This is a genomic window from Luteimonas salinisoli (genome assembly GCF_013425525.1).
GTDB classification, from domain to species: domain Bacteria; phylum Pseudomonadota; class Gammaproteobacteria; order Xanthomonadales; family Xanthomonadaceae; genus Luteimonas; species Luteimonas salinisoli.
In genome coordinates this window covers 55321-138183 of the sequence record NZ_JACCKA010000049.1, presented here as the reverse complement: position 1 = coordinate 138183, position 82863 = coordinate 55321, and the positions used below count along the sequence as shown (strand labels likewise).

The following is an 82863-nucleotide window of genomic DNA, read 5'->3' as shown; positions in this document are numbered from 1 at the left end:
GCGACGCTCGTTGCGCCGTTTTCGGCGCATTTGGGCGGGGTTCCCCGCCCGGGGGACACACCTATCCCGTCGCCGGCAGCAAGTGCCGGCGCGCCATCCACAGATTCGACAACGCGAACAACGTCAGCATCTGGCCGGTGTTCTTCATCAATCCGCGGTAGCGCACCTTGATGTGGCGGAACTGCTGCTTCACCACCCGGAACGGGTGCTCGACCTTCGCCCGCAGGCTCGCCTTGTACTGCTCCCAACGCTCCGCGTACCGGCGGTCGCGCTTGTTCTTCATCGCGCGGATCTTCGAAGGCTTCTCCGCCACCACGAAAGCCGCCCGGACCTCCTGCAGTTCTTCGCGCTTGTCCATGCCGGCGTAGCCGCTGTCGCCGCGTACCGTGCCTTCCTTGCCGTGCAGCAGCTTGTGGACCTGGCTGATGTCGGCCGCGTTCGCCGCCGTGCATTCCACGTGGTGCACCAGCCCGGACTCCTCGTCCACGCCGATGTGCGCCTTCATCCCGAAGTACCACTGGTTGCCCTTCTTCGTCTGGTGCATTTCCGGATCCCGCTCGCCATCCTGGTTCTTCGTCGAGCTCGGGGCCGCGATGATCGTCGCATCCACGATCGTGCCCGCGCGCAAGCTCTGGCCCTTACGCGACAGATGCGCATTGACCTGCTCGAAGATCTGCCTGCCCAGGTCGTGCGTCTCGAGCAATCGCCGGAAGTTGAGGATTGTCGTCTCGTCCGGGATGCCGTCCAGCCCACCGAGCCCGGCGAACCGGCGCATCACCGGAGTGTCGTACAAGGCCTCTTCCATCGCCGGGTCGCTCAACGCGTACCACTGCTGCAGGAAGTGGACGCGCAGCATTGTGGCAAGTGGGTACGGTTGGCGGCCGGGGCGGCCCGTCTTCGGGTAGTGCGGCTCGATCAGCGCCAGCAGCGCCTTCCACGGCACCACCTGGTCCATCTCCGCCAGGAAGATCTCCTTGCGGGTCCGCTTGCCCTTGCCCAAGCCCTCGGCGTCACCGAACGTCAGCTGCATCGATCGCTGTCCCAATCAAGTTGCGCTATTGTCGCGCGGAACGGACGAGTTGTTCAGACCTTCCTTAGCTCGGCAATGCGATACAAGGGCTAGCTGTTGATTCAAGTCGAACCCGCTTCGCGGGCGGATCAATTGAGGTGCCATGCCATGAAGAACCAGCTCACTCGCGGTCTGAAGCGCCGACTGATGTACGTGGAGAACAAGCAAGGCGATATGGACGGTGCGCGTGCCAGGATCGGATGGGTCACCTTTTCCAAGTCTGGCAAATCCGTTCGGTATCGCGGCCGGTCACTTGCCCGCTCGGGAGGTCAAGGCGGTCTCGGAAACTATTACGATGAGGCGTCCGGAGAGGAGTTCTGGGTGTCGGGTGTCAAACAGAACGGTTCCAACACCCACCCGAGCGGCAGCGTCACCGTGGCCATCGACGAAGATGCCGCGGAGGCGTATCAAGCGCACCGAACATCGCGCGCTTAACTGGACATTCAAACCAACACCTTCGGCGCGGCGCACCCCAGGCGTAAGGCGCCACTTGGAGACCGCATGAGCCTCAACCGCCTCGTCCCAATGCAGCCGGTCAAAAGCATGCCGGAGAGCGTGGTGTTCTACGAGAAGCTCGGCTTCGTCGTCGAAGATCGAAACGAAGAATGGGGTTGGGCGAGACTGCGCTGCGGCGACTGCCGACTCATGCTGGATGAATCGATCAACCTGCACGCCGGCATCCCGAGGATCTCGGTCCTCTACCTGTATCCCGAGGACGTAGTGGAGTTCCATCGCCAAGCTCGCACGAACGGACTGGACATCCCTGACCTGGACGCTACGTTCTACGGCATGACAGAGTTTCGCTGCGAAGACCCAGACGGGAATCGTCTTTGGGTCGGCCAAGAGCAAGGCGCGCTGGGTGGCGCCTAACCAGTCATTGAAGTCGCTGCCGCTTCGCGGCACGGCTCAACTCAGCGTTGGGTGGCATGGGAAAGGATCCAGCAGCAGCGCATGACCGTGCTGGAGGGCATTGCCCGCGGCGAGCAGGCGATCGCCGCGGGCCGGGTGGCCACCCATGCGCAAGCGAAGGAGCGCCTCGCGCGATGGCTGAAAGAGTCTCGTCGCAGCCGGCCCTGAGCGACCTGGAAGCGATAGCCGACTACATCGCGCTGGAGCACGCAGCTGCCGCGGCCGAGTTGGCGGCAAGGATCATTGGCCATGTGGAACAACTGGCGGAGCGTGCTGACAAGGTCCGAGTCCCAACGGCCGCACCAATCTAAGCTGTGAGTTAGATTCAACCAGCTGCCGTGCCCACGCCAGATGGTCTAAACCATAGCTTATATTTCCTTGTTCGCGCGATTTCGAAGTGGCATGATCTAAGCCCTACCTTAGATCACAGGTGCCCCTTGCAGGTCCGTATCCGCGAGGTCGGCGAGAAGGATCTATGCGCATCGATTTAGCGCTCTTTGATGGGGACGACTTGTTGGATCGCGGCGAACTCTTGGTGGGCAGCATCGCGCGGACCAGCTCATTCGCCGTTTTCCAAGCGGCCCACGAGCTTGGACCCGATGCAGCGGACATTGTTCTGTCCAATTTCCCACCTCACGTCGACCTCGAGAACGTCACCCTTGACATGCCAATCCATGAGTCCGCAGATTGGGAGTCAATTGATCTAGGCAGGTACACGCTGGCTTTTTGGTGTCGGCTTGATGCCTAGCCGTTCATTCAATCCGACGCTGCTTCGCGGGTCGGCTTAGTGCAAGCGGTAGGCCTCACTAAAGTGCCACGGCCGGCGTGACCTTCTTTCAAAGGTCGTGGTCTTGTCGATTTGACTAGCCCTCGCTCGTCATAGCCATATCCAGACCAACCCACATTCGGGGTACAAGCGATGCGATTCATCATTACGGCGCAGTCGAGTGCAGAGAAGACGGCAACCGACCAGCACCCCGAGTTCGACGTAGAACTCTTCAAGGCGTACATGCGCTTCAACGAAGAGATGCACCAGGCCGGAGTGCTTGTCGCTTCCGAGGGCCTCAACCCTGCGGCGAAAGGGGCCCGCGTCGCGGTAGATGGGGGCAAGCGCTACATTGTTGACGGCCCGTTCGCCGAGTCCAAGGAGCTGGTTGGAGGCTTCTATCTAATAGACGTAGCTTCGCTCGACGAAGCTGTTCAATGGGCCCTCCGCGCTCCGTCCGGCTCCCGAACGGACGACGTTCTGGAAATTCGTCAATTGACAGGCTCGGGAGACCTGCCGCCTGAAATCCTCCAACTCGTCACGGAGGCCGCGCCGACGTGGAGTGCAGCTTGGCAGTCGCTCAACGCGAACAAGTCGCAAGCAAAGGGTGCATGCTGACGGCCCAAAATGCATGCAAGCCGACGCCGTTCGCGGCGTGGCTTAGTTCAGGCGCTGCTAAAGGAAGAACATGGAGTCCGTGATCCGCGATCTGGAAGAGTCCCTCCGGCTGGCAATGCTCGCGAGCGATGTGCCGACGCTCGAGAGGCTGATCTCAGACAGCTTGCTGTTCGTTGGCCCCGATGGGACAACCTTTCGGAAGCAAGATGACCTTGATCTTCATCGGTCCAGAAGACAAAAGTTGGATCGAGCTGACTGGGAAGAGGTCAAGGTAGAGACCTACGGGTCCGCTGCCGTGTCAGTTGTCACCGCGTACTTGGCAGGATCGTTCGACGGCGCCGACTTTTCAGGCAGATTCAGGTACATCCGCATGTGGACAAGCCTGGGAAGCTCCTGGAAAGTCATCGGCGGCAGCGTCACTGCAGTTGCGTCCTGAAAATTCGTTCAAGCCGAACCTGCTTCGCTACACCAACAACATGGCAGGCAAAGTCGCCATGTTGCCGGCAAGGCTACGCAGGTCGGCTCAACTCGGCGTTGGGCGGCATGAGAAACGATCCGGCATATTTGGCTTCTCTTGGAGAGCTGGCCACTCTCAAGAACGCAATCGGCGCTTGGTTCCACCAGGACGCCTACCTGGATTTTGCATCGGACGAGGATGTTTGGGACGACATGTTCGCCGGCCATGACTCGGAAGCGCGTCAACTGCTGATGGCCCAGATCGCAGCTCTCCTGCAACGAAGCGATGACGCAATTGTCGGCCTATGGAACTCCCAAGCCCATTCCCATACATTTGCAAGTGGGGCCGAGGCTCGCCACTTCTTTGGCTCAATGCTCGAGTACTTCTACGGTCGCGGGCATGTCGCCTAACATCTATTCAAGCCGGGCCCGCTTCGCCGGTCGGCGTAGCTCAGGCGTTGGCGGTCGGACATAGGACACTGGCAGATGAAGTTCATCTATAACGCGCTCGCTCTCTTGGCTTTGGTGCCCTCCGGGATCGCTGCAGAAGCGGCTTCGGCCTATACGGGACAGGAGGGGCGCGCGATCAAGGCGCTCGCTCCAGATGAAATCGAGAGTCTTCTGGCCGGGAAGGGCTTGGGTTACGCGAAGTCTGCCGAGCTCAACGGCTATCCTGGCCCTGCGCACGTTCTTGATCTGGCCGCCGAGCTACAGCTAACAGAAGCGCAAGTCCAATCCACGCGGGCCATCCACGGGCGCATGGAAGAGCGAGCAAAGGTACTGGGCGAACGCCTGGTTTCGGCAGAGGCCGCGCTTGAGGAGCTCTTCCAAACCGGGGGCGCGAACGAAATCAACCTCGAAACCGCCCTCGCAAGGATCGCTGGAATTCAAGCGGAGCTACGCGGGGTGCACTTGCTGGCCCATATTGAGCAGCGCCGCTTGCTGTCTTCGGAGCAGGTCGCCCGCTACCCCCAACTTCGCGGATACCACGGCGGCCAGCACGGAGCCTCTGGGCGGCACCACTGACGGCTCACACTTCGTCCAAACCAATGGAGCTTCGCGGCACGACCAGTTCTGACGTTGGGCATCCCTTCTCACTGATCGGAAACGCGGCCGACGATCCACTCGACGATCGCATCGAATCTCTCCTGATCGAGTGCGTGTCCACGGTCGACCCGGAGTTCGGTGATGAAGTCGCCGGCCACCTTGGCCACCACCTGGTCTGCATCCCGTGAGTACTTGTCCTGGGTGCCCGACACCACCATGGTCGGCCGAGGCCCGATGGCGGAAAGCAGATCGTGCGTGTCGATCTGGCGGGCGAGCCCGGGCACAGCCTCGAAGAGGGTGACCCCGGTTCCTTCCCGGCGGCGCGTCTCGAAGCTGCACACGGCGCCGCTGATGCATGCGAACCTGCATCGTGCATCGACTGCCGCGTGGTAGAGCGACGTGTAGCCACCGTACGAATGGCCTGCCACCCCCACGCGCCGCTCGTCTATCCCGGCGGCCTGGAGCAGCACGCTCAGCGCCCGTTGGGCGTCATCCAGACACTTCCTCATCAGCACGTCGCCATCCAGCAATCGGTAGCTCATGGCGTTGTAGTGCTGAAGCCAATCGTAATAGTCCGGCTCCACACCCCGAACCGCGGCTCGTCGATCCTCGAAGGTGATGGCGTCCGGGGCCAGGACTGCGAGGCCTCTACGCGCGAGCGCCGGCCCGAAGGCTTGAAACGCGTCGCCCACCACGCCGGCGACCTCGCTCTTGCCGAAGTGGAACTCCCCATTGTGCTGGTGAAAGACGACCGCGCCGCCGAGCGTGTCGCGACCCCGCGGCGTGAACAGGAAAGCCGGAATGAGATCGTCTTCCAGCCCCCGGTACCCGATCCGTTCCCGGGCGAAGCCGTCGGCCTCTTCGATCTCGCCCCGTTCGAACTCCACCGGCACAGGGTCAGCGAGCCCGAGGCGCTTTCGAAGGGTCGTGGCGAGGTCGGTCATCGTCTGCAATGGTAGCCCGCGCTCGAGCAGGGTTGGCGCCATCGGTGGCCAGCCGGGCGCTGCGGCAAAGGCGCTCGGGGCCGGCAGCTCGACACCAGCCGGTCCGGCTGGCCGTGTCGAATTCCGGCCACCCCGCGCGTCGTACTCCAGAGGGACGTCCTCGGCACCCGGCGGAGCGATACATGCCAGCACTCGAGCGGCTTCAATGTTCAGTGGACATCGCCGCACCGGCATCCAGGATCTACCAGGTATTGGTCGGGCCCGGGACCTACGGGCAGTGGACCTCGGCCTTCGGCGAGGGCCTGTACTTCGAGGGCCCGTGGGAGGAGGGCCAGCGCATCCGGTTCCTCACGTCGAGCGGCCATGGGGTGCTCTCGGAGATCGCGGAGAACAGGGCGGGCGAGCGCCTGTCGATCCGGCACCTGGGCTACATCGACGACGACGGGGTCGAAGACACCAGCAGCGAGGCGATCCGCGCCTGGGCGCCCGCCTACGAGAACTACCTCTTCACCGCCACGCCGCAGGGGACCAGGCTCACCGTCGAGCAGGACATGACGGACGATTTCGCGAGCATGGCGGACACCTGGCCGAAAGCACTGGAACGGCTGAAGGCGCTGTGCGAGGCCCCGCTATGAGCAGTGGCCCGACGCAGCAGGCATCGCAGCCGGCGGCCCGGCGAAATGCCTATCTTTGCTACGGCCTGGCGGCGGTCGACCCGCCCGCCTCGCCGGCTGCCGCACCACGCTGATCGGCCGCAGAACACTTCTCATACAACCGGGCCCCGTCCGTAGCGCGGCACTCTGCTGGTTTTTTCACGGGTCCGTGAACCGTCCAGGAAGGCGAAGGAGGCGGGGGGCGAGCGACCGGAAACGGGCGCCTTGGTCGCCTCCGCCCCGTTTCCTGGCCGGCCCCTGATGGGGTAGGGTGCCTCGACGCCCGAAGCGCCCTGGGCCGGGAAAACAGCATGCAACGGCGACTCCCCCTGCTTGCGACAACCCTCTCCGTCTGCGCGCTGGCGTCGGTGCCGATGCCCGCCTTGTCCGCCGACCAACCGGCGGTCGCCGGCTGTGCCTACGAAAGGGAAGCGCTGCTTTCGCTCGACGAGCAAGCCTTCGACCAGGATCTTTCGGCCGGCGGCGGGGGGTGGCGGCGAATTGGCAACGTTCCCGGCTGCGAGCGCGCCGCCGCCGAACTGATTGGCGCCTATCGCGACAGACACGGCAACCACTCCGGAACGCTGCTGTGGCACGAGGGCCAGCTGTGGGCGCAGGCCGGAGAGCACGAGCGGGCGATCCCGCTGCTGGAGCGCTCGAAGCGGAAGCCGGAAGACGACCGGATCGGGTGGAATCATTATGTCGACGCCACGGTTGCGTTCCTGCGCAACGACCGGGCGGGGCTGGGACGGGCGCGTGAAGCCCTGTCGAAGGTGGAGTACGTGCCGGGCCCGGACCTCCCGCCGCTGAAGGGCGGCTACATCGAAGTGACGGGCCAGGCAGGCCAATCGAGCTTCAGATTTCGCTGGCCACCTAATATCGAAGTCGTGGATGGCCTGCTCAACTGTTTCGGCAAACCCTATCGCGAGGCCTACGGCGCGTCGTGCCGGGCGCAGGAAGAGGCCATGGAAGCCGCCGGGTAGGAGCGGACGCAACCAGCCGAGGCGGCCGCCCAGGTGCCACCATCCTCATTTCTTGTTGGGGTGCTCCATGAACGATCTCGCTTCGACCTTCACCGCATTGTCCAACTTGCTGCGCAAGCATGCCGCCGGCATGTCCATCAGAACCGACGAGCCCGGCCACCTGTACGTGGAGTTGCCTCCCGCCAGCCCGAAGGGCAAACCCAGGTTCTTCGGCGCCGTGCAGACCAAGAAGTCCTACGTCAGCTATCACCTCATGCCGGTCTACGAGGCCCCGGGTCTGCTGGCCGGCGCCAGCGACGCGCTGCGCAAGCGGATGCAGGGCAAGTCGTGTTTCAACTTCTCGAGCGAGGACCAGCAGCTGTTCGAGGAGCTGGACGCGCTGACCGGCCGTTGTGCAGCGGTGGTCAAGTGACCGCGCGCTTAGAATCTCCGCCGGCATGAAGTACTGGGGATTTTCATTCGTGCTGCTCGCGCTCGGCGGTGGCGTTCTCGCGGCGTGGCACTTCCTGGATTTCTCGTTCTGGTTTGCCGCCCCGGGCATCGTCTTGATTCTTCTCGGTCTCATGCCGCTTAGCGCCGCGAAGGAACATGCGAGGCAGCAGAGCCTGGTGCATCGGGGAGTCGATGGCGCCCGCCCCGGCGCGAGGTCGAACCGTGACGGTAGCGCAGACCATGGTGGCTAGCCGCCCGGCAACTCCGCCACCGCTTGGCGACGCATCGGGCTGCAGGTAGCACTATGACCCACAAGGTCCTTTTCGTTTGTGGCAAGAATCGGCTACGCAGCCCGACCGCGGAGCAGGTGTTCGCGGACTGGCCGGGCGTGGAGACGGCTTCTGCCGGTACGGCCCATGACGCGGACTGCCCGGTTTCGGCCGAGCTGATCGCCTGGGCGGATACGGTGCTGGTCATGGAGGCCGCCCACCGGTCGAAGATCGCGGCCAGGTTCCGGCCTCAGCTGCGAGACAAGCGCGTGGCCGTGCTGGGCATTCCGGATCGGTTTGCGTACATGGCTCCAGAACTCATCCGGTTGCTGCAGCAGAAAGTCCGGCGCTACTTGCCGCCCCACGCCGGGGCGGCTTAGTCTGCTGCCTGACGGCTCACCCATCCGGCTGCCAGGTGCGCGCTATGCATCCCACACGCTGCCCGCATTGCGGCGGGCACTGCATGGACTTCTGGACGAAGGTGGCGCTCGGTCCGGCCAGGAAGAAACAGTGCCGATCGTGCGGGAGATTGGTGAGTGTTCCATGGCTGCAAAGCTCCCTGCATCTTCTGGCGACGGGGTTCATTGCGCTCGCCATCTGCCTGGTGGCCATTGCCGTCGTCGATTCGTCGGGCTGGCTTTCCTTGGCGCTGCCGTTGGGCGGCCTGGTCGGCGGCATCGCGATCGAGCTGTGGCTGTACTACCGGTTCGTTCCATTGGTGGCGCGCGTCTGATCCGTTTCGCATGGGTGAACCCCGGGGCTCAACTCTCCTTGGCGACTGCGTGCGATGCTTGCTCTCGGAATCTTGTGCACGGTCATCGGCCTTTGCGGAAAAGGGGCCGGTGGCAATTGGTGCAGAGCTGCCGCCTCGATCGTCCTAGTCACCATTCTTAGTCCAGAATCTCGCGAATGGACCTTGCCCTGTTCGACTTCGACGGAACCATTACCGACCGGGAGACGATGCCGGACTTCATGCTTGCGGCGGTGCGCCCCGCGCGCCTGGCTGTAGGCAAGGTGCTGCTGGCGCCACTGGTCGTAGGCTACCGGCTCGGTCTGGTGCCGGGCACCGTGGTTCGGGCCGCGATCTGCCGGTTCGGCTTCTGGCGCATTCCCAGGGCCGAGCTCGAGCGCCACGGGGCCGACTTTGCGACGCGCTTCCTTCCGTCGACGCTTCGTCCGGAGGCCATGGAGCGGATCGCCTGGCACAAGGCGCGCGGCGACAGGGTGGTCGTGGTCTCCGGCGGCCTCGACCTGTATCTCGCACACTGGGCCGAGGGGCAGGAAGTGGCGCTGCTCTGCTCCTCGCTGCAGCACCGCGACGGCCGCTTCACTGGGCGGTATCGCGGCCGCCAATGCGTGGGGGTGGAAAAGATGCGCCGGGTCCAGGCCGCCTATCCCGCGTCCGAGTACGGGCGGATCTTCGCCTACGGCGACACCTCGGAGGATCGCGAGCTCCTCGCCATGGCGCATGAGGCGTACTACCGCTGGCAGCCGATGGCGCCTGCGCCTTGAGAGCGGCGCGGCGCTTTGTCGGCCGCCGGCCATGTCAAAGGGTCGAACAAGAAGTCGAACCTTGGTTGGGATTCTCCTCGCTCAAGGCATTCGCGTGCTGGGTGGGACGGCATCGTGACTGACGTTACTTGGCGCTGGGTGCCGGACGGTGCAGCCTGACGATCCTTCCTGCAATGCCAGGTGATCCATGAAGGCCCTCGTGCTTCTCGCTCTCGGCTTGATGCCATGCACCGGTGCAGCGGCCGGGCAGGGCCCGCTCGAGGATGGCGCGGCATCCCCGGAGATCCCCGCGTTCGTCGACCGCCTCGATTCCCTCCGCAAGTCCGCCAACATCCCGGGCCTGTCCGTCGCCGTGGTGCAGGATCAGGCGGTCGTGCTCGCCTTGGGGCTGGGCTACGCCGACGTCGAACGCCGCACCCCGGCCACGGCCGACACGCCTTACGACATCGCTTCGGTCACCAAACCGCTCTCGGCCGTCGTTGCCCTCCGGCTTGCCGAGGAAGGCGTACTCGACCTCGACCGACCGATGGCCGACTACAGCGCCTGGGCCGAGTTCTGTACCGATTTCAGCCGGCAACCATCGCTCTTTGCCCGCGGGCTCGAGTGCCAGCCGCCGATCCACACGCTCCGGCACCTGCTCTCGCATACGGCGACTGCCACGCCCGGCGAGCGGTTCTCCTACAACCCGGTGCTGTACTCCTGGGCATCGCGACCCATCATGGCCGCTGCCGGCGTGCCCTTTTCGGCGCTCGTCGAACGCCATGTGTTCGCGCCTGCCGGCATGACGCGATCGGCCCGCAAGCATCGGGACCTGCCGTTGCCGGAGGACCTCGCAATGCAGCTCGCCCCGCCGCATCGGCTCGGGGCATCGGGCGAGATCGAGCGAGCCCCGGTGCCGTCACCGCAGGGCGACGGCGCCGCTGGAGGCGTCGTGGCGTCGGTGCTCGACCTGGCCAGGTTCGACATTGCCCTGGACCAGGGCCTGCTGCTGTCGGCGGAGTCGCGGGAGGCAATGATGGCCCCGAGCCGGTCGAGCAACGGCGAAGCGCTCCCCTACGGCCTCGGCTGGTCTGTCCAGGAATACCGGGGCCACACCCTCGTCTGGCACTCAGGGTGGTGGGAGGACGCCTACTCGGCGCTCTATCTGAAGATCCCGGCCCTGGAGCTCAGCTTCATCGTCCTGGCGAACAGCGAGGGTGTCTGGTGGGACAACCCTCTCGACCAGGCGGAGGTGCAGCGCTCAGAATTCGCGCAGGCGTTCCTGGAGGCATTCGTCGAAGACGCGCCGCATTCGGGAGCCGAGCTGGAGCCGGCGCGTTGATCCACTCCGAAGCACTACCGCCCAGAGCTGCTGGCGCCGGATCTCGCGAGAACACTGCATGACCAAGCTCGACCTCAAGAAGGAACTCGGCGGCCTCTATCGCGCGTCCGCGAAGGACATCGCGGAGATCGACGTGCCCGCGTTCGACTTCCTCATGATCGACGGCCGCGGCGACCCGAACACGTCGGCGTCCTACAGGGAGGCCGTCGAGGCGCTGTTCTCGGTGTCGTACACGCTGAAATTCGCGATCAAGAAGGGCGGCGGCCAGGACTATGCGGTGATGCCGCTCGAGGGACTGTGGTGGGCGGAGGACATGAGCAGCTTCCACACCGGCGACAAGGCGCGGTGGCAATGGACGATGATGATCATGCAGCCGCCGTTCGTGACCGGCGACGACGTGGCGGCGGCGATCGAGGCGGTGCGGGGCAAGCACCATCTTCCCGGGCTGGCCAGGCTGCGTTTCGCGGCGTTCGAGGAGGGCCGCTGCGCGCAAACCCTGCACATCGGTCCGTTCTCGGAGGAAGGGCCAACGATCCAGAAGGTGCACGACTACATCCTGAGCCGCGGCGCCCTGCGCGGAAAACACCACGAGATCTACCTGAGCGACCCCAGGCGGGCCGCGCCGGAGAAGCTGCGGACGATCATCCGGCAGCCCATGCAGTAGCGCGTTTGATCGGATCAGGACCATCTCCGCACGCAAAGCAAGCCCGTAGAGCCGAGCTTGCTCGGCTGCGCGGGCTCCGCAGCCCAGAGCAGCGGAGCAAGCTCCGCTCTACGAAGGAGCCGACCGATGATGCCGGCACCAAGCCCCTGTAGAGCCGAGCTTGCTCGGTTACCCAGCAGCAGGTCGCCGACGGCGATGCCGGCGGCGATGGCATTTTCTTTACGATTTCAGAACGATATCGCTTCCCTGAGTGCCGTCGAATCCCAGAAAAGCGCGCTTCTGGCAGAGAAGATCGCTCTTGTTTCTTTACAATTTCAGGACGAGCAAACCAGGGGGCGGAAGGACCGATCTGGTGCCACTTTCTTTCCCTCCTGGCCGTTTCCAGTCGCAGGTCGATTCGGGTCACCCCAGTTCGTCGCTTCATCGGACCCCCTGGGGCTCCTCCCACCCCAACTTCAACGCATGAGGCAATCCGCAATGCAAAACAACCCGGTCGGCTGGTTCGAGATCTACGTCCAGGACATGGCGCGCGCGCAGAAATTCTACGAAGCGGTATTGGGTGTCGAGCTGACGCAGCTGGGCGACCCCACGGACGAGAGCCTCGAGATGATGGCTTTCCCGATGGACATGGAGCGCCCGGGGGCGTCGGGTGCCCTGGCGAAGATGAGCGGCGTCCCATCCGGGGGCAACAGCACCCTGGTCTACTTCATCTGTCAGGACTGTGCCGAGGAGGCCAGCCGTGTTGCAGCGGCCGGCGGCAAGCTCCATCGCGAGAAGATGTCCATCGGCGAGCACGGCTTCATCGTCCTGGCCATCGACACTGAAGGCAACATGTTTGGGCTGCACTCCATGAAGTAGCCCCTCGATCCAACCATCCATTCGCGCCGGGCCCGCGTCGAAGGCTCGGCTCGACCCGAGTTCCGGGTCGCCGATCGAGTTCGTCCAGGGCTCGAAGGAGATGTCCAGTGCCAACCTTCATCGCGATCGGATACGGCGACCGTGAGGGCTACGATCGCACTGCCCAATCCGCACGGGATGCAGCTCATGCGCACGACGCGGCGTTGCAGGCAGGCGGTGCTTTGATGGGAATCGCCGGCCCGCCCGTGCAGGTCCGCAATCACGGGGCCCGGCAGGTCGAGACCAGGCCCGGGCCCTATCTGGCGTCGGAACTCCCCGTCGCTGGATTCAGCGTCATCGAGGCGGCCACCTTGGAACAGGCGATCCAGATCGCGTCGCACACCCCATGTGCGGTGGCGTATGGCGTCGTTGAGGTGTGGCCGCTCAAGGGGACCTAGAAGGGAACCGGTGGTAATCGAGAGGGTGCGCCCTGCGCAACGACAGCCGCCCCCCCTTTTTGGCCCGATCGACGGGCCGCCACCGAATCGACGATCACCAGGCGAGGACGCGCCGTCCGACCAGCGCCCCGATCGCGGAACTGGCCACGATCGCCAGCGAGTACCAGACCGAGACGAACACGGCGCCGTCGTTCACGCACGACAGCGTATACGCGAGCGCGCCGATCGATCCGGCGAGCAGGCCGGCCATGCCGCCGGCGAACGTCGGGCGGGTGGGCGTGGCCCGGCGCAGGGCCAGCAGCAGCAGCGCGAGTCCGGGCAGTGCCGCCAGCACGATGGCCAGCAGACAGACCGGAACGGAGACCGGGCGCGCCCCGGCCAGCGGCACCTGGTCGTCGAGGAGCACGAGGCCCGCGAATAGGACCGCCACGGCAGGCGCCAGAGCCGCGGCGAGGCGCATCGAGGCGCCCGGCGTGCCGGCAGCGCGGACCAGGGCGAGCCCGGCCGCGACCACGCAGGCCATGGCCACGGCCTTGTAGAGATACATCGACGACGAGACGTGCGCGACAAGGTCGCCGCGGACGCCGAACGCCACCGCGACCACCAGCACCGCCAGGACCAGCGAGCCGCCAGCCGCGACCAGCAGGCGCGGCAGGAGCGCGCGATGCCTGCGCGGTATCGCGCCGGCATCGCCGGCCAGGCGCCGGATCAACGCATCAGTCTGCAGTCGAGGATCGTGTTCCATGGGCTAGCTTCCTCCGCCTAGTGCCAGCTTCAGCAGTCGCGCCAACCCGCGGTGGAACGCGACGCGCACGGTGCCTTCCTTCATCCCGGTGGCTTGGGCAGCTTCCCTCGGCGACATGCCTTCCATGCCGAGCTTTCGGACCACCGACTGTTCGACTCTCGGCAGTGCGGACACCATCTCCTCGATCCGCGCAGGGGAGCCGACCGCGGGCTCCCCCTGCGCAGCGAACAGATTGGCCCATTCGCGATCGGAGAGACCGATCCGCATGCGCCGTTCGGACGCGCGGCGCCGCATTGCGTCGATGGTCTTGTAGCGGGAGATCGCCCCCAGCCACGGCAGCAGGGGTCGGCTGTCGTCCCACTGGTCGCGCCGCTGGTGGATGGCCAGCAGCACCTCCTGCACGATGTCCTCGGCCTCCTGCGCGTCGAGCCCGGCGCTGGCCAGCCTGCCCCTGACGATGCGGCGCAGTACTGCGGAATACTCCTTCAGAAACCCGGCGTAGCGCGATGCATCGCCCGCCCGCTCGCGGCGCAAGGCATCGGCCCAGGCCTGTTCCTGCATCGTCATGCGCATTCCAGCCAAGAGAGGCCGGCATCCTGCAGGCCGCGATGGCCGGCAATGTAACACCTGCCCAGCGCGGGCGAATACCTACATGGAAGCGATCCCGCTTTCCTTCCGGAGTCCCTCCATGCGCAAGTTTTCGACGTCCATCGCATCGCTGCTGATCGCCCTGCTGGCCGCCGCCTCAAGCACCACACGCGCCAGCGAACCGCCACCGCCAGAAGCCCGCAACATCGTCCTCGTGCATGGCGCATGGTCGGACGGATCGAGCTGGAGCGAGGTGATCCCGCTGCTCCAGGACGCGGGGCTCAACGTGGTCTCGGTCCAGAACCCGCTGACCTCGCTGGCCGACGACGTCGCCGCAACCCGGCGCGCGCTGGCCCCCCTGGAAGGGGGCACGGTCCTGGTGGGCCATTCCTATGCGGGCACGGTGGTCAGCGAAGCCGGCGACGATCCGCGCGTCACCGGCCTGGTGTACCTCGCCGCGCGCGCGCCCGACGCGGGAGAGGACTTCGTCGAACTCGCCAAGCGCTTCCCGACCATGCCGGTGCGTGCGGGCGTGGTGACCCGGGACGGTTTTTCGACGCTGCGCGAGGACGCGTTCCTGGCCTACTTCGCCGATGGCCTGCCCGCTGCGAAGGCCAAGGCCCTGTTCGCTGTGCAGCAGCCGGTCGCGGCGGATCTTTTCGCCGGCCGCACCAGCGGCGCGGCGTGGCGCAACAAGCCGTCGTGGTATGCGGTCTCGACCGCGGACAACACGACTTCGCCGGAGCTGCAGCGCTTCCTGGCCAGGCGGATGGGTGCGCGTGTCGTCGAGCTCGACAGCGGGCACCTGTCGCTGCTCTCCCACCCGCAGGAAATCGCGCGGCTGATCCTCACCGCGGCCGGACGCTAGCACGCCAGAAAATGGGACGGAGGTAGTTAAGTGGCCGGGTGTATCTACTTACTTGCCTCCGTCCCCTTTTAGTCAGTCCCCTTCTAGGCCAGGACGGCGGCCGGGGGGCGACGCGGAGCGTAGGGAAGCGTCGGCCCGTAGCCGAAGCGCAACACGAGATCCGGCCGCACCCCGGGTGCGCCGACCAGGGCGGCCAGTTCGGGGCGCAGCCGTGCCACCTCGACCGGCTGATTGATGTAGGCGTGCTTGAGCCCGAGTGTGGTCGCCATCAGCGCGAACCGCTGGCAGGCGCGGCCCACGGCGGCCCAGTGCGCGCGGTCCTCGCGCTCGGCCAGGAAGACCGCGATGCCTGGCGAGGAATCGATCTGGCTGGCGTACTTGTCGTTCTCGGCCGAGGGGGAGACGAAGGCATCGAAGGCGCGGCGGCCCAGGCCATCGGGCAGCGAAGGATTGCCGGTGGCCCCGGAGAACAGGCCGTCGCCCATCGCCATCGCGCTGCGCGGGTTGAAGCGCAGCCAGGCTTTCAGCTCGGCCATGAAGGCGGGGTCGCGCATCTGCGCATCGTTGCCGGCCACCACCAGGTCGCGTACCCGATCGATCTGCGCGCGGTCGGTCAGGATGATCAAGCGCACGCCGGGCACGCGGGCCGCGTGTTCCAGCGCTGCGATATCCGCGGCGGGCACAACACGGCCGTCGTAGTGCGCGCGCGTGGTCTGGCGCCGGGGAATCGCCGCCAGCAGCGGGTCGTTCCGCCGTTCGGCCCGACCCCAGGCTTAGTGCACGCTGCCGTCGTCCTGCGTCTCCAGTTCGCCCGGGCGGCCGGTCGCGGCCGCGGCGATGGCCAGGTTCTCGGCCGCGCAGCCGAGACTGACGAACAGATGGTGGTCGTCGGGATCGACGGCGGGCGTGGCCCGCGACGGGTCGGGCAGGATGTCGATCGCCTGCGCGCCAACGCGGAAGCGCCAGGGCTGGGTGTTGTGGCTGTTGGCCGCGAGCGTTGCGTAGCGGACCAGATCCAGCGCGTCTGCATCCGCCGGCAGCGGTGCGCGCAAACCTTCCGCATAGGCCGCGTACCCGGCCGAGGTACCGACCCGCGCGCGCCAGCCGAGCGCGCCCGTACCCGCCAACAGCGCCAAGCTGCCCGCCCCGACCACCCACTGTCGACGTTTCATGGTGCGTCCTGCGTGGCACTCTACGCTGACGGGGCCTCCGGTCGTCGACCTGGCGCATCGATCCATGCGTGAAGGCCCCGCAGGACCGGGAGCTGCCCGGGCACCGCCGCCGGCGTGACGTCCGGCGGCCGGGCTCAGGTCCCCGACGCGGTCGGTACGCTCGTTTCGACAGCCTCCGTGCGCGACGAGGCGTATCGGCTCGGCGCCATCCCCACGTGGCGCCGGAACGCCACGCTGAACGCACTGCTCGAGCCATAGCCCACGCGCTCGGCGATCTCCGAAGCGCGCAGCTCGCCCTGGCGCAGCAGCTGCCTGGCGATCTGCATGCGCCAGGCCAACAGGTATTCCATCGGGGCGACGCCGACGGTGCGGGTGAAGCGTTCGAAGAAGCTCGAGCGCGACAGCGCGGCGGTGCTGGCCAGTTGCGCCACGGTCCAGGGCCAGTCGATGTGCGCGTGCATCCGGGTCAGGGCGGCGGCGAGTCGTTCGTCGCCCAGGCCCCGGAGCAGCCCCGGCGGCGCATCGCCCGCCGTGGTGGCGCGCATCGCTTCGATCAGCAGCAGTTCGACCAGCCGCGACAGCGCCGACTCGCTGCCGGGGCGGGGTTGGGTGGTCTCCTCGGCCACCATCGCCACCAGTTGCGACAGGCGCGCGGCGCCGCGCACGTGCACCACCGGCGGCAGCAGCGAGACCAGCAGGGCCGGGTCGGCGCTGTCGAACAGGAAGGCACCGCCCAACGAGCGCATGTCGGGGACACCGCCAGGGTCGCCGTAGCGCACTTCGCTGCCGTCGCGGGGCAGGGTGTCGGCATCCCACGGCACCGGCGCAGGCGGGTCGTCGCTGGACAGGGTGAAGGCCGGGGTGGTGGGCAGCAGGATGAAATCGCCGGCGCCGACGGCGAGCGGGGCGTGGCCGTCCACGGCCAGCCGGCAGCCGCCCGCCAGCACGATGCAGAAGCTGGGCCTGCCGTATTCGGCGTAGCGCACTGCCCAGCGGCCCTTGCCGCTGATGACGTTGGCGAAGGCGGCTCGCGGGCGCAGCAGGCCGACGAGCTGGGAGAGCGGATCGGCCATCTTCGGACTTCTGCTAAACGAATACGGACGTTTGACTATCGATCATCCGGCGATCCTGGCCCACGCTGACCTCCCCGTCAAACCACCAGGGAGTCACTCATGAAGACCGCACTGATCACCGGCTGCTCGTCCGGCTACGGCCTGGCCACCGCCCGGCACTTCCACGCGCAGGGCTGGCAGGTCGTCGCCACGATGCGCCGCCCCCGCGCCGACCTGTTCGACGGCGCGCCCGGCATCCGCGTGCTGGCGCTGGACGTCACCGACACCGCCAGCATCGCCGAGGCGCTGGAGGCCGCCGGCCCGATCGACGCGTTGGTGAACAACGCCGGCCTCGGCCTGTTCGGCGCCTTCGAGGCCACGCCGATGGCCACCGTGCGCGAGATCTTCGAGACCAACACCTTCGGCACGATGGCGATGTGCCAGGCGGCCATTGCACGCATGCGCGAACGCGGCGCGGGCACGATCGTCAACGTCACCTCCAGCGCCACGCTGGCGCCGTTCCCGCTGGTCGCGGCCTATACGGCCAGCAAGACCGCGATCGAGGGCTTCACCGGATCGCTGGCGCTGGAGCTGGCCGGATTCGGCGTGCGCGCGAAGCTGGTCGAGCCCGGCTACTGCCCCGACACGCGCTTTGCCGACAACGGCGCCGAACGCATGCAGGGGCTGGTGACCGATCCGTACGCGCCGTTCGCAGGCAAGGTGTTCGAGGGTTTCGCGCAGCTCGAAGCCGTCACCCGCCCGGGCGACGTCGCCGAAGCCGTGTGGCAGGCGGCGAACGACGCCACCGGGCGCCTGCGCTTCGCCGCCGGCGCCGACGCGCTGGCGCTGGCTTGAGGGGACGGAGGGAAGTAACTTGGGTGCGTCGTCCTAATTAGCTCCACCCCTTCTTCTGCACGTCGCAACCTGGATTCCAGTCCCATGAAGAAGCTCATCATGCTCGCAGTCGCTCTGGCGTTCTCCCAGCCCGCCCAGGCATGCCAGTGCGCATTTCCTCCGCTGGATACGCAATCGGTGCGCGAAGCAAAGAATGTGTTCGTCTTTCGGCTGCTCGACGCCAGGCTCCAGACGGAGGGTTCGGCGCTGCCCTTGACCGCCACGGTCCTGGGCAACATCGAGATCGTGGATACGATCCGCGGCACCGCCGATGCGAAGCGCATCCGCTACTCGGTGCATCAGTGCTGCGGTACGCGCCTGGATGTCGGGAAGTACTATCTCGCCTTGAGCTCCGACAGCGGGCCCGAGATCCATGGCCATAGCGGAAATCTGATCGAGGCAGGAGAGATGTACTATCCAGGCAGCGGCACGCGCGAAAGAATCGAGACCGTCCTCTCGGGGGAAGAAGGCCTCGAAAACGCCTTTTCCGCATACGCCTTGGACAGGACACAGCAGATTCCCCGCCCGCCCCCGCCCAACTGCCCCGGATCGGGGGCGCCGACAACGCCATGAGCGGCAAGCCGGCCGATCTCTGGCTCAACTGCCTCCACCCCTTTTCTGCTGTTCTGCTCTGGTCGCGAATCGATCGATGTGGTTGCGGCCCCAGCGCCGGATCGCTTCGACGACCGGAACCAGGCTGCGCCCGTATTCGGTCAACGAGTAGCGAACCGGTGCCGGCGGCTTGCCGGTGCGCTGCCTGTCCACGATTTCGTCGGCGACCAGCCCACGCAGTTGTTCGGACAGGACCTTCTGCGAGATCGACGGCATCAGGCTGCGCAGTTCGCCGAAGTTGCGCGGCGACTCGGCGAGCCAGTAGACGACGATGAGTTTCCATTTGCCGCCAGCGGCGGCGCTTGCCGCCGTGATCGGGCAGTCGCTGATCGGGTTCTTGCGCGGCGTTGCCATGGTTACCTGCAGGTGCCGTCTATACGGAGCGACGAAGGCGTTTTAGCATCGGTCCGGTCGCGGGTCCACACAGGCCGACATGATCGTCGAGATCAGAACCTACAGGCTCAAGCCCGGGATGCGCGACGGGTTCCTGGCGTTCTTCAGGACCGAGGCGATCCCGCTGCAGCGCTCGCTTGGCATCCGGGTGGCCGGGCCGTTCGTGGATATCGACGATCCGGATCGCGTGGTCTGGGCGCGCGCCTTCCCTTCGTTCGCCGAACGCGAGCGGATGAAGGCCGAGCTTTACGAGGGGGACACATGGATCCGCGAACTCGAGGGCATCGTGATGCCCATGCTGGAGCGCTACGACTCGATCCTGACCGAGACGCCGGAGTGGTTCATCGACGAGTTGCTGGCATGCGAGCGGTCCTGAGTCTCGCGCTGCTGCTCGCAGCGGCCGCTGCGTTCGCCGACGACGGCCGCAACCCGGATTTCGATTTCGAGTTCGGCGCGTGGACCGCGCACATTTCGCGCCTCGTCGCGCCCCTGAGCGGCTCGAACGAGTGGGTCGAGTACAGCGGAACGTCCGTTGTCACGCCGGTCTGGGATGGCCGCGCCAACCTCGGCGAGCTGCTGGTGGACGGGCCCGCGGGGCGCATCGAGGGCATGAGCCTGCGCGTGTTCGATCCTGCATCCGGCCAGTGGCGGATCCACTGGACGAATGCACGCCAGGGGCACGTGGGCGAGGCGATGGTGGGCGGCTTCACCGACGGTCGCGGCCTGTTCTACAACACCGAGATCTTCGAGGGGCGTCCGGTGCAGGTGCGGTTCGTCTTCTCCGACATCACCGCATCGACGTTTCGGCTGGAGCAGGCATTTTCGGCCGACGATGGCGCCAGCTGGGAGGCCAACTGGATCGCGACGTTCGCGCGCGATACCGTGGCGGGCGAGGGCGACGGGCACGACAACGCGGCGACGCTGTGGATGGCGATCGACGATGCCTGGAACGCGCGGGACGCGCCGCGGTTCGCGTCGCTGTTCACGGAGGACGCGATCATGGTGTTCTTCGACCGCGAGGAGACGCTGTCCGGTCGCGATGCGATCCGCGATGCGTTCACGGAGCGGTTCCCGCAGATCGCCGCGCAGTACGCGCATCGCAGCGCCGTGACGCGCGTCCGGGCCGTCGCTCATGGCGTGTTGGTGGTGGACGGTACCGTGGATGTCGTGCGTCACATGGCCGACCCGATGGCCGAGCCAGAGACCTTCCGGTCTTTCCGGGTGTCCTCCGTCATGGTCCATGCCGGAAACGCGTGGCGGTTCCGGGATATGCGTATCCATCCTTCGCCATAGGGTCCGGGAGGGGCGTCCCGCTCACTGCATCAACGCGTCCAGCGCCCAGGTGTCGAGGAAGGCGACGACGCGCACGATCCTGCCACCCTCGAGTTCCATGTGCCAGGCGTAGTGGTTGCGGTAGCTGCCGCCATCGCGCGTGCGGGCTGTGCCGCGCCAAAGCACCACTACTGCATCGCCCTGCGCGACGACATGTTCGACCTCGGGCGCGATCGGCGTGGCCAGGCGCGCGGTGATCGGCGCCACCGCGCGCTCCATGAAGTCGCGCTTCGAGCGGTAGACGCCCGACACCGGGCTGTTTCCGGCCACCGTCCATACGACATCGTCGGCAAGCAGGTCGAACACACTGCCGGTGCCGGCGCGCCAGTCGTCAAACGCCGTGCGCACCAGCGCGACGTTGTCGGGCAGGGACGGGGCGGTCGCCCCGCCGGCGTGGGCGGGACCCAGCGATGCGAGGCACAGCAGCGCCGCACCGGCTACACCTGGGGGCACGCGAAGGCGCTTCCTGCGCGCACCCGGCGAACCGCCGCGCCCCTGTGGGAGCGCCGGCAGTCGCGATGTCTTGCCCGCCCGGCCAGCCCACAAGGCGCCGGCATGCCAAGCGCCATCGCCGTCGCGCCCACTCACGCCGGGCTCCGCACATGGCGCACCACGATGTCGGTGGTGTCCACCTCGGCCGGCTGCGCGATCGCGTGCGCAATCGCGTTCGCGATCGCTTCCGGCTTCAGTGCGATTTGCCGGAACTCGTCGATCGCCTTCGCCGTTTCCGCGTGGCTGATGGTGTGCGCCAGCTCAGACTCCACCGCGCCGGGGTACACGCAGGTCACGCGCACGGTGTCGCTTTCCATGCGCAGGCCCTCGGAGATCGCGCGCACTGCGTACTTGGTGGCGCAGTACACCGCCGCGCTGTGCATCACGAACAGGCCCGCGATCGACGACACGTTGACCACGTGGCCGGCGCCCTGGCGCTCCATCGCCGGCAGCGCCGCGGCGATGCCGTGCAGCACGCCGCGGATGTTGACGTCGATCATCGTGTCCCATTCGTCGGTCTTCAGCGCCGACAGCGGCGCCAGCGGCATCACCCCGGCGTTGTTGACCAGCACGTCGACGCGGCCGTAGCGCGCCACCGCCTCGTCCACGAACGCCTGCATGTCCTCGCGACGGGTCACGTCCAGCGCGCGCGCGTGCGCGGTGCCGCCGCGGGCATTGATGTCAGCCGCCAACGCCTGCAGCCGCTCGACGCGGCGCGCGCCCAGCACCACGGTGGCGCCGCGTTCGGCCAGCAGCCGGGCGGTGGTCTCGCCGATGCCGCTGCTGGCGCCGGTGATCAATACGATCTTGTCGATGGTGTCCATGTCGGGCTCCTCGGTTGGGGAACGGCGGCCGGTCGCCGCCTGCCGAACACCGTATTGCCCTCCCACTGTCGAGAGAAGACGGCAATTGCTGACTGCAGTGGTTAGACTTGCTTGACAATGCAGTTCGACCTCAACCTCCTGCGCCTGTTCCTGGCCGTGGCCGACGCCGCCAGTTTCCGCGCCGCGGCCGATGCCCTGGGCGTCACCCGCTCGGCCGTCAGCCAAGGCATCCGCCGGCTGGAGGACACCTTGGGCGTAGCCCTGGTCCAGCGCACCACCCGCAGCGTGCGCCTCACCGAGGCCGGTCAGCGCCTGCACCGCCAGGTCTCCGCCCCGCTGCATACCGTGGCCGCCGCGCTGGAAGAAGCGGTGGACGACGGCCCGCCGCGTGGCCTGCTGCGGGTCAACGTGTCCTCGATCGCCGAGCGTTTCCTGGCCGGGCCGTTCGTGGCCAGCTTCGCCCGGGCGCACCCGGGCATCACCCTGGACGTCACCGTGAGCGACGACCCGATCGACCTGGTCGCCGGCGGCTTCGATGCCGGCGTGCGCCTGGGCGAGGTGATCGAGCAGGACATGGTGGCGGTGCCGCTGACCGGCCCGCAGCGCCAGCTGGCGGTGGCCGCGCCCAGCTATGTGCAGGCGCACGGCGTGCCGCAGCACCCGCGCGATCTGGTCCACCACCGCTGCATCGGCTGGCGCCCCGCACCGGAAACCGCGCCCTACCGCTGGGAGTTCAGCGAAGACGGGCGCGATTTCGAGGTCGACGTGAATGCCCAGGTCACCACCAACGACCTGCGCGTGATGCTGCGCACCGCCCTGGCCGGCGGCGGCATCACTTTCGGCCTGGAGGAGAACTATCGCCAGTGGGTGGAGTCCGGCCAGTTGGTGCCGCTGCTGCAGGACTGGCTGCCGCCGTTCGCCGGCTTCTTCCTCTACTTCCCCAGCCGCCACAACCAGCCGCGCAAGCTGCGCGCGCTGGTGGAGCACGTGCGCAAGTTCCGGGATCTCGAATAGGCGGTACGCGAAGCCAAGCGGGCTGCCGGCGCCGCGCACGCCATGTCGCGTCGGCGTGCGCGACGAGCGCGCCCGCCGAGCCTGAAGTGATAGGCGCTTGGACAGGCGCGATTCCGTGGCCAGCTTCCGGGTGCCAAACATTCAACACAGGCACGATCGATCGGCACCGGCGCGCCGGCTTTGCGGGTGGATCACACCCCCGCAGGCCGCACGTCGATCCCTAGCGCGGGCGCAATCACCCGCATCGCCTCGTCGTCGCTGGCCAGCGTCATCCATCCGGCCACGACACCGGGGCCGGCTTCCCAGGTCCATAGGGTGTAGCCGTCCAGGCGCAGCTGGTCGCGTGCGGTCTGGAGCAGATCGGTGGTCGTCGCGCGCGCAAGAAAGCCGTCATCGGTCGGGTCTTCCACGCCCCAATCGATGGCCAGGCTGAAGCGTGCGGCAAGCTCGGCGATGCAGTCGATCAGCGCGCCGGGCGCGGTCTCCTCGATGTGGAAGCCGGATTTCCAGTCGATCACGTCCTTCAACAGCCCCACGGCGTCGATGGTCTCGGCATCGGCGCCGTCCAGCACCTCCTGGAATGCGCCGAACTGCTGCAGCGCCGCGTCCTCGTCGCCCGGATTGACGATCAGCAGCAGCTGCCAGACCAATGCCTCGGCACTGGCATCCTCGTCGATCTCGGCGCGCTCCGGCTCGCTGGTGTAGTTGTCGTCCGGATCGAAATCTTCGTCGGGGAAGGTCATCGTGTGCGCGTCGCTGTGGTTAGTGGTCAAGAAGGGCTGCCGAATCGGGCAGGAGCCCGCGGTTGCTCCGCCGTGTCGGTGTGTCTTGGCGCTTCACCGTTGCAAGGCGCAGGTCCGCCATCCGCCGGTGCCGGAACAGGGCCTCTCTGTTCCAAGATCAGTCGCGTAGCGACCCCAGTCAAGCGAAGATGGACAAAAAAGGGGACGGAGGAGGTATCCCCACGTGTCATGCGGCCGCGATCATCCGATCGAGCGTGTCCGCCGGCCGTCTCCGTAGTCGCTCCATTCCCGGGTCGCGCGCGTGCGATGGCCGTACCAGGCCATCCAACGCACGGCCAGTCACCCCATCCGCCGCGCGATCAACCCGTCCCGCAGCACCCACTGGTGCCACGCGGCCGCGCACACGTGCAGTGCCACGAGCGCCGCCAGCGTCTAGCCGGTCCAGGTGTGCAGGTACCACACGGCGGCGTAGCCGGTACCCAGGTCGCCGTCGGACGCGAACAGGCGCGGTACTTCGAACAGGCCCAGCACGTCCATCGGTTCGTTGCGCCACACCCGGAGGACGTAGCCGCTGGCCGGCAGCACCAGCAGCGCGGCGTAGAGGGCCCAGTGCGTGGCCGCGGCCAGCCGCCGGCGCCAGGGCGGCTCGCTGGCAGCTGCCGAGGGTGCGCCATGGGCTACGCGCCACGCCAGGCGCATCGCCAGCAGCGCCGCCAGCAACACACCCAGCTGGTAGTGCAGGTGGAGCAGGCGCGCGCCGGCCTCGCGCGTGTCGGCGCGCTCGGCGGCCCAGCCCAGCCACAGCTGCAGCGGGATCGTCGGTGCCATCAGCCAGTGCAGCAGGCGCGCGGGCAGGCGATAGCGTTCGCCGGCACCGGCCGTGATCATGCGCGGCTGCGCGGACGGTAACCGTCCACGTTCCGGCCGAGCACGATGTCGCGACGTACCTGCCAGGCGCCGTCGCGACGTTCGGGCATCACGATCGCATCGCCGCCGCGCCCGCTGGCGTACCTGCGGACCTGCTGCGGGGTGAGCTTCGGGTCGTCGCGGAACATGACGTCGTCGAGGTAGTAGGTGCCGTGGCCGGGCTCGATCACGTGCATGTGGATGTGCTCGGGCACATCCCCGCCTGGATAGGCACCGGGGCGGATGCTGTCGAAGCGGTAGGCCCCATCGGCATCGGTGCGCGCCCAGCCGCGCAGGCGGCCATGGCGCCGCGCGGCACCAGAGGCGGCGCCCTCGGGCGGCGGATAGATGCCGTCCTGGTCGGTGTGGTATGCGTAGACCACCACGCCCGGCTGCGGCCGGCCCTGCAGGTCGGTCACGATGCCGGTGAGCGTCAGCGGTTCGCCGGGTTCGCCTGTCGCGGCGATGCGCGCGTGAGGGTCCAGCGTTGTCGGCAGGCCGTCGAACACCGCCTCGCAGCCGTCGCAGGCGCCGATGACGGGTTCGCGGTTGGGTGCGGCCGCCGGCACCAGGGGCAGCAGCGGCAGGGACAGCAGGGCGAATACGAACGGGCGGCGCTGCATGGCGGTGTCCTCGAGAGCGGGCTACAGGAAGACGGCAGCTGGGCGGAGGGTGTTATCGATAGGTGCCGCCGCGCAGAGGCGTATGGCGCGCCGGCGCGCGGGCGGATAACACTTCGCCTGTCGCCCCCCTCTATACCGGAGTCCTCCTGACCGCCGGCCCGCCCATCGACGATCCACTGCCCGCTCCGGATCCGGAGGTGGCGCGCTGCGTGCGCGAGGCGCGCGCCGGTTCGCAGCCGGCGTTCGCGCGGCTGCACCGGCGGTTCCTGCCGCTGGTGCATGCCATCCTGCTCGGCCGCCACCCGCCGGCGCTGGCCGACGAACTGGCGCAGGAGTGCTTCGCCACCGCGTTCGCACGCCTGGCGCAGCTGCAGGAGGACGGGCGTTTCGGCGCGTGGATCGCGACGATCGCGCGCCGTGCGCGCCCCCACGCGATGCGCGCGCACGACGGCGAGGGCGCGCTGGCGCAGATCGCCGGTGCTGCGGCGCCGCCGGAGGATGCCGTTGAGGCGGCGCGCGTGCTGCGCGCCATCGCGGCGCTGCCCGAGGCCTATCGGGAAACCCTGCTGCTGCGCCTGGCCGAGGGCCTGAGTGGCCCCGAGATCGCCGCACTCACCGGCATGACCCACGCCTCGGTGCGCGTGAACCTGCATCGAGGCATGGCGAGATTGCGCGCCGCGCTCGGCGTGGTAGAGCACCTGCCGGAGGACGGTCATGACTGAACGCGACGACCCGCTGTGGAACCCGCAACTGCCGGCCGATCCGGAGCTGGCGCGCCTGCAGCGCCTGCTCGCGGCCTATGGCTCGGCCGCACGGGCGCAGGCGATGCCGCCGCAGGTACCGCCGCGATCCGCGCGCCGTCGCGGCCGCCGCATTGCAGGATGGGCCATGGCCGCGGGCTTCGCGCTGCTGCTGGTCGGTGCGCATCACTACCGGCTCGCCTGGTCGTCCGGACAGCACTGGTCCGTCACCCAGCTGGCGGAAGGCGAACGTTCCAGGGCCACGCTGGCGCCGGGGCAGGGCGTGACCACCGGCGATGGCGAGACCGCGCGCATCGCCGTGGCGCGGATCGGCAACATCGCGCTTTCGCCGCGCTCGCGGCTGCGGCTGGTGGAAACTGCGGCCGGCAGGCACAGCGTGGCGCTGGACCACGGCCACCTGCGCGCGCGGATCTGGGCGCCGCCCGGCTACTTCCGGGCCGGCGCAGGGGCGGCGGAGGTGGTGGATCTGGGCTGCGATTTCGAGCTGTGGCAGGAGGAGGACGGCGCCGGCCGCGTGCGGGTGCACAGCGGCTGGATCAGCTACCGACACGGTGCCGACGACATCCTGGTGGCGGAAGGACACGTGCTGGCGTTTGCCGGCGACATGGCGGGCACGCCGATGCGGCACGATGCGCCGGCGGCGCTGGTCGCTGCGGTGCGCGCGCTCGAGGCGGCGCTGCGCGACGACGCGGGCAATGCGGTCCTGGTCGAACGCGCTGCGCGCCGGGTCGCGGACATCGCCCGCGATGCCGATGCCTTCACCCTGCTCAGCCTGCTCACGCGCCGGCCCGCGCTCGCGCGCACCGCGCTGTACGCGCGCCTCGCCGCGGCCATCGACCAGCCCGTCGATGCCCATGCGCATCGCGCCGCCTGGGCCGCGGGCGATCGCCAGGCGATGAACCTGTGGTGGGACACCCTGCCGCGGCAGCCGAAGCAGTGGTGGGGCGGATGGAAAGACCTGCTGTAGCGCGGGCCGGCCAGCTCGGCATGGGCGCGCCGCGCCCGTAGCTGCCCTGCGACGCGATGCAGGAGAGCGGTCGTCCTCCGATCCGCGCTGCTCAGCGATACGCCCGCGGCCCTCGCCATACCAGCTCGCCGCGCCGATAGACCTGCTGCACGGTGATCACTTCGCGCGCATCGCCGATGTTCGCCATTTCGGGGTCGGCCGGGTCGAGCAGGCGGCAGGGGCCGGACTCGCGCTTGAGGGCGGTTTCCAGCGGGCAGACCATGTACTCCCGTGCGCCCGGCAGGGGCAGGAAGATTTCGGTGATGCCCTGGTCGCGCCAGGCGCGCAGGCGGGCCTCGCTGCGCTGCTCGTAGACGACCTGGAAGCCGCCCACCTCCAGGTTGGGTTCGGAGCCGGAGGTGCCGGCACTGCGGCCGCGCGAAGCCGCCGGACTGCGGGCCGGCCCCGCGTTCACCGGGGCGGTGTCCTCGGCCAGCATGCCCGGCGGCTGCCCCCAGGTGCGCGCGCGGCGCTGGGTGGGCGGGGGCGGGGGCGTGGCGGGAGCCGGTGGCGCAGGGCGCTGCGCGGACCGCGGGCTGGGCGATGGCGCCGGCGCGTTCGACGCGGCCGCTGCGACTGCAGGCAGCGGCTCGTCGGCCTGCGGCACCGCGGTGGCGCGGATGCGCGGGGCCGCGGGGGCGACCTCGGGGGACTCGCTCGTGGGCGCGGCGTCCTCGGGTGGTGCCTGCACGGGCTGCGGCGGGCTCTCGCCGATGAAGGTCACTTCCACCCGGCTGCCGCCGGCGGCATCGCCCTGCGGCCTGGTCATGGTGATCGGCGGCGCCAGCATCGCGAAGAGCAGGATCAGCAGGTGCAGCAGCGCACTGCCGAGCGCGGCGATGCGCGGCTCCAGGTATTCGATCCGATGTCCCGCCCCGGCACCCGGTCGGGTCGGCGCAGGATTCATGCCGCCGGGTGGGCGACTGGGGGGGAGGCCTTCATGGAAAAGTCGGCGGCGGACGGCGTGGGGGCCCGCATCGTAACGCTTCGGGGGTCGGACCCACCCGCGGCTATTCCTCGAAGCGGCCCGAACCCTCGCGGTCGCGGTCGTATCGTCTGGCGAGCGGGAAGGGCGGCAGCCAGGACTCGCGCCGGACGATCCAGCTTTCGTAGGTCGGCACCAGCCGATCGGGGGCGTCGAGGGATCCCAGGTGCACCTCGATCTCGTCCGCGGTGCGGGCAAACACAGACGATCCGCAACGGGGGCAGAAGAACCGCCCGGCGTACTCGCGGGTCTCGCCGGAGATGGTCACCGCGTCCTCGGGAAACACCGCTGCCGCATAGAAGAGCGCGCCATGATGCTTGCGGCAGTCGAGACAGTGGCAAAGACCGACCCGATAGGGGCGTCCGGACGCCAGGAGCCGGACGTTGCCGCACAGGCAGCCGCCAGTGAATCGGTCCATGCCGCATTTCCGAGACAGAAGGGGAGGGATGTCTACAACGGACCGTGCCGTCATTGCAATCGCCGCCATGGCGGCGCCCGCTTCCGGTAGAGTCCCGTGGCTTGGCCCAGGCGTGGGCCCATCATCGAAACATCGGGGAGAGAGTCGTGAACTACGTCCACATCGTTGCGGTGCTCGCCGTGCTCCAGTTCTTCTTCTTCGGCATCCTGGTCGGGCGTGCCAGGGCGAGCTACGGAGTGAAGGCTCCCGCCACCGCCGGACACGAGCTGTTCGACCGGGCGTTCCGCGTGCACATGAACACCCTCGAACAACTCGTGGGATTCCTGCCGGCCCTGCTCATCGCCGCCGTGTACTGGCCCGATGCGATCGTTGCCGGGGTCGGTGCCGTCTACCTGGTCGGGCGCTTCGTCTATCGGCGTGCGTACCTGGCCGATCCGGGCAGGCGCCAGGTCGGGTTCCTGCTGACGGTGCTCCCCATCTTCGCGCTGCTGGCGGCGGCCGTCTTCGGCGCAGTCACCCGGCACGCGTCCTGACATCCGGCGAAAGAAACCCCGCCGCGTGACGCCTTCGGCGGCACGCGGCGGGGCGGGTTCCGCGGATTCGCGAGCATGTGCGAACCCGCGGGAAACGATCAGCGGTGCGCCTCGGCGCGCATTTCGCCGACGCTGCCAGCGCGCAGCAGCGGCACGATCTGCCACAGGGCGGACAGGCCGACCAGCACGTAGACGAGGCGGGCCAGCCAGGCGTCCTGACCGCCGAAGATCGCGGCCACCAGGTCGAGCTGGGCCGTGCCCACCAGGCCCCAGTTGATGCCGCCGACGATCACCAGCGCAAGGGTGACGAGATTGAGTGTTTTCATGGATATCTCCTGATTGCGGGGAGAGTGCTGCGTAGCGGCGGGAGCGGCGCTCAGCTGCCCGGCATCAGCACCTTGTCGATCACGTGGATCACGCCGTTGCTGGCGGCCACGTCGGCGGTAACGACGTTGGCGCCGTCCACCTTGACCGCTCCGCCCGTCGCGTCGATGGCGACCGCGCCGCCCTGCACCGTGGTGGCTTCGTCCAGCGTGATCACGCGGGCGGCGGGGTAGCGGCCCGGCACGACGTGGTAGGTGAGGATCGCGATCAGCTGGTCCTTGTTCTCGGGCTTGAGCAGGTGCTCGACGGTGCCGGCCGGCAGTGCGGCGAAGGCCGCGTCGGTGGGTGCGAAGACGGTGAAGGGCCCGTTGCCCTTGAGGGTGTCGACCAGGCCGGCCGCGGTGAGCGCTGCAGCCAGGGTGTTGAACTGGCCTGCGGCCACGGCGGTGTCGATGATGTCGCCCCTGGCCTGGGTCGCGGCGGCTTGGGTGGAGGCGGACTGGCCGGCGAACGCGAGCGGGGCGGCGAGGCCGAGGGCCAGGGCGGCGACGAGGGTGCGGACCGGGGAGGCGTTGCGGGATTGGGTGGGGCGGTTCATCGGGAGGCTCCGGGTTGGGGTAGAGCGGCCAGTCTCGGGCGCGTGCCGTTAGCCGGTTGTCCAATTCCATGCTGTACGTTTGTTGTACATTCGTCGGCATGTACCCGGTCAAGGCTGCCGCCGAACTCAGCGGGCTCACCCCGGAGACGCTGCGCGCCTGGGAGCGGCGCCATGCGGCGGTGGCGCCGCACCGCGACGCCAAGGGGCGGCGGCTGTACGACGCGGCCATGGTCGAGCGGCTCGCCCGCCTGCACCGGCTGACCGACCGCGGCCATCCGATCCGCGATCTGGCCGGCCTCGAGAACGAGGCCCTCGACCGGCTGCTGCAGGAAGGGCGCCACGCCGGTTACGGTGGCGTCGAGACCCTGCCCGAGCGGATGCTGGACGCGATCGCCGACTACCGGGTGGACGTGTTCGACCGCGATCTCTCCGTGGCGATCGCCACCCTGCCGCTGCCGGTGCTGATGTCGCGCCTGGTGACACCGCTGCTGCGCGAGGTCGGCGTGCGCTGGGCCGATGGCCGCCTGGCGATCGCCCAGGAGCGGCTGGTCAGCAGCTTGCTGCGGGCGCGGCTGTTGTCGATCCTCAACCAGCACCCGCGCGAACAGCGCCCCCGGCTGCTGTTCGCCACCCTGCCGGGCGAGCCGCACGAACTGGGCCTGCTGGGCGCGGCCCTGCACGCGTACGAGGACGGCGCGCCGGTGCTGTACCTGGGCACCGAGCTGCCGGCCGTTGAGTTGGCGCGGGTGGCCAACCGGCTCGGTGCCGCGGCGGTGGCGATCAGTTCGGTCGATCCGGGGCAGGCCCCGGCCGCGCTGGCGGAGTTGCGCGCCCTCGATGCCGAACTCGCACCCGGCGTGCCGGTGTGGCTCGGCGGCGCCAACGCACGCTACCTCGCCGAGGAGCTGGGCATCGAACGGCTGCGCGCGGTCACCGATCCGGCGGCGCTGACGCGGCTGATCCGGGGGCGCGCCCTTGCAGACAGGGCGCGCTGATTGCACCTTGGATGTCGAATCCGGGCGAGCGCTATCGTGGCTTTCGCATCCACCCGCCCGGCAGCAGGAGGAATGCAATGCACCCGGAGATCCTGAAGTACAACGAGCGGCAGGACCCGGACCACAGCAGAGTTTGCGACCTGCTTGCCCGGGAGATCGACAGCCACCTGCCGGAAGCCGAAAGCAGGATCTGGCACGCGCATCCGGTCTGGTTCCTGGATGGCAATCCGACCGTCGGATACAGCAAGCAGAAGCCCGGAATCCGGCTGATGTTCTGGAGCGGTGCGGATTTCGAGGAACCGGGATTGAACGTGGTCGGAAAGAAATTCAAGGATGCATCGGTCTTCTACAACGATGTCTCGGAAATCAGGAAAGCGGACCTGCGCCGCTGGCTCGGGAAGGCGCGGGAAATCCAGTGGGACTACAAGAACATCCTCCGCCACAAGGGGCTGGAGAGGCTCAAGTAGGGTAGCGAGGCGCGGCGCCTGTCAGCGGTGTTCACCGCCTCACTGTTCGATCGCCACCCGCCTGTTTTCGCCGCGCACCGAGGCGAACGCCGCGTCGAGCACTCGCATGTCGCGCACGCCTTGTTCGCCCGGAGCGCGGGGCGGTGTGCCGGCGAGGATGGCCAGCGCGTCCTGGTCCATCTGTTCGGCCTGCATGCGCGGGCGCTCGCCCAGCTGGGCCGGGAACACCGTGCCGTCGCTGGCGCGGCCGACGTTGCCTTCGTAGGCCTGGAACGGCGACAGCGCGTACCAGCCGCGCTCGCAGTCGACCTGCAGGGTGTTGAGGTTGCGGCCGAAGCTGGTGACGCAGTCGGCGACGATGCCGTCGGGGAACTCGAGTTCGAAGCGCATGGTTTCGTCGACCTCGCGGAAGACGTCGCGACGCGCGGTCTCGTCCCAGGCCCGGATCGCGGTCGGCTCCAGTCCGGTGCTGTAGCGCGCCGCGTTCACGCAGTACACACCCATGTCGTACATGGCGCCGCCGCCGCGGGCCGGGTCGAGCCGCCAGGCGTCGTCGGCGCCGTTGCGCCAGCCGAACCAGCCGGCATCGGCGCGCAGCTTGACGATCCTGCCGAACGGCCGCTCCTGCGCCATCGCCATGAACCGGCGGGTGTTCGGCTCGTGCTGCATGCGGTAGCCGATGGCCAGCTGCACCCGGTTGTCGCGGCAGGCCTTCACCATCGCCTCGCCCTCGGCCGCGTCCATCGCCATGGGTTTCTCGCACCAGACGTGCTTGCCGGCGTTCGCGGCGGCGAGCGTCTGCGGCATGTGCAGGTGGTTCGGCGTGACCACGTAGACCACGTCGATGTCGTCGTTGTCGGCGATGCGGTGGAAATCGTCGTAACCGTAGACGTTGGCGTCGGGAATGTCGTACCTGCCCTGCCACTCGGGGATCTTGTGCGGCGAGCCGGTGACGATGCCGGCCAGTCGGCAGTGCTTCGTGAGCTGCAGCGCCGGCGCCAGCAGATCGCGGCTGTAGCCGCCCAGGCCGACCAGCGCCACGCCCAGCCTGCGCGACGGCGCCGGCCCCGCGAACGCCCCCGGCAGCGCGGCCGCCGCGCCGCCCAGCGCCAGCGCCTGCAGCAGGCCCCGCCGGGAGATGCCGTTGGCACCACGGTTCGTGTGCATCGCATCCTCCGCGTCGAGTCCTGCCGCATGCTAGCAGCGGCGCAGGCTCGCCACATGCTGCGGCGCACGCCTGCGCGCGATGCCCGCCGCTGGCCCGCCTTCGCAGCCGTGCACGGGACCTGCCGCAAGCGCGGGATCGGCGCGGAGCCGGACCCCGGCGCGGCATGGACGCGTCGAGACCGGCCATGGCCGGGCAGGGGTGGCCAGCGGAAGCGGCGATGCGCGCGCTCGAGTCGACCCGCTATCATCGCCGGCCGCGGCCGCACCCGGTGGCGGACGTCGCCTTTCCCCTCGGAGCGTTGAATGAAGCAGTCGCTTGGCCTCGTCTCCCTCGTCGTGCGCGACTACGACGAGGCGATCGCGTTCTTCGTCGGCACGCTCGGCTTTCGCCTCGTCGAGGACATGCCGGTGCCGGAGCAGTCAAAGCGCTGGGTGGTGGTTTCCCCGCCGGGCGCGGCGGAGTGCCAGCTGCTGCTCGCGCGCGCATCGACGCCGGAACAGGAGTCCCGTATCGGCGGCCAGACCGGCGGACGTGTATTCCTGTTCCTCTACACCGACGACTTCTGGCGCGACTACGAGGCCTATCGATCCAGGGACGTGGTGTTCGTCCGCGAGCCGAAGCAGGAGCCCTACGGTACCGTGGCCGTGTTTCGCGACCTCTACGGCAACCTGTGGGATCTGGTGCAGCCGAGCGCGTCGCATCTGGCCGAGCGTGCCGGCGCCGCCAAGTGATGCGCGCACTGGGAATGGCGACGCCGGCCCTCGGCGAGATCATTCCCGGGCAGCCTGATTGGGTGATACGCGCAACGACCGATGGCGCGGAAGATCCACCAAGAGCTGAGCGCGCTCGATGGCGCTGAGCACGCGTATTCGGCCCGTGCGTTCCGCCGTCGCCCGGCGGCTGGAACATCGCTGGCGACGGGCGGATGGCGGAGGCGGGGCCCGGACCCAGGCTCACCGCAACCCACGGCCCGACGATTGCGTCGCAGCCGGCCGCACGCGAACATGGCGCGCCCCCGGTGGGGTGTGAAGTGGGAGGGCCCGATGGCCGGGGAAACAGCGATCAGGCGCGCCGCGGCAGGAGATGAGGACGCCCTCGCCCTGGTGGGCCAGGCCACCTTCCTCGAAACGTTCTCGGGGGTGTTGGAAGGCGCCGCGATCGTGGAGCATTGCCGCCGCGCGCATGCGCCCGCGCAGTACCGCCAATGGCTCGACGACGCCGGTACCGCGAGTTGGATCGCCGAGGTGCTTCCCGGCGACGCTCCGGTCGGCTACGCGGTGGTCGCCCGGCCCGACCTGCCCGGCGCCGATCCGGCGCACGACCTGGAACTCAAGCGGATCTACCTGCTGGGCCGGTACCAGGGTGGCGGAACCGGGCGACGACTGCTGGCGCAGGCAGTCGCGCATGCGGCCTCGGCAGGGGCGGCCCGGTTGCTGCTGGGCGTGTATGCCGGCAACGATTCGGCCATCGGCTTCTATCGCCGCCAGGGCTTCGTGGACTTCGCGGTGCGCAGGTTCAACGTCGGCGGCCGCGACTACGACGACCGGGTGATGAGCCTGGCGCTCGACGGCTGAGGATCGCCGAGGCCCGGAGCCGACGCGTCGGTTAGCGGCGTGCCGGGTGCGTGCGGGCGCGGCAACGGTCCGCGGCATCCTGCATCCGGCCATCGAATCGGGCGCGCCGTAGACAGCGGCGCCGCGGCTTGCCACCATCGTGTCGGGGACGCGACAGGGGAAAGGGATGCATTTCGTGAGGATGCTGGCCGGGCTGGTGCTGGCCGGGCTGACGCCGTGGGCGGCGTATGCGCAGCCGGAGACGGTGGACCTGGCGCCTTATCTCAGGCAGCCCACCTACGAACGGGTGAAGATCTCGCCGGACGGGGCGAACTACGCGCTCACCGTGCCGATGGAAGACCGCACCGTGCTGGCGATCGTGCGCCGCGCGGACATGCAACCGCTCACCAAGATCACCGGCCGCCGGGATTCGGTGGTGGACGACTTCTGGTGGGCCACCAACGAGCGCGTGGTGGTGTCGATGGCGACCAAGCGCGGCACGCGGGACCAGCCGGTCGCGATCGGCGAGCTGCACGCGGTGAACGCCGACGGCAGCCGACCCAGGCTGTTGGCCAGCCCGTACGGGGTCGACGAGCGGGTCGGAATCGGCGCCAGCTACAAGGCCTGGTTCGACGAGTCGGTCTACGTGCTCGACACGCTGCCGGACGACCCGCGCAACGTACTGGTCTACGCGGTGCCGGTGGCCAAGGACCCCTACGTCCGCATCGAGAAGCTGGATATCCACACCCGGCGCCGCACCCGGATCGCGGACGCACCGGTGCGGCGGGCCGATTTCCTCGCCGATGCCCAGGGAGAAGTGCGCTTCGCCGTTGGCGCCGACGTGGACAACGTTTCCAAGCTGTTCTACCGCGAGGCCCGCGGCGAGCGGTGGCGGCTGGTCAACGACCAGAGCGTCAGCGGGCATCGCGAGTTCCCGCTCGGTTTCAGCGCGGACGGCAGCGTCGCCTACCTCCAGGTCGAACGCGCATCCGGGCCGGACGCGTTAACGGCGTGGGACCCCGCCGCAGGCACCTATACCGAGCTGCTGCGCGACGAGGTGGTGGATCCGTACCGGATCCTGTACGACCTCGACAGCCGTACGCCGATCGGTGCGTCGTACATGACCGACCGCATCCGCAACCGGTTTTTCGACGAGACCGCGCCGACCGCGCGTCTTTATCGAAGCCTCGAGATGGCGTTCGGCGAGGACGCGGTGTACATGACTTCGGCCACCGCCGATGGCCGCCATGTGGTGCTGTATGTCTGGAGCGACCGCAACACCGGAGATTACTTCCTGTTCGACACGGTGGAACAGAGGGCGGAGCGCGTCTTCAGCCGTCGCGAGTGGTTTGCGCCCGCCGCCGTGCCGCCGACCCGATACGTCGCGCTGCGGGCCCGCGATGGCAGGCCACTGCACGGCTACCTCACAGCGCCGGCGGATACGGCCGCCGGGCCGCGCCCGATGGTCCTGCTGCCCCACGGCGGTCCGTACGGCGTCTTCGACGGCTGGGAATTCGACGACGACGCGCAGATCCTGGCCGCCGCGGGCTATGCGGTCCTGCGGGTGAACTACCGCGGTTCCGGCAACTACGGACGCGAGCACACCGTCGCAGGCCGCAGGGAGTGGGGCGGCCGCATGCAGGACGACCTGACCGACGCCACCCACTGGGCGATCGAACAGGGCATCGCCGACGCCTCGCGGATCTGCATCTATGGCGCCAGCTATGGCGGCTATGCCGCGCTGATGGGCGCGGCCAGGGAGCCGGACCTGTACCGGTGCGCGGTCGGTTACGTGGGCGTCTACGACCTCGAACTGATGCACCGCGAGGCGGCCAGCCAGAGCCGCTCCAGCAAGACCTGGGCGCTGGAGTGGATGGGCGAGCGCGGTACCCTGGCATCGCGGTCTCCGACCCACCTGGCCGAGCGGATCAAGGCACCGGTGTTCCTCGCCGCCGGCGGCCAGGACGAGCGCGCGCCGCTCAAGCACAGCGAACGCATGGAGGACGCCCTGGAGAAGGCCGGAGTTCCAGTGGAAACCCTGTATTTCCCGAGCGAGGGGCACGGCTTCTACACCGAGCCGCACCGCCGCGAGTACTACACCCGGCTGCTGGATTTTCTCGCTCGCCATCTCGGCGGCGCCACGGCGCAGCGGTGAGGTGCCGCAGCACCCGAATCGGGCGCCCGGCTGTCCGCTCCGGCCCGTGCGCCTGACCCGGCGGCGAAGAGGGGCGAGGCCAGCCGCCCGGTCGCGCAGGGGGGCGCCATTCGCCAGGACCGCCAAGGGTGCAGGCGCGCCCGGCGCTCGACCGTCCTACACTCCGGGGCTGGTCCTTCCCCGGAGAAACGCAATGCGTCCGCTGCTGCTGTTCGCCCTGCTGTGCGCCGGCCTGCCGGCGTTCGCGCAGCGCGCCGCCGACGCGGACGCGCACGTGCGCGCCGTGGCCGCCGGCTACAAGGCGTTGACGCTGTGCAGCGCGCACTTCGGCGCCGGGCGCGGACCGGCGCAGGTGGAGGCGCTGGAGCTGCGCGGCATCTACCCCGAGTACGAGTCGCTGGTGGCCGCGCTGCCGGCCGCGGTCGACGCACGCGCGCGCACCGTCTCGGTGCCGTTCGATCCGGCGCTGCCGCCGAGGATCGCCGCCTGGCGTCCCAACCTCGGGTGCGCGCAGCTGCCGATCGGCGCCGGCCCCGATGCCGTGGCCGCGCTGCCGCGCTTCGATGCGCCGGCGCCGGAGCTCGATGCGCGGCCGTGGCCGCTGGGCGAGCGCGACGCCACCGCGGTCGCCGCCGGCGATGCCGCTGCGCTCGAGCGCACCGTTGCGGCGACGTTCGATCCCGCGCGTTTCGGCGAAGGCCACGCGACCACCGGGGTGCTGGTGCTGCAGCATGGAAAGATCGTCGCCGAGCGCTACCGCGACGGCTTCGGCCCGCACGTGGCGCAGCGCACCTGGTCGGTCGCCAAGAGCATCGCCGGCACCCTGGTCGGCGTGGCCGCGGCGGACGGGCTGCTGGATCCCGACGCCCCGGCCCCGGTGCCCGAGTGGCAGCGCCCCGGAGATCCGCGCGCCGCCATCACCACCGACCAGCTGCTGCGGATGGCCAGCGGGCTGCACAGCGACACCGCCGGCAACCGCACCGACGCGCTCTACTTCGGTGGCGCCACCGTGGCCGAGGCCGCCACCGGCTGGCCGCTGCGGGCGCCGCCGGGCAGCGCGTTCCGCTATGCCAACAACGACATCGTGCTGGCCATCCACGCGCTGCGCGCCGCGACCGGCGACGACGCCCGCGCCCTGTCCCGCCCCTACACCGATCTGTTCTGGCCGCTGGGCATGACCCGCACCCATGCCGAAACCGACTGGCAGGGCGGTTTCGTGCTCTCGAGCCAGGTGTGGTCGACCGCGCGCGACCTCGCGCGCTTCGGGCTGCTCCACCAGGACGACGGCGTGTTCGCCGGCCGCCGGCTGCTGCCGGAGGGCTGGGTGCGGGACGCGACCACGGCCTCGGGCCCGCAGCCGGATGGCGAGTTCGGTTACGGCGCCACGTGGTGGCTGTTGCAGCGCTCGGCCGGCGTGCCGGCCGATGCCTTCGCCGCGTTCGGCAACCGCGGCCAGTACGTGGTGGTGGTGCCATCGCGCGAGGTGGTGATCGTGCGCCGCGGCGAGGACCCGGCCGGTCACCGCTTCGACATCGCCGGCTTCGCCGCCGAGGTGCTGGCGGCGCTGGACTGAACCCTGCGCCGCAGGCAGGGCGCCCAGGCGCCGGCGCGCGGTTCGACCACCCGGCTTGCGTCCGCCATAATCGGCAAACGCTCGCCGGAGAATGGGACATGGTTCGCCAGTTCATGCTCGTCGCGCTGCTGTTCGCCTCCGCAGGGGCGCTGCAGGCCGCGCCGCCGGACAAGGCCGAGGTGGCCGCTTTCGCGGAGCGCATGCTCGCCGACAACTGCGACCTGCAGGCGCCCGGCATGGCGGTGCTGGTGGCGCGCGGCGACGAGGTGCTGTTCCGTGGCGCCTGCGGCCGCGCCAGCCTGGAACTGGACGTGCCGTTGGCGCCGGAGCAGGTGTTCCGGATCGGCTCGGTGACCAAGCAGATGTCCGCCGCGGCGGTGCTGAAGCTTGCCGAGGACGGCAGGCTGGCGCTCCACGAACCGCTGACGAAATACGTCCCCGGCTACCCGGGGGGCGATGCCATCACGGTGGCGATGCTGCTCGACCACACTTCCGGCATCCGCAGCTACACCGACATCCCCGGTGCGATGGCCGGGCCGGTCCGCCTGGACGTGACCACCGCCGAGCTGATCGACGCCTTCAAGGACCAGCAGCCCGACTTCGCCCCGGGCGAGGGCTGGAGCTACAACAACTCGGGCTATGTGCTGGTAGGGGCCGTGATCGAGGCGGCGAGCGGCATGTCCTGGCACGCGTATCTGCAGGACGCCTTGTTCGCCCCGCTGGGCATGGCGCACACCCGATACGGCAATGCGGCCGAAGGGGTGATCCCCGGCCACGTATCGGGTTACACCCGCATCGGCGAGCGCTGGGCGGCGGCCAATCCGTTGAGCATGACCCAGCCGCACGCGGCAGGCGCGCTGGTGTCGACGGTCGACGATCTGCTGCGCTGGAATCGTGCCCTGCACGCGGGCCGGGTGCTGCACGAGGACAGCTACCGCCGCATGGTCACGCCCGCCGGCAAGGCCGCCGAGCACGACTACGGCTACGGCATCGTGGCCGGCACGCTGCGCGGACAGCCGGTGCTGCAGCACGGTGGGGGCATCTTCGGCTTCAGCAGCTATCTGCTGTACCTGCCGGATAGCGACCTCAGCGTGGCGGTGCTCTACAACGCCGATGCCGGCCGTCCGGGCATGCTCGGCACCGGGCGGCTCGGCAATCTGCTGGCGGCCCACGCCATCGGCCGGCCCTATCCCGAAAAGACGCCGATCGAAATGGATCCGGACACGCTGCGGGAGTACGAAGGCGTCTATCGGATCGACGACGCGAATACCCGGGTGCTGCGGGTGAGCGACGGCGGGCTGACCTCGCAGCGGACCGGCGGCCCCGCATACGCGCTGATCCCGGTGGCGCCCGACACCTTCCTGTTCGAGGAGGGATTCTCGCGGATGGTGCTCGAGCGCGACGCCGCCGGCCGCGTGCGCGCGATGCGTTTCTACCCCGAAGACGAGGGCGAGGGCGAGGTGGTCGAACGCACCGACGAGCCGCTTCCCGCCGCGCGCGATGCCATCGAGTTGCCGGCCGCGGCCCTCGAGCGCCTGGTCGGCGAGTACGTGCGCGAAGGCATGACGCTGACGATCGTGCTGGAGGGCGGTACGCCCAAGGCGCAGCTGACGGGGCAGCCGGCGTTCGAAATCTTCGCCGAGTCGCCGTCGCGGTTCTTCCTGAAGGTGGTGGACGCGACGCTGGAGTTCGCCCCGGCCAGCGGTCGGCCGGACACCGTCACGCTGCACCAGGGCGGCGCGGTGCTGGAGTTCCGGCGGGAAGACCGAGCGAGGGATAGCGAATGAGCGTTCGAATGCGCACCGGCAGGACGCTCGGCCTTCTCGCGGTGCTTCTGGCATCGTCCGCGGCTGGGGGCGCCGACGACCAGCCGGCGTGGATCACCGAGGGCCCATACGCGGACCAGGAGACGCTTTCCCTCGAGCTTCCACTCGAGGTCGAGGGGGCGATGCTGTTCGTGGAGGTCGAGGTGGGTGGCTCGCCGCGCCGTTTCCTGTTCGATACCGGCTCGCCGTCGATGATGAGTTCCGAGCTGGCGGCCGAGCTGGGGCTCGAGGTGATCGACAGGCGACAGGGACGGGACGCACACGGCGCCCTGGTCGAAACCGACGTGGTGCAGGCGGACTTCACACTCGCAGGAACGACGCTGCACAAGGTGCCGGTGTTCGTCGCCGATTTCCCCGCGCCGCCGCGCTGCCTGTTCGAGGGCGTGCTCGGTTCCGAGGTGCTGCCGCTGTGCGCGTGGCAGATCGACCTGCCCGACGCCCGGCTGCGCTGCAATGCCGATGCGGCGGCGCTCGATCACGTCGACGCGACCGGCGCCATGCCGCTGCATACTTTCGGATACCCGCACGCGCCCGTCCTCGACGTCCAGTTCGCCGAGCGTGCGACCAGCAAGGCGATGTTCGACACCGGGTCGCCCGAGTACCTGACGATTTCTGCCGCGGACCTCGCCGGGGCGCAGCGCAATGGAGGGCTTGCCAGGATCGTCGCGGGCACCGGTTCCTTGGGCGGCTCGCTGGGTGGACAGGCCCCCGCCGGCGAGCAGCGCAGGGCGGGGTTGGCGGCTCTGGCGATCGGCGGGAAGCGCCTCGACGGGGTCGAGGCGCCCGTGCGGGAGCCGTCCCCGAGCCTGATCGGGGCCTCGGTGCTGGAGCATTTCGTCGTCACCCTGGATGCAGGGAGCTCGACGGCCTATTTCGACCAGTATCGCGAAGGGCCCTTCGTCCGCCCGTCCTACGGGTTCTCGCTCGGCTTCGACGATGCGGTGACCGTATCGCTGGTGTGGGAAGGCTCGCGCGCCGCCGCCGCGGGCCTGCGTCCCGGGCAGCGGCTCACCGCGATCAACGGGCGGCCGACATCCGCCTCGTGCGACGGCGTCCGCGACGCCCTGCGCGCCATGCGCGAGGGCGACAGCATCGACCTGGTGTGGTCCGAGGGTGCCGCCACCCTGGTGCGTGGGAGCCAGGCCGAGGAGTGACCGTACGTGCCTCGCGGCTTCCCGGTTAGGATATCGCCGGCTTCGGGGAGAGCTCGGATCATGCGGTTGCCGCTACTGATGCTGCTGGGTGTCGTCCTGTCCGCGTGCGACCGGCCGCCGGCCGCGCCTGCCGACGCGGCCATCACGGGCACCGGGAAGCCCGAAGCTGCAGACCAGACGCGGGAGCCGCTGGCCGCCGCCGAGCTGGAGCGCGAGGTCGCCAGGCTCGCCGCCCGGCACGGCAACGACGGCCTATGGCCGGGCTTCGATCCGCTGTCGGTGCCGCTGGCGGTCTACGACGGGGAGCGCACCGTCCTGTTCCGCCATCCTTCGCCGCCCGACGGCTTCACGCCGGTGCCGGAGCTGGGGCCCCGGGTGCATGCCCACGCCGGCCGCCACGAGTCGGTCGTCGCCAACACCAGCGTCGAACTGGGCGGCGTGGTCACGGCCACCTTCCTGCTCGACCAGGCGGTGCCCGAGCGCACCGGGACGGAGCTGGCGGCAGTGGCCATCCACGAGGCGTTCCACGCCCACCAGCGCACCCACCGTCCGGACTGGGTGGCGAACGAGGCCGACCTGTTCGCCTATCCGACCGGCTCGGCGGAACTGCTCGCGCTGCAGCGCCTGGAAGCGGCGGCACTGCGCGAGTCGCTGGCGGCGCCGGACGTCGACGCGGCCGCCTGCTGGGCGCGCCACGCGCTGGCGCTGCGCGGCGAACGGCATGCCGGCATGGATCCGGCCTTCGCCGCCTACGAGCGGGGGACCGAACTCAACGAGGGCCTGGCCACGTACATCGAGATGCGTGCGGCGGGGCGAGCCGCGGACGCGCTGCCGGACGCCTTCGGGCCGGCCGAGGTGCGGCGCCGCGCCTACGCCACCGGCGCGTCCCTGGCGCTGCTGCTGGACCGGCTGCAGCCGGACTGGCGCCCGGCGCTGGCGGACGCGGAAAGCCCGTCGCTGGACGCCGCGCTCGCGGCCGCACTCGGCGCCGGCAGGACCTGCGCGTTCGGCGACGAGATGGTCGAGGCGGTGCGATCGAATGCCACCGAGGACGTCGCCGAACTCGCCGCCAAGCGGACCCGGCGCCTCGCCGTGTTCCAGACCGAACCGGGATGGCGGGTGGTGGTGGAGGCCCGCGACGATCGGCTGCTGTGGCCGCAGGGTTTCGATCCGCTCAACGTCGAGCCGCTCGACGAACGGCGGGTGCTGCACGCGCGTTTCGTGCGGCTGAGCAACGACAGCGGGCAGCTGGAGGTGATGGACGCCACTGCCCTGACCGAAGGCGCGGGCGCGCACCCGCTGTTCGAAGGGGTGCGGCGCGTGACCCTGACCGGACTGGCCAAACCCGACGTCGGGCGCAAGGGCGGCGGGGTGAGCGTGCGGGCGCCGGGGCTGAGTCTCCAGTTCGACGAAGCCACCGTCGAGCGCAAGGACCGCACCGTCACCGTCCGGCTGGGCGGCTGACCCAGGGAAACGCGCCGCAGCGGTACGGCCGCTCCAGTGCCGCCGGCCGATGTCGAAGAGCAGCAGCAGCGCACGCGCGCCCAGTACTCAGCAAGGCGCATCCGCTCGCCTGAGCGCTGCGCACGCCGGCCGTGCGGCCGGAGTGCCTTGGGGCGCCGGACTCAGCCGGCCTTCTTCTGCGCGATCCACTGGTCCACGCGGCGCTCCAGCAGGTCCAGCGGCATGGCGCCGCCGCCGAGCACGGCGTCGTGGAAGCCGCGGATGTCGAAGCCGTCGCCGAGTTCGCCTTCGGCCTTGCGCCGCAGTTCCTGGATCTTGATCATGCCGACCTTATATGCGGTGGCCTGGCCCGGCATGATCAGGTAGCGCTGCACCTCGGAGCGCACCGCGGCCGCCGGGATCGAGCTGTTCTGGCTGAAGTAGTCCACCGCCTGCTGCTCGGTCCAACCCTTGGCGTGCATGCCGGTGTCCACCACCAGGCGGATCGCGCGCCACATCTCCGAGGTCAGCCGGCCGTACTCGGAGTACGGATCCTCGTAGGTGCCGGGAATCTCGGTGGCCAGCCATTCCGAGTACAGGCCCCAGCCTTCGGCGTAGGCGGTGCTCGAGTACTGGGTGCGGAAGGTGGGCACGCCCTCGAGTTCCTGGGCGATCGAGATCTGCATGTGGTGGCCGGGCAGGCCCTCGTGGTAGGCGATCACCTCCAGTTCCGGCTTCGGCATCGCGTTCATGTCCGACAGGTGCGCGTAGTAGATGCCGGGGCGCGCGCCGTCGGGCGTGCCGGGGAAGTAGTGCTGCGCGGCGCCGTCCTGCTCTCTGAACGGCTCGACGCGCTTGACCACCAGTTCCGCCTTCGGCAGCAGGCCGAAGTACTCGGGCAGGTACTGCTTGATGTTGTCGATGGCGGCGGTGGCCTGGTCGATGTAGGCCTGACGGCCCTCGTCGGTGTTCGGGAACTTGAAGCGTGGATCGGTATGGATGAACTCGAAGAAGGCCTGCAGGTCGCCGTCGAACCCGACCCGCTCCTTGAGCGCCTCCATCTCGCCGCGGATGCGCGCCACCTCGTCCAGGCCGAGCTGATGGATCTCGTCCGCGCTCATGTCGGTGGTGGTGTTCTCGCGCAGCTGGTAGGCGTAGTAATCGGCGCCGTTGGGATGGGTCGTTCCCACGCCGGCCGGGTTCTCCAGCGCGTTGGGCAACTCCTCCTCGCTCCAGGCGATCACCCGTCCGTAGGCCGGCTGCACCTGCTCCACCAGGACCGTGCGCGCCTGCTGCTTCAGCGCGTCCGCGCGCTCGGCGGTGACCTCTCCGCTCTCGGTCAGCACATCGGCCTTGGCCTGCAGATCGGCCCACAGCGCGCTGTCCTGGCCGCCGTCGTCGAACGGCGCGCCGGCCACGACCTTGCGCGACTGGTCGACGACGCCCTCGAGGGCGAACTTCGGCGGGCGGATGCCCTGCGCCGCGGACGCGCGTCCGCGCTCGAGCAGCTGGTCGAAGAGGGTCGGCAGCGCCTGCAGGCGCGCGATGTAGGCGAGATAGTCCTGCTCGTTCTCGACCTTGTGGAAATTGACCACGAACGTGGGCAGGAAGCTGTTCATTCCGTTCATCTGGTCGAACGCATAGCCGTTGGCGAGGAACGGCATGCCGTCGCGGGCCCGCTCGTACTGGTGCTTCCACAGATCCCACGACAGCTTGGCGTCGTCGTCCAGGCGGTCGTAGTCGAAGCCGGATTCCATCTCCTGCACCGAGGCCTCCAGCCAGGCCAGCTGCTTGCGGGCCGCGTCCTCGGAGACGTCGTCCAGCTGGTCGTAGAGCTCCTTGCGGCCGAGGAAGGTCAGCCGCATCGGGCTGAACTGCAGCAGGTCCTCGTACTGCGCTTCGAACCAGGCATTGAGGCGCGCGGACTCGCTCTCGGCCTGCTGCGTGGTGCCGGTGGCGGCGGTGGTATCGGCCGGCTGCGGCGAACAGGCCGCCAGGGCCAGCGCGAGCGCCAGGGTGCTGCAGGCGAATGCGTTACGCACGGTTTACTCCTCGGAAAGGGTCGAGACGGTGATTGTGCGCGCCGTCGAGGGGCGCCGTCCCCTGCAGGATGTCATGTCATGCCCCGGAAGAGGGCCCGGGCAGGCAACCGGGACATGGCGCGGCGGCCGACTCCGCACCGGCCCCTCGCTACCCCGCGCGAGCGCGCCATGCGCATGAAGGCCGTCACGGTCGGCGATGCGGGGGAATCGCCGCCGACCCGGCCGGAGCCTGCCGCGGTTTGCGCGGCCATGGGCCGCGCCCACGGGCGCCGCGCCGCGTGGCGCAGGGACGCGGCGGGCGCGCGACGTCCTTCGCGACGCCAGGCGGCGGCTCAGGCCAGCACTTTCTCCTCGGCGTCCGTTGCCGCGTCGGCATCGACATCGGCGTCGGCTGGAAGCGTCGGTGCCCGTCCTCCGGTCTTGCCGATCTCGGCCGCGATCGCCGAGTTCGAGGCCTTCTCCGCCTGCATGCAGCGCGCACGCGCGTCGGGGCAGAGGATCTGCATGTAGTCGGCGTCGAAGTTGAGCCGCTCGGCGAGGAAGTCCACGAACGCCCGCACCTTGGGCGAGGTCACCTGGCCGCGCGGAAACACCGCGTTGAGCGCGAATTCCGGGCCGGTCCACCCGGCCAGTACCCGGCGCACGTAGCCCTGTTCGGCGTACGCTTTGACGTTGATGTCGCCGGCCAGCATCAGCCCCTCGCCGCAGAGCAGGGCGCCGCGCAGGCCGGCCGGGTCGTTGGCCACCATCACCGGGTCGATGCGGTATTCGACGCTGCGCTGGCCGTCGTTGAGCGGCCAGTAGTAGTGGCCGTTGCGGTGCATCTTCTGCATGCCCAGGGTGCGGTGGTGCTGCAGGTCGTCCGGATGCAGCGGCTCGCCATGGCGGGCGATGTAGTTGGGGCTGGCGTAGACCTGGGTACGGAATGTCGACAGCCGCCGCGCCACCAGGTTGGAGTCGGGCAGGTCGCCCACGCGCAGGGCGACGTCGATCTCGCGGTCGATCAGGTCCAGCGACTCGTTGCTGAGCAGCATCTCCACCCGCACCTCGGGGTGGCGCGCGTGGAACTCGCCGAGCAGCGGCGCGATGCGTTCGATGCCGAGCGAGTAGGGCGCGGTCAGCCGCAGCCAGCCGCGCGGGCCCGCCTGCAGCTGGGTCACCGCGCTTTCGGCCTCGTCGAGGTCGCGGGCGATGCGCTGGCAGTGCTCGTAGTAGATGTTGCCGGCCTCGGTGAGGCCGAGCTTGCGGGTCGTGCGGTGCAACAGCTGCGCGCCCAGGCGCGTTTCCAGCTCCTGCACCTTGCGGCTGACGGTGGTCTTGGGCAGGCGCAGCGCACGCGCCGCGGAAATGAAACTGCCCAGTTCCACCACCTTGACGAAGATGATGGTGTCGTTGAGGTCGCGGGCCATGAGGGTCGGATTCCGGGGGGGAGGAAGGGGGCTACGGTCCGGCGGGGGATTGGACCGCAACGGGGACAATTATTCCCTCATTCAGGGGCTAATCAAGTGCCGTTCCCGGCGCTACCTTGTGCGTCGTCGCCAATGTAGGGTTCCCCCGATGCCCGCCCCCACCCCATCCCCAACCCTCGCCGGTCCCCGCCGGCGAGGCGCCGAAAAGCCGCATGCCGGCGCCCGGATTTCCGTTCAGCTTCAGGTACTTGCCGCCTCGATGGCCGGGCTGGGAATCGCCGTTGCGGGGTGGCGGGCGGGGCGTCGGATGTCGCGTCCGCAGGCACCCCTGGGCAGCGCGGCCATCCCAATGACGGGAGAAATAATCCCTGGGTGGGGACAATGAGCCGTCCGCTGCTCGTCCTCGGCGCGACCGGAGCGGTCGGCCGCGGCGTGGTTTCCGCGGCGGTCCGGTCGCGCCGGCCCGTGGTGGCGGTCTCGTCCGATGCTGCGGGCCTGCGCCAGCTGCACCGGTGCCATCCGGATGCGGACCTGATCACCGTCGCCGCCTCGCTGCACAGCGAGGCCGATGCCGCCGCGCTCGCCGGTCGCCTGCGCGATCGCACCCCGTGCGGGGTGATCGCCGCCATCGGCGCCGAGGCCGCACGCGGGCGCCTGCTCGACCAGCCCGCTGCGGTGTTGCGCCGCACCCTGGACGAGGACCTGCTGCCGCACCTGTTCGCGGCGCGGCACCTGTTCCCGCTGCTGCCGCGGCACGACCGCGGCACCGGCTACGTGCTGATCGGCGGGCCGGGCGGCGAGTACCCCTGGGCCGGCTACGGCCATCGCTCGATCGCCGCCGCCGCGCTGCGCATGCTCGCTCGCGTGCTGCACGACGAGGCCGGCCGCGCCGGCCTGCGCGTGCAGCTGCTCACCCTGGATACCCCGGTGCGCAGCGACGACAACCGTGCCCACGCCTGCGCCGAATGGCCGCTGGCCGAAGCCGTGGGCCGGCGCGCGCTGGCGCTGCTGGCCTGCGCCCCGGCGCGCGGCGCCGCGCCGGCAGTGGTGCCCTATGCCGGCGCACCGGACTTGACCTCGAGCGAGGTCGAGGTCGCAACCTCCGCCGCCGCGCACGCAGAAGGCACGGCGGGCCCGGCCCGCGAGCTGCGCGACGCGCGCGCGCTGCTCGATGCCATCGCTTCCACTTCCCCTCCCAGGATCACGCCACGATGAACCGCACCCACCGCACGACCCGCAGGCCCGCAGTCGCGGGCGCCCCGCATCGTTTCGTCACCCCGCTGCTCGGTCTGCTGGCCGCGGCCGTGCTGGCCGCCTGCAGCAGCCAGGCCGCGCAGGGCCAGGGCGAGATGCCGCCTCCGGAGGTCAGCGTCGCCGAGGTGGTCGCGCGCCCGGTCGCGCACTGGGACGAGTTCACCGGCCGCGTCGCCGCGGTCGAGAGCGTCGAGCTGCGCCCGCGGGTGAGCGGCTACATCGAGCGCGTGGCCTTCCGCGAGGGCGACGAGGTCGCCAAGGGCGATCTGCTGTTCGTCATCGACCAGCGGCCGTACCGGGCCGAGCTGGCCCGCGCCGAGGCGCAGCTGGCGCGGGCGCGCAGCGAGGCGCAGCTGGCCCGCACCCAGGACGCCCGCGCCGAGGAGCTGCTGGCGGCCGCGGCGATCTCGCGCGAGGAGCACGAGGCGCGCCGCGCCGCCAGTTCCCAGACCGCCGCCGCGGTGCGCGCGGCCGAGGCCGCGGTGACCGCGGCGCGGCTGGACCTGCAGTACACCGAGATCCGCGCGCCGATCGACGGCCGCATCGGCCGCGCCCTGATCACCGCCGGCAACCTGGCCCAGGCCGACGCCACCCTGCTGACCACGCTGGTGTCGCTCGACCCGGTGCACGTGCATTTCGACGCCGACGAGCAGAGCTTCCTGCGCTACCAGGCGCTGGCGCGCAGCGGCGAGCGCGAGAACGGCGGCAACGCCGTGCGCGTGGGCCTGGTCAACGAGCAGGGCCATCCGCACGAGGGCGTGCTGGACTTCACCGACAACCATGTCGATCCGAACACCGGCACCATTCGCGCGCGCGCGGTGGTGGCCAATCCCGATCGCGTGTTCACCCCGGGCCTGCACGCGCGCGTGCAGCTGCAGGCCACCGGCGAGCGCCCGGCGCTGCTGATCGACGAGCGCGCCGTGCTCACCGACCAGGACCGCAAGTACGTCTACGTGCTCGGCGAGAACGACCAGGCCGAGCGCCGCGACATCGCGCCCGGCCGCAGCGTCGCCGCAGGCGAAGGCGCGCGGCTGCTGGTGGTCCAGGAGGGCCTGGCGCCCGGGGACCGGGTGATCGTGCACGGCGTGCAGAAGGTGTTCTTCCCCGGCATGCCGGTGGCGCCCGTCCCGGTGGAGATGGGCGACCCCGCGCCGTCGGCGCAGGTCGCCAGCACCGCGGCGCCATGACCGCCGCATGAGTTGCGGGTCCGGCGCGCTCCCCGTCCGCGCCGGCCCCGGTCCCGCCCGATTCCGCCCCGCAGGCGCCCGCGCTGCGGTCGCGCCTTCCCCTCCCCCCGGGCGAGGCGGATCGGGCAGGGACTTTTTTCGCCGACGGCCGCGCCCGCGTCCGCCGCGGCGGCACATCGAACAAGGACCATGCCATGGACTTCTCACGCTTCTTCATCGACCGCCCGATCTTCGCCGCGGTGCTGTCGATCATCATCTTCGCGATCGGCCTGATCGCGATCCCGATCCTGCCGATGAGCGAATACCCGGACGTGGCGCCGCCGTCGGTGATGGTGCGCACGGTGTACCCGGGCGCAAATCCCAAGGTGATCGCCGAGACCGTGGCCACGCCGCTGGAGGAGGCGATCAACGGCGTCGAGGACATGATGTACACCAAGTCCGTCGCCGGTTCCGACGGGGTGCTGCAGCTCACGGTGACCTTCCGCCCCGGGACCGACCCGGACGAGGCCGCGGTCAAGGTGCAGAACCGCGTCGCCCAGGCGCAGGCGCGCCTGCCCGAGGACGTGCGCCGCCAAGGCGTGACGGTGCAGAAGCAGTCGCCGACCTTCCTGATGGTGGTGCACCTGACCTCGCCGAACGGCGAGTACGACCTCCTGTACCTGCGCAACTACGCCCGCCTGCACGTCAAGGACGCGCTGGCGCGGATCCGCGGCGTCGGCGATGCGCAGATCTTCGGCGGCGGCGACTACGCCATGCGCGCCTGGCTGGACCCGGACGCCATCGCCTCGCGCGGGCTGACCGCCAGCGACGTGCTGGGGGCGATGCGCGAGCAGAACGTGCAGGTCTCGGCCGGCCAGCTCGGCGCCGAACCGATGCCCGACAGCCGCTTCCTGACCCTGATCAACGCCCAGGGGCGGCTGACCACGGAAGAGGAGTTCGGCGACATCGTGCTCGAGAGCGGCGCCGACGGGCAGATCGTGCGCCTGCGCGACGTCGCCCGGCTGGAACTGGGCGCGGGCGACTACACCCTGCGTTCGCAGCTCGACGGCAAGGACGCGGTGGCGATCGGCGTGTTCGAGGCGCCGGGCGCCAACGCGCTGCAGATCCGCGACGAGGTCATCGCCACCATGGACGAGCTTTCCGAGCGCTTTCCGGAAGGCGTCGAGTACGAGTCCATCTACGACACCACCGTGTTCGTGCGCGACTCGATCAAGTCCGTGATCACGACCCTGCTCGAAGCGGTGCTGCTGGTGGCGCTGGTGGTGATCCTGTTCCTGCAGACCTGGCGCGCCTCGCTGATCCCGCTGCTGGCGGTGCCGGTGTCGGTGGTCGGCACCTTCGGCGCGCTGTACCTGCTGGGCTATTCGATCAACACCCTGACCCTGTTCGGCCTGGTGCTGGCGATCGGCATCGTGGTCGACGACGCGATCGTGGTGGTGGAGAACGTCGAGCGGCACATCGAGGACGGCGCCACGCCGCTCGAGGCCGCGCACCTGGCGATGCGCGAGGTCTCCGGGCCGATCATCGCCATCGGCCTGGTGCTGTGCGCGGTGTTCGTGCCGATGGCGTTCCTGACCGGCGTGACCGGCGAGTTCTACCGCCAGTTCGCGGTGACCATCGCCATCTCCACGGTGATCTCCACCGTCAACTCGCTGACCCTGTCGCCGGCGCTGGCGGCCATGCTGCTCAAGCCGCACGACGCGCCGAAGGATCGTCTGTCGCGCCTGATCGAGCGGCTGTTCGGCTGGGTGTTCCGGCCGTTCAACCGCTTCTTCAAGCGCAGCTCCGAGCAATACGAGCGCGGCGTGATCCGTGCGCTGGGCCGGCGCGGCACGGTGTTCGGCATCTACGCCGGGCTACTGCTGGCGACCGGGCTGATGTTCCAGGTGGTGCCGGCGGGGTTCATCCCGATCCAGGACAAGCTGTACCTGATCGCCGGCGTCAACCTGCCCGGCGGCGCGTCGCTGCCGCGCACCCATGCGCTGCTGGACAAGGTCAGCGCGATCGCCGCCGAGGACGAGGACGTCATCAACACCATCGCCTTTCCCGGCCTGAACCCGCTGCAGTTCACCAATACTCCCAACTACGGCGTGGTGTTCCTCAACCTCAAGCCGTTCGGCGAGCGGAACCGCAGCGCGGAGGAAATCAACGCCGAGCTCGGCCAGAAGATCGCCGGGCTGCAGGAGGGCTTCGCGTTCTCGTTCATGCCGCCGGCGATCCAGGGACTGGGCAATGGCTCGGGCTACCAGCTGTTCGTCGAGGACCGCGCGGGCCTGGGCTACGGCGCGCTGCAACAGGCGGTGAACGGCTTCCAGGGTGCGATCTCCCAGACTCCGGGCATGGGCTTCCCGATCACCAGCTACCAGGCCAACGTGCCGCAGCTGGATGCCGAGGTCGACCGGGTCAAGGCCAAGGCGCAGGGCGTGCAGTTGACCGACCTGTTCGACACCCTGCAGACCTACCTCGGCTCGGCCTACGTCAACGACTTCAACCAGTTCGGCCGGACCTGGCAGGTGATCGCCCAGGCCGACGCGTCGTTCCGCGACAACGTCGAGGACATCGCCAGCCTGCGCACTCGCAACGACCGCGGCGAGATGGTGCCGATCGGCTCGATGGTGAGCGTTCGCGAGACCTTCGGCCCCGACCCGGTGCTGCGCTACAACGGCTACCCGGCAGCGGACCTGGCCGGCGAGTCCGACCCGCGCGTGCTGTCGTCCTCGCAGACCATGGACGTGCTGACCGAGCTCGGTGCCGGCGTGCTGCCCAATGGCATGACCTTCGAGTGGACCGACCTGAGCTTCCAGCAGGCCAACCAGAGCAAGGCGGCGATGATCATCTTCCCGCTTGCGGTGATGCTGGTGTTCCTGGTGCTGGCGGCGCTGTACGAAAGCTGGACCCTGCCGCTGGCGATCATCCTGATCGTGCCGATGTGCATGCTCTCGGCGATGATCGGCGTGTGGGCCACCGGCGGCGACAACAACATCTTCGTCCAGGTCGGCCTGGTGGTGCTGATCGCGCTGGCGTGCAAGAACGCGATCCTGATCGTCGAGTTCGCGCGCGAGCTGGAGCAACAGGGCATGGGGATCGTCGAGGCCGCGCTCGAGGCCTGCCGCCTGCGCCTGCGCCCGATCATCATGACCTCGATCACCTTCACCGCGGCGGTGGTGCCGCTGGTGGTGGCCACCGGCGCCGGCGCCGAGGTGCGGCAGGCGCTGGGGACCGCGGTGTTCGCCGGGATGATCGGCGTGACCGGGTTCGGCCTGTTCCTCACGCCCGTGTTCTATGTCGCCCTGCGCAAGCTGGTGGAGCGCCGCAAGCCCGCCGCCGCCGAAGGCAACCTGGAGGTGTCCCATGCGTAATCGTTCGCCGCTCGCGCGCAGCGCGCTGCCCTCGCTGCTGGCGCTGGCGCTGGCCGCCTGCGCCGTCGGCCCCGACCACGTCCGTCCCGAGCTCCCCCTGGGCGAGACCTTCGGCGCCTCGACGGCACCGGACCCCTCGGCCTTGCCCGCGCCGGACGAGGCGTTCTGGGAGGCGTTCGGCGATGCGCAGCTCGACGCGCTGGTCGCCGAGGCGCTGCGCGCAAATCACGACTTGCGCATCGCCCTGGCCAACTACGATCGTGCCAATGCGCTGTTGCGCGGCGCGCGGTTCGACCGCTTCCCGACGGTCACCGCGTCCGCCGAGGCGGCCAGCAGCCGCGCCAGCGCCGACCAGGCGCCGAACCGCTCGCGCGCCGATCGCGACGGCGACGACTTCAGCGCCGGCATCGCCGCTAGCTGGGAGCTGGACCTGTTCGGGCGGGTGCGCCGCGGCGTCGAGGCCGCGCGCGCCGATGCCGCGGCCGGCGCCGCCGACCTGGCGGCGCTGCAGGTGGCGATCGTCGGCGAGGTGGTCGACGGCTACGTCGCACTGCGCGGCGCCCAGGAGCGCCTGCGGGTCGCCGAGGCCAACGCCGGCAACCAGCGCGAGACACTGCGCCTGGTGGATGCGCGGTTCGAGGCCGGACGCGGCACCGGCTTCGATACCGCGCGCGCCCGCGCGCAGCTGGAATCGACCCTGGCGCGGGTGCCGGCGCTGCAGGCGGAAGTCTCCGCCCACATTCATCGATTGTCGGTGCTGACCGGCCGCGGGCCCGACGCGCTGATCGACGCGCTGCGGCCGGCGGCGCCGCTGCCGGCCCTGCCGCAGCGGCTGGACGCGGGCACACCGGGTGACCTGCTGCGCCGCCGCCCCGACATCGCCGCGGCCGAGCAACGCCTGCACGCGGCCACCGCGCGCATCGGCGTGGCCAGCGCCGACCTGTTCCCGCGCTTCACCCTCGGCGGCCTGATCGGCACCCAGGCGATCGACAGCAGCGTGCTGTTCGAGCGCGACAGCGAGACGCGGCTGGTCGCGCTCGGCATCGACTGGTCGTTCCTCGACATCGGCCGGGTGCGCGCGCGCATCGCCGCTGCCGACGCCGAGGCGGCAGGCGAACTGGCGCGCTACGAGCAGACCGTGCTGCTGGCGCTGGAGGACACCGAGAACGCGCTGGTGCGCTACGCGCGCAGCCGCGAGCAGGACGCGCACCTGGCGGCGGCGGCGGAAGACAGCGCCCGCGCCGCACAGCTGGCGCGCACCCGCTTCGAGGCCGGTGCCGCCGATCTGTTCGAGGTGCTCGACGCCGAGCGCACCCGGCTGCAGGCCGAGGATGCGCTGGCCGAAGCGCGCACCCGCAGCGTCGCCGGCGCGGCGGCGCTGTACCGCGCGCTGGCAGGCGGATGGCCGCAGCGGCTGCCGGCGCGGGAGCGGGTGGCCGGGCGCGAATAGCGCCGCCAGCGCGCGCTGCAGGTCCGAAACGAGTCGCCGGGCCTGTCTCGGCGTTGGATGCCTTCGCGGAGGAGGGCGAACCGGGCTGCCTCCCGGACCCAACCTTCTCGGAGACCTGGAAGCGCCCCGCAACCTGGACGCCGATACCGCGTCCGACGTGCAGGAACGGGACGCAACCCGATCCCCGCATGCGAGGGCCCCTAGTTCGAAGGCGTGAAGTCCACGGGAATGGCGACATGACCCGGAAGCGGGCGGCCATCGTCGGTCTCGCCGGGGTTGTACGCCCAATGTTCCGCGGCTTCGATCGCCGCCGCATCGAGCGAGGGGTGGCCGCTGGACCTGGAGACGATCGCGCCTCCGAACGCTCCGGTCTCGCGGGTCCAGACCACGAGCATCGCCGTGCCCGACAGCCCGGCCTCGATCGCCTCCGCGGGATGGGTTGCCGGGTGGAGGTTGCGCGAGGAGATGTCGACGCTGGGCGACCAGGTGATCGAGTCCCCCATGTCCAGGCCATCGACCACGCAGTCGGCCGCCGTGGCGGCCTCGATCGCAATGGCGAACGCGGGGGGCTCCATCTCCTCGCCTCGCCCGTCCTGCTCGCGGTATCCGGCGGTAGGCGGATGCGGCGCAGACGCCAGCGATACATCGCATTGGTCCTCGGCCCACGTGCGCAGGTAGCGGACCTGCATTTCGATGAGCCGCTGGTCTTCGGAGTAACCCTCCAGATAGCAGCCAGACGCATCCTCGGAGACGCGGCTCCAGTCCAGCCTGTCGTCGAACAGGCGGTCCCAGTGGAGCGGCAGAGTGCAGCCCTCCTGGCGGGCGGTCCCGGCTGCGATGCAGTCCCCGACCCCCAGGACGAGGCAAAACAGCAGTGCAAAGCGGACGAGCATGTACGGTTCCGATTCCTTCATCGCGTGGAATGGGCCGGAATTCTAGCCCGTCGAGAAGGCCGACATAAGGGCCGTGGTGACGCCACCTCAGGCCGTGCTTCCCGGCCGCGGCGTGCTGGATCCGATCGACCGCTGAGGCCAGCTGCCGACCGAAGGGAAGCGGCGGCTGCGCGAGCGCGGCGGCGCGAATCGCACCGGCGCGGATTCTCCCGGGCCGCCGCGCGCGCTAGCATGCACGGATGAGGGCACCGAAACGGATCGCGGCCGCCGCCGCGCTGCTGGGCGCGTCCTGGATCGCTGTCGCCGCATCCGGCGCCGAGAGCAGGTGTTTCGGCGAGGTCTCCGACGGCCGCCTCGAGTCAGGCATCGCTCTTCCCCGGCGCGGCAGCAACTTTGCCGCCTACAGCGCACTGGCCGCGACGCTGGGACGCACCTACGTGCACGCGACGGTCTCCGACATCGTCGCCGACGCCTATGCGGAGATCGCCGCCACGGACCCGGAATACGTCTACGTGTACGGCGAAACCGGCCTGTCGGGAGGCGGTCCGTTCCCCCCGCACCGCACCCACCAGAACGGCCTCTCGGTGGATTTCTTCGTGCCCGTACGCGACGGAAAGGGCAAGCCGGCGGCGCTCCCCACCCATGCCGGGAACCGCTTCGGCTACGACATCGAGTTCGACCGTCGGGGACGTCACGCCGAGTACGCCATCGACTTCCCGGCGATGGCCGAACATCTCTATCGTCTGCATCGTGCCGCCGAAAGCCGCGGCGCTGGCATCGCGCTGGTGATTTTCGAGCGCGCCTATCTTCCGGCACTGTTCGCCACGCCACGCGGAGCCTGGCTGCGGCGCAATCTGTCGTTCATGCAGCGCGACCCATGGGTCCGCCACGACGAGCACTACCACGTCGATTTCGCGCTGCCCTGCGCGCCACTGGGGCGCGATGCGGGCCGATAGGATACGCTCGCCGAATCACACCGAACCCGAAGCGATGTCGCCCACCCCCGGTCGTCCACCCGCATCCGCGACCCCGGACGCCCCCGGCGCCACGACCCGCACGGCGGCGCCGTGGCTGCGGCACGCGGCGGGTGGGCAGCAGCGCATCGAGGCCCATCTCTCGGGGTTCCAGTTCGCGCCCCACCGCCACGACACCTACGCGGTGGCGCTGACCCTGGAGGGGGTGCAGTGCTTCGACTACCGCGGCTCCGCCCGCCATTCGCTTCCGGGCGGCGTGGTCGTGATCCACCCGGACGAGCGCCACGATGGCAGGCCGGGCACCAGCGACGGTTTCCGCTATCGCTCCATCCACATCGAGCCCGCCCGGATCCAGCGGATGCTCGGCGCTAGCGGGCTTCCATTCCTCGCCGGGGGCACCTCGACCGATCCGCGCCTGCTCGGCCCGGTTCAGACGCTGCTGGCGGACTACCGGCGACCGCTCGGCGAGCTGGAGTTCGACGACGCGCTGTACGACCTGGCCGTCGCCCTCGACGCGGTCTCGATGCCGCGACGCCGCACGAAGCCCATCGACGGTTTCGCCGCCGAGCGGGCGCGCGCGTACATGCTCGCGCACTGGAACAGCGACGTGTCCATGGCCTGTCTCGAACGGGCGAGCGGGCGCGACCGCTGGAAGCTGTCGCGGGACTTCCGCGCGCTGTTCGGCACCAGCCCCTACCGCTACCTGCTCATGCGCAGGCTCGAACGCGCGCGGGACATGCTGGCCGGGGGCCACGCGCCGGCCGAGGTCGCCGCCGCGTGCTGCTTCGCGGACCAGAGCCATCTCACCCGCCATTTCCGCAACGCCTTCGGGGTGACTCCGGCGAGGTGGGCGCGCCCCGACTGAGTACGGGTGCGCACGATCGTTCTATCGCCCGGCCGGAGGCGGGACCAGAATGCCGTCCTCCGTCCGGAAGGGCGCACGATCTCCGCGATGACCGGCACGCCCCTGGCGCCCGCGACGATCGCCTCGCGCCACCGGTTCGGGAAGCGCATCGCTCCCCCAGGGCCCTGAGATGCTGAGAATCGAGAACCTTTCCAAGACCTATGGCAATGGCGTTCGGGCCCTGAAGGACGTGAGTCTGGAGATCCCGAGGGGAATGTTTGGTCTTCTCGGGCCCAACGGAGCCGGGAAGTCGACGTTGATGCGGACCATCGCCACCCTGCAGGGCGTCGACTCCGGAAGCATCTTCTTCGACGACATCGACGTGCTCAACGAGAAGCACGAGGTGCGCAAGATCCTGGGCTACCTGCCGCAGGACATGGGCGTCTATCCGGGGATCCCGGCCGAGACGTTGCTGGATCACTTCGCGGTGCTGAAGGGATTGGTTTTCGCGGAGGCGCGGCGCGAAGCCGTCGAGCGGCTCCTGCGAATGACCAACCTCTACGACGTCCGGAGGCGCAAGCTCGGCACCTTCTCGGGCGGCATGCGCAGGCGTTTCGGTATCGCGCAGGCGCTTCTGGGCGATCCCGGGTTGATCATCGTCGACGAGCCGACCGCCGGTCTCGACCCCGAAGAGCGGATCCGTTTCCTGAATCTGTTGTCCGAGATCGGGGAGACCGCGGTGGTGATCCTCTCGACCCACATCGTCGAGGACGTGCGCGAGCTCTGCACCCGCATGGCCATCCTCTCGCAGGGCCGGGTGCTGCTCAGCGGAGAACCCGGCGCGCTCGTCGCCCAGCTCGAGGGGAGGGTGTGGCGCAAGGTCGTCGGCCGCAGCGAGGTCGCCGGATACCAGAAGTCGATGCCCGTTCTCTCCTCGCGGCTCGCCGCCGGGCGCACCGTCATCCATGTCCTGGGCGACCGAGCTCCGGGCGACGGGTTCGAGCCCGCCGAGCCGGATCTCGAGCACGTCTACTTCGCTGCCCGTCATGGCGGCTAGGGCCGTGTGGGCAGCCATTTTCCGGTTCGAGGTCCGATATCAGCTTCGGCAGCCCCTGTTCTACCTGGTCACCTTCTTCCTCAGCGTACTGCTGTTCATCGCGGGCACGGGCCACGGCCCGGGGGGCGCCGTCGGCAGGCTGCACCTCAATGCGCCCGCGGCGATCCTCGAACTGCTGGTCAAGGGGATCTTCCTCGTGCTCTTCCTGATGACCGCGTGCGTCGCCAGTGCCGCCATGCGGGACTTCGACCGGCGGACCTTCGAGCTCTTCTTCTCCAAGCCGATCTCGCGGTTCGACTACCTGACCGGGCGGTTCGCGGGAGCGATGGTGGTGTGCACGCTCGCGTCCGTGGTGGGCGCCGGAGCACTGGCGGCAAGCGCCTTCATGCCCTGGCTCGATCCGGCACGGGTAGGGCCGTTCCGGATCGCACCGTACGCATTCGGCCTGGGAGTGCTCATCATCCCGACCCTCCTCGCGCTCGGGGCGGCGTTCTACGCCCTCGCGAGCTGGACGCGCAGCACGCTTGCCACCTACCTCGGCGTCGTCGCCTTCTTCGCGATCAACGCGATCGCGGGTTTGGCGGCTTCCCGTCTAGGGACGCCTTGGATCGCGCAGCTGCTCGATCCGCTCGGCGTGGTCGCGCTGGGTGGCGCCCTGAAGTACTGGACCGTCGCGGAGTTGAACGCGGCGACTCCCGAAATCACCGGGCCCCTTCTCTGGAACCGGATCCTCTGGCTCGGTCTGGGACTCTTGGCGCTCGGCCTCTCGGTAGCCGCCTACGATCCGTCGCGTTCGCGGAAGCGCCCCGTCCGGATGCCGGATGCGACCGATGCCGCCCCGCCGGTTGGCGCCGTCCGAGTATCGGCGCCGGCGTCCCACCGCGTGTTCTCGACACATTCGGTCCTGGTCCAGTTCATGCGCCAGGTCCGGCGCGAGGCAACGACCGTCCTGGGAAGCCTCCCGTTTCTCGGCATCGTCGTCCTGGGGGTCTTCGTCCTCATTCAGGCAGCGGGTTCCGCCGGGAACATCTTCGGGATGCCCGTCCAACCTCGCACCCACCTCATGCTCGAGGCGCTCCAGGGCGGATACTCGATCATCCTGTTGCTCGTGGTCGTGCTCTACAGCGGCGAATTGATCTGGAAGGAGCGGGCGCTCGAGCTGGACGAGGTCGTCGATTCGATGCCGACGCCGAGCGTCGCGTACGCCGGCGCCAAGCTGGCCGCGCTCCTGCTGGTGATTGCCGTCTTCCTGCTCACGGGCATGCTGGCACTCGTCGGCTTCCAGCTCTGGCACGGCTACGATGACCTCGAGCTCGACCTCTACGCGCAGGGCGTCGCACTCGCCGCCGTCTATCCGATCCTGATGATGGTCCTCGCCTGCTTCTGCCACGTCGTGGCGCGCGGCCGGGTCGCGGGATACGGGCTCGTGATCCTCTTCATCGTCAGCTGGGATCTCCTGGAGGAGTTCGGGTTCGAACATCATCTCTACCGGTTCGCGAGCCTCCCGCCGACGCCCTACTCCGACTTCAACGGCTACGGACCGTTTCTCACGCAGTTCGGCTGGTACGGCCTCTACTGGGGATTCGGTGCGCTCGTGCTCGTCGGGCTTTCGATCCTGTTCTGGAAGAGGGGCACCGACAACGCGTGGAGGGCGCGATGGGCCGAGGCGCGCGCACGCTTCCGAGGCCCTGCTGGCACGGTGACCACCCTCGGCGCCTTGGGTCTCGTGGCCGCGGGCGCCTGGATCTTCTACAACACCAACGTCCTGAACGAGTACGTGCCGAGCACCGAGGCTGCAGAACGCCGCGCGAGCTACGAGCGGCTCTATCGGCGGTACCAGGCTCTGGACCTGCCTCGGATCGTCGCCGTGCGTGCGGACGTGGACATCTTCCCGGACCGGAGGAGCGTCGAGATCCGGGGCACCTACCTCATTCGGAATCGCTCCGGCGAAGCGCTACGCGACCTCCATGTGAGCATTCCGGAAAGCGTTCACGTGAACCGCCTCGCCCTTCCCGCCCACGACGTCATCCTCGAGGACGAGGCGCTTGGCTACCGCATTCTCCGCTTGCGAAAGCCGCTCGAGCCGGGAGATGCCATCGAGCTCGGTTTCGACCTCACGGTAGACAACCGAGGCTTCGTCAACAACGGCGCACAGGTCGCCGTCGTCGACAACGGCACCTACTTCACCAAGCGCGACTACTTTCCGGTCATCGGCTACGACGCTCAACGGCAGCTCGCCGATCCCGACGAGCGGCGGCGCCACGGCCTGGAGTCCGTACTCCCTCTCCCCGGTCTCGACGATCTCGTCGCGCGGCGGAGCACGCCCCGAGCATCCGACGCCGACCGGGTCGACTTCGAAACCACAGTCTCCACTTCCATCGACCAGATCGCCGTCGCGTCGGGCGAACTGCAACGGGAGTGGATCGCGGACGGACGGCGCTACTTCCACTACCGCTCGGAGAGTCCCATCACACACTACTTCGCCTACGCATCGGCGAGGTACGAGGTGACACGAAGCGACTGGGGCGGTGTCGCGATCGAGATCTACCATCACCCAGGACACGGCGACAACGTCGGCCGAATGATGGACGCGGCCAGAAAGTCGCTCGCCTATTTCGCGACGAACTTCGGCCCCTACCAGCATCGCCACCTGCGGATCGTCGAGTTTCCCGGCTATGTCCGCGACGGCACGGCGTTTCCCGGCCTGATCGCACTCTCCGAGTCGACGGGGTTCAACGCCCGCCTCGATGGCGAGGAGGCAATCGATCTTCCGTTCTACGTCACCGCGCACGAGATCGCCCACCAGTGGTGGGGTCAGCAGGTGGTCGGCGCCAACGCGCGGGGCGTCGGCGTGCTCCACGAGACGCTGGCGCAGTATTCGGCGCTGATGGTGATGGAGGATGAGTTCGGGCGACGGGGGGTGCGCCGCGTTCTCGCGTACGAGCACGACTGGTACTTGCGTGGACGCGCAGCCGAGCGCGGAGTGGAGCCGCCGCTCGCGCTCGTCGAGCGCCAGGACTACGTGTACTACCACAAGGGCGCGCTGGCCATGTACGCGCTCCGCGACGCGGTGGGCGAGGTGCGGCTCAACCAGGCGCTGTCGCGCTACCTCTCGCGTACCGCGGTCGGGGAGCCGCCCTACACCACGACGGCGGAGCTCCTCGAGGAGCTCCGTCCGACGGTGCCCGAAGGGTCGAAGCATCTGGTCGAGGACCTGTTCGAGCGGATCACGACGTTCGACGCCAGGGTCGCCGCCGCGACGTCCACCGAGCGCGCGGACGGCACGTTTCTGCTCCGCTTCGAGCTGGAGGCGCGCAAGCTGCGTGCCGACGGCGCCGGCGACGAATGGGAGATCCCGATCGACGACTGGGTCGACCTCGCGGTGTTCGGCGAGGAAGAGGAAGATGGGGACGGCGGCGCCGTACTCTTCCTCGAGCGGCGGCGCCTCCGCGCCTCGCCAGCCGCTTTCGAGTTCGTGGTCGACCGACGGCCAGGGCGGGTGGCGGTCGACCCGTACTACAAGCTCATCGATCGCGACCGCGGCGACAACGTCCGCGCCGTGTCGTCGACAGGCGGACCAGCTCGTCGCTGACCACGTCCCGACTGAGTACGGGCGCGCACGATCGTTCTATCGTCCGGCGGCAGCCGGGACCAGAATGCCGTCCTCCGCCCGGAACGACGCGCAGTGAAACCCACGATGGCAGACAAGCCCTTTTCGCCCGCGGCGGTCGCCGGGCGGCATCCGGTCCTCGTGTTCATCGCCCTGACGTTCGCCATCACCTGGTCGGTGTGGTTCTGCGTGCCGTGGGTGGCGGGACCGGACTGGGCACTCGGAAAGATCGTCACCGGCCTGGCATTCGGGCCCGCACTGGCCGCGATCGTCATGGATCGCTGGCGCGGCACCGGCGCCACCTTCGGCGACAGGATCTGGTGGATGCGGTTCTTTCCCGTGTTCGCGATCGTCGCCACCATCGACCTGTCGATCCTGCTGACCGGCGACGCCATCACGGCGGGCGGCTTCGCCATCGCGCAGCCTCCGGGCCTGTCGCCGCTGGGCGTCGCCAGCGCGCTGTCGGCAGCGGCGGTGGCCGGCTTCATCGTCGCCATGCTGGCAGGCAGCCGGTCGCCGCGGCTGTCGTCCGTGTTTCGCTGGCGGGCGCCGTTGCGCTGGTGGCTGGCCGCGCTGTTCCTCCCGGCCGGCTGGATGCTGCTGGGCGTGCTGATCGCATGGACGACAGGGTCGCCGATCGAGTCCGCCAGCGGCGGGTTGCCCCCGCCGGTGTGGGGCCTGTTCCTGCTGCGCTCGACCCTGTTCACCCTGCTGGTCGTGGCGGTCGGAGAGGAGGCGGGGTGGCGCGGCTGGATGCTACCGGAGCTGCAGAAACGCATGAGCCCGCTGGCGAGCACGGCGCTGATCGGGGTCGTGTGGGGGCTCTGGCACTACCCATTGTTCGTCAACGGGCAGTATCCCGACGACCCGCAGATGGTGTTCGCCAAGGTGGGCGTTTGCGTCCTGCTCGGCATCCTGTTCACCTGGCTTTACAACCGCAGCGGCGGAAACCTGCTGCTGGCGGTGGTCCTGCACACGACATTGAACAACACGGCACGCGTCATGCCTTTCACCGAGTACGCCGGGGTCGGCATGCTGGTTCTGCTGCTGGTGCTGGTAATCGCCGATCGGATGTGGCGTCGGCGCGGGAAGGCAACGATCGGCGGCGACCCGGCGGAACCTCCGGACGCTGAACCTTCCGGTGCCTCGCGGTCGCGCACGACAAGGGCGGATTCCTGAACGTCCGGCTTCGCGCGGCCCGCACATGCGGCGAAACGCCTGGCCGTCCCGGTCCCGACGCGGGCGCATTCATCGCCGAAGCAGCGCTGGCGGCCGGATTCATGATGAACCCTGGCCGACGTCGACGACGGAGGTGGCGAAAAATTCACCGCACGGAGACCTGGCCAGGTATAGCGTCGCGCCCAACATCCGCTGTACCTGCTGCGTCGCCCGCTCGGCGCGACCCGACTACGATGGAAAGAAGCCACCGCCACGATCCCGCCGACGCACAGCGTCCGGCGCCGAGCGGTCGCCACGATGAGGCCTTCCCCGACATGCACCGCTATCGGCGCGAATTCCGCGACGTGCCCAGCTACTCGGTCGGGCGCACCTGGTCGGACTATGCGCCGGCCTACCGCTACGGGCGGCTTCAGCGCGGCGCCAGCGCGGGGAGACCGTTCGAACAGGCCGAAGCGGCGCTGGCCCGCGGCTGGCGCGATGCGCGCGGGGCCTCGCGGCTGAACTGGGCCGAAGCGCGGCCGGCGGTGATGGCGGCCTGGAACGATGCGCTGGCGGAGGCCCGGCACAACTGACGGTTTTCATTCCGGTTTCATCGCATGCCGCGCACGCTGGATCGGTGCACCGGCGCGTCCCCGCGCGCCCGGCGCAGGTCCACCGGGAGACAGCGATGAGCATCTTGCAGAAGGATCACGTTCTCGGTGCCGGCGGCAGTGCCGTGCTCGGCGGCGCGGTCGTCGGTGGACTGGGATTCGCGGTCGGCGGCCCGCCGGGCCTGGTGATCGGCGTGGTGGCCGGCACCGCCGCCGGCGCGCTGATCGGCCACCGCGCCTCGGAGGCCGCCGATCATCGCGGCAACATCGGCCATTTCGAGCAGATCTACCGCCAGACCAGGTACTACGTGGCGGACATGGAATGGCGCGACTACGAGCCCGCCTACCGCCTCGGGCTCGACAGCTACCGCACGCATGGCGGCCAGCCGCTGGAGGACGTCGAGGCGGCGCTGGGTGCGCGCTGGCTCAACCAGCGCGGCGAGTCGCGCCTGAACTGGGAGCAGGCGCGCGATGCGGTCGCCCACGTCTGGCGCGAGATGGACCAGGGCCTGCGGGAGAAGGGCAGGCACTAGGGCGGCCGGCGCGGCGCGACTGGAGCCTGCCGCGCCCCGCCTGTGGCCGCGCGGTACCATTGCGCATTTCCAGACCACGGCGGATGCGCATGAGCACGCAACCCGATCCACCTCCTGCGGTCGGCCGCGAACAGGCCGAGGAAGCGGTCCGCACGCTGTTGCGCTGGGCCGGCGACGACCCCGCGCGCGAAGGCCTGCTCGACACCCCGGCGCGCGTCGCCAAGGCCTACCGCGAGTGGTTCAGCGGCTACGCGCTGGACCCGGACGACTACCTCGCCCGCACCTTCAGGGAAGTCGAGGGCTACGACGAGATGATCGTGCTGCGCGACATCGAGTACGAGAGCCACTGCGAGCACCACATGGCGCCGATCATCGGCCGCGTGCACGTCGGCTACCTGCCCGACGGCAAGGTGGTCGGCATCAGCAAGCTGGCGCGCGTGGTCGAGGCCTACTCCAGGCGCCTGCAGGTGCAGGAGAAGATGACCGCGCAGATCGCCGGCTGCATCCAGCGCGCGCTGCAGCCGCTCGGCGTCGGCGTGGTGGTGGAGGGCGCGCACGAATGCATGACCACTCGCGGCGTGCACAAGCGCGGGGTGAGCATGATCACCTCGACCATGCTCGGCTCGTTCCGCGAGGACGCCCGCACCCGCGCCGAGTTCCTGCGCTTCATCGAGGTCGGCGGCGGCGTGCGTCGCTGAGGCTGCGCGCCGCGGGATCGTTCCTGCGGCGGCGGCGCCGTGACGTGGCGGTCACCGGATCGCGTTATCCTTTCCGCATGTCTCCTTTGGCCGCCGTCGCACCGGACCCGACGCCGGACGCTCCGCCCGAATCGCCGGCCCGGCGCTTCCGGCGCGTCCGCGCGCACAGCGCCCGCCTGGCGGCGCCGCTGTCGGCCGAGGACGCGATGGTGCAGAGCATGCCCGACGCCAGCCCGGCCAAATGGCACCTGGCCCACACCACCTGGTTCTTCGAGCGCTTCATCCTCGCGGCGCGGCCCGGCTACCGGCCGTTCGATGCCGACTGGGATTACCTGTTCAACAGCTATTACCAGAGCGTCGGCCCGATGCACGCGCGGCCGCGCCGCGGCATGCTCTCGCGGCCGACGCTGGCGCAGGTGCAGGACTATCGCGCCGAGATCGAGGCGCGCCTGCTGCAGCGGCTCGATGCCGGCGATCTCGACGACGAGGCGCTCCAGCGGCTCGAGCTCGGCCTCAATCACGAGCAGCAGCACCAGGAGCTGCTGTTGACCGACATCAAGCACGCCCTGTGGTGCAATCCGCTGTGGCCGGCCTATCGCGCCGATCTGGCGACCGTGAAAGGCGCCGCGTCGTCGCTGCGCTGGCTGGCGCGCGAAGAGTGCATCGCCACGGTCGGCGTGCCGGCCTGGCCCGCCGCCAGCGCCTTCGCCTACGACAACGAATCGCCTGCGCATCGCGCGCTGGTGCCGGCGCATGCCCTGGCCAGCCGGCCGGTGAGCAACGCCGAATTCCGCGAGTTCGTCGACGACGGCGGCTACCGCGAACCCGGGCCGTGGTTGAGCGACGGCTGGGCGCAGCTGCAGACCGGCGGATGGCAGCGGCCGCTGTACTGGCAGGAGGACCTGGAACATGCGTTCACCCTCGGCGGCGTGCGCCCCCTGGACCCGCACGCACCGGTCGCGCACCTGAGCTACTACGAGGCCGACGCCTACGCGCGCTGGGCCGGCGCGCGCCTGCCCACCGAGACGGAGTGGGAGCTGGCCGCTGCGCCGCTGCCCGTCGCCGGCCATTTCGCCGACGACGGCCGCTTCGAGCCGCAGAGCGCGGCCGATACCGGCGGCGGCGCGCCGCTGCAGCTGTTCGGCGACGTCTGGGAGTGGACCTCCAGCGCCTACACCGCGTATCCGGGCTACCGGCCCTGGCAGGGCAGCCTCGGCGAGTACAACGGCAAGTTCATGTGCAGCCAGTGGGTGCTGCGCGGCGGCAGTTGCGCCACGCCGCGCGGCCACGTGCGCGCCAGCTACCGGAACTTCTTCCCGCCCGATGCGCGCTGGCAGTTCGCCGGCCTGCGGTTGGCGCGCGACGCCTGATGGACATGCGCGCCAGGCCCAACGCGGAGCTGGTCGATCTGCTGCCCGGGCCGGAGCGGATCTCGGCCGACGCCGTCGCCGGACTCTCGGCCACGCCCAAGCGGCTGCCGTCCAAGTACTTCTACGATGCCCGCGGCTCGGAGCTGTTCGAGCGCATCACCCATCAGCCCGAGTACTACCTCACCGCCACCGAATCGGCGCTGCTGGCGCGGCGCATGCCCGACATCTCCGCAGCGATCGGCGACCGTGCGCACGTGGTGGAGTACGGCAGCGGCAGCGGCCGCAAGACCGAGACCCTGCTCGCCGGCCTCGACGACCCGGTGGCCTACACCCCGATCGAGATCTCGCGCGCCGCGCTGCTCGACAGCGTGGCGCGGCTGGAGGGGCGCTTTCCGAAAATCGAGATGCTGCCGGTCTGCGCCGACTTCACCCGTGCGGTGTCCCTGCCGTCGCCCGAGCGCACGCCGCGGCGGCGGCTGGCGTTCTTTCCCGGCTCCACCCTCGGCAACTTCGTCGAGGACGAGGCCGTTGCGCTGCTGCGCGCCATGCACGACACCGTCGGCGCCGGCGGCCTGGCTCTGGTGGGCATCGATCTGGACAAGGATCCGGCCACGATCGAGGCGGCCTACAACGACGCCGCCGGCGTGACCGCGGCGTTCACCCTCAACCTGCTGGCGCGGCTCAACCGCGAGATCGGCAGCGATTTCGATCTGGGGCAGTTCCGCCACCGCGCGCGCTATTCGCGCGAGCGCCGCCGCATCGAGACCTTCCTGGTCAGCCAGCGCGAGCAGCGGGTGCGGCTGGACGGCCGCGAGTTCGCCTTCGCCGCCGGCGAGGAGATGCAGGTCGAGTACAGCCACAAGTACACCGATGCGCAGTTCGCGGCGATGGCCGCGCGCGCCGGCATGGCGGTGCGCGCGGCCTGGAACGATGAATCCGACTGGTACGGGCTGCGCCTGCTGCGGCCGGCCTGAGCCGGCCCCGGCCTATCATGGCCGCCACCGTCCGGGATCTCCGCCGATGAAACGACTCGCCTGCCTGCTGCTGCTCGCCCCCGCCTTCGCTGCGCAGGCCGACCAGGCCGATCAGGCCTTCCAGCGCTGCCTGGTCGGGCTGAAGACGGCCGCTGCCGGCAAGGGCGTGAGCGCAGCCAGTTTCGACCGCTACACCGCCGGCCTGCAGCCCGATCCGTCGGTGCTGGAGCTGCTGGACGCGCAGCCGGAATTCACCACGCCGATCTGGGACTACCTGGCCGGGCTGGTCGACGCAGAGCGCGTGGCGGACGGGCGGGCGATGCTCGAGACCCACCGCGAGCTGCTGGCGCGCATCGAGCGCGAGTACGGCGTCGACGCCGCCACCGTGGTCGCGGTCTGGGGCGTGGAGAGCGACTACGGCCGGGTGTTCGGCAAGCGTCCGCTGCTGGTGTCGCTGTCGACGCTGTCCTGCGCCGGACGGCGGCAGGAGTTCTTCCGCGGCGAGTTCTTCGCGACGCTCAGGCTGCTGCAGGATGGCCACATCCAGGCCGAGGGCCTGACCGGATCCTGGGCCGGTGCGTTCGGGCACACCCAGTTCATCCCCTCCACCTACGCGCGCATCGCCGTGGACGGCGACGGGGATGGCCGCCGCGATCTGGTCGGCAGCATCCCCGACGCGCTCGCGTCGACGGCCAACTACCTCAAGCGCGCCGGCTGGCGCACCGGCCAACCCTGGGGCTTCGAGGTGAAGCTGCCGCAGGGATTCGACGCCTCCCTGGCCGGACGCGGCAAGCGCCGGCCGCTGTCGGACTGGACCGCGCGCGGCGTGCGCGGCGTCGACGGCAGCGAGGTCGCGCCGCCTTCGGTGCCGGCTTCCAGCCAGGCCGCGGTGCTGCTGCCCGCGGGCCGCGACGCCCCGGCATTCCTGGTGTTCCGCAACTACGACGCGATCTATTCCTACAACGCCGCGGAAAGCTATGCGCTGGCGATTTCGCTGCTGTCCGATCGCCTGCGCGGCGGTGAGGGACTGGCTGCCGTCTGGCCCACCGACGATCCGGGCCTGTCGCGCGCCGAGCGCCGCCGCCTGCAGCAATCGCTGCTCGATCGCGGCCACGACATCGGCGAGGTCGACGGGATGATCGGCAGCAACACCCGCCGCGCGATCCAGGCCGAGCAGCGCCGGCTCGGCATGCAGCCGGCCGACGGCCGCGCCGGGCGCAGGATCCTCGAGGCGCTCGACAGCGACCGCCCCGGCCCGGAGCCGAAAGCCGCCGAGTGAGCGGCCCGGGGCCGGTTTGGCGCAGCCCCCGACCCCCGCTCTCCGACCCGATCGCCACATCGTCTCCAGGCGGGTCGGGGGATGCGTGACAACCAAGCGAGTATCGGGGGAGCGACTTGTCACGTATCTCCCGACCCCCCCGCACGCGTTTCCCGGGACGCCTGCTCGATACCCACTATCACCAGCCCCGGCCTCGCGATCGATGGCCCGAACGTACGTGCGCCATCGGGTGGGGGCGGCCCCGCAAGTCGCTCCCCGATACTCGCTTGGTTGCGGCGCCGCCCCCACCCGATGGTCCGACATCCACCGGCGCCTTCCGAAGACCAAAGGCCCGACGCGGCGTGGCCGCCCGCAACCCGTCCTGCGGCCAGATCGCCACGCCGTGTCCAGGCGGACCGGGGGATGCGTGACAACCAAGCGAGTATCGGGGAGCGACTTGTCACGTATCCCCCGGTCCGCCCCTCCGCATCGTTCGCCGTTCCCTCGGGTCGGCCCCAGCTTTCCACTTCCCGCCGCAGGCCCTAGCGTGGAAGCAAACTGATCTGGAGGGAGCGACATGAGCGACGGAAGCGATGGCGCCGGCGGTGTCGGCGGCGGCGGCGGGACCGGCAGCACCGGCAACGACAGCAGCGCCGCCGACTCGCTCGGCAATGCCGCCGAAGCCCTCGGCAACGCGGCCGAATCCCTCGGCCAGGCGATCGGCAACGCGCTGGGCTCGATGGCGGGTGCCGCCGGGCTGGACGGCGCGCTCGGGCAGATCGCCGACGCGCTCGGCATCGACGCCCGCGACCTGCAGGGGATCCTGGGTGCGGCGGTGCTCGGCGCGGTCACCGGCGGCCTGGCCGGCGCGGTCATGGGCGTGGTCAACGGCCTGGTCGGCGGCAGCCTCAGCGAGGCCGCGCGCAGTGCGGTGGCCGACAACCTGCCGGCCGCCATGCAGCCGTTCGCCAACCTCGCCATCGACCGTTTCGCCGGCCAAATCCCCGGAGCCAACAGCTCGCTACAGGGCGCGCTGGGCGCGCTCGCCGCGGGCGCGCTCACCAACGGCCGTACGCCCGACATCGGCGACCTCGGCGCGGTCGCCCGCTCGCTGGGCGAGGTGACCACGGCCGCGCACGGGTTCATGGACGCCGCCACCCGCGGCGATTTCGCCAGCACGACCGAGGCCGTGGCTTCGCTGGAGGGCGCGCTGCAAGGCGGCTTCGGCCAGGCCCGCGACATCGCCGCCGGCGTCACCTCGAGTTTTGCCGCAGGCCACGACGTGTATCCGGGCGGCGGGCACGGAGATTTCGGCAACGCGGTGGAGCAGCTGGCGGTCGACGCCACCCGCCTGCTCAGCCAGCGCTGAGCGACCGGACCAGGGCCGGGCCCGCCCCTGTAGGAGCGGCCCATGGCCGCGAAGGCCGCGGGGAGCTCCGGTGGGATTGGCGGTGATTCCCGACGCGGGCTTTCGCGCGCATGGCGCGCTCCTGCGGAAAACTGCCAGCTCCGCGGCGGTGTCGTGCGGCGGCCCATGGCCGCGGAGGCTCCGGTGGGATTGGCAGGGGATTCCCGGCGCGGTCAGCCGCGCCGGCTTCGCGCATGGCGTGCTCGTGCAGGCCTCGCCCTGGGCCGACGCAGGTAAACCGGTCCGCTTGGCGGCATAATCCGCAGCCGCTCGCCGTCGGCGCCTGGCATGGTCGATTCCCCCGCAGTCCCCGCGCGCAAGGCCGCGCTGGTCTTCATCTTCGTCGTGGTGCTGATCGACGTGCTGGCGTTCGGGCTGATCATCCCGGTGCTGCCGCACCTGATCGAGGACTTCGTCGGCGGCAATACCGCGCACGCCGCGTACTGGGTCGGCGCGTTCGGGGTGATCTTCGCCGCCATCCAGTTCGTCACCGCACCGGTGCAGGGCGCGCTGTCGGACCGTTTCGGACGGCGCCCGGTGATCCTGCTCTCCTGCCTCGGGCTGGGGCTGGACTTCGTGCTCATGGCGCTGGCCGATACCCTGCCGCTGCTGCTGCTGGGGCGCATCATCGCCGGCATCACCTCGGCCAGCTTCACCACCGCCAACGCCTACATCGCCGACGTGGTGCCGCCGGAGCGGCGCGCCAAGAGCTACGGCATGATCGGCGCGGCGTTCGGCATCGGCTTCATCGCCGGGCCACTGCTGGGCGGCTGGCTCGGCGACATCCACCTGCGGCTGCCGTTCTGGTTTGCCGCCGGCCTGGCCCTGCTCAACTTCGGCTACGGCCTGCTGGTGCTGCCCGAATCGCTGCCGCCCGCGCGCCGCACCGCGCGCTTCGACTGGGCGCACGCCAACCCGCTCGGGTCGCTGCGGCTGTTGCGCAGCTATCCACAGGTGTTCGGGCTGGCGGCGGTGGTGTTCATCGCCAACCTGGCGCACTACGTGTATCCGAGCATCTTCGTTCTGTTCGCCGACTACCGCTACGCCTGGGGCCCGCGCGAGGTCGGCTGGATCCTCGCCGCGGTCGGCGTCTGCAGCGTGATCGTCAATGCGGTGCTGGTGGGGCGGGTGGTGCAGCGGCTCGGCGAGCGGCGCACCCTGCTCGCCGGGCTCGGCTGCGGCGTGGCCGGGTTCCTGTTCTACGGCTTCGCGCAGACGGGATGGGTCTTCCTGATCGGCATCCCGGTCAGCGCACTGTGGGCGCTGGCGGCGCCGGCCACCCAGGCGCTGATCACCCGCCAGGTCGGGGCGGAGGCGCAGGGCCGGGTGCAGGGCGCGCTGATGAGCCTGGTGTCGCTGGCCGGGATCCTGGCGCCGGGCCTGTTCGCCTGGACCTTCGGATTGTTCATCGGCGAACGTGCGCCGATGCACCTGCCCGGCGCGCCCTGGCTGCTGGCTGCGCTGCTGCTCGGTGCCGGCTTGGCGATCGCGTGGCGGCATGCGCGGGCCGACGTGCCGAGGATCGACCCCGGTTCGCCCGCCACCGCCGCCGCGGGCCCCGCGACCGATGGCGGCGAGGGGCGCGGCCGGACATAAAAAATCCGCCCCCTTGCAAGGGGGCGGAAATCGTCGACCTTGGAGAGAGCGTCGCGCGCTGCGCGATCAATTGGTCGGCGGGGACTCCGGATCCTCGGGATCCTCCGGCGGCATCTGCTCGCTGGTCGGATCCGTCTCGTCGATCATTTCCGGAGGTGTCTGTGTGGGCGGCGGCGCGTTCGGATCCATCGGATCGACCGGAGCCTGGGTCGGGTCGGTCATCGGGTCGACGGGGTCGTCGGTCACCGGCGGTGGCGCCCAGGCATCGCCCGCGGGCTCGACCGGTTCGGTCGGCTCGTCCATCGGCGGCGTTTCCTCGGGCGGCGTGCAGGCGGCCAACGAGAACATCAGTGCCGCGGCCAGGGGCAGTGCGGTTCGGAACATGCGCGTACTCCTTGGGGAGGAAGACGCCCCGAGTGTCCGCCCCGGGATGTATGAATGGCGTCATGGCGACGCTAACGAAATCGCAACGCGACGGCCGGCGAGCTTCCGCACCGCGCCGGTGTCGTGGTGTCGTCGCGGGAACACGCGAACCGGCGCCAGTGCAGGCACCGGCCGGCCGCGCCGCTCAGCCGCAGCGCAGTGCGGTGATCACGCCCTCGTCGTCGACATCGATGTTCAGGCGTCCGGCGCGGAACTCCATGGTCACCATCTGCCCGGGCGTCAGCACCCGCGCAACCTCGGCGCCGGCGCCGTTGCGCGCCTGCTCCACCACCGAAGGATCGGCATGCTGCCCGACCAGCGATTGGACCGCGCTGGCGTCGCAATCGCCGCCGCCGGGCTCCCGGCTGGGTGGCGCGGCGCCGGCATCGGCAGCGGGCGTCGACGCTCCGGGCTCGTCGGCGGCGTCGCGTACGGGCGTGCAGGACGCCAGCGAAACGACCAGGGCGGCGAGCAACAGCGAAGGGGCATGGCGGGGCATCGGAAACTCCAGGCGGCGTGAGGACGGCGTCAGCGTGCCGTCGGTCGTGTGTGAATCGCGTCAAGCGCGGCCCCGCGCCGGGATGCCGCGGCCGCGCCGGTCCGCCCGGGGCCAGGCCGCCCAGGCGATGCCTGCCGGAGGCCGCTGCCCGGCCAGGCGCCGCCGCCGGACTCACGCGACCGCGGCGCGCTTGGACGCCGGCAGCGCCGCGCGCAGCATCGCGTTGTAGCCCGGCGCGAGCATGGCGAAGCCGGCTTCGGTGGGATGGATCTCGTCGTACCAGAACGCGGGATCGGCCGCCTCCGGCAGCAGCGAGAAATCGGCGAACGAGAACAGCCCCGGGAAATCCGCCCGGCTCGGCGCCAGTACCCGGTCGCGGAAACCGTCGACCAGCAGCAGCCGGGCGAAGCGCGCCGTCTCGGCGCGGCTCCCCAGCACCGGTCGCATCGGCGGCCACAGCCACGGACCGACGTTGCCCACCAGCGGCGCGGCCAGGCCGAGGTTCTTGATGCTGGTGCGGCCGGGCTCGCCGATCCGCAGCGGCGGCACGTAGCCGTGGCCGACCACGCGGAACGCACCGCCGACGCGCGCCATCGCCTCCAGCAGAATGGCGTAGCGCTCGCGCACTCGCGCGAACACGCCGGCCTCGACCACCATCGCGAACGCGTCGGCGGCGCGCATGCGCCCGGCGCCGGCGAAGACCGCGGCCAGTCGCGGACCCAGCGCATCGTTGCCGCCCACGCTCACGCACAGCAGATCGAACTCGCGCGCGCGCAGGCGCTCGGCGTAGTTGCGACAGCGCGCCGGGGTGCACATCCGCGCCGCGGTCAGCCCCGGCCCGCCCAGCCGCAGCGAGATGCCGTCGATGCGCACGAAGCTGTTCCAGTAGAGGTTGCGGTACAGCGGCGTGCTGAACCAGGAGTCGCCCCAGTAGGCGATCGCCGGTCGCGCGCGCAGGGCATCGCGCCATGCCCGGCGCTGGCGGCTGGACGGGGTGCCGCTGGCGCGCGCGACCGTCGCCCAGTCGCCGTAAATGCGCTGTAGTTGCATGTTCGGAAGGTCCGCGTGTACTACCCTCAAGGTTAGCGCGCGGCGCGCGTGGCCGTCGCCGCTGCTGCACGCCGTTCTTCCCGGACGGCGTCGCGCGGCGGCCAGGGAGCGGAGCGGAGGAGGAACCAGTGCGTCTCGGGAATGTCCTGCCCGCCCTGCAGGCGCGGATGCGCCGGCACGGGCGCCCGGCGCCGGTCGACCTCGACGGCGTCAAGGCCGCCGAGCGCGCGGTGATCCTGGGCGATCGCGCCGGCGCCGGCGCGCCCGAGCTCTGGGGCCTGGCGCTGTCGGGCGGCGGCATCCGCAGCGCGACCTTCGCGCTCGGCGTGCTGCAGGCGCTGGCGCGCCTGGACCTGCTCAAGTGCTTCCACTACCAGTCCAGCGTGTCCGGCGGCGGCTACATCGGCGGCTTCCTGCAGGCGCTGATCCGGCGCCGCGGCTTCGCCGAGGCGTTCGAGGTGCTGCGCGCGCGGCTCGGCGAACCGGGCGACACTCCCGGCCTCGCCCCCGACGAGGCGCTGCGCAAGGTGGCGCGGGTACAGCGGCCGATCCTGCACCTGCGCGAGTACAGCAACTACCTGGGCCCGCGCAAATCGCCGTTCTCCGGCGACACCCTCGGCATGGCCGGCACCTACGTGCGCAACGTGCTGCTGGTGCAGGTGCAGCTGTGCGCGCTGATCCTGGCGATGTGCCTGCTGCCGCTGCTGCTCTATGGGGCGGTGGCCGGGCCTGCGCGCGAGCATCCGGTGCTGATGCTCGGCATGGCCGGACTGCTGGGCATGGCCGCGGTAGTGCTGCTGGCCTACGTGAGCGGCTACGTGGACCGCCGCGCGCGCGCGGGCGTGGATCCGGCGGATCCGCCACCGCCACGGATCGCGCTGGCGGCGCTGGCCACGATCCTGGCCCTGGGGTTGGGTTCGATGCTCGGCGCATTGGGTCTGGCCGGCTACCAGCACCTGCCCGGACCGCTGCACCACCTCTTCGACGCCCTGCCGGCACCGCCGGGCGCCGCCGTGCGGCTGGGCACGGCTACCGCGGTGCTGTACCTGCTCGCGTGGCTGTCGTGGCTGGCGTTCGAACGCTGGCAGGCGCTGCGCGGCCCCGAGGGGGGCGCGGAGCCCTCGCCGCTGCTGAGCCACGCGCCGCGCTTCGTGCTGGGCACCGCCGGCGCGGCGGCGTTCGCCGGCGCGGCCATCGTCGCGCTGCAGCAGCTGGTCGCCGGCCGCCTCGCCGGCGACACGCTGTGGCACGTGGTGATCCTCGGCCCCTCGCTGGTGATGGCAGCGGTGGTGCTGACGGCGATCGTACACCTCGGGCTGGCCGGGCCGTCGCTGAGCGACCTGCAGCGGGAAATCTGGGCACGGGTGGGCGGGCGCACCGCCGGCCTGGTGCTGCTGGCGATCACCCTGTCGCTGGGACTGACCATCTACGGTCCATGGCTGATGGGCTCGCTGGCGCGGCTGGGGGGCGAGCGCATCGCCGGGCTCGGCTGGGCCGGCGTACTGGCATGGGTGTCGACCACCGGCATCGGACTGCTGTTCGCACACGGCCGTCGCGGCGGAGGCGATCCGGCGTCGCTGCGCGCGCGCCTGCTCGACCGGGTGGCGCGGCTGGCGCCATGGGTGTTCGTCCTCGGCATGCTGGTGGCGCTGAGCCTGGTCGGGCAGTGGCTGCTGCGCCGCCTGGCCGGCGCCGCGCCGGCGCCGGACGGCGGCCTGGCGGTGTACCTGCTGTGGCTGCAGGACGGGCTCGGCGCGCACGGCGGCATGCTGCTGCTGCTCGTGGCCGGGGCGGCGGCGACATGGCTGCTGTTCGGCTGGGCGGTGGACGTCAACGAGTTCAGCCTCAACGCCTTCTACCGCAACCGCCTGGTGCGCTGCTATCTCGGCGCCAGCAACGAGGCGCGCAATCCCGAGCCGACCACCAACTTCGACGTCGACGACGACCTGGTGCTGGCCGACCTGGCCGAGGTGGAGCGGCTCGAGGGCGGCCGCCCGCTGTTTCCGCTGATCGGTGCGGCGATGAACCTGGTCGCCACCACGCAGCTGGACTGGCAGGATCGCAAGGCCGCCTCGTTCTGCCTGTCGCCGGGCTACTGCGGACACCTGCCGCCGGCCTCGCGCCCCGGCGCGCCGGCGATCGGCGATGTCCGCCCCGGCACCGGCAATGGCCGCGCGCGCGGATCGGGCGAAGCCTCGCTGGCGTCCTCGCTGACCCTCGGCAGCGCGATGGCGATCTCCGGCGCCGCGGTCAATCCGAACATGGGCTACCACAGTTCGCCGGCGGTGACCTTCCTGCTGACCCTGTTCGACGCACGGCTGGGCTGGTGGCTACGCAATCCCAGCCACCGCCAGCCGGCGCCCGCGCGCAGCGCGCCGTTCTTCGGCGGCTGGCTGCTGGCGGAACTGTTCGGCCGCACCGACGACGGCGGCCGGTTCGTGCACCTGTCCGACGGCGGGCATTTCGAGAACCTGGGCATCTACGAGCTGGTGCGGCGGCGCTGCCGCTTCATCGTCTGCGTCGATGCCGCGGCCGATCCGCAGCGCGCCTTCGCCGATCTCGGCAACGCCGCGCACAAATGCCGCGTCGATTTCGGCGCCCACATCCGCATCGATGTAGCCGCACTGCGGCCGCAGGGCGACGGGCGGGCCGAGCGCAGCTGCGCAGTGGGCCGCATCGACTACGCCGACGGCAGCAGCGGCACCCTCCTGTACCTCAAGCCCACGCTGACCGGCGCCGAGTCCGCCGACATCCTGCACTACGCGCGCACCCATCCGCGTTTCCCGCACGAGCCCACCAGCGACCAGTATTTCGACGAGGCGCAGTTCGAGAGCTACCGCCGGCTCGGCGAGGACGTCGCGCGGCGCGCGCTGGAGCCGGCGCTGGAACGCATCGGCGCCGGGGTCGGCGCCCCCGGCCACGCCGAACTCGGGCTGCACGACTCCGGGCGCAAGCGCAAGCTGCTGATCGCGCTGCGCCAGCGCTGGGTGGCGCCGCTGCCGGGCGTGGCCGACTGCTTCGCCCTGCACGGCAAGGCGCTGTCGCGGCTGTTCGCCAAGCTGCGCAACAGCCCCGAACTGGCGGTGCTGGATGCGCAGTTCCATCCGGCGTGGACCGACCTGGTGGATCCAGACGACGGCAGCGGCGACGCCGCGCGGCCGCTGGGCCGGCGGACCCGGCTGCCGTCGCAGCGCGATTTCCGCGCCTGTTTCTACTTCTGTCAGGAGCTGATCCGGCTGATGGAGTCGGTGTACCACGATCTCGATTTCGAGCACGCCTGGGACCACCCCGACAACCGCGGCTGGGTGAACGCGTTCCGGCATTGGAGCTGGTCGCCGATGTTCCGCATCGCCTGGACCGTGGGGCTGCCCACCTTCGGGGTGCGCTTCGCCACGTTCTGCCAGCAGCGCCTGGACCTGCCGATGCTGGCCAACGACGACGGCTACCAGCGGGTGCTGCGGGTGGAGGACGTCACCCCCGGCGAGGGCACCACCTGGCGCGCGGCCTGCGGCCGGCTGCTCGACGAGGGCCGCATCAACCATGTCGAGCACGGCATCCTCACCTCCGACACCCTGCTCGCCGAAGCCTGGCCGCCGACCGCCCTGTACCTGCTGCGGCTGCGCTGGAGCGCGATCCTGGCGCGCACCGGCAACCGCCTGCCGGACACCACCGTGGCCGTAGCGGTGCTCTCCGGCGGCACGCTGCGGCTGTTGCGGGTCCAGGACCACCTGCGGCGGATGGGGCTGGCCACCGAGTTCATGCGGCTTCTCGCCAGCCGCCAGCGCATCGACGCGGTGGAGGTGAGCCCCGGCTACTACGGCGCCGCCGGGGTCTGGCGCAGCGGTGTGGCGCGGCGGGTCAACGACTGGCTGCGCGCGCTGCTGCTGCAGACCGGCAAGCGCCATCGCGAGCGCAGCGGCCGCGCCCGCCGGCGTTCGCCTGATCGCACGTTCTCGTAGCGCGACGTGCACGAAGGCCGGCGCGGCCGGCCAGGCCGGGAATCGCCGCCGACTCGAGCAGAGAATCCCGCGGCTTTCGTAGGAGCGTGCCATGCACGCGAAGGCCGGCGCGGTCGACGGCGCCCGGAATTGCCGCCGGCTGGACCGGGGACATGCGCGCTTCCCGACGCCGCCCCGTTGCCGACGAAGTCGCCTCGCCAAACTCCTGGTGATGGGCGGTTCGCGCGCCGTTGACGCGGCGATGCCGCATCTTCATGCCATGCCCTCCCGCGCCGCAGCCGGTCCGCCCGGCACCTCGGAAGCCGACGCCGCCGATGCGGGCCTGGTCTACGTGTGCGATACGGAGCCGGGCATCTCGCGCCGCCGCGCCGGCCGCGGCTTCTGCTACCGGATGCCGGACGGCAGCGTGGTGCGCGATGCCGACGTCCTGGCGCGGATCCGCGCGCTCGCGATCCCGCCCGCCTATACCGAGGTGTGGATCTGCACCGACGCGCGTGGTCACCTGCAGGCCACCGGCCGCGATGCGCGCCGCCGCAAGCAGTACCGCTACCACCCGCGCTGGGCGCAGGTGCGCGACGAGGGCAAGTACGAACGCCTGGTTGAGTTCGCGCGCGCGCTGCCGAAACTGCGCCGGCGCCTGCGCATCGACCTCAAGCGGCCGGGGCTGCCGCGCGACAAGGTGCTGGCGATCGTCGTCTCGCTGATGCTGGAAACGCTGGCGCGGGTGGGCAGCGACAGCTATGCGCGCGAGAACCGCTCCTATGGCCTGACCACGCTCCGCGATCGCCACGTCGCCTTCCTGCGCGGCGGCCGCGCGCGGCTGAAGTTCCGCGGCAAGGGCGGACTGCAGCACGAGCTGGAGATCGACGATGCGCGCCTGTCGAAGCTGGTGCGCGCTTGCCAGGACCTGCCCGGGCAGGCGCTGTTCCAGTACCGCGACGACGACGGCGGCGTGCAGCCGGTCGGCTCGGCCGACGTCAACGACTACCTGCGCCAGGCCACCGGTGCCGACTTCACCGCCAAGGACGTGCGCACCTGGGGCGGGACCCTGCATGCGTTCCGCGAGCTGGCCTGCACCCCGCTGCCGGAGCCCGTGCATGGCGACAGCCCCAGTGCGCGCGCGCTGACCGCCGCGCGAAACGAGGTGACCCGTGCCGTGGCCGCCATCCTCGGCAACACACCCGCGGTGTGCCGCAAGGCGTACATCGATCCGCTGGTGTTCGAGGGTTGGCAGGACGGCCACTTGGCGCGCGCCGCTGCCGGTGCCCGCGGTCCGCGCCAGTGGGAGCAGGCGGCGATGCGCTTTCTGGCCGCCGCGCGTCGCCGGGCCGCGCGCGCGGGCACGAACGTCGGGAAGGCGCGACGATCAGTGGGTTGAGGTCTGCAGCGCAGCGTGATTCCCGGATTGCCGCCCGGGCCCGCGCAGGGCGGGTGGCGATCCATCGGTGGAGCATGCGTTCGCCGGGCCGCTACGGAGCCGGCGGCAGACGCACCTCGCCCGTTCCGATCTGCCGGCCCCTCTCGAGCACCACGAAACCGGTGGCCGCCGGCGCAACCGCCACGGCTTCCTGGCAGTTCAAGCTCGCCTCGGCGGTCTGCCCGGGCGCGATGCTGCGCACCTGGCGCGGGATGCTCACCGAGCAGACGATTTCCGGCCCGCCGGCGAAGCTCACCGTCGGCCGGTACTTGGAGAAGATCGGCGTCTGCCGCCCGCGCGGCTCGCCGTTGCTGGTGTGCAGCGTCAGCGTGACGGGAATCTCCTCGCCGACGCCATAGCCGCGTGGCTGCGCATCGTTCGCTGCCGCGGCGGCACAGGCCGACAGGACGGTGGCGGCGAGCAGGGTGGACGTCTTCCTCATGCGTTGCTCCTTGTCGATCCAGGGGACGGCGGGAGTTTAACCCGGCAGGGTTGCTCCCCATCCGCACGGCCACGGGTCGTTCGTGCGCGCGGTGCGCCCCCACCAGGGCACTCGATGGCGCGATTCGCCCCGACGGCCCTCGCAGCGTGCGAGGATGGGCGCAACCCGCACCCGTCCCGTCGCCCATGATCCGTTTCGCCGCATCGTTCCTCGCCGTATTCGCCGCCGCCGCCGTCGCGGGCTGCTCGCGCGACGCGCCGCCTTCGGGCGACGCCGCCCGCGATGCACGGGAAGTCCGAGCCGCCGACGCCGCTGGCGGCGCGATCAGCGCCGACAACCTGGCCGGTCACCTGCGCATCCTCGCTTCCGACGAATTCGAGGGCCGCGCCCCCGACACCCCGGGCGAGGAGAAGACGGTCGCCTACATCGGCGAGCAGTTCGCCGCGGCCGGGCTCGAACCGGCGGGCGACGACGGCGGCTGGACCCAGGCGGTCACCCTCGAGCGCAGCGAAATCCGCGGCGCGGTCGCCGCCTCGTTCCGCGTCGCCGGCGACGTCCGTACGCTCGCCAACGGCGAGGAGATCGCGCTCGAGACCCTGCACCCGGCGGGCGGCGTCGACATGAAGGACGTGCCGCTGGTGTTCGCCGGCTACGGCATCACCGCGCCCGAACTGGACTGGGACGACTACGCCGGCCTCGACGTGGCCGGCAAGATCGTGGTGGTGCTGGTCAACGATCCCGACTTCGAGACCTCGACGGGACGGTTCGGCGGGCGTGCCATGACCTGGTACGGGCGCTGGGCCTACAAGTACCTCGAAGCAGCGCGCCGCGGCGCCGCCGGCGTGCTGATCGTGCACGAGACCGAACCCGCGGCGTACCCATGGGCCACGGTGCGCAACGGCCGCGCGGCGCCGCAGTTCGACATCGTCCGCGACGACGCCGACCGCCACCACCTGCGCGTGCGCGGCTGGATCCAGCGCCCGGTGGCCGAACGCCTGTTCGCCGACGCCGGGCTCGACTTCGAGCAGGCCAAGGGCGCGGCGCAGCAGCCCGGCTTCCGGGCGCATGCGCTCGGCGACGCGTCGTTCTCGACGAAGTTCGACGTCGCCCGCAGCCGCATCACCAGCCGCAACGTGCTCGGCCTGCTTCCCGGCAGCGGCCGTGCCGACGAGACCGTGATCGTCTCCGGGCACTGGGACAGCTTCGGCATCGGCCAGCCGGACGACAGCGGCGACGCCATCATCAACGGCGCGGTCGACAACGCCACCGCGATCGCTTCGATGCTGGAGATCGCGCGGGTGCTGAAAACTGGGCCGGCACCGTCGCGCAGCGTGCTGTTCGCCGCGCTCACCGCCGAGGAAAGCGGGCTGCTCGGCGCCACCCACTACGCCGCCAACCCGGTGCGCCCGCTGGAGACCACCGCCGCGGCGATCAACATGGAGATGTGGAGCCCGGACGGGCCGACCCGCGACATCTCCAGTTGGGGGCTGGGAAAGGTCTCGCTCGAGCGCGAGTTGGAGGCCGCGGCCGTCGCCGAGGGCCGCGTGTATTCGCCCGATCCGGATCTGGAGGCGGGATTCTTCTACCGCGCCGACCATTTCGCATTCGCCCAGGCCGGGGTGCCGGCGATCACCGTGGGCCCGGGCATGGACCAGCTCGAGGGCGGCGTCGAGGGCGGCAAGGCCGCGCGCGCCCGCTACTTCGCCGAGCGCTACCACCAGCCGGACGACGAGTTCGACGACGGCTGGGACATGCGCGGGCCCACCGCCGATACCGAGGTGGTGCTGCGGCTGGTGCGGACGATCGCCGATTCCGGCGAATGGCCGGTGTGGGACCGCGACAGCGAGTTCCGTGCGCTGCGTGGGGAGAGCGCGCGGGCGCGGACCCGGATACGCTGACGCCGACGCGCTCCTGCAGGCACCGCGAAGCCGTGCCGCTGGGGGCGGCGCCCGGCGTGGGGCCGTTACCCGCGCCGCGTCGCTCGGACGGAACCGGGCCGCGATGTGCGAGGATCGCGATCGCATCGCAACTGCCGCCGACGCACGTTCCACCATGAAGCCGATATCGACCTCCTGCGAGCGCAATCGCGCGCCGATCCTCCAGGTCCTGCGCGAGCACTTCGCCGGCCGCCGCCGGGTTCTCGAGATCGGCAGCGGCACCGGTCAGCACGCGGTGTATTTCGCCGCCGCCATGCCGCACCTCACCTGGCAGGCTTCCGATCTGGAGGACAATCTGTCGGGGATCCGCGCGTGGCTGGAGGAGGCCGACCTGCCCAACACGCCTGCGCCGTTGGCGCTCGACGTGACGCGATCGCCGTGGCCCGCGGTCGCAGCCGACGCGATCTTCACCGCCAACACCCTGCACATCATGGGCTGGGACGCGGTGGAGGCGTTCTTCCGGGGCGCCGGGGCGGCGCTGGCGGACGTGCGGGAGGGCGTGCTGGTGGTCTACGGACCCTTCAACTACGGCGGCGCCTACACCAGCGACAGCAACCGCGATTTCGACGCCTGGCTGCAGGCGCGCGATCCGCGTTCCGGCATCCGCGATCTCGAGGCGGTGGACGCGCTCGCGGCCGCCGCCGGCCTGCGCCGCGTCGCCGACGTCGGCATGCCGGCCAACAATCGGTGTCTCGTCTGGCGGGCCAAGGAGTGGTAGAACGGCGCTACCCGTGAACGAGGTCCTTCCCATGATCACGCGACGCGAATACCTGAAGCTTTCGATCGCCGCCGGCGTGGCGCTGGCGATCAACCCGCGGCTGCTGCTGGCGGACGACAGCCCGCGCGCCTTGCTGACCCGGGCGATTCCCGGCACCAGCGAGCAACTGCCGGTGGTGGGGCTGGGAAGCTCCGCCTCGTTCTCGCGGCTCGCCGGCGAAGGCGATGCTGCCGGCATCCGCGCCATTCTCGAGGCGCTGGCGCGCAACGGCGGCCGCGTGTTCGATACCGCCCCCAGCTACGGCGCGGCGGAAGAGGTGGCGGGCCAGGCCGCGCGCGAGGCCGGTCTCGGCGACAAGCTGTTCTGGGCCACCAAGCTCAACGTCGCCGCGCGCGGCGGCGGCGCGGCCGACCCGGAGGCCGCGCGCGCGCAGCTCGAGCAGTCGCTGGCGCGCGCGCCCGGCTCGCCGGTCGACCTGGTGCAGGTGCACAACCTCGGCGACGTGCCGACCCAGCTGCCGATCCTGGCCGAGGCCAAGGCCGCCGGTCGAATCCGCTACATCGGCCTGACCACCACCGTCGAACGCCAGTACGACGAGCTCGAGCGCCTGATGCGCGACGAGGCGCTGGACTTTATCGGCGTCGACTATGCGGTCGACAACCGCACCATGGAGCAGCGCATCTTCCCGCTGGCGCAGGAGCGCGGCATCGGCGTGCTGGTGTACGCGCCGTTCGGGCGCACGCGGCTGTGGGAGAAAGTGGAGGGGCGGGAACTGCCGGACTGGGCGGCCGACTACGACATCGCCAGCTGGGGCCAGTTCTTCCTCAAGTTCGTGGTCTCGCACCCGGCGGTGACCTGCGCCACGCCGGCCACCAGCAAGCCGCACCATCTGGTCGACAACATGGGCGCGGCCAGCGGCCGGATGCCGGACGAGGCCGGCCGCCAGCGCATGGCCGCGTACATCGAGGCGCTCTGAGCGCTACCAGGGCAGGCCGCGGAGGTCGATCGCCTCCGCGGCGATGTCCATCCCGCCAGCTCCGAGCAGCATGCAGGCGGCCGCCCAGACCCGGCTGTCGCCGCGCTGGTCGAAGCGGACCTGGGCATGGACCGGCCGCCAACCCAGGCGCGAATAGAACGGCACCAGCGCGTCGGCGCACAGCAGCAGGCCGCATTCCGCCCCCAGCTCCGCGAACCAGCGCGGCTGCACCTCGCCGAGCAGCTCCGAGGCCAGCCCGCGCCGCTTGAACGCCGGTGCCGTCACCAGGTTGTTGAGTCCCGCCACGCGGACCGCCCGCCCGTCGACATGCACCGCCCGCTGCACCACGTTGCAGAAGCACGCCAGCGCATCGTGATCGAGCCCGACGAACGACCAGTCCGGCGTCGCCCACAGCGTCTCGCGGACGATGGGGAAGCGGTCGAACTCGGCGCTGGCGAGCGCCTGCATCCGCGCGGCGTACCGCGGTGGGAGGGCGGCGTGGGGATATGTCCGGATCGACAGCATGACATGGTCCGTCGCAGGAACGTGGACATGGGGATGCTGCCGACCGGGGCGTCCGCCGAACCCGACGGCCGTCGCGGGGACGCGCCGCGCGGGCGGTACCACCATGGGGTGGATTGTCTCATCCACGCAGCGGCTCTGCGTCGATGGCCACCCGACGCTGCGCGTCCACGACGAAGCCGCAGTGATACCGGTTCACCGCTATTGGCGGGCGCTGGGACGAGCCGAACCTTTGGCACGGGTGCCCGATCCGTCTCGCTGCGACGATCGGCCTACACGTATCCCCCGGAGGCTCCATGCGCCATCTGCTCCTAGCCGCCGCGTTCGCGGCACTGCTGTTGCCTGCCGTCGTGGCCGCCAACACCGAACCCAATGCCGGAGCCGACGGGAGTTGCGACGTCGAGGCCGCAGTACGGGCGTGGGCCGACGACTGGCGCGAGAGCGACGCAGCCGGATTGACCGGCGACATCGTCTTCGAACTCGAGGTGACCGATACCGGCCAGGCGTTCGCCGTCGAGCTGACCAGGGGCGGCGATGGCCGGATCGTCGCGGCCGCTGGCGACGCGCCGGCCACGCGGTTCAAGGCGACCCGCGCCGTTTACTGCGACCTGGCCAGCGGCCGGATGAACGTGCTCACCACCATGGGCAAGGCGAAGGCCAGCGACCCGGTACCGATGGAGGTCGACGTCGGCGAGGAATACGCCGGGGGCGGCCGCGTGCGCGCGGAACTGATCCCGGCGTGGTTTCGCTTCTTCACCATGGGCGCTCCGGAGGTCGTGCGCTTCGGCTTCGGCCATGGCCGGGAGGTGCACGGCGGCCACGCGGTGCCGCTTTACTACGGGGAAGGCCTTCGCACCGCATGGTATGGGCTGGAACCGGGGATGCACGTCAACAGCGATCCGTCGGATCAGTCGAACGAGTTCGATTCCATTTTTATCGTGCTCGCTGGCGAGCTGCACGCGCGCTTCGATGGCAACGCGCGCGTGCTCACCCGTGGGGACAGCGTATTCGTGCCCGCCGGCATGCGGCACGAGTTCTGGGTCGAGCAGGGGCGGGGCGAGTTCCTGGTGGTGATGGCCG

Annotated in this window: 85 protein-coding genes and 1 pseudogene (1 of these 86 only partly in view); 60 read left to right on the top strand and 26 right to left on the bottom strand. The window is 70.1% G+C overall.

Annotation, left to right across the window (positions count from 1 at the left end; all coding sequences use genetic code 11):
* Positions 1-61: 61 nt before the first annotated feature.
* Positions 62-1030, bottom strand: a complete 969-nt coding sequence (locus H0E84_RS07630; RefSeq protein WP_180677693.1) for an IS5 family transposase — start codon at positions 1028-1030, stop codon at positions 62-64.
* A 147-nt stretch (positions 1031-1177) separates the two neighbouring features.
* Between H0E84_RS07630 and H0E84_RS07625 the strand changes: the two genes are divergently transcribed.
* From H0E84_RS07625 to H0E84_RS07590, 8 genes are all read left to right on the top strand, one after another.
* Positions 1178-1504 carry a hypothetical protein gene (locus tag H0E84_RS07625; RefSeq protein WP_180678041.1) on the top strand — a complete coding sequence of 109 codons (327 nt, stop codon included), beginning with the start codon at positions 1178-1180 and terminating at the stop codon, positions 1502-1504.
* Positions 1505-1570: 66 nt separating this feature from the next.
* On the top strand, positions 1571-1939 hold the full coding sequence (locus H0E84_RS07620; RefSeq protein ID WP_180678040.1) for a VOC family protein: 369 nt from the start codon (positions 1571-1573) through the stop codon (positions 1937-1939).
* An 81-nt stretch (positions 1940-2020) separates the two neighbouring features.
* Entirely contained in the window at positions 2021-2146 is a 126-nt protein-coding gene (locus tag H0E84_RS20440) for a toxin-antitoxin system subunit antitoxin (RefSeq protein ID WP_180678039.1), read from the top strand.
* Positions 2113-2289, top strand: a complete 177-nt coding sequence (locus H0E84_RS20745; RefSeq protein WP_180678038.1) for a type II toxin-antitoxin system RelE/ParE family toxin — start codon at positions 2113-2115, stop codon at positions 2287-2289. The genes H0E84_RS20440 and H0E84_RS20745 overlap by 34 nt, the downstream gene beginning before the upstream one ends.
* Positions 2290-2897: 608 nt before the next feature.
* A complete protein-coding gene (locus tag H0E84_RS07605) occupies positions 2898-3362 on the top strand; it encodes a YciI family protein (RefSeq protein WP_180678037.1) in 465 nt (154 codons plus the stop codon).
* A gap of 70 nt (positions 3363-3432) precedes the next feature.
* Complete coding sequence (locus H0E84_RS07600) at positions 3433-3798, top strand: nuclear transport factor 2 family protein (RefSeq protein ID WP_180678036.1); 366 nt, start codon at positions 3433-3435, stop codon at positions 3796-3798.
* 107 nt (positions 3799-3905) lie between these two features.
* Positions 3906-4229 carry a contact-dependent growth inhibition system immunity protein gene (locus tag H0E84_RS07595; protein WP_180678035.1) on the top strand — a complete coding sequence of 108 codons (324 nt, stop codon included), beginning with the start codon at positions 3906-3908 and terminating at the stop codon, positions 4227-4229.
* Positions 4230-4304: 75 nt separating this feature from the next.
* Positions 4305-4844, top strand: coding sequence for a Spy/CpxP family protein refolding chaperone (locus H0E84_RS07590; RefSeq protein WP_180678034.1), 540 nt, complete (start codon positions 4305-4307; stop codon positions 4842-4844).
* 68 nt (positions 4845-4912) lie between these two features.
* On the opposite strand, the gene H0E84_RS07585 is transcribed toward H0E84_RS07590, so the two are convergent.
* The gene (locus tag H0E84_RS07585) at positions 4913-5809 is read right to left on the bottom strand and encodes an alpha/beta hydrolase family protein (RefSeq protein WP_180678033.1); all 897 of its coding nucleotides are present in this window, start codon (positions 5807-5809) and stop codon (positions 4913-4915) included.
* Positions 5810-5991: 182 nt separating this feature from the next.
* On the opposite strand from H0E84_RS07585, the gene H0E84_RS07580 reads away from it, so the two are divergent.
* The 11 genes from H0E84_RS07580 (at position 5992) to H0E84_RS07530 (ending at position 12938) form a co-directional block, all read left to right on the top strand.
* Positions 5992-6444: an SRPBCC family protein gene (locus tag H0E84_RS07580; RefSeq protein WP_180678032.1), complete on the top strand. Its 453-nt coding sequence runs from the start codon at positions 5992-5994 to the stop codon at positions 6442-6444.
* A gap of 329 nt (positions 6445-6773) precedes the next feature.
* On the top strand, positions 6774-7445 hold the full coding sequence (locus H0E84_RS07575; RefSeq protein ID WP_257644114.1) for a hypothetical protein: 672 nt from the start codon (positions 6774-6776) through the stop codon (positions 7443-7445).
* Between the two features lie 67 nt (positions 7446-7512).
* Positions 7513-7857 (top strand): hypothetical protein, encoded by a 345-nt coding sequence (locus H0E84_RS07570; protein WP_180678031.1) that lies wholly within the window; start codon positions 7513-7515, stop codon positions 7855-7857.
* A 25-nt stretch (positions 7858-7882) separates the two neighbouring features.
* A complete protein-coding gene (locus tag H0E84_RS07565) occupies positions 7883-8128 on the top strand; it encodes a hypothetical protein (protein WP_180678030.1) in 246 nt (81 codons plus the stop codon).
* A gap of 53 nt (positions 8129-8181) precedes the next feature.
* A complete protein-coding gene (locus H0E84_RS07560) occupies positions 8182-8526 on the top strand; it encodes a low molecular weight protein tyrosine phosphatase family protein (RefSeq protein ID WP_180678029.1) in 345 nt (114 codons plus the stop codon).
* 83 nt (positions 8527-8609) lie between these two features.
* Complete coding sequence (locus tag H0E84_RS07555; RefSeq protein ID WP_180678028.1) at positions 8610-8879, top strand: hypothetical protein; 270 nt, start codon at positions 8610-8612, stop codon at positions 8877-8879.
* Positions 8880-9055: 176 nt separating this feature from the next.
* On the top strand, positions 9056-9658 hold the full coding sequence (locus H0E84_RS07550; RefSeq protein ID WP_180678027.1) for an HAD family hydrolase: 603 nt from the start codon (positions 9056-9058) through the stop codon (positions 9656-9658).
* 187 nt (positions 9659-9845) lie between these two features.
* Positions 9846-10979 carry a serine hydrolase domain-containing protein gene (locus H0E84_RS07545; RefSeq protein WP_180678026.1) on the top strand — a complete coding sequence of 378 codons (1134 nt, stop codon included), beginning with the start codon at positions 9846-9848 and terminating at the stop codon, positions 10977-10979.
* A 58-nt stretch (positions 10980-11037) separates the two neighbouring features.
* On the top strand, positions 11038-11643 hold the full coding sequence (locus tag H0E84_RS07540) for a GyrI-like domain-containing protein (RefSeq protein ID WP_180678025.1): 606 nt from the start codon (positions 11038-11040) through the stop codon (positions 11641-11643).
* Positions 11644-12120: 477 nt separating this feature from the next.
* Positions 12121-12501, top strand: coding sequence for a VOC family protein (locus H0E84_RS07535; RefSeq protein ID WP_180678024.1), 381 nt, complete (start codon positions 12121-12123; stop codon positions 12499-12501).
* A gap of 107 nt (positions 12502-12608) precedes the next feature.
* Positions 12609-12938, top strand: coding sequence for a YciI family protein (locus H0E84_RS07530; RefSeq protein WP_180678023.1), 330 nt, complete (start codon positions 12609-12611; stop codon positions 12936-12938).
* 94 nt (positions 12939-13032) lie between these two features.
* Here H0E84_RS07530 and H0E84_RS07525 read toward each other — a convergent pair whose 3' ends face one another.
* Together H0E84_RS07525 and H0E84_RS07520 are read right to left on the bottom strand one after the other, a co-directional pair.
* Entirely contained in the window at positions 13033-13683 is a 651-nt protein-coding gene (locus tag H0E84_RS07525) for an NrsF family protein (protein ID WP_180678022.1), read from the bottom strand.
* Between the two features lie 3 nt (positions 13684-13686).
* Positions 13687-14250, bottom strand: coding sequence for a sigma-70 family RNA polymerase sigma factor (locus H0E84_RS07520; protein WP_180678021.1), 564 nt, complete (start codon positions 14248-14250; stop codon positions 13687-13689).
* 121 nt (positions 14251-14371) lie between these two features.
* Here H0E84_RS07520 and H0E84_RS07515 point away from each other — a divergent pair, with 121 nt between their 5' ends.
* Positions 14372-15139: an alpha/beta fold hydrolase gene (locus tag H0E84_RS07515; RefSeq protein ID WP_180678020.1), complete on the top strand. Its 768-nt coding sequence runs from the start codon at positions 14372-14374 to the stop codon at positions 15137-15139.
* A gap of 83 nt (positions 15140-15222) precedes the next feature.
* Here the strand turns inward: H0E84_RS07515 and H0E84_RS20175 are convergent.
* From H0E84_RS20175 to H0E84_RS07505, 3 genes and pseudogenes are all read right to left on the bottom strand, one after another.
* A pseudogene (locus H0E84_RS20175) lies at positions 15223-15885 on the bottom strand (Acg family FMN-binding oxidoreductase); the annotation flags it as partial.
* 27 nt (positions 15886-15912) lie between these two features.
* Positions 15913-16311 carry a hypothetical protein gene (locus H0E84_RS20170; protein WP_219339633.1) on the bottom strand — a complete coding sequence of 133 codons (399 nt, stop codon included), beginning with the start codon at positions 16309-16311 and terminating at the stop codon, positions 15913-15915.
* Between the two features lie 134 nt (positions 16312-16445).
* Entirely contained in the window at positions 16446-17384 is a 939-nt protein-coding gene (locus H0E84_RS07505) for an AraC family transcriptional regulator (RefSeq protein ID WP_180678019.1), read from the bottom strand.
* Between the two features lie 99 nt (positions 17385-17483).
* Here H0E84_RS07505 and H0E84_RS07500 point away from each other — a divergent pair, with 99 nt between their 5' ends.
* Both H0E84_RS07500 and H0E84_RS07495 read left to right on the top strand, forming a co-directional pair.
* Entirely contained in the window at positions 17484-18218 is a 735-nt protein-coding gene (locus H0E84_RS07500) for an SDR family oxidoreductase (RefSeq protein ID WP_180678018.1), read from the top strand.
* A gap of 84 nt (positions 18219-18302) precedes the next feature.
* Positions 18303-18830 (top strand): hypothetical protein, encoded by a 528-nt coding sequence (locus tag H0E84_RS07495; RefSeq protein WP_180678017.1) that lies wholly within the window; start codon positions 18303-18305, stop codon positions 18828-18830.
* A gap of 24 nt (positions 18831-18854) precedes the next feature.
* Here the strand turns inward: H0E84_RS07495 and H0E84_RS07490 are convergent, their stop codons facing one another.
* The gene (locus H0E84_RS07490; protein WP_219339632.1) at positions 18855-19223 is read right to left on the bottom strand and encodes a winged helix-turn-helix transcriptional regulator; all 369 of its coding nucleotides are present in this window, start codon (positions 19221-19223) and stop codon (positions 18855-18857) included.
* Positions 19224-19302: 79 nt separating this feature from the next.
* Here H0E84_RS07490 and H0E84_RS07485 point away from each other — a divergent pair, with 79 nt between their 5' ends.
* Together H0E84_RS07485 and H0E84_RS07480 are read left to right on the top strand one after the other, a co-directional pair.
* Positions 19303-19638 (top strand): NIPSNAP family protein, encoded by a 336-nt coding sequence (locus H0E84_RS07485; protein WP_180678016.1) that lies wholly within the window; start codon positions 19303-19305, stop codon positions 19636-19638.
* Positions 19524-20555, top strand: coding sequence for an SgcJ/EcaC family oxidoreductase (locus H0E84_RS07480; RefSeq protein ID WP_180678015.1), 1032 nt, complete (start codon positions 19524-19526; stop codon positions 20553-20555). The genes H0E84_RS07485 and H0E84_RS07480 overlap by 115 nt, the downstream gene beginning before the upstream one ends.
* A gap of 21 nt (positions 20556-20576) precedes the next feature.
* Here the strand turns inward: H0E84_RS07480 and H0E84_RS07475 are convergent, their stop codons facing one another.
* Positions 20577-21047, bottom strand: coding sequence for a nuclear transport factor 2 family protein (locus H0E84_RS07475; RefSeq protein ID WP_345776284.1), 471 nt, complete (start codon positions 21045-21047; stop codon positions 20577-20579).
* 131 nt (positions 21048-21178) lie between these two features.
* Positions 21179-21910, bottom strand: a complete 732-nt coding sequence (locus H0E84_RS07470; RefSeq protein ID WP_180678014.1) for an SDR family oxidoreductase — start codon at positions 21908-21910, stop codon at positions 21179-21181.
* A gap of 117 nt (positions 21911-22027) precedes the next feature.
* Between H0E84_RS07470 and H0E84_RS07465 the strand changes: the two genes are divergently transcribed.
* The gene (locus H0E84_RS07465; RefSeq protein WP_180678013.1) at positions 22028-22924 is read left to right on the top strand and encodes a LysR family transcriptional regulator; all 897 of its coding nucleotides are present in this window, start codon (positions 22028-22030) and stop codon (positions 22922-22924) included.
* A 191-nt stretch (positions 22925-23115) separates the two neighbouring features.
* Here the strand turns inward: H0E84_RS07465 and H0E84_RS07460 are convergent, their stop codons facing one another.
* From H0E84_RS07460 to H0E84_RS07450, 3 genes are all read right to left on the bottom strand, one after another.
* Positions 23116-23697, bottom strand: a complete 582-nt coding sequence (locus tag H0E84_RS07460) for a DUF6630 family protein (protein WP_257644113.1) — start codon at positions 23695-23697, stop codon at positions 23116-23118.
* A gap of 402 nt (positions 23698-24099) precedes the next feature.
* Complete coding sequence (locus H0E84_RS07455; protein ID WP_180678012.1) at positions 24100-24555, bottom strand: cytochrome b; 456 nt, start codon at positions 24553-24555, stop codon at positions 24100-24102.
* Positions 24552-25196 carry a dioxygenase family protein gene (locus H0E84_RS07450; protein WP_180678011.1) on the bottom strand — a complete coding sequence of 215 codons (645 nt, stop codon included), beginning with the start codon at positions 25194-25196 and terminating at the stop codon, positions 24552-24554. The genes H0E84_RS07455 and H0E84_RS07450 overlap by 4 nt, the downstream gene beginning before the upstream one ends.
* 197 nt (positions 25197-25393) lie before the next feature.
* Between H0E84_RS07450 and H0E84_RS07445 the strand changes: the two genes are divergently transcribed.
* Both H0E84_RS07445 and H0E84_RS07440 read left to right on the top strand, forming a co-directional pair.
* Entirely contained in the window at positions 25394-25918 is a 525-nt protein-coding gene (locus tag H0E84_RS07445; RefSeq protein WP_180678010.1) for a sigma-70 family RNA polymerase sigma factor, read from the top strand.
* Entirely contained in the window at positions 25911-26924 is a 1014-nt protein-coding gene (locus H0E84_RS07440) for a hypothetical protein (protein ID WP_180678009.1), read from the top strand. Before H0E84_RS07445 ends, H0E84_RS07440 begins: the two co-directional genes overlap by 8 nt.
* Before the next feature lie 91 nt (positions 26925-27015).
* Here H0E84_RS07440 and H0E84_RS07435 read toward each other — a convergent pair whose 3' ends face one another.
* Both H0E84_RS07435 and H0E84_RS07430 read right to left on the bottom strand, forming a co-directional pair.
* The gene (locus H0E84_RS07435) at positions 27016-27870 is read right to left on the bottom strand and encodes a type II toxin-antitoxin system RelE/ParE family toxin (RefSeq protein WP_180678008.1); all 855 of its coding nucleotides are present in this window, start codon (positions 27868-27870) and stop codon (positions 27016-27018) included.
* Between the two features lie 103 nt (positions 27871-27973).
* Positions 27974-28366: a GFA family protein gene (locus tag H0E84_RS07430; protein WP_180678007.1), complete on the bottom strand. Its 393-nt coding sequence runs from the start codon at positions 28364-28366 to the stop codon at positions 27974-27976.
* A gap of 146 nt (positions 28367-28512) precedes the next feature.
* Here H0E84_RS07430 and H0E84_RS07425 point away from each other — a divergent pair, with 146 nt between their 5' ends.
* Positions 28513-28899, top strand: coding sequence for an MAPEG family protein (locus tag H0E84_RS07425; RefSeq protein WP_180678006.1), 387 nt, complete (start codon positions 28513-28515; stop codon positions 28897-28899).
* 98 nt (positions 28900-28997) lie between these two features.
* Here the strand turns inward: H0E84_RS07425 and H0E84_RS07420 are convergent, their stop codons facing one another.
* On the bottom strand, positions 28998-29225 hold the full coding sequence (locus tag H0E84_RS07420; RefSeq protein ID WP_180678005.1) for a DUF378 domain-containing protein: 228 nt from the start codon (positions 29223-29225) through the stop codon (positions 28998-29000).
* Between the two features lie 50 nt (positions 29226-29275).
* Positions 29276-29821: a fasciclin domain-containing protein gene (locus tag H0E84_RS07415; RefSeq protein ID WP_180678004.1), complete on the bottom strand. Its 546-nt coding sequence runs from the start codon at positions 29819-29821 to the stop codon at positions 29276-29278.
* A gap of 98 nt (positions 29822-29919) precedes the next feature.
* On the opposite strand from H0E84_RS07415, the gene H0E84_RS07410 reads away from it, so the two are divergent.
* Positions 29920-30816: a MerR family transcriptional regulator gene (locus H0E84_RS07410; RefSeq protein ID WP_180678003.1), complete on the top strand. Its 897-nt coding sequence runs from the start codon at positions 29920-29922 to the stop codon at positions 30814-30816.
* 77 nt (positions 30817-30893) lie between these two features.
* A complete protein-coding gene (locus tag H0E84_RS07405) occupies positions 30894-31283 on the top strand; it encodes a DUF1801 domain-containing protein (RefSeq protein WP_180678002.1) in 390 nt (129 codons plus the stop codon).
* 39 nt (positions 31284-31322) lie between these two features.
* Here H0E84_RS07405 and H0E84_RS07400 read toward each other — a convergent pair whose 3' ends face one another.
* A complete protein-coding gene (locus tag H0E84_RS07400) occupies positions 31323-32450 on the bottom strand; it encodes a Gfo/Idh/MocA family protein (protein ID WP_180678001.1) in 1128 nt (375 codons plus the stop codon).
* A gap of 303 nt (positions 32451-32753) precedes the next feature.
* Between H0E84_RS07400 and H0E84_RS07395 the strand changes: the two genes are divergently transcribed.
* The 7 genes from H0E84_RS07395 (at position 32754) to H0E84_RS07365 (ending at position 42176) form a co-directional block, all read left to right on the top strand.
* Complete coding sequence (locus H0E84_RS07395; RefSeq protein WP_180678000.1) at positions 32754-33182, top strand: VOC family protein; 429 nt, start codon at positions 32754-32756, stop codon at positions 33180-33182.
* A gap of 312 nt (positions 33183-33494) precedes the next feature.
* Positions 33495-34025, top strand: coding sequence for a GNAT family N-acetyltransferase (locus H0E84_RS07390; protein WP_180677999.1), 531 nt, complete (start codon positions 33495-33497; stop codon positions 34023-34025).
* Positions 34026-34191: 166 nt separating this feature from the next.
* Entirely contained in the window at positions 34192-36159 is a 1968-nt protein-coding gene (locus H0E84_RS07385; RefSeq protein WP_180677998.1) for an alpha/beta hydrolase family protein, read from the top strand.
* A 193-nt stretch (positions 36160-36352) separates the two neighbouring features.
* Positions 36353-37732: a serine hydrolase domain-containing protein gene (locus H0E84_RS07380; protein WP_180677997.1), complete on the top strand. Its 1380-nt coding sequence runs from the start codon at positions 36353-36355 to the stop codon at positions 37730-37732.
* Between the two features lie 98 nt (positions 37733-37830).
* Positions 37831-39519 (top strand): serine hydrolase, encoded by a 1689-nt coding sequence (locus H0E84_RS07375; protein WP_180677996.1) that lies wholly within the window; start codon positions 37831-37833, stop codon positions 39517-39519.
* A complete protein-coding gene (locus tag H0E84_RS07370) occupies positions 39516-40712 on the top strand; it encodes a retropepsin-like aspartic protease (RefSeq protein ID WP_180677995.1) in 1197 nt (398 codons plus the stop codon). Before H0E84_RS07375 ends, H0E84_RS07370 begins: the two co-directional genes overlap by 4 nt.
* A gap of 60 nt (positions 40713-40772) precedes the next feature.
* Positions 40773-42176 carry a hypothetical protein gene (locus H0E84_RS07365; RefSeq protein ID WP_180677994.1) on the top strand — a complete coding sequence of 468 codons (1404 nt, stop codon included), beginning with the start codon at positions 40773-40775 and terminating at the stop codon, positions 42174-42176.
* A gap of 161 nt (positions 42177-42337) precedes the next feature.
* On the opposite strand, the gene H0E84_RS07360 is transcribed toward H0E84_RS07365, so the two are convergent.
* Both H0E84_RS07360 and H0E84_RS07355 read right to left on the bottom strand, forming a co-directional pair.
* A complete protein-coding gene (locus tag H0E84_RS07360) occupies positions 42338-44197 on the bottom strand; it encodes a DUF885 family protein (protein ID WP_180677993.1) in 1860 nt (619 codons plus the stop codon).
* A 332-nt stretch (positions 44198-44529) separates the two neighbouring features.
* The gene (locus H0E84_RS07355) at positions 44530-45606 is read right to left on the bottom strand and encodes a LysR family transcriptional regulator (protein ID WP_180677992.1); all 1077 of its coding nucleotides are present in this window, start codon (positions 45604-45606) and stop codon (positions 44530-44532) included.
* Positions 45607-45987: 381 nt separating this feature from the next.
* On the opposite strand from H0E84_RS07355, the gene H0E84_RS07350 reads away from it, so the two are divergent.
* The 4 genes from H0E84_RS07350 to H0E84_RS07335 all read left to right on the top strand — a co-directional run bounded on the left by H0E84_RS07350 (position 45988) and on the right by H0E84_RS07335 (position 52856).
* On the top strand, positions 45988-46821 hold the full coding sequence (locus tag H0E84_RS07350) for an SDR family oxidoreductase (protein WP_180677991.1): 834 nt from the start codon (positions 45988-45990) through the stop codon (positions 46819-46821).
* Positions 46818-48047: an efflux RND transporter periplasmic adaptor subunit gene (locus H0E84_RS07345; RefSeq protein ID WP_180677990.1), complete on the top strand. Its 1230-nt coding sequence runs from the start codon at positions 46818-46820 to the stop codon at positions 48045-48047. The genes H0E84_RS07350 and H0E84_RS07345 overlap by 4 nt, the downstream gene beginning before the upstream one ends.
* 194 nt (positions 48048-48241) lie before the next feature.
* Positions 48242-51406, top strand: a complete 3165-nt coding sequence (locus H0E84_RS07340) for an efflux RND transporter permease subunit (RefSeq protein ID WP_180677989.1) — start codon at positions 48242-48244, stop codon at positions 51404-51406.
* Positions 51399-52856, top strand: coding sequence for an efflux transporter outer membrane subunit (locus tag H0E84_RS07335; protein WP_180677988.1), 1458 nt, complete (start codon positions 51399-51401; stop codon positions 52854-52856). The genes H0E84_RS07340 and H0E84_RS07335 overlap by 8 nt, the downstream gene beginning before the upstream one ends.
* A gap of 200 nt (positions 52857-53056) precedes the next feature.
* On the opposite strand, the gene H0E84_RS07330 is transcribed toward H0E84_RS07335, so the two are convergent.
* On the bottom strand, positions 53057-53770 hold the full coding sequence (locus H0E84_RS07330) for an energy transducer TonB (protein ID WP_180677987.1): 714 nt from the start codon (positions 53768-53770) through the stop codon (positions 53057-53059).
* A gap of 218 nt (positions 53771-53988) precedes the next feature.
* Between H0E84_RS07330 and H0E84_RS07325 the strand changes: the two genes are divergently transcribed.
* The 13 genes from H0E84_RS07325 to H0E84_RS07265 all read left to right on the top strand — a co-directional run bounded on the left by H0E84_RS07325 (position 53989) and on the right by H0E84_RS07265 (position 69840).
* Positions 53989-54705, top strand: coding sequence for a penicillin-insensitive murein endopeptidase (locus H0E84_RS07325; protein WP_180677986.1), 717 nt, complete (start codon positions 53989-53991; stop codon positions 54703-54705).
* A gap of 34 nt (positions 54706-54739) precedes the next feature.
* The gene (locus H0E84_RS07320; protein WP_180677985.1) at positions 54740-55588 is read left to right on the top strand and encodes an AraC family transcriptional regulator; all 849 of its coding nucleotides are present in this window, start codon (positions 54740-54742) and stop codon (positions 55586-55588) included.
* A 169-nt stretch (positions 55589-55757) separates the two neighbouring features.
* The gene (locus H0E84_RS07315; protein WP_180677984.1) at positions 55758-56624 is read left to right on the top strand and encodes an ABC transporter ATP-binding protein; all 867 of its coding nucleotides are present in this window, start codon (positions 55758-55760) and stop codon (positions 56622-56624) included.
* Positions 56625-56628: 4 nt separating this feature from the next.
* A complete protein-coding gene (locus H0E84_RS07310; protein ID WP_180677983.1) occupies positions 56629-60216 on the top strand; it encodes a M1 family aminopeptidase in 3588 nt (1195 codons plus the stop codon).
* A 105-nt stretch (positions 60217-60321) separates the two neighbouring features.
* Positions 60322-61413, top strand: coding sequence for a CPBP family intramembrane glutamic endopeptidase (locus H0E84_RS07305; RefSeq protein WP_180677982.1), 1092 nt, complete (start codon positions 60322-60324; stop codon positions 61411-61413).
* A 233-nt stretch (positions 61414-61646) separates the two neighbouring features.
* Positions 61647-61985, top strand: a complete 339-nt coding sequence (locus H0E84_RS07300; RefSeq protein WP_180677981.1) for a hypothetical protein — start codon at positions 61647-61649, stop codon at positions 61983-61985.
* A 95-nt stretch (positions 61986-62080) separates the two neighbouring features.
* The gene (locus tag H0E84_RS07295; protein WP_180677980.1) at positions 62081-62536 is read left to right on the top strand and encodes a hypothetical protein; all 456 of its coding nucleotides are present in this window, start codon (positions 62081-62083) and stop codon (positions 62534-62536) included.
* Positions 62537-62625: 89 nt separating this feature from the next.
* Positions 62626-63234: a GTP cyclohydrolase I FolE gene (gene folE, locus H0E84_RS07290; RefSeq protein ID WP_180677979.1), complete on the top strand. Its 609-nt coding sequence runs from the start codon at positions 62626-62628 to the stop codon at positions 63232-63234.
* A 77-nt stretch (positions 63235-63311) separates the two neighbouring features.
* Complete coding sequence (egtB, locus tag H0E84_RS07285; RefSeq protein ID WP_180677978.1) at positions 63312-64604, top strand: ergothioneine biosynthesis protein EgtB; 1293 nt, start codon at positions 63312-63314, stop codon at positions 64602-64604.
* Positions 64604-65578 carry an L-histidine N(alpha)-methyltransferase gene (gene egtD, locus H0E84_RS07280; protein WP_180677977.1) on the top strand — a complete coding sequence of 325 codons (975 nt, stop codon included), beginning with the start codon at positions 64604-64606 and terminating at the stop codon, positions 65576-65578. The genes egtB and egtD overlap by 1 nt, the downstream gene beginning before the upstream one ends.
* Before the next feature lie 46 nt (positions 65579-65624).
* Positions 65625-66857 (top strand): lytic murein transglycosylase, encoded by a 1233-nt coding sequence (locus tag H0E84_RS07275; protein WP_180677976.1) that lies wholly within the window; start codon positions 65625-65627, stop codon positions 66855-66857.
* Between the two features lie 556 nt (positions 66858-67413).
* A complete protein-coding gene (locus H0E84_RS07270) occupies positions 67414-68205 on the top strand; it encodes a hypothetical protein (protein ID WP_180677975.1) in 792 nt (263 codons plus the stop codon).
* 327 nt (positions 68206-68532) lie between these two features.
* On the top strand, positions 68533-69840 hold the full coding sequence (locus H0E84_RS07265) for a TCR/Tet family MFS transporter (RefSeq protein ID WP_180677974.1): 1308 nt from the start codon (positions 68533-68535) through the stop codon (positions 69838-69840).
* A gap of 66 nt (positions 69841-69906) precedes the next feature.
* On the opposite strand, the gene H0E84_RS07260 is transcribed toward H0E84_RS07265, so the two are convergent.
* The 3 genes from H0E84_RS07260 to H0E84_RS07250 all read right to left on the bottom strand — a co-directional run bounded on the left by H0E84_RS07260 (position 69907) and on the right by H0E84_RS07250 (position 71812).
* Positions 69907-70224, bottom strand: coding sequence for a hypothetical protein (locus tag H0E84_RS07260; protein WP_180677973.1), 318 nt, complete (start codon positions 70222-70224; stop codon positions 69907-69909).
* 184 nt (positions 70225-70408) lie between these two features.
* Positions 70409-70762: an I78 family peptidase inhibitor gene (locus H0E84_RS07255; RefSeq protein ID WP_180677972.1), complete on the bottom strand. Its 354-nt coding sequence runs from the start codon at positions 70760-70762 to the stop codon at positions 70409-70411.
* Between the two features lie 171 nt (positions 70763-70933).
* A complete protein-coding gene (locus H0E84_RS07250; RefSeq protein WP_180677971.1) occupies positions 70934-71812 on the bottom strand; it encodes a hypothetical protein in 879 nt (292 codons plus the stop codon).
* Positions 71813-71940: 128 nt separating this feature from the next.
* On the opposite strand from H0E84_RS07250, the gene H0E84_RS07245 reads away from it, so the two are divergent.
* Positions 71941-75771: a patatin-like phospholipase domain-containing protein gene (locus H0E84_RS07245; RefSeq protein ID WP_180677970.1), complete on the top strand. Its 3831-nt coding sequence runs from the start codon at positions 71941-71943 to the stop codon at positions 75769-75771.
* Positions 75772-76030: 259 nt separating this feature from the next.
* On the top strand, positions 76031-77149 hold the full coding sequence (locus tag H0E84_RS07240) for a DNA topoisomerase IB (protein WP_180677969.1): 1119 nt from the start codon (positions 76031-76033) through the stop codon (positions 77147-77149).
* 91 nt (positions 77150-77240) lie between these two features.
* Here H0E84_RS07240 and H0E84_RS07235 read toward each other — a convergent pair whose 3' ends face one another.
* Positions 77241-77630, bottom strand: a complete 390-nt coding sequence (locus tag H0E84_RS07235) for a hypothetical protein (RefSeq protein WP_180677968.1) — start codon at positions 77628-77630, stop codon at positions 77241-77243.
* Between the two features lie 185 nt (positions 77631-77815).
* Between H0E84_RS07235 and H0E84_RS07230 the strand changes: the two genes are divergently transcribed.
* From H0E84_RS07230 to H0E84_RS07220, 3 genes are all read left to right on the top strand, one after another.
* Positions 77816-79528, top strand: a complete 1713-nt coding sequence (locus H0E84_RS07230) for a M28 family metallopeptidase (protein ID WP_180677967.1) — start codon at positions 77816-77818, stop codon at positions 79526-79528.
* 154 nt (positions 79529-79682) lie between these two features.
* The gene (locus H0E84_RS07225) at positions 79683-80285 is read left to right on the top strand and encodes a DUF938 domain-containing protein (RefSeq protein WP_180677966.1); all 603 of its coding nucleotides are present in this window, start codon (positions 79683-79685) and stop codon (positions 80283-80285) included.
* Between the two features lie 31 nt (positions 80286-80316).
* A complete protein-coding gene (locus H0E84_RS07220) occupies positions 80317-81261 on the top strand; it encodes an aldo/keto reductase (RefSeq protein ID WP_180677965.1) in 945 nt (314 codons plus the stop codon).
* A gap of 3 nt (positions 81262-81264) precedes the next feature.
* Here H0E84_RS07220 and H0E84_RS07215 read toward each other — a convergent pair whose 3' ends face one another.
* On the bottom strand, positions 81265-81729 hold the full coding sequence (locus H0E84_RS07215) for a GNAT family N-acetyltransferase (protein ID WP_180677964.1): 465 nt from the start codon (positions 81727-81729) through the stop codon (positions 81265-81267).
* Between the two features lie 350 nt (positions 81730-82079).
* Between H0E84_RS07215 and H0E84_RS07210 the strand changes: the two genes are divergently transcribed.
* Positions 82080-82863 carry the 5' portion of a cupin domain-containing protein gene (locus tag H0E84_RS07210; RefSeq protein ID WP_180677963.1) on the top strand. 14 nt of this gene lie beyond the right edge of the window, so only the first 784 of its 798 coding nucleotides appear in the window; its start codon is at positions 82080-82082; its stop codon lies off the right edge, out of view.

What these genes read in the sequence shown, in the direction of transcription:
- H0E84_RS07630 (WP_180677693.1), bottom strand. Translation starts at nt 1,030, where the DNA reads ATGCAGCTGACGTTCGGTGACGCCGAGGGCTTGGGCAAGGGCAAGCGG.
- H0E84_RS07625 (WP_180678041.1), top strand. Translation starts at nt 1,178, where the DNA reads ATGAAGAACCAGCTCACTCGCGGTCTGAAGCGCCGACTGATGTACGTG.
- H0E84_RS07620 (WP_180678040.1), top strand. Translation starts at nt 1,571, where the DNA reads ATGAGCCTCAACCGCCTCGTCCCAATGCAGCCGGTCAAAAGCATGCCG.
- H0E84_RS20440 (WP_180678039.1), top strand. Translation starts at nt 2,021, where the DNA reads ATGACCGTGCTGGAGGGCATTGCCCGCGGCGAGCAGGCGATCGCCGCG.
- H0E84_RS20745 (WP_180678038.1), top strand. Translation starts at nt 2,113, where the DNA reads ATGGCTGAAAGAGTCTCGTCGCAGCCGGCCCTGAGCGACCTGGAAGCG.
- H0E84_RS07605 (WP_180678037.1), top strand. Translation starts at nt 2,898, where the DNA reads ATGCGATTCATCATTACGGCGCAGTCGAGTGCAGAGAAGACGGCAACC.
- H0E84_RS07600 (WP_180678036.1), top strand. Translation starts at nt 3,433, where the DNA reads ATGGAGTCCGTGATCCGCGATCTGGAAGAGTCCCTCCGGCTGGCAATG.
- H0E84_RS07595 (WP_180678035.1), top strand. Translation starts at nt 3,906, where the DNA reads ATGAGAAACGATCCGGCATATTTGGCTTCTCTTGGAGAGCTGGCCACT.
- H0E84_RS07590 (WP_180678034.1), top strand. Translation starts at nt 4,305, where the DNA reads ATGAAGTTCATCTATAACGCGCTCGCTCTCTTGGCTTTGGTGCCCTCC.
- H0E84_RS07585 (WP_180678033.1), bottom strand. Translation starts at nt 5,809, where the DNA reads ATGACCGACCTCGCCACGACCCTTCGAAAGCGCCTCGGGCTCGCTGAC.
- H0E84_RS07580 (WP_180678032.1), top strand. Translation starts at nt 5,992, where the DNA reads ATGCCAGCACTCGAGCGGCTTCAATGTTCAGTGGACATCGCCGCACCG.
- H0E84_RS07575 (WP_257644114.1), top strand. Translation starts at nt 6,774, where the DNA reads ATGCAACGGCGACTCCCCCTGCTTGCGACAACCCTCTCCGTCTGCGCG.
- H0E84_RS07570 (WP_180678031.1), top strand. Translation starts at nt 7,513, where the DNA reads ATGAACGATCTCGCTTCGACCTTCACCGCATTGTCCAACTTGCTGCGC.
- H0E84_RS07565 (WP_180678030.1), top strand. Translation starts at nt 7,883, where the DNA reads ATGAAGTACTGGGGATTTTCATTCGTGCTGCTCGCGCTCGGCGGTGGC.
- H0E84_RS07560 (WP_180678029.1), top strand. Translation starts at nt 8,182, where the DNA reads ATGACCCACAAGGTCCTTTTCGTTTGTGGCAAGAATCGGCTACGCAGC.
- H0E84_RS07555 (WP_180678028.1), top strand. Translation starts at nt 8,610, where the DNA reads ATGGACTTCTGGACGAAGGTGGCGCTCGGTCCGGCCAGGAAGAAACAG.
- H0E84_RS07550 (WP_180678027.1), top strand. Translation starts at nt 9,056, where the DNA reads ATGGACCTTGCCCTGTTCGACTTCGACGGAACCATTACCGACCGGGAG.
- H0E84_RS07545 (WP_180678026.1), top strand. Translation starts at nt 9,846, where the DNA reads ATGAAGGCCCTCGTGCTTCTCGCTCTCGGCTTGATGCCATGCACCGGT.
- H0E84_RS07540 (WP_180678025.1), top strand. Translation starts at nt 11,038, where the DNA reads ATGACCAAGCTCGACCTCAAGAAGGAACTCGGCGGCCTCTATCGCGCG.
- H0E84_RS07535 (WP_180678024.1), top strand. Translation starts at nt 12,121, where the DNA reads ATGCAAAACAACCCGGTCGGCTGGTTCGAGATCTACGTCCAGGACATG.
- H0E84_RS07525 (WP_180678022.1), bottom strand. Translation starts at nt 13,683, where the DNA reads ATGGAACACGATCCTCGACTGCAGACTGATGCGTTGATCCGGCGCCTG.
- H0E84_RS07520 (WP_180678021.1), bottom strand. Translation starts at nt 14,250, where the DNA reads ATGACGATGCAGGAACAGGCCTGGGCCGATGCCTTGCGCCGCGAGCGG.
- H0E84_RS07515 (WP_180678020.1), top strand. Translation starts at nt 14,372, where the DNA reads ATGCGCAAGTTTTCGACGTCCATCGCATCGCTGCTGATCGCCCTGCTG.
- H0E84_RS20170 (WP_219339633.1), bottom strand. Translation starts at nt 16,311, where the DNA reads ATGAAACGTCGACAGTGGGTGGTCGGGGCGGGCAGCTTGGCGCTGTTG.
- H0E84_RS07505 (WP_180678019.1), bottom strand. Translation starts at nt 17,384, where the DNA reads ATGGCCGATCCGCTCTCCCAGCTCGTCGGCCTGCTGCGCCCGCGAGCC.
- H0E84_RS07500 (WP_180678018.1), top strand. Translation starts at nt 17,484, where the DNA reads ATGAAGACCGCACTGATCACCGGCTGCTCGTCCGGCTACGGCCTGGCC.
- H0E84_RS07495 (WP_180678017.1), top strand. Translation starts at nt 18,303, where the DNA reads ATGAAGAAGCTCATCATGCTCGCAGTCGCTCTGGCGTTCTCCCAGCCC.
- H0E84_RS07490 (WP_219339632.1), bottom strand. Translation starts at nt 19,223, where the DNA reads ATGGCAACGCCGCGCAAGAACCCGATCAGCGACTGCCCGATCACGGCG.
- H0E84_RS07485 (WP_180678016.1), top strand. Translation starts at nt 19,303, where the DNA reads ATGATCGTCGAGATCAGAACCTACAGGCTCAAGCCCGGGATGCGCGAC.
- H0E84_RS07480 (WP_180678015.1), top strand. Translation starts at nt 19,524, where the DNA reads ATGGATCCGCGAACTCGAGGGCATCGTGATGCCCATGCTGGAGCGCTA.
- H0E84_RS07470 (WP_180678014.1), bottom strand. Translation starts at nt 21,910, where the DNA reads ATGGACACCATCGACAAGATCGTATTGATCACCGGCGCCAGCAGCGGC.
- H0E84_RS07465 (WP_180678013.1), top strand. Translation starts at nt 22,028, where the DNA reads ATGCAGTTCGACCTCAACCTCCTGCGCCTGTTCCTGGCCGTGGCCGAC.
- H0E84_RS07455 (WP_180678012.1), bottom strand. Translation starts at nt 24,555, where the DNA reads ATGATCACGGCCGGTGCCGGCGAACGCTATCGCCTGCCCGCGCGCCTG.
- H0E84_RS07450 (WP_180678011.1), bottom strand. Translation starts at nt 25,196, where the DNA reads ATGCAGCGCCGCCCGTTCGTATTCGCCCTGCTGTCCCTGCCGCTGCTG.
- H0E84_RS07440 (WP_180678009.1), top strand. Translation starts at nt 25,911, where the DNA reads ATGACTGAACGCGACGACCCGCTGTGGAACCCGCAACTGCCGGCCGAT.
- H0E84_RS07435 (WP_180678008.1), bottom strand. Translation starts at nt 27,870, where the DNA reads ATGAATCCTGCGCCGACCCGACCGGGTGCCGGGGCGGGACATCGGATC.
- H0E84_RS07430 (WP_180678007.1), bottom strand. Translation starts at nt 28,366, where the DNA reads ATGGACCGATTCACTGGCGGCTGCCTGTGCGGCAACGTCCGGCTCCTG.
- H0E84_RS07420 (WP_180678005.1), bottom strand. Translation starts at nt 29,225, where the DNA reads ATGAAAACACTCAATCTCGTCACCCTTGCGCTGGTGATCGTCGGCGGC.
- H0E84_RS07415 (WP_180678004.1), bottom strand. Translation starts at nt 29,821, where the DNA reads ATGAACCGCCCCACCCAATCCCGCAACGCCTCCCCGGTCCGCACCCTC.
- H0E84_RS07410 (WP_180678003.1), top strand. Translation starts at nt 29,920, where the DNA reads ATGTACCCGGTCAAGGCTGCCGCCGAACTCAGCGGGCTCACCCCGGAG.
- H0E84_RS07405 (WP_180678002.1), top strand. Translation starts at nt 30,894, where the DNA reads ATGCACCCGGAGATCCTGAAGTACAACGAGCGGCAGGACCCGGACCAC.
- H0E84_RS07400 (WP_180678001.1), bottom strand. Translation starts at nt 32,450, where the DNA reads ATGCACACGAACCGTGGTGCCAACGGCATCTCCCGGCGGGGCCTGCTG.
- H0E84_RS07395 (WP_180678000.1), top strand. Translation starts at nt 32,754, where the DNA reads ATGAAGCAGTCGCTTGGCCTCGTCTCCCTCGTCGTGCGCGACTACGAC.
- H0E84_RS07390 (WP_180677999.1), top strand. Translation starts at nt 33,495, where the DNA reads ATGGCCGGGGAAACAGCGATCAGGCGCGCCGCGGCAGGAGATGAGGAC.
- H0E84_RS07385 (WP_180677998.1), top strand. Translation starts at nt 34,192, where the DNA reads ATGCATTTCGTGAGGATGCTGGCCGGGCTGGTGCTGGCCGGGCTGACG.
- H0E84_RS07380 (WP_180677997.1), top strand. Translation starts at nt 36,353, where the DNA reads ATGCGTCCGCTGCTGCTGTTCGCCCTGCTGTGCGCCGGCCTGCCGGCG.
- H0E84_RS07375 (WP_180677996.1), top strand. Translation starts at nt 37,831, where the DNA reads ATGGTTCGCCAGTTCATGCTCGTCGCGCTGCTGTTCGCCTCCGCAGGG.
- H0E84_RS07370 (WP_180677995.1), top strand. Translation starts at nt 39,516, where the DNA reads ATGAGCGTTCGAATGCGCACCGGCAGGACGCTCGGCCTTCTCGCGGTG.
- H0E84_RS07365 (WP_180677994.1), top strand. Translation starts at nt 40,773, where the DNA reads ATGCGGTTGCCGCTACTGATGCTGCTGGGTGTCGTCCTGTCCGCGTGC.
- H0E84_RS07355 (WP_180677992.1), bottom strand. Translation starts at nt 45,606, where the DNA reads ATGGCCCGCGACCTCAACGACACCATCATCTTCGTCAAGGTGGTGGAA.
- H0E84_RS07350 (WP_180677991.1), top strand. Translation starts at nt 45,988, where the DNA reads ATGAGCCGTCCGCTGCTCGTCCTCGGCGCGACCGGAGCGGTCGGCCGC.
- H0E84_RS07345 (WP_180677990.1), top strand. Translation starts at nt 46,818, where the DNA reads ATGAACCGCACCCACCGCACGACCCGCAGGCCCGCAGTCGCGGGCGCC.
- H0E84_RS07340 (WP_180677989.1), top strand. Translation starts at nt 48,242, where the DNA reads ATGGACTTCTCACGCTTCTTCATCGACCGCCCGATCTTCGCCGCGGTG.
- H0E84_RS07335 (WP_180677988.1), top strand. Translation starts at nt 51,399, where the DNA reads ATGCGTAATCGTTCGCCGCTCGCGCGCAGCGCGCTGCCCTCGCTGCTG.
- H0E84_RS07330 (WP_180677987.1), bottom strand. Translation starts at nt 53,770, where the DNA reads ATGAAGGAATCGGAACCGTACATGCTCGTCCGCTTTGCACTGCTGTTT.
- H0E84_RS07325 (WP_180677986.1), top strand. Translation starts at nt 53,989, where the DNA reads ATGAGGGCACCGAAACGGATCGCGGCCGCCGCCGCGCTGCTGGGCGCG.
- H0E84_RS07320 (WP_180677985.1), top strand. Translation starts at nt 54,740, where the DNA reads ATGTCGCCCACCCCCGGTCGTCCACCCGCATCCGCGACCCCGGACGCC.
- H0E84_RS07315 (WP_180677984.1), top strand. Translation starts at nt 55,758, where the DNA reads ATGCTGAGAATCGAGAACCTTTCCAAGACCTATGGCAATGGCGTTCGG.
- H0E84_RS07305 (WP_180677982.1), top strand. Translation starts at nt 60,322, where the DNA reads ATGGCAGACAAGCCCTTTTCGCCCGCGGCGGTCGCCGGGCGGCATCCG.
- H0E84_RS07300 (WP_180677981.1), top strand. Translation starts at nt 61,647, where the DNA reads ATGGAAAGAAGCCACCGCCACGATCCCGCCGACGCACAGCGTCCGGCG.
- H0E84_RS07295 (WP_180677980.1), top strand. Translation starts at nt 62,081, where the DNA reads ATGAGCATCTTGCAGAAGGATCACGTTCTCGGTGCCGGCGGCAGTGCC.
- folE (WP_180677979.1), top strand. Translation starts at nt 62,626, where the DNA reads ATGAGCACGCAACCCGATCCACCTCCTGCGGTCGGCCGCGAACAGGCC.
- egtB (WP_180677978.1), top strand. Translation starts at nt 63,312, where the DNA reads ATGTCTCCTTTGGCCGCCGTCGCACCGGACCCGACGCCGGACGCTCCG.
- egtD (WP_180677977.1), top strand. Translation starts at nt 64,604, where the DNA reads ATGGACATGCGCGCCAGGCCCAACGCGGAGCTGGTCGATCTGCTGCCC.
- H0E84_RS07275 (WP_180677976.1), top strand. Translation starts at nt 65,625, where the DNA reads ATGAAACGACTCGCCTGCCTGCTGCTGCTCGCCCCCGCCTTCGCTGCG.
- H0E84_RS07270 (WP_180677975.1), top strand. Translation starts at nt 67,414, where the DNA reads ATGAGCGACGGAAGCGATGGCGCCGGCGGTGTCGGCGGCGGCGGCGGG.
- H0E84_RS07265 (WP_180677974.1), top strand. Translation starts at nt 68,533, where the DNA reads ATGGTCGATTCCCCCGCAGTCCCCGCGCGCAAGGCCGCGCTGGTCTTC.
- H0E84_RS07260 (WP_180677973.1), bottom strand. Translation starts at nt 70,224, where the DNA reads ATGTTCCGAACCGCACTGCCCCTGGCCGCGGCACTGATGTTCTCGTTG.
- H0E84_RS07255 (WP_180677972.1), bottom strand. Translation starts at nt 70,762, where the DNA reads ATGCCCCGCCATGCCCCTTCGCTGTTGCTCGCCGCCCTGGTCGTTTCG.
- H0E84_RS07250 (WP_180677971.1), bottom strand. Translation starts at nt 71,812, where the DNA reads ATGCAACTACAGCGCATTTACGGCGACTGGGCGACGGTCGCGCGCGCC.
- H0E84_RS07240 (WP_180677969.1), top strand. Translation starts at nt 76,031, where the DNA reads ATGCCCTCCCGCGCCGCAGCCGGTCCGCCCGGCACCTCGGAAGCCGAC.
- H0E84_RS07235 (WP_180677968.1), bottom strand. Translation starts at nt 77,630, where the DNA reads ATGAGGAAGACGTCCACCCTGCTCGCCGCCACCGTCCTGTCGGCCTGT.
- H0E84_RS07230 (WP_180677967.1), top strand. Translation starts at nt 77,816, where the DNA reads ATGATCCGTTTCGCCGCATCGTTCCTCGCCGTATTCGCCGCCGCCGCC.
- H0E84_RS07225 (WP_180677966.1), top strand. Translation starts at nt 79,683, where the DNA reads ATGAAGCCGATATCGACCTCCTGCGAGCGCAATCGCGCGCCGATCCTC.
- H0E84_RS07220 (WP_180677965.1), top strand. Translation starts at nt 80,317, where the DNA reads ATGATCACGCGACGCGAATACCTGAAGCTTTCGATCGCCGCCGGCGTG.
- H0E84_RS07215 (WP_180677964.1), bottom strand. Translation starts at nt 81,729, where the DNA reads ATGCAGGCGCTCGCCAGCGCCGAGTTCGACCGCTTCCCCATCGTCCGC.